Here is a 113,564-nt window from a genome sequence, read left to right on the forward strand (position 1 = left end):
TTGCCATACGTCCTCGGGGTCGACGTGGGCACCACCCGCACCGCCGCCGCCGTGTGCCGGCTGGGCGGGGCCGGTCGCGGCGAGCCCGAGGTGGTCGGCCTCGGCGGTCCGGGTGGCGGGGTGGCGTCGACGCTGCAGCTCATGCCGGACGGCGCGTTCGCGGTCGGCGAGCCGGGCGACCCGCGCTGGACCGCCACCGGTTTCGGCCGCCGGGTCGGCGACTCGACCCCGGTCGTGCTCGGCGCGGACGGCGTGGCCGAGCGGTTCCCGGCGGAGGAGCTGACCGCGCTCATGGTCATGTGGGTGGCCGACCAGGTGGCCGCCCGCGAAGGCGAACGGCCCGCGCACGTCGTGCTCGCGCACCCGGCCGGCTGGGGCGCCCACGCCAAGGGCCTCGCGCACCGGGCGCTGCGGGCGCTCGGCGTGACGGCGTCGCTGGTGCCCGAGCCCGTCGCGGCCGCCGAGAACCACGCCTACTCCCGGTCGCCGGTCGGGGCGCTCGGCGTGTTCAGCCTCGGCAGCCACGGGTTCGCCGCGGCCGCGGTCGGCCGCGGGTTCGAGCTGCTCGGCGCCGTCGAAGGGGTCGACCAGGCCGCCGGCGTCGACTTCGACGACGCGGTGTTCGGGCACGTGCGGACCTCGCTCGGCCGGGCGCTGGCCGAGCTGGACGCCGACGACCCCCGCACCCGCGGCCTGTTCGCCAGGCTGCGCCGCGACTGCGAGGCGGCCAAGCGGGTGCTGTCGGGCACGGTGGAGACGTCGATCCCGGTGCACCTGCCGTCCGGGCCGGTGGACGTGCCGATCACCCGCGCGCAGTTCGAGGACCTGATCCGGCCGGACGTGGAGCAGGCCGTGTCCGCCTTCGCCAGGGTCGCCACCGGCGTGGAGATGACCGTGCTGGTGGGCGGCAGCGCCCGCATCCCGCTGATCGCGGCGTCCGTGCCCGGCCGGGTGGTGCTGGAGGCCGCGCCCGAGACGTCGGTGGTGAAGGGCGCGGCGCTGGCCGCGCGCCGGCTCGTGATCGGGCCCGACGCCGAGCCCGAGCCGACCGACACCTCGGTCATGGTGCGCGACGACGACCCCCTGCTCAGGTTCCCCGTGGGTGGCCTGGAGGCACCGGACGGGGAGTTCACCGCGCCGCCGCCCCGCCCGCCCGTCGACATCACCCCGCTCGACCTGCCGGAACGGCGCACCGTGAAGCGCGTCGTCCGCGGCCTCGTGCCGACCGGTGGGCGCCGCGCCCGTGACAGCGAGGATGGCCGTTGAGCCCCAGCACGACCGCCCGTCCCGTGTTGCCCCCGCAGGTCGAGCGGGTCCTGGCCGCCGTCGGCTCCGGGCCGGTGCTCCGGCTGGGCGTCGTCGCGCCCGGCGGGTACGGCAAGACCACCGTGCTGCGGGAGATCAGCCGGGCCTTCGCGGAGGCCGGCGCGTCGGCCTCGGTCGTGGACGACGCGCACCTGCTGCCCGACGCCGAGCTGCTGGCGCTGCGCGCGCTCGTCGAACGGGGGAACGAGAACGTCGTGGTGGCCTACCGCCCGTGGCCGCGGTCGCGCGCGCTGGCGGCGCTGGCCGAGTCCCTGGGGCGGGCGCGGCCGTCGTTGATGCTGGAGCCGTTCACCCGCGAGCAGGTGCGCGCGGTGCTGCCCGCGTCCGCGCGGGGCCTGGTGGACTTCGTGCACCAGCAGACCGGCGGGGTGCCGCGGTTCGTGCGGCGGCTGGCCGGGCTGGGCACGGCGGAGGTGACGCCCGAGGTGGTGGCGTCCTTCCGGGCCGACCTGGACTGGCTGGACGCCGACGTGCGCAAGTACCTGCTGGCCGCCGAGGCGGGCGCGGCGCTGCGGCTGGACCTGCTCGGCGGGCTGCTCGGGGTCGACGCCGACGCGGTCGGCGACGTGATCGAGGCGGGCCGGGCCACCGGCCTCGTCGCGGCCGACGGGACGCTGCTGCCCGTCGCCCGGCTGGCGGTGGCGACGCTGAGCCGGACCGACCGGCGGATCGCCGTCCGGCAGCGACTGGCCGAGCTGCAGCTCGAGTCCGGCGGTCCGGTGCTCGACCTGGTGCGGCCGCTGGTCGGCGTCGGCGGCGAGGACAACCGGACCGGGATCGCCGGGCCGGGGATGGCGCGGGCGTTCCGGGCGGCGGCCGACGAGGCGCTGGCCGCGGAACCGGCGCTGGCGGCCCGGCTGCTGGCCGCCATCGGCACCGCGGGCGCCGACGTGGCCGTGCGGCGGGCGGTGGCCTCGGCCATGGCGGGTGACCTCGACGCGGCGCTGCGGCTCGCGGACCAGGTGATCTCCGGCGGGGACACCGAGCACCGGGGCGCGGCGGCGGAGGTGGCCGCGATCGCGCTGGCGCACCGGGGACAGCTGGCCCGCAGCACGGAGCTGCACCGCTGGTCGCCGAGCTCGACGTCGTCGGCGTTCGCGGTGATCGGCCAGGTGGGCACGGGCCGGCTGCCGACCGCGCCGCTGCCCGTCGCGCCGCCGACCATGCTCGACGGCGGCGCTTCCCTGATGGCGCAAGGCGTGGTGGAGTCGGTGACGTCGTCCGCGACCACCTCGCTGTCCACTTTGGTGCGTGCGGCGGGACTGCTCGAACCGGCCGGCCGCGCCGTGCTGCTGCCGGACACGCCCGCCGCGCTGGCCGCCCTGGTGGCGTTGCACAGCGGCGAGCCGGGCATCGCGGAATCGGTGCTGGACCGGGCGATGGCGACGTCCTCGGGCGGCGCGCTGATGGTCGTGCGGCACCGGCTGCTGCGGGCGTGGATCGCGATGCAGCGCGGCAACCTCGCGCAGGCCAGGGAAGTGCTGGTGGCGCTGCGGAAGGCGGGCCGGCCGCTGGAACCCCGCGACTGGCTGTTCGCGGTGGCGCTGGAGATCGGCGTCGCGCGGCGCAACAGCGACCTGGCGACGTTGAAGCGGACGTGGGAGCAGGCGTGCGAGGCGGTGCTGAGGCACCCGGTGGACCTGTTCACGTTCCTGCCGCTCGGCGAGTTCGCCACCGCCGCCGCGCGGCTGCGCGACCAGCACCGGCTGGCGCCGCACCTCGCCGCCGCGCGGAACCTGTTGCGGGATTTGGGCGATCCGGGCCTGTGGGCCGTGCCGCTGCACTGGAGCGCGCTGCACGCGGCGATCATCGCCGAGGAGACGTCCGTCGCCGAGGAGCACGCCGCGTCGCTGGCCGCGTGCCGGGACCGCAGCCGCTACGCCGGGATCGTGTCGGCGGCGGCGGAGAGCTGGCTCGACGTGGTGGCGGGCAAGGTGGACGCCGACCAGGTCGAGGAGTCCGCGCGCGGCCTGCAGGCGGTCGGCCAGTGGTGGGACGCGGCCAGGCTCGCCGGCCAGGCCGCGATCCGGACGTCGGACCGCCAGGCGATGGTGCGGCTGCTGGACTGCGCGCGCCTGCTCCAGGGCCGCACGGCCGCGACCACGCGCAAGCAGCCCGAGCCGGCGGCGGAGGCGGTCGACGCGGGCAAGCTCAGCGACCGCGAGCGCGAGGTGGCCGAGCTGGTGGTCAACGGGCTGACCTACAAGCAGGTCGGCGACCGGCTGTTCATCTCGGCGAAGACGGTCGAGCACCACGTGGCCCGCATCCGGCAGCGGCTGGGCTGCACGAGCCGGGCCGAGCTGCTGGACCAGCTGCGCCAGATCGTCGGCTGACAACCCGTCCTACCTGTGGTTTCCCTCGCCGGCGCACGGTCTTGCTCAGTTGTGCTAAATTTTGCTCATGCGAGCAAAGTCCGTGACCGAGCAGGCACGGCGGGCGCAGATCGTCGCCGCGGCGATCGAGGTGCTGGCCGAGCTCGGGTACGGGGCGACCTCGTTCCGGCAGATCGCCACCCGCGCCGGGCTGAGCAGCACCGGCCTGATCTCGTACCACTTCAAGGGCAAGCAGGAGCTGGTGGACGAGGTCTACGCCGAGGTCAGGCGGAGGTTCACCGCGTTCGTGCTGGAGCGGATGGACCACAGCGCCACCGCCGCCGGCGAGCTGCGGGCGTTCCTGGGCGCCAACCTGCGGTTCATGCGCGCCCACCGGGCGCACATGGTGGCGTTGACGCAGGTCCGCCCGCACGTGTCCACAGCCGACACCGGGGACGACGACCACCGCAAGATGGCCGACCTGCTCCGCGAGGGGCAGCGGCGCGGCGAGTTCCGCGGGTTCGACGCGGACACCGTGGCGATCTTCGTCCTGGCCCTGCGCAACGGGGTGCTGGCCAGGGCGGCCGACCACCCGGAGGTCGACCTCGACCTCTGCGAACGCGAGCTCGTCACCGCGGTGGAGCTCGTCACCACGAGGGGGTGAACCCATGCGTCGGGGGACGTGGGCACTGGTCACGGCGGCAACCGCCCTGATCGTGACGGCATGCGGGGGGAACGACATGGCACGACGCGACACCGTGCGGGTGGAGAACGGCGAGGTGCGCGGCGTCGCGCACGCCGACCACACCGTCTTCCAAGGCATCCCGTACGCGGCGCCGCCGAAGGACGCGCTGCGTTGGCAGTCGCCGCACCCGGCGGCGGACTGGACCGGGACCAGGGACGCGACCAGGCCGGGCAACCCGTGCCCGCAGGTCGGCTCGTCCTACTCGGACACCCAGGCGACCGACGAGGACTGCCTGTTCCTCAACGTCACCACGCCGGCCACCACGGGCCGCCGGCCGGTGATGGTCTGGGTGCACGGCGACGGCGCGATCGGCGCGGGCCACCACTTCGACGCCGGCGCGTTGGCCACCAAGGGCGACGTGGTCGTCGTGACGTTCAACTACCGCCTCGGCGTGTTCGGCGGCTTCGGCCTGCCGGGGCTGGCCGGCTCGGGCACGTTCGGCCTGCAGGACCAGCGCGCCGTGCTGGAGTGGGTGCGGCGCAACGTCGCGAGCTTCGGCGGCGACCCGGGCAACGTCACGCTGTTCGGCGTCTCCTACGGCGCGTCGGCCACCGCGGCGCACCTGATCTCGCCGCGGTCACGCGGCCTGTTCCACAAGGCGATCATGCACAGCGGCTTCGCGCTGGTCGACCTGCCGGCCGAGGCGTGGTACCCGGGCCTGGGCGCGCTGCCGTGGCTCGCCTGGCGGGACACGGCCGAGATCGAGGGCGTCGGCCAGGAGGTCGCCGCCGAGCTCGGCTGCGCGGACGTCGGGTGCCTGCGCGGCCTGCCCGCGCAGGAGCTGCTGGAGCACCCCCGGGTGATGAACATCTTCCAGCCCTTCGGCTTCGGCAACGCGGACCTGCCGGAGCTGCCGGCCGAGGCGTTCCCGGCCGGCCGGGTCGCGGAGGTGCCCGTGCTGGCCGGCAACACGCGGCACGAGCACCGGGGGATCGTGGACGTCTTCCGCGGTCCCGTCACCGCCGAGGACTACCCGCGCCTGCTCGCGGCGGCGTTCGGCGACCGCGCGGCCGAGGTCGGGCGGGAGTACCCGCTGAGCGCGTTCGAGAGCCCGAGCCGGGCGTGGGCGGCGGTGCTGACCGACCGGGTGTGGGCCCGGCCGACGTTGCGGCAGCACGAGCTGCTGTCCGCGCACACGCCGACGTTCGCGTTCGAGTTCGCCGACCCGGCGGCCTCCGAGCACGGCGCGAGCCACAGCACCGACATCGGCTACCTGTTCCCGGACGGGGAGCCGACCGGCGGGCAGCGCGAGCTGTCGGACGCGATGATCCGCTACTGGACCGACTTCGCCCGCACCGGCGACCCGAACGGCGACGGCGCGAACGGCCTGCCGCACTGGCCCGCGTTCACCTCGGGGCGGCACGTGCAGTCGCTCGCGCCGGGCGCGATCAGGGGCGTGGACTACCGGGCGGAGCACCGGCTGGACTTCTGGGGGAACGAGTAGGGGGACACCGGACCGGGGGCCGTCAGGAGGGGCGGCGGCCCCCGGTCCGGGGTGGCCGGAGCCGGTCAGTCACGCCTGCCCGCGTGCAGCAGGATGAGGCCGAGCGCGGCGACCACGAAGTTCTGGAACGCGGCCGACAACCCGTTCCAGTCCTTCGACTGCCACATGAGGAACCACTCGCCGCCGATCGCGATGAAACCGCCGCCGAACAGCAGCGCCTGCATCACCCAGCCCGCGGACGACAGCCGGCGCGCCACCTCCTCGCGGCGGCGCAGCCAGGCGACCAGGCCGGCCAGCAGCACCAGCGCGGTGACCGCCTCCCAGATGATGATCAGCACGTAGGCCGCGGTCACCACGGCCGGACTCGTGATCGCGCGCCACGACGTGTTGGGCGAGCCGAACGTGGTGTCCATCGCGAACACGTGCTGGACGAACGCGTGGTTGGTCTCGTAGTCGGTGATGTTCCCGAACGCGACGAGAGCCATGTAGAGCGCGGTGATGCCGGTCAGCGCCGTGACCGCCGCCTTCAGGCTCCCCACCCTGGCAAGTAAACGCATGATCTGTAGAACGTAGTCACGATCGACCGGAAGTCCATGAGCGGTTTTCACCTCCACCGGCCCGCGCCCGGCCCGGACCGGCTCCGACGTCACCTCGAACCGCAGGTCGGCGGGGGTGGTCGGGCACGGGGTGGCGCGCCACCCGGCCGGTCGCACCCGGATGCGGTCTGGACCACTCGGAGGTTCGGGGGTGGTCGGGCGGGGGTCGAGGGCCGGGCGGGGGTCAGGGGCAGGGCGGCTCGTAGTCCAGCTGCTGCAGGTGCTCGTCCCACCGCTCCATGGGCAGCACGCCCTTGGTCCTGAGGCAGATCCGCCCGATCACGTGCTGCAGGTCGAGGTCCCACACCCGGACCGTGCTGTCGGAGCTGGTGGACGCCAGCCGGCGGCCGTCCGGGCTGAACGCGACCTCGCGCAACCCGCCGTCGTGCCCGGTCAGCACCTGCGAGGCGGGGGTGGGGCGCTGGAGGTCGTGCACGTCCCACAGCCGGATCGTGCGGTCCTCGCTGCCGCTGGCCAGCGTCCGCCCGTCCGGGCTGAACGCCACCGTCACCGCCGCCTCCACGTGACCGGTCAGCGGCACGCCGATCGGCTTGGCCCGGTTCGGCACGGTCAGGTCCCACAGCCGGATCGTCCGGTCGTCGCCCGCGGTGGCCAGGGTCCGGCCGTCGGGGCTGATGTCACCCGCGCGCACCGCGCTGTCGTGCCCGGTCAGCGGCAGGCCGATCGGCTGGGCGGCGGCCGGGTCGGTCACGTTCCACAGCCGCACGGTCTTGTCCGCGCTGGCCGTGACCAGCGTCCTCCCGTCCGGGGTGAACCCGACGTAGTGCACGTACGCGGTGTGGCCGACGAGCGGCAGGCCCAGCGGCTTCGGCCGCTCGCGGTCGCGGATGTCCCACAGCTGCACGGAGTTGTCGTCGAAACCGGTGACCAGGACCTCGCCGTCGGCCCGGAACGCCACCGGCGAGCTGTAGCGGGTGCCCACCTCGATCGGCTCGCCGAGCGGCCGGGGTTCGTGCGGGTCGGCGAGGTCCCACAGCCGCACCGTCTTGTCGCTCACGCTGGCCAGCGTGCGGCCGTCGCCGCTCAACGCCAGCGACCACACCCCCGAGCCGTGCGAGAGCACGGCGGTCGACTTCGGCGCGTCCGGGCCGCCGATGTCCCACACCCGGATCGTCTCGTCCTCGGCCGCCGACACCAGGTGGTGGTCGTCCGGGGTGAAGCGGGGGCCGATGGTGCGCGCCGAGTGCCCGACGAGCACGCCGGGCGGCAGGTCCCACAGCCGCACCGCGGAGTCCTGGCTGCCGGTGGCCAGGGTGCGGCCGTCCGGGCTGAACGACACCGCGTACACGATGCCGTTGCGGCCCGTCAGCGGCCGGCCGAGGGCGATGGGGTGCGCCGGGTCGGTGATGTTCCACAGCCGGGTGGTGCCGTCGGCGCCGGCCGCCGCGAGGACCCGGCCGCTCGGGCTGAACGCCACCGACCACACGCCCTCGGCGTGATCGGTCAGCGGCCGGCCGACCGGTCGCGGCGCCGCCGGGTCCGCCAGGTCGAACAGCCGGACGCTGTGGTCCTCGCTGCCGCCCGCCAGCAGGCGGCTGCCCGGGCTGAACGCCAGCGAGTGCACGGTGTTCTCGAACCCGGTGATCGGCTCGCCCACCTGCTTCGGCCCGGCGGGGTCGCGCACGTCGAACACCACCACGGTCCGGTCGTCGCCCCCGGTGGCCAGCAGCGCGCCGTCCGAGCTGACCGCGATCGAGCGCACCTGCCCGGTGTGCCCGCCGAGCGGCTCGCCCAGCCGCCGGGGCCCGGCCGGGTCCGTCACGTCCCACAGCCGCGCCGTGTGGTCGCCGTTGGCGGTGACCAGCGTCCGGGAGTCCGGCGTGAACGCCAGCAGGTAGACGGTGCCGTTCTCGCCGCGCAACGGCTCGCCGAGCGAGCGCGGGCGTTCCGGGTCGGTGACGTCCCACAGCCGCACGGTGGCGTCGTCGCCCGCGGTGGCCAGCGTCCGGCCGTCGGGGCTGAACACCGCCGAGGTGACCCAGCTGCGGTGCCCGGGCAGCGGCGAGCCGAGCTGCTTGGGGTGGTCCCGGTCGCGCAGGTCCCACAGCCGCACGGTCTGGTCGAAGCTCGCGCTGGCCAGGAACCTGCTGTCGGGGGAGTACGACGTGAGGTAGACGGGACCGGTGTGCCCGACCAGCGGCACCGCCAGCGGCGTGGCCTGCGTGGCCAGCAGCCGGGTCCGCACCTCCCGGTCGTCGGGCCGCATCCGGTGCGCGACCAGGGCCAGCTGCGCCGACATCGACGGGTCGGACTCCTGCAACCGGTCCGCCTCGGCCACCACCTGCCGGAACACCGCGTCGTCGCGCTGCCGCACGGCCAGCACGGCGGCGGTCGCGGCGATGAGCGCCAGCACGACCACGCACGCCACCGCCGCCCGCCTGCCCCACGCCGCGCGCCTGCGGTACTGCGTGGACACCGCGAGGAAGTCCTGGGCGGTGCCGGTCAGCCCTTCCGGGCCCGCCGCGTCCGCCCAGTGCCGCGCGGTCTCCAACCGCGCGCCCCGGTAGAGCAGCGACGAGTCGCGGTCCTGGCCCGCCCACGTCGCCGCGTCCTCCTCCAGCCGCTGCCGCAGCAGCTGGCCCTCCCGGTCCTGGTCGATCCAGCTGCGCAGCCGCGGCCACGCCTGCAGCAGCGCCTCGTGCGTGATCTCCACCGAGCCCGCGTCGAGGGTGACCAGCCGGGCCCGCGCCAGCACCTCCAGCGCCTCCTCGCCCGCGGCCCGGTTCGAGGCCTGGTCGACCAGCTCGTGCCGGGTGGAGCGGCGGCGGGTGTCCTGGGTGTCCTCGCCGACGCGCACCAACCGCAGCAGCAACGGCCGCGCGGCCTGCTGCGCCTCCGGCGCGAGGTCGGCCCACGCCCGTTCCGCGGTCGCCGCGACCGCGCCCTGGATGCCGCCCGCCGAGCGGTAGCCCGCGATGGTCAGCTTGCCCGCGGCCCGGCGCTGCCAGGTGGCCAGCAGGGCGTGCGACAGCAGCGGCAACGCGCCCGCGTCGTACGCGCCCTGACCCGCCCGCGCCTGCACCCGCCCGCTGCGCACGCCCAGGTCGCGCAGCATCAGCTCGATCAGCCCCGGCTCCAGCTGCAGGCCCGCCGCCTTCGCGGGCCGCGACACCGCCTCCCGCAGCTCCGCCGACGTCATCGGGCCGAGCACCATCTGCCGGTCCTGCAACGCGTCGGCCAGCTCCGGGAACGCCAGGCAGCGGCCGTAGAAGTCGGCCCGCACGCCGACCAGCACCAGCGCGGGCGGCGTGCCGCCGGGCACCGCGGGCGTGCAGGCCACGTTCAGCGCCTGCACGAACACCTGCACCCGGTTCTCGTCCGAGGACAGCGTGAACGCCTCCTCGAACTGGTCGACCACGACCACCACCCGGTCGCCGCCGTGCCGCGCCGCGTACGCCGCGAACGCCGCCCGGATCTGCCCGGCGAACCGCGGCACACCCATCAGCGCCTGCCCGAGGAACGTGTCCGGGCCGTGCCCGGAGGCCACCGGGTCCTGGTCCATCCCGTCCAGGGAAAGCGCCATGTCCATGATGTCGGCCAATTCCGGGACTTGCCGGACCAATTCCTTCACCGGGTCCGCACCGGGCGTGACGACAACCGCCGGCCACTCCGTCGAACCGGTGATCCCCAATGCCCCGTCACGAATGGAAGGAATGACCCCGGCCCGCACCAGAGATGATTTACCGGCACCCGAGGCGCCGACCAGCATCACGATTCCGCCGGTATCCGCAGCGGTGCCGAGCCGGGCCACCAGAGCGGCCGTGCTGCGTTCCCGGCCGAAGAACCAACCGGAATCCTCGGGTTGGAACGCGGCCAATCCCCGATAAGGGCACACGCCGATTTCGCCGGAGCTCGGCGGGTCCTCGTCGTCGGCCGCCGAGACCGGGCTGGCCAGCGCCTCCTCCCACAGCGCACGCCACGCGTCCAGGTCGTACAGCCCGGCCACCGGCGGCTGCGGCCGCGACTTCCTGGCCTCACCGATCAAAATTTCAAGTACTACCGAGAGTGCCGAGAACCGGGCGGGCACGTTGCGGCCCCGACGCCAGTCGCTGACCCGTTGCGCGGTCGCCCGGACCGGTCGCCCGCGCTCGTCGAGGCGCCTCGCGCGGCCGACCGACTCGGTCACCTTCTTCAGAGGCGGATCGCCCGCCTCCGCGTAGAGCAGGGCGAAGCGCTCCGCGAACACGGCACGGGGACCTGACCCCTGACCGGAACCAGCCATCCGCGGCGTGCCTCCTAGAGGTCCGGCGTCCGGACCGGAAAACCGGGTGTGAGCGCGTGAACTGGTCGTTTGTCGACCGGTGGTGACCTTCTCCGTCCACCCTAACGACTTGCGCTGACAAGCTGACCGGGACGTTCCGGTGACGTCGACAAGTTGTGCGAAGGGACCGGTCAAAGTGGTTTCGCAGGCAACTACCGCGAGTGGCAGCTCGTTCTTCGCTGAGGGGTCCTGGGGGTCTTCTCAGCGATGGGCACCGAACCGACCAGGTCGGTGGAACGGTGCGGCGACCTGCCATGCAGACCGGAGTTGACCCGGTGCGGACCACCCGTCCACCGGTCACGGCCCGTGAGGACCGGGGCATCCCCGGTGAAGCACGGGTCTGCCCGATCCTGAGGACGGTGCTCGACGCGCACGGTCGCGACCGGGCCGAGGTGGGACTGGACCTCCTGGCCCGGCTCGCCGCCCCGGCGCACAACTAGTCGGTGTCCGGCCGCAGGGCGCCGTCGCCCTCCGGGAGCGCCGCACAGCGCGGTGCGGCGCGACCGGTCCGACGACGTTTTCCGCCATGTCGCATTTCCGCCGGCCACGGGCCCCCGCGTTGACCGATGCTGGTGTCGTGCACGAAGACGCGGAACGGTGTGCCCGAGCCGTGCGGTCGAAAGACGCCCGGTTCGACGGGTGGTTCTTCACCGCGGTCCTGACCACCCGGATCTATTGTCGACCGAGTTGTCCGGTGGCGCCGCCCAAGGTCGGGAACATGCGGTTCTACCCGAGTGCGGCGGCGGCGCAACAAGCGGGATTCCGGGCGTGCAAGAGGTGCCGGCCCGACGCGTCGCCCGGATCGCCGCTGTGGAACCACCGCGCCGACTCGGTGGCGAAGGCGATGCGGCTGATCGCCGACGGCGTGGTGGACCGGGACGGCGTGCCCGGCCTCGCCGTCCGCCTCGGCTACAGCGTGCGGCAGGTCGAACGGCTGCTGCTGGCCGAACTGGGCGCGGGACCGCTGGCGTTGGCCAGGGCGCAACGCGCGCAGACCGCCCGGCTGCTCATCGAGACGACCGCGCTGCCCATGGCGGAGGTCGCGCTCGCGGCCGGGTTCGCCAGCGTCCGGGCGTTCAACGAGACGGTGCGCGAGGTGTTCGCGCTGTCGCCGACCGACCTGCGCCTGCGCCGCCGTCCCGCGCCGAACACACCGGGCGTGCTGTCGCTGCGGCTGCCGTTCCGCGCGCCGCTGCGACCGGACAACCTGTTCGGCCACCTCGCCGCGACCGGCGTGCCGGGGGTGGAGGAATGGCGTGACGGCGCCTACCGGCGGACGCTGCGGCTGCCCCGCGGGCACGGCGTGGTGTCGTTGACGCCGCAGGACGACCACGTGGCGTGCGGGCTGGCGTTGAGCGACCTGCGCGACCTGTCGATCGCCATCGCCCGCTGCCGCCGGCTGCTCGACCTCGACGCCGACCCGGTCGCGGTGGACGAGCAGCTGCGCGCCGACCCGCTGCTCGCGCCCCTGGTCGACGCGGCCCCGGGACGACGCGTGCCGGGCACCGTGGACGCCGCCGAGTTCGCGGTGCGGGCCGTGCTCGGGCAGCAGGTGTCCACGGCCGCCGCACGCACGCACGCCGGTCGGCTGGTGCGCGCGGCGGGCGAGCCGATCGCGGACGGCGGGCTGACCCACCTGTTCCCGACGCCGTCGGCGCTGGCGGCGCTGGACCCCGCCGCGCTGGCCATGCCGCAGGCCCGCAAGACCGCGTTCCGCGCGTTGGTGGAGGCGTTGGCCGACGGCTCGCTCGACCTCGGCGTCGGCGCGGACTGGGACAAGGCGCGGGCCGACCTGCTGGCGCTGCCCGGGTTCGGGCCGTGGACGGTCGAGGTGATCGCCATGCGGGCCCTCGGCGACCCGGACGCGTTCATCCCGACGGACCTGGGCGTCCGCGCCGCCGCCCGGGCCCTCGGCCTGCCCGGCACACCCGCCGCCCTCGTGCGGCGAGCCCGGGCGTGGCGCCCCTGGCGCGCCTACGCCGTCCAGCACCTCTGGGCCACCGGTGACCACGCGGTCAACCGGCTGCCCGCCTGAAAGGACCCCGCCCGATGAGCCACACCACCGTCGACAGCCCCGTCGGACCGCTCACGCTGGTCGCGCACGACGGCGTGCTGTCCGGGCTGTACATGACCGACCAGCGGCACCGGCCGGCGGACGACGCGTTCGGTCCCGAGGACGCTTCCCCGTTCGGCGACGTGATCGTGCAGCTGGCCGAGTACTTCGACGGCGCGCGCACCGCGTTCGACCTGCCGCTGGACCTGATCGGGACGCCGTTCCAGCGGACCGTGTGGCGGGCGCTGGTCGAGATCCCGTACGGCGAGACCGTGACGTACGGGGAGCTGGCGCAGCGGCTGGGCCGGCCGTCGGCCGCGCGGGCGGTCGGCCTGGCCAACGGCCGCAACCCGATCGGCATCGTCGTGCCGTGCCACCGCGTCGTGGGCGCGAACGGCGACCTGACCGGCTACGGCGGCGGCCTGCCGCGCAAGCGCCACCTCCTCACCCACGAACTCGCCAACCCGCGTGTCCTACGTTCCGAACGCGCGTGTCCTACGTTCCGGGACCCCGAGTTGAACGCTCAGCACAACCTGTTCCTGTTCTGAGCGTTCAACTCGGGTGTTCTGAACGTAGGACACGCGTGACGCGAACGTAGGACACGCGCGAGTGGTTGGATTGTCGAGCCGACAAGGTTTTTTGTCTTGACAGGGGAAGTTGTCGGTGGGAGGGTTCTCCCATGCTTGACGTGGCAGTGATCGAGGACCCGGCGACGGCCGAGGTCTCGTTGGACCCGGTGCGGGCGAGGTTGTTGGCCGAGCTGGCCGAGCCGAACTCGGCGACCACGCTGGCGGCCAAGGTCGGCCTGCCCCGGCAGAAGGTCAACTACCACCTGCGCACCCTGGAGCAGCACGGGCTGGTGGAGCTGGCCGAGGAACGCCGCAAGGGCAACATGACCGAACGGGTCATGCGCGCCACCGCCGCGTCCTACGTCATCTCGCCCACGGCGCTCGCCGCCGTCCAACCCGACCCGGAACGCGCGCCCGACCGCCTGTCGGCCCGCTGGCTCCTGGCCGTCGCCGCACGGCTGGTCCGCGACGTCGGCAACCTGCTCACCGGCGCGGCCAAGGCGGACAAGAAGGTCGCGACCTTCGCGCTGGACGGCGAGATCCGCTTCGCCACCGCCGCCGACCGCGCGGCGTTCGCCGAGGAGCTGGCCTCCGCCGTCACGGCCCTGGTCGCCCAGTACCACGACGAAGCGGCGCCCGGCGGACGCGCGCACCGCGTCGTCGTCGCCGTCCACCCCAGCATCCCGAAGGAATGACGATGGGTCACGCGTTCGAAGGCGTCAACGAGGTCGAGCTGGCCGGGGTGACGCCGGAGCAGGTCTGGGAGGCCATCGCCACCGGCCCCGGCCTGGACTCCTGGTTCATGGGCGCCAACGAGGTCGACCCCGGCGCCGCGGTCCGGCAGGTCTGCTTCGGCGGCTACGAGCCGACCCACCGGATCACCGCCTGGGAACCGGGCAGGCACCTGGCCTACGGCGGCGACAAGGCGCCCGACGGCCGGTTCGTGGCCTACGAGTTCCTGGTCGAGGCCCGCGACCAGGGCAGCACGGTCCTGCGCATGGTCGCCTCCGGTTTCCTGCCCGGCGACGACTGGGAGGACGAGTTCGAGGCCATGACGGCGGGCGGCGAGATGTTCTGGCAGACCCTCGTCACCTACCTGCGCCACTTCGCCGGCCGCGCCGCCCGGCCCCTCACGGTCGTCGGGCCGCCCATCGCCGACTGGCCCGCCGTGTGGGTGGCCCTGGGGCGCGAGCTCGGCCTCGACGGCGCGCCGAGGACCGGTGACCGCGTCGACCTGGACGGCGGCGTCGTCTACTTCGCCAACGCCCAGACCGTCGGCATCCGCACGGAGCACGCGATGTACCGCTTCTTCCAAGGACTTCCCGGCGCGCTGATCGCCATGCACCACGTGTTCGCCGACGACCACCGCGACGAGCGGACCTGGTCGGTCTGGATGGGGGACCTGGCGTGACGACCCCGCGGCACGGGGTCGCCCGCGCCGACACCACCGGGCCGCCGACGAGCGCGTCGGGCACGGTCCCGCTGGGCGGCGCTGTCGCCGGGTGGGCGTCCGCCGTCGCGGCGAAGCCGCGCTCCGAGATCCGAGAGAACGGGCACATCATGGGACAGGTCGTTTCCGAGGACGGCACCGCGATCGCCTACACGCGCATCGGGTCCGGACCGGCGTTGATCATCGTGGACGGCGCGCTGTGCCACCGGGCCTTCGGTCCCGCGACGGCGCTGGCCGAGGCGCTGGCCGGGCACTTCACCGTCTACACCTACGACCGGCGCGGCCGGGGCGGGAGCGGCGGCGGCGCCGCGCCGCCCGACGTCGAGCGCGAGGTCGAGGACATCGCCGCGCTGATCGAGGAGGCGGGCGGGTCGGCGCGCCTGTTCGGCATGTCCTCGGGCGGCACGCTGGTCGCCGAGGCCGCGCACCGGGGCGTCGCCGCCGAGCGGATCGCGATCTACGAGTCGCCGATGATCGTGGACGGCACGCGCGCGCCGATGGACGGGGACCTGCCGGCCCGCGTGGCACGGGCGCTCGCGGAGGGGCGCCGCGGTGACGCGGTCAAGCTGTTCATGCGGTACGTCGGCACCCCGGGCTTCTTCGTCGCCGTGCTCCAGGTCCTGCCGCCGTGGCGGAAGCTCAAGAGCGTCGCGCACACGTTGCCGAACGACTTCGCGCTGGTCGGCGAGTTCCAGCGGGGCACGCCGCCGCCCGCCGACCGGTGGTCCGGCGCGAAGGCGCCCGCCCTGGTGATCGCCGGCGGGAAGAGCCCGGAGTACCTGCGCAACGCGCAGCGGCACCTGGCGTCGGCCCTGCCGCACGGCGAGCTGACCGTCCTGCCCGGGCAGACCCACATGGTCAAGCCCAAGGCGACGGTCCCGGTCCTGGTGGACTTCTTCACCCGCTGAGGACGCGCGAAACCTGGTGGTGGGCGGGGGTTTCCCCCGTCCACCACCGTCGCGCGCGACGGCTTCAGGGCTTGCGCGCCACCGCGCCCGCGATGCAGTAGCTCACCGAGTCGAGCTCCTTGAGCCGCGGGCCGTCCGGCCACCAGTCCGCGCAGATGACCAGCCCCGGCTCGACCAGCTCCAGACCGTGGAACAGCTCGTGCATCTCGCGCCTGGTGATGAACCGGCCGCTGCCCATCGGCGAGTGCAGGAACGTCTCCTCCATGCGCCGCGCGATGGCGGAGTGCTCCTCGGTCTCCGGGTCGAGGAAGTGCGAGATCGCCACGTACGAGCCGGACGGCAGGGCCTCGATGTACTCGGCCATGATCTCGGCCGACGAGGGCGAGTCGCCGTTGTAGTGGTGCAGCGTGCCCATCTGGAACAGCGCCACCGGCTCGGTGAAGTCGATGTGCTTGCGCACGACCTCGTCGTTGAGGATGTCGCGCGGCTTGAAGATGTCGGCGGCGGAGAAGTGCGTCTGGTCGTTCTCCTCCAGCAGCGCGCGGCCGTGGGCCAGCACCACCGGGTCGTTGTCGACGTAGACGACTCGGGCATCCGGGTTGATCCGCTGGGCCACTTGGTGGGTGTTCTCCGCGGTGGGCAACCCGGACCCGCAGTCGAGGAACTGGGTGATGCCCGTCTGGCTCGCGACGAACCGGGTGGCGCGGATCAGGAAGCCGCGGTTGTCCACCGCGAGGGTGGCCGCCTCGGGCGCGATCTGCTGCACGCGACGCAGCACCTCGCGGTCGATCTCGTAGTTGTCCTTGCCGTTGAGGAACGCGTCGTAGACCCTGGCGATGCTGGCCTTGGTGGTGTCGATGTAGACGGGGGCGGCGGCGTCCGAGGACGATCCCGGCATTTGTGTGACCTCGCATTACGGGGATGGGAGTGATGTTGTGTGCACCGCGTCACAGTCCGGTCAGCGTAAGGGTATGGGCCCAACGCGTGAGTGAGCCTCGTGCATCTGACCGGGCAAGATCATGGGTGTACGTTCAGTGACGATGCGAGTCGGCCCTCCTCGGGCGCAACCGCTGTTCGGGTGGGACGGTCACGACGGGCGGGAGGAACGGCGATGGCGACTGGCGAGTCCACGCCGGAGCGGGAGAGCGGGCCGACCGCGCTGCGCATCGTGCTCGGCGCCCAGCTGCGCCGGCTGCGCGAAGCCGCGGAGATCAGCCGGGCGGACGCGGGCTACGCCATCCGCGGCTCCGAGTCGAAGATCAGCCGGATGGAGCTCGGGCGCGTCGGCCTGAAGGAACGCGACGTGAACGACCTGCTGACCATGTACGGGGTGAACGACCCGGACGAGCGAACGAAGTTCCTCGACATGGTCCGCCGGTCCAACTCCCCGGGCTGGTGGCACCGCTTCACCGACCTGATGCCCGACTGGTTCCACGACTACGTGGGCCTGGAGGAGGCGGCGGCGCGCATCCTGATCTACGAGACCCAGTTCGTGCCCGGCCTGCTGCAGACCGAGGCTTACGCGACGGCCATCGCGAGCCACGGCAGACCGGAGCTGGTGACGCCGGAGGTGCGGCGGCGGGTGTCGCTGCGGATGCAGCGGCAGCGCATCCTGGCCCGGCCGGGCGCCCCGAGGGTGTGGGCCGTGGTCGACGAGTCGGTGCTCTACCGGGCGATCGGCGGGCGCGAGGTCCTGATCAACCAGCTCGACCACTTGCTCAGCGTGACCAAGGACGGGCCGGTCACCCTGCAGATCGTGCCGTTCCCGTGGGCCGGTTACGCGGCGAAGGGCCCCTTCGCGATGCTCCGGTTCGGCGAGCCCGACCTGCCGGACATCGTGTACCTCGAACACCTCGCCGGTGCCCTCTACCTGGACAAACTCGAAGAGCTGGAGATCTACAGCCGGGTCTTCGACCGGCTCACGGTGGACGCCGAGACACCGGACCGGAGCCGGCAGATGCTCGCAAAACGGCGGGCTGAGCTGTAGCTGTCGTCCGACCGGGTGGGATTCACGCTCCGCATCTGCACGTGCATTTACCCGTGCACCGGCCGGTGCTACCGTCCGTGCACAACCGGATGCACGTGCAGATGCATCTCTGGCTTGGAAGGTGAGTCGATGGCCACCATGGTTCACAACGGCATGTCCGCGGCCGACCTGACCGGGGTCACGTGGACCAAGAGCTCCTACAGCGACGCGATCGGCAACTGCGTGGAGTTCGCGGTGACCGACGGCGGCGAGATCGCGATGCGCAACTCCCGGTTCCCCGAAGGCCCCGCCCTCGTCTACACGCGAGCGGAGATGGCCGCCTTCCTGGCCGGGGCCCGGGACGGGGAGTTCGATGACCTCGTCGACTGACCTCCCCTCGCGGACGACGTTCCAGCTCCGCGAGTTGATCGCCCGCGGGTTCCAGTTCCTCCACCCGCGCGACGCCCGGGGAGAGCTGGCGGCGGTGGTGGGCGTGCGCGCGCACGACGCGGTGATCGACGTGGTGCGCCTGCACAACGAGGACGACGCGGTGGCGATGCGGATGCCCGCCGACGAGGTGAACGTCCTGTCGCCCAGCCGCTTCTCGTGGCGCCGTCGCGGCCCCGCCACGCACGTGCTCGAAGAACTGCTCGACCTGCCCGACGAGGACGAGCTGACCGCGTGAAGACTTCCCGTCCACATCCGCGGTGGTGGACGGGACGAGAGGGGAGAGCCCTCTCACCGGCGAACCTGACCTGGAGACGCAGCGGGAGTCGACTCCGCGCCGGAAAGAGGCGTCGACACCACGCTCGGAGCGCAACTCCGTGTTCGTCGCGTTCGGTGCGGAGGCCGAGGTCGGCTTCGGCCTCCGCACTGGCCACCGCACCCGGTGCGGCGGCAGGTCGGGGGTGGCGGCAGGTCAGGGGCGGCGCAGACCGCTCAGCACCACGTCCAGGCCGCGCCGGAACTCGATCTCCGGCGGGATCGTCCGCGCGGTGGCGGCGGTGTCGGCCAGCAGCGGGAAGTGCTCGCCCATCGCGGCCAACGCCTCGGTGCCCATGCCCGACAGCGGGCTGCGGTGTTCGGTCTCGGTCGCGCCGATGAGGTAGCTCAGCAGCGCGCGCAAGGCGAAGACCCGCTGCTCCCCGGTGAACCCGGCCCGGGTCAGCACCTCCAGCACGGCTTCCGCCCAGCGCAACAGGCTCGGGCAGCGGTGCCGGTGCGCCATGGTGAGCGGCACCGCGTTGGGGTGCGCGGCGATCGCGACCCGGACCCGTTCGACCAGGACGGCGATCTGCTTGTCCCACAGCGCCTTCGGCGGCACGGTGTCCACTCCGGACACGACCTGCTCGACCGCGAGGGCTTCCAGCTCGTCCCGGTCGGTGACGTACCGGTACAGCGACATCGTGCCCATGCCCAGCTCGGCGGCCACGGCGCGCATCGACAGCGCCGCCAGCCCGTCCCGGTCGAGGACGGCGAGCGTGGCGGCGGCGAGCGCGGAGCTGGTCAGCGACTTCGGACGTGGCATGGCCTTGACAGCGTACAAGTTACGCGCATAACTTGGGTAAGCGTACAGCGCACGCTTACGTTGAGGGGGATGCCGTGAAGGTCAGCGCACGTGAGTGGGAAGCCGTGCTCGGTGGCACGGTGCGGGTGCCCGACCCGCACACCCTGGTCCACCTGCAGTTCCGCCGCTTCGCCGGCTGCCCGGTGTGCAACCTGCACCTGCGGTCCGTGGTGCGGCGGCACGACGAGATCACCGCGCGCGGCGTCACCGAGGTCGTGGTCTTCCACTCCTCGGCGGCCGAGTTGCGCCCGCACGCCGTCGACCTGCCGTTCGCGGTGGTCGGCGACCCGGAGAAGCGGCTGTACGTGGAGTTCGGCGTCGAGTCCGCGCCGCGCTCGGTGCTCGACCCGCGCGCGTGGGGCGCGATGGTGCGCGGCGTGGTGCGCGACCTCGGCCCGGTGCTGCGCGTCCGGCGCCCGCTGCCCAAGCCGGAAGGCGGGCGGCTCGGCCTGCCCGCCGACTTCCTCATCGCGCCGGACGGCACGGTGGTCGCGGAGAAGCGTGGACAACACGCCTACGACCAGTGGTCGGTGGACGAACTGCTCGCCCATGCACAGGTTCTGGCCAGCAAGGACTGAGTTGTCCACAGGGTTGTCCCCAGCTGTGGACGGCTCGAACAGGCGTTCGACAACGTGCAGTGCACGGAGTGCGCGGCAAGACCCCGCCCCTGGCGAGGCGGGGTCTTGCGGTGCGCAGGTCGGTCAGCCGACCGGCGGGGACATCACGAACCAGTTGAAGCCCTCCACCATCTGACGGGTCTTGGTGCTGACGTAGCGCGGGCCGGTCAGCTCCCACCGCACCACGTTCCGGTAGGTGCCGGGCAGCAGGCTCTCGTCGGCCGGCGTGTTCGCGTCGTCCTTGGCCGCGATGTGCTCCACGATCGTCTTGCGCTCCAGCGTCACGTCGAGCGACTCGTAGGCGGACTGGGTGTAGAGGTAGTCGTCCTGGCCGTGGTCCAGGGCGCGGCCCGGGTCGGCCAGCTTGAGCTGCACGGTGTTCCCGTCGAACGAGCCCTTCGCCGACACGACGGTGACGATGTGCCCGCCGGTGCGCTCCAGGCTCCCGGCGCGGGGGCCGGGGGCGTAGCGGCCGTAGACCAGCTGCACCGGGCCCTGGTTGAGCCGCTTGGCCAGCGTGCCCGACCAGTCGTCGGTGGTGTGCGTGCTCGCCCAGTCCGTCGCGGTGGCCCAGCCGGCGTTGCGGGCGGGCTGCGTGGCGATGTTCCACGCGGTCCGCAGGTTGGTCATGTTGGTGCCGCCGTCGTACTTCGCGTCCACCCCGATCCGCCAGATCGAGTTGCCGACGACGGTGTAGTCGGCCGGGTCCTTCGGGTCGAGGGCGCCGACCTTGGTGCTCAGCCAGCCGACCGGGGCCTTCTTCTCGTGGCCCCAGAAGTGCAGGACGTTGTACAGCGACGCCGGGCCGCAGTGGGCGTTGCCGTTGCCCTCGAGGCCGGCGCGGAACTGGTCGACGTCGCTGACCCCGCACTGCTTGACGTCGAAGTCGGCGCCGGCCAGGTCGCTGACCTTGACGCACGGCGGCGGCGTGCCGAGCACCGGGTCCGCCGCGGCGAGACCGGGCAGGGCGAGGGCGCTGACGGCGGTGGTGGCGAGAGCGGCGAGAAGAGCGTTGCGCAACATGGGTTCCTACCTCCTGTGGAGGGGGCCGCCTCCCTGCGGCCCCTTCGGTAGGACAAGCTTGACCTGCGGGAACGTCGAAGGCATGAGGGTCGATCCCTCATCTCGCCGGCCGGGGAAGTTGGGTGTATCCGGCACACCCCCACCCGACTCCTCTTCCTAATCGGCTTCCTCAGGCGAGCACGCGGGCCAGGTCACGCCGCCCGCTGATGCCGAGCTTGGTGTAGATCCGGCCGAGGTGGTTCTCGACCGTCTTGGGCGTCACGAACAGCTCTTGGGCGATCTCCCGGTTGCCCCGGCCGGTGGCGGCGAGGTCCGCGACCCGGCGTTCGCTGGCGGTCAACGCCTCCGCGCCCGCGAGCGGGGAGCGCCGAGGTCGGTCGCCCAGCGCTTCCAGCGCCTCCGAGGCCCGCGCCCGGATCACGGGTGAGCCGCACTCCGCGGCCAGGTCCACCGCCCGGTGCAGCGGTTCCCGCGCGTCCACGCGCCGCAGCGCCACCCGCAGCGCCTCGCCCAGGTCCACCAGCGACCGGGCCAGGTACAGCCTCGCCGGCGAGTGTTCGAGCGCCCGCACCGACTCGGTCAGCAGCTCCACCCGCCGCGCCTGGTCGACGTGGGCCAGCAGCCGCAGCGCCGCGCCGACCTCCGTCGGGGCGGCCCACTTCCCGGCGAGCGCCACCTGCTCCTCGGCCAGCGCCAGCGCCTCGGCCTCGTCGCCGAGCAGCATCGCCGCCCGCGCCGCCGGGTTGCGCCACGGGATGGTCGGCGGGTCGAGCTCCGCGGCCAGCATGGCGTCGCGCTGCCGGTGCGCCTCGACCCGCGCCCGCCGGGGATCGCCCTGCGCCAGGGCCAGCAGCGCCCGCGGCTCGTGCAGCCAGATGGTCGGCATGATCTGCGGCGACTCGGTGTGCTCGGCGTCGAACCGCGCCAGCGTGGCCGCCGCCCCGGCCAGGTCGCCGCGCTCCAGGGCGGCGTAGGCCAGGAAGTGCGTGGCCGTCGCCCGCGCCGCCACCACCTGCGGCGCCGGGTCCTCCTCCGCCACGGCGGCCAGCACGCCCTCGGACTCGGCGGCCACCTCGCCCATCGAGCCCGTCCGCCAGTTCAGGAACCCGGCGGCGTTGCCGACCATGGCGAACTCGACCGGCGACCCGTGCGCCCGCACCCGCAGCCGGGCTCGGTCGATCTCCCGCCTGCCCTCCTCCACGCCGTCCGCGGCCATCAACGCGATCAGCGCCACCAGCCACGCCACCATGGCGTCGGTGCTGCCGGTGGCGTCGTCGAAGTACGCGCCGTGCGACAACGCGCGCAACGCGATGGCGGCGACCTCGGTCGAGGGCCACACCTCGTAGCGGCCGGTCTGCGCGAGCAGGCCGAGCAGCGTGCGCTCGTCCGGGGTGCGGCCGGCCAGCGAGGCGTGCCCCCTCAGGTGGTCGGACGCCGCCTGGCGGTGCCGGGGCGAGAACGACCGCGCGACCGCCAACCTGGCCTCCAGGTGCAGCCGTCCCGCGTCGGGGGCGCGGGCCGCGATGGCGTCGGTCAGCTCGGCGATCGCCGCATCCGGCCCTTCCACGGCGGCGGTCGCGGACGCGGCGGCGGCCAGCAGTTCCGCGTCCGGCACCTCGGCGGCGGCGATCCGCAGCTCGTGGCGCGCCTCGGCGGCCTCGCCTCCGCGCAGCAGCGCCCGGCCCAGCTCGGCGCGCAGGGCCGGGTCGTCCGGCCGTTCGTCCACCGCGCGCCTGAGGTGCGCCGCCGCGGTGCGCGGATCACCCGCCGAGAGCAGCGCGCCGGCCGCCGCCCGCAGCACGTCCACGGCCTGCGGCAGGCTGCCCCTCGGCGCGTGCGCGAGGTGCGCGGCGATCCGGTCCGCCGGCGCCTTGGCCTCCCACAGCCGGCCGGCCGCGCGGGCGTGCAGCGCGGCGCGGGCCACCGGGCCCAGGTCCGCCAGCACGGCCTCGCGCACCACCGGGTGCGCGAACTGGAGCTGCTCACCGGTCAGCACGTGCGCCGAGACCAGCGCGTCGACGGCGGGTCGCAGCCGGTCGTCGTCCAGGTCGGCGACCTGACCGGCCAGCCACGGGTCGCCGGCGGTGCCGAGCACGGCGGCGGCGCCCGCCAACCGGACCGCGTCGGCGGGCAACCGGCCGAGCGCGGCGCGGAACACGGGGCTGGGGCCGAGCCGGGCGACCCGGTCCGCCGTGTCCGGGTCGTCCAGCGGCAGCGCCAGCGCGTCCAGCTCGTCCACCAGGACCCCGGTCAGCAGCGGGTTCCCCGCGCCCGCCGCGTGCAGCGCGGCCACCACCGCGGGGTGCGGGCGCACCCCGCGCGCCGTGACCAGCTCGGCCAGCGCCGCGGGCGTGAGCGGGCGCGGCACCAGCCGCTCGGCCTGCCGCGACACGCTCAGCTGCGCCAGCGGACCCGTGCTGTCGGCCACCGGCCGGGTCGCGACGACCAGCGCGATCGGCAGGTCCGCGATCCGCCGCGACAGGTAGGCCAGGAACCGCGCCGAGGACAGGTCCGCCCACTGCGCGTCGTCGACCGTGATCAGCAGCGGCCGGGTGGCGGACAGGTCCACCGCCACCCACCACAGCGCGTGCAGCGTGCGGGCCAGCTCCGCCTCGCTGGGGTCGGCCGCCGCGCCGTCGAGCGCCTGTAGCGCGGCGCCGGACGGCCCGGCCAGGATCTTCTCCCGCACCTCGCCCCGGTACCGCGACACCGACCGCTCCACGAGCTGCCGCACGACACCCCAGGCCATCGCGCTCTCCAGCACGTCGCCGACCGCCTGCAACCGGCCGAAACCGCGCTGCTTGGCCAACGCCCTGGTGTCCTGCACCAGCCGGGTCTTGCCGATGCCCGCGCGGCCCTCGACGACCACCACCCGGCCCTCGCCCGCCACCGCGGAGTCCAGCGCCGCCGTGATGCGCGCCAGCTCGCGCTCCCGCTCCAGCGTGCTCATCCGACGAGGCGCAGCAGGCGGTCCGGGTCGCGCAGCGGGCGGCCGTGGCCGAACAGCACGAGCTTCGGCCGCAGCTCCGCGAGCCGGCGCATGGAGGCCCGGTTGCGCTCGTCGTCGAAGGTGAGGATCTTGGGCGGCGCGCTGGGGCGCAGCAGGTTGAAGAACACGTCGCCGCAGATCAGCACGCCGTCGTGGTCGCGCCACAGGGCGATGTGGCCGGGCGAGTGGCCGGGCACGTCCAGCACGGTGAACCCGGCGACCTCGTCGCCCTCGCCCAACCCCCGGGCGACCGGGTGTGGCGAGGGCATCTTCATCCGCGACAGCAGGGAGCCGGCGAGACCGGGCGAGGGCACCGGGGTGGCGGTGGTGATCGCCTCCACGTCTTTCGCGCCGGCCCACAGCGGCACGTCGTACCGCTCGCACACCGCGTGGCTGGAGCCGAAGTGGTCCGGGTGCGCGTGCGTCACCACGTGCGCGGCGATGGCGCGGCCGTCGAGCTGGCGGGTGATCCGCTTGCGGGCCGACGGCGTGCCCGCGTCCACCAGCACGTCCTCCACCAGGTAGGCGTTGACCATGTGTGGGGGACGGCCGAGCAGCTGGTGGACTCCCGGAGCCAGTGGTCGCACCGGGTGATCTTAGCGTCCGCGCAGCTCAGCGGGAGGGGTCTCGGTCGAACAGGACCCGCGACCTGGCGTAGCCGACGGCGCTGAGCACGAGGCACCAGCCGACCGCCCAGTACCCGCTGTCGCCGACCGGCGTGCCGACGAGCAGCCCGCGCAGGGTGTCGGTGATCGGCGTGAACGGCTGGTGCCCGGCGAACCACGCGAGCCCGCTCGACATCGAGTCGGTCGGCACGAACGCGCTGCTGACGAACGGCAGGAACTGCAGCGGCAGCGCGGAGCTGTTGGCGCCGGCGACCGTCTTCGCGCCCATGCCGAAGGCGATGCCCAGCCACGTGAACGCGAACGCGATGAGCAGCAGCAGCCCGGCCGCGGCGAGCCAGTCGGCGGGGCCGGCCGACGGGCGGAACCCGTTGAGCAGGGCCACGCCGATCACCAGCGCCAGGGTGAGCGCGGTGTTGAGCAGGCTGCTCAGCGCCTGCCCGGTCAGCACCGAGTAGCGGGAGATCGCCATGGTGCGGAACCGGGCGATGATGCCCTCGCCCATGTCCGTGTTGATGTTCACCGAGGTCCACGCGGCCCCGGCGCCGACGGCCATCACCAGGATGCCGGGCACCAGGTAGTCCACGTAGGACGCGCCGCCGGGGATCGTGGTGTCGAGCGAGCCGCCGAACACGTGCACGAACAGCAGCATCATCAGCACCGGCATGCCGATCGTGCCGATGGACATCATCGGGAAGCGCTGCATGTGCCGCAGGTTGCGGCGCAGCATGGTCGTCGTGTCGCGGATGGCCGTGGTGCTCATCGCCGCACGCTCCTCTCGGTGGTCAGGGCGAAGAAGACGTCGTCGAGGTCCGGTGTGTGCACGGACAGGTCCTGCACGTGGACCGCGGCCTCGTCCAGCCGGTCGAGCAGGGCCCGCAACTGCCGCACGCCACCGTCGCCGGGCACGTCGAGGGTCAGGCCCTCGTCGTCGCGGGACGAGCCGCCGAGCGCCTCGGCGGCCAGGTCGAGCGTGCGCGCGTCGGCGAAGCGCAGCCGCACGTGCCCGCCCGGGATCAGCCGCTTCAGCTCGGCCGCGGTGCCCTCGGCGACCAGCCGGCCGCCGTCGAGCACGGCGATCCGGTCCGCCAGCTCGTCGGCCTCCTCCAGGTACTGGGTGGTGAGGAAGATCGTCACGCCGTCCGCGACCAGGCCGCGGATGACCTGCCACATCGCGTGCCTGCTGCGCGGGTCGAGGCCGGTGGTCGGCTCGTCCAGGAAGATCACCTCCGGGCCGCCGACCAGCGTCATCGCCAGGTCGAGGCGTCGGCGCATGCCGCCGGAGTAGGTGGACGCGGGCCGGCGCGCCGCGTCCACGAGGTCGAACTGCTCCAGCAGGCGGGCGCAGGTGCGGCGGCCCTCCCGGCGGTCGAGGTGGGCGAGGTCCGCCATCAACGCCAGGTTCTCCTCGCCGGTGAGCAGGTTGTCCACGGCGGAGAACTGGCCGGTGACGCCGATGGCCTCGCGGACGCCCGCCGGATCGCGGACCAGGTCGTGGCCCGCGACGGTCGCGGCGCCGGCGTCGGGGGTGATGAGCGTGGACAGGACCTGCACGGTGGTCGTCTTGCCCGCGCCGTTGGGCCCGAGCAGGGCGAACACCGTGCCGGGCTCGACCTGGAGGTCGAGGCCGTCGAGCACGGCGTGGTCGCCGTAGGACTTGCGCAGACCGGTGGCGGTGATCGCCATGGGTGGCTCCTCGGTCAGTCGGTGAGCAGCGGCAGGGACCGCACGCCGGTCAGGTTCGGCGACGGCATGAACACCGGCCGCCGGTCGGGGTCCGTGCGCAGCCGCGGGAAGCGGTCGAGCAGGACGTCCAGCGCGAGGCGCCCCTCCAGCCGGGCCAGCGGCGCGCCGAGGCAGAAGTGCGCGCCGCGGCCGAAGCCCAGGTGCGGGTTGGGGTCGCGGGTGACGTCGAAGGCGTCCGGGTTCGCGAACCGGCGCGGGTCCCGGTTGGCCGCGCCGACCCACAGCAACAGCATCTGGTCGGCGGGGATCTCGACGCCGCCGAGCACCTGAGGCCCGGTGGTGACCCGTGCGACCGCGGCGAACGGGGTGAGGAACCTCAGCGACTCCTCGATGGCGGCGGGGATCAGCGCGCGGTCGCGGCGGACCGCCGCGAACTGGTCCGGGTGCGCGTCCAGGGCCAGCACGGTGTTGCCGAGCAGCATGGTGGTGGTGAGGTGGCCGGCGACCAGCAGCACGGCCGCGAAGTTCACCACCTGCGCGTCGGTCAGGCGCTCACCGTCCACTTCGGCCTGGACGAGGTCGTTGAGCAGACCGGCCCGCGGTGTGCGGCGGCACTGGGCGGCGTGCTCGCCCAGGTAGTCCATCAGCGGCCGGATGGCGTCGACGCTGTCGCGCAGCCCCTGCTCCTGCTTGGCCACGTCGTCCTTGAGCGAGAACTGGTTGGTGCTCTCGAACATCTTGTCGACCCACACCTTGAACAGGTCGCGGTCGCTGCTCGGCACGCCCAGCAGCTCGGCGATCACGATCACCGGCAGCGGGTAGGCCAGGTCGCGGACCAGCTCGAAGTCGTCACCGGCGACGTCGTCGAGCAGTTCGCCGGTGAGCTCGGTGATGCGCGTGCCGAGGTCGGCCACGACCTTGGGCGTGAACGCGTGGCTGACCAGGCGGCGCAGCTTCTGGTGCGCCGGCGGGTCGAGCTGGATGATGTTGCCCTCGGTCAGCGACTCGTCGGCGGCCGGGAGCAGCCGAGTGGTGTCGGACGAGAACCGGGCCCAGTCGCCGAGGACCTCGACGGACTCGGGATGGCCGTAGACGTTCCAGAAGCCGAGCTGCTCGTCGTACTCGACGGCGTTGCCGGGTCGTTCTCCGCGCAGCCAGAACTGCTGCGGGTTGGTGTCCCACATGGTCTTGTCCCCCAATGGTCGTTGTGGTCACGCGCGGTGGATGACGATGTCCCCCAAGGAGGTCCGGGCGCGGACCTCGACCCGCTCCTCGGTGTCGCCCGGCGCGTCGGCGCTGCTCAGCTCGTTGCGCACGCGGCCGGCGGCCGAGCGCACGTCCAGCCACGCGGCCGTGCCCTCGCGGATGCCGACCTCCAGCCCGCCGGCCGACGTCTCCACGACCACGGAGCCGCGCACGACCTCGTCGAGGCGGATGCGGCCGTTGACGGTCTTGGCGCGCACGTCCCCGCCGGCGTGGCCGACGAAGATGTCGCCGTTGGCGGCGCCGACCCGCACGTCGCCGGTGACCTCGCCGATCGTGGTCGCGCCGTTGGAGTTCTTCACCGTGCCGACGCCGTCGAGCCGGTCGACGCGCAGCTCGCCGGAGCCGGTCGACAGCTCGGCGCGGCCGGTGACCTGCTCCACCGACACGTCGCCGTGGGAGGTGGAGGCCTTGAGCGCGGCCGTGTCCTGGAGCCTGATGTGCCCGGCGGAGGTCTTGAAGCGGCACTCGCCCAGCACGCCCTCGCCGCGGAAGTCGGCGAGCGAGCCGTGCGCGACGACGTTCGAGCCGGCGGGCAGCCGCACCACCACGTCGACCATGCCCGCCTTGCCGAAGATGCTGCGCGAGCGGGGTGTCCGGACGGTGAGCCGGCCGTCGGCGAAGTCGACCGAGGTGCCCTGGGCGGCGGTGACGTCCTTGGTGTCGTCCGGGTCGGCGGGGTCGACCTCGACCTCGGTGTCCTCCCGGTCGGAGGCGGTGATGAGGACGTGGCCGGCGACGACGTCGAGGTCGAGCGTGATGGTCCCGGGCGTGGCGAAAGAAGGCATGGCTGTCCCCTCGGACTGGGTCGGTTCGGTGTTCGCGCTGGTGGTGGTGTGCCGGGTCAGCGGACCCAGCCGGTGAAGCTCTGCCGGGACGACGAGCGGCCGGTCGGCCTGCCGCCGTGCCCGAGCCCGGCCGCGGCGGCCCGCACCAGCCAGGCGTTGACCGAGACGCCCTCGCGGGCGGCGGCCTCCTCGACCCTCGACTTCAGGTGCTCGGGCAACCGCAGGTTGATCCGCGCCACCGGGCCGTCCTCGGCCACCACCGGCGGCAGCTCCGTGGCACCATCCTGGCTCACCGTGGCATCAGTCGGCGCCGAGACCACGAACTCCGGGTCACGGCCCCGCAGCCGCACGTCGACCGAGCCGGGCGCAAGGTCGCGCGTGATCTCGTCCATGGCCACGGACAGGGCTTCCAGCAGCGTCAACCGCACTGCCGACTCCAGCGGGGCGACGAGTCGCTCGGCCAGTGCCCGTGCCTCCGCGCCACCCGCCTCGGCGGCGGTGGCGAGCTCCCGGCGGAGGTTGTCGACGTACGGCGTCAAGTCCATGGCACCACTATGGCACCATTGTGGTGCCATGGCAAGCCTTGGTGGTGCCACGGCGTTCGGTGGTGATCCCGGCAGGCGGCTACCCGATCAGGTGAAATCGCGGTTCAACAAGACCAGTGGCCCATCTCGGAACGTGACGCGGCACCGTGATCATTTCTGCGCGTGTTCGCTCGAGGTGGAATATCGCAGCTCGCGGCCGAGCGTGGAGGAATCTTCGACGACCGTGATCGAATAGTGCTTCCACCGGGCCTGAGCTGGGCAGATGGGCCTATCTCGGGTGTCGATCCGTAATTTTGCGGACCTCGACCAAAGTAGTGACTCGAACGGCCTAATGAGAGTATCGAGAAGGATGTGTAGTGAACAGCGGCCTGGCTTCACTTCGATTCGAGAATGCCTTGCCAAGGTCTCGGCGGTCGTGCAAGTCTTCCGCCCATGGATTTTCGCCCTCTGCCTGACGGGCAGTGGTCGCCGGTGCCCGAGCTGCCCGGCATCCCCGAAGCACTCCGGCGCGAAGGCGCCTACCTGCCACCGCCGCTGCCCTCCGACCTGACGCTGCCGGTGTCGACCTACCGCCGGTGCGCCGAAGCCGAGCACGCGCTGGGCCGGCTCGACGAGGCGGCCGAGCGCCTGGGCCTGCGGCCCGCGCTCGTCCGGTCGACGCAGGTCCGCGACGCCAACAGCTCCGCCGGCCTGTCCGGTGTCTTCGTCGGACTGCGCGAGACGTTCGCGGCGGACCTGCTGGCCTCGCAGGACGGTCCGCCGCCGACGGACAGCGCCGCGCCGACCCAGCTGGTGGCGCCGTTCCTGCGGGCGTGCGACCACGGTCTGGGCAGGGTCCGCGAGGGCGCCGCGGTCGACGCGGAGCTGGTCGGCGAGGTCGCCGCGATCATGACCGGCGGCACGCCCGGTCGCCGCCTGACCGACGTGCTGCGCGACGCGCCCGGCCGGTTGGGCGTCAGCGACGCGCGGGCCTACCTGCTGACGGCGACCGGCGCGCACCTCGTGGCGCTGCTGGAGCAGTGGTCGACGTGGGTGCGCGAGGAGGACGAGCAGCCGCGGATCGCCAAGGTCGCGCTCGCGCACTACCAGCTGGAGGTGCTGCAACCGTTCCCCACGGCCAACGGGCACGTCGCGCGCGCGTTCTCGACGCTGGAGATGGTGCGGTGCGGGCTGGTGCGCGACCAGGTGCTGCCGCTGTCGGTGTGGCTGGACACGGCGCTGGACGAGTACCAGCGGCAGATCCGCGCCGTGGTCGACACCGGCCGGGTGGACCGCTGGGTCGAGTTCTTCGCCACCGCCGTGCGCGACCAGGCGTTGGCGCAGCTGCGGCTGATCGGCCACCTGGAGGCGCTGGCCGCCGACTACGCCGCCCGGTTGCCGCGCAAGGGGAAGCTGCCGCTGGTGGCCGCGGAGCTGATCGGCCTGCCCGTGGTGGACAACCGGTCGCTGCGCACCCGCTACGGCGTCACCGCGAAAGCCGCCACCGACCTCACCGCCCGCCTGGTCGAGCTGGGCGTGCTCGTGCCGTGGGAGTTCCAGCCCTACCGCCGGGTGTTCCTGTGCCGGGACGTGCTGCGCCTGCTGGCCGACCACCCCGACACCACGGCCTGATCACCCCGCGTCCGTCCCCGACCCGTCCCGTTCGACGACCCGGAAAGAAGCGCGACGACCCCGATGAGCGCATCACCCGACCGACCGTCCCCCCGGTGCCACCGCGCCGACTGCCACCGGCGGCACTGCCGCCGCCGACGCCACCGTTCACCGGGCGTGCCGCGGGTCCGCCTCGTCGTCGGCCTGCTGATCCAGGTCGGCGTGGCCCTGCTGCACTGGTTCCGCGACTGACTCCAGCCCGGCCACCAGGTCGCGCACGCGTTGCGCCTCGTCGTCGTCGGTCCCGATGAGCAGCGCGAGCGCGCGGTTGAACCGCCGGTGGGCGACGGCCCGGTCACCGGACAACCACAACGCCCGGCCGAGCGAGGCCAGGGTGCGCGCCCGGTCCGCGGAGTCCTCGAAGAGCTTGTCCGCCCGGGACAGGTACTTGATGGCGGAGTCGTGCCGGCCGACCTCGATCATCAGCTCGCCGAGGTGGGCCAGCGCCCGCGCGGCGCCGGGCCGGTCGTCGTGCAGGAGGTACAGCTCCAGCACCTCGTCGGCGCACCCGACGACCTTGTGCAGCCGGCCCTGGGCGCGGTAGGTGGCGGCCAGGTCGTGCAAGGCGTCCGCCGCGGCGTCCGGGTCGTCGTCGCGCAGGCGGTGGACGGCCAGCTCGCGCATCCCCGCGACGGCGGCGAGGCGGTGCGCCCCCCGGCCGCGTAAGTGCACCGCGGCCCGGCGGAAGCCGGTGGCCAGCAGGAGGGACGTGGGCAGGGCGGCGGCGAGCTCGGCGCCGAGGTCGAGCAGGGCCCGCGACCACGTCTCGTCCACGTCGGCGGGCAGGGCGGGCCACACGTCGGCGAACAGCGCGACCGCGGCCTCCGGTTCGGCCAGCGCGGCGCGCAGGGCGGCGGGCAGCTCGTCCCGGTGCGCGTCGAACCAGTCGTGCCCGGCGGTCCGCAGTTCCCGGCGCAACCGCGCGACCTCGTGCCGTGGCTCGTCGCTCACCTCGTGCCACCCTTCCGCGTCCCCGGAGTCGCCCGGTCTCGGCGCCCTGCTGCGTCACTTGATCACGAGTGTCAACCAAACGGGTGAGTCCGCACACCGCTGGAAGTGGCCGACTGTCCGCCGGCCGGTTCACACGTGCGCGGGACGGGGACGCCACGGACCGTCATCACCGCTGGACAGGGGGGATCTCGAAGAGGTCCTCGAACTGCATCGGCGCGAGCGCCGTCAACGCGCCGCCGATGAACGCCGGGCCGGGCTGGAGCTCGCCGCCGAGGACGCGCGCGACGGTGGAGCGGTTGACGCCCATCGCCTTGGCCAGGGCGTAGTCCGAGCGGAACCCGGCGAGCCGCGCGGCCTTCGTGAAGACATCGGTGCGGAGCTTGATCGTGTACGGCATGGCCTGCCTCGTGTTGTGCACGCCCAACGCATGTTGTGGGCCCACCACGCTAGGCAGTTTGTTTTGTATGCGCAACTAATGTTGTGTGTAAACAACGTGCAGGTCAGGGGCTAGCTGGGGGGAGTGCCCAACGAACGTTGCGTGTGCGCACGTACCATGTCGGCGTGACCAAAGCCGAGAGTGCGGACTCGTCCTGGTCGGACTTCGTCCAGAAGCAGATGGACGACCGCGGGATGAGCACCGGAGAACTGACCGAGAAGACCGGCTTCGACCGGAGCCGCCTGACCGCCTGGAGGAAGGGCGAACGGCCGAACCTCGACACCGCCCGCGTCGTCGCCAAGGCGTTCGGCATGAGCCCGCTGGAGGTCATGGTGGCGGCGAAGCTGCTCCTCCCGGAGGAAGCGGACCTGCGAGGGGTCTCCAGCCCCGACCCGGGCGCCCTGACGGACCAGCAACTGCTGGCCGAACTGGGCCGCCGCCTCAAGAACCGCCCCTGACCCGTCCAGTCGACCTTCGGGCGGCAACGGACCGCGGCGGCCGAACCGACCCATCCCGGCCGCCGCGGGCAGGGTGGGGCGTGTCCGACTCCGGGATCGAGGGCTACCGGCCGGACTGGGCAACGGCCTCGACGACGCCTGCTCGACTTCGAAGGCGAGCAGGTCGAGATCAACCACGACGAGTTCGACGACCTGTCGGTCACCTGGAACTCGGTCGACCCCACCAAGCCGGTCACCTGGGGCACCTCGGACGACCTCCGCCTGAACTGGCAGAACACCGCCCGTCCCGACCTGTCCGCGCTGCGCGGTCGCACCGTCGAGTCGGTGGAGCTCCTCGTCCGGGCAGGAGGCGACCTGGCCGGCGGCTCGATCGCGGTCGGCTTCACGCTCGGCGGCGACCACCTGCGCGTGGTCAACGCGCTCGACGAGAACGGCCTGGAGATCGGCCCGCCGAGCCCCGACTCCCACCCCGTCCCACTGACCACCTGACACCGCCGCCGTTGCGCGGACCCCGACCGACCACAACGGATCCCGGCCGACGACGACTGGCCTAAAAGATCAGGCCCCGAGCGCGTTTCCGCTGCTCAGGGCCTGATTCACCCGGCGAAAGGTGAGTGCCCCCGGCAGGATTCGAACCTGCGACACACGGTTTAGGAAACCGATGCTCTATCCCCTGAGCTACGAGGGCGCGGTGGTGAGCGTACCGGGTCGGGGGTCGGTCTTCCGGTGGCGGGGTTGTCACTCGGTGGGCCTAGGGACGTGCACCTTGGGTTAGGGGGTGGGGTCCGGCCGGTCGGCTGTCCGGGGGAAGTGGGCGACCTCATCTGTTCCGCACCGGTCCAGTGAGGTACAGAGGGGGCCATATCCCCCTCCGACGAAAGCCATCCCATGAGCAGCCGACCCTGGCCTGACTTCCGTCCCGGCCCCCTGGGCTCCGTCGGCGCGTGGTGGCGGCGGCTCCGTGCCCGCCCCAACGCCGAGCAGTACACGTTCGTCCCGGCCTCGACCTCCCACCAACACCCGTTCGAGTCGCCGCTGCCCAGCGCCGTCTACGGGCTCGACTTCCACGCCAAGATGACGATCCACTGGCGCGTGGACCTGACGACGGGCGCACGGCACAACGCGCCGCGCAGCGCGGCGGTCAACGACATCATCCACCGGGCCAAGGCGCTCACCGAGCGCGCGATGCTCGTCCACCACGCCCCGCTGCAGCACCAGCTCGGCGCGGAGCTGGCGGCGGAGCGGCAGGTCGAGGGCACGCACGTCTGGGCGCGGGCGGACGGGGTCGAGCTGACCGTGGACGAGCACGACCTGGCGATGGCGCGCAAGCACATCGAACTGCTCCAGACCACCACGATGCGCCAGGCCGAGCGGGACGCCGAACGCGCCGAGATCAAGTACCTGCGCGACGAGGTGCTGACCGACCTGTCCAGCGCCACGATCTGGTGGCTCATCCGCAACGGCTACGAGGTGGAGCAGGCGGTGAAGCTGAGCAGGCACCTGGCCGAGCTCGTCGGCATCGCCTCGCAGCGCCGCGACCAGCACTGGGCCGACACGCTGGTCACGTCCTTCGAGAGCGCCCTGCCCCGCCTGGACGACGGGCACCGCGCCGACGTCCGCCTCCACCTGGCCAAGGCGCTCGGCATCTACGGCGGCTCGACGGTCGCCGCGGAGTTCGCCGAGCAGGTCGGGCTGCCCGCACAGCTGCAACAGAACCAGAACGGCGCCAAACCCCTGACGTGATTCCCTAACCTGGTGACCGTGACCCACAACCTGACCGAGGCGCGCGGCGCGGCCGTGGCTGGCGCGTTGCGCGTCCTCGCCCGGCTCACGCCGTTCGTCGAACCCGAGTTGATCGGCCTGCGCGAGGTGGTGCGGCCCGGTGACGTGTGCGTCGACATCGGCGCCGCGCTCGGCCTCTACACCGTCTCCCTGTCCCGCCTCGTCGGTCCACAAGGGACAGTGCACAGCATCGAGCCGCTGGTGTTCGCGCACCCCGCGCTGTCCTACCTGCTGCGCCCGCGCGAGGCCCGCAACGTGGTCCGGCACTCCGTCGCGTTGGGAGTGAGCGAGGGCCGCGAGGTCATGAGCGTCCCGGTCCGGCACGGCACACCGGTCACCGGCCGCTCGTTCCTCACCTCGGGCGCGGACGGCCTCGGCTCCAACGCCGAGTTCGCCGAGCACCTCGAAGTCCTGGTGCGCTCCGACACGCTGGACCGGTTCTGCGCGGCCAACGCCATCGACCGGCTGGACTTCGTCAAGGCCGATGTGGAAGGCGCGGAACTGCGCGTGCTGCAAGGAGGTGCGGAGACGATCGAGAGGTTTCGACCGAAACTTCTCCTGGAGATCGAGGAACGGCACGTGCTGCGGTTCGGGTACCGGGCGCGCGACGTGCAGGACTGGCTGGCCGAACGCGGGTACCGGATGCACGCCTGGCACCGCAACACCTGGCGGCCGGTCGACCGGATCGACGATCGCGTGCGCAACTACCTGTTCGTGACCCGGTAGCCGTCTGGCCGGCGGGACGTCGGCCGGGCACCCGGCGGGGGGATTCGCCGGTGGGGATTCGCCGGCGGGTGATCCGCCGGTGAGGGATCGCCGGTGAGCGAAGAGCGGCTGGTCGGGCCCGGAACAGCGGAAGACCCCGGTCCCTGGGGGTGGACCGGGGTCTTCCTGTGGGCCGGTCTACTGGACGTAGACCTCAAGTTCGTAAATCGAGTATCCGTAACCAGTGGCTCGTTGGATACCCGTCATTCGTACGAATCGTGCCGCATCGGGTGGGAACGACGCAAGATCCCGGCCACCATCTCCCGCGGCAGTCGTGTAGGCGGTCCGCCACGTGCTGCCGTCGACGGACAGCTCTATGCGATACGCCTTGGCATAGGCCGCTTCCCACGACAGCACGACCCGGCCGACGGTGCGCGTCGCGCCGAGGTCGACCTGCACCCACTGCTGGTCCGACCAGTCGCTGGCCCAGCGGGTGTCCGCCTTGCCGTCCACCGCGTTCGAGGGCGGCGAGCTGTACCAGCCGCGCTCGTGGCTGCTGGCGGTCGCCGTGGCGCCGGTGGCGAGGTTCGCCAGGCTCGTGCCGCGACGGGACGGGAACTGCACGACCTGCTGGTAGGTGGGCCGGTTCTGCCAGTGCACCTTGTCGTGCGTGATGCCGCCCATGGCGCGGTGGATGATGGTGTCGGCGCACCACTGGTCGCCTGCCGCGCACGAGTCGTCGCCGGGGTAGACGGTGGTCGCCGGGGTCGCCGCCGCCGCGGTCAGCGCGTCGAGCAGCACCTGCCGGCAGGCCGCCACGTTCCCGTTGCCGCAGTAGCGGGCGCCCAGGGCGCCGTCCACGCGGTCGCCGAGCACGGCGCGCAGGTCCTTGTCGACGTAGCTCCACCAGCCGTTCTGGAACGACGAACCCTTGTGCGGAGCCGCGCCGTGGGTGTCCGACGGCGGCTCGTCGATCTGGACGGCCCGGGTGAGCTGCCCGTAGAGGGCGTCGCCGAGACCGGGCTTGAACTGCGCCTCGACCAGGCGCGGCCACCACGCGTCGAGCAACCGGATGGCGTCGGCGTGCGCGTAGGTCTTGCTGCCGCGCGAGGTCTCCTTGCGCAGCGAGCCGGCCCGGTTCCACTCGCGGAGCCTCGTCACGGTGGCGGCGAGGGCGGGATCGGCGACCGGCGCGGTGTCGATCACGCGGAGGAGGTCGGGCAGGACCTGCTCGGCGCGGAGGTCGGCGACGCCCGCTTCGGCCATGGCCTGGGTGAGGGAGGTCCGGGTGACCTTGCCGCGGGCGATGAGCGCGCGCACCCGGTCGTCCAGCAGGTCGCCGCGGTGCACCGAGCCCATGCCGTAGCCGGACGCGGAGTAGTCGAGCGACTGCTTGTTGTTCCAGCTGATGTAGTAGTCCTGGTTGACGGAGTTCGGGTGCTGCGCGAACGGCGTGTAGGCGGCCGTGTTGCGGTCGGCGTTCCAGCCCTCCCACTCGTACGCGGCTTCGGCCTTCACCGGCAGGTGCGGGTCGACGGTCGCCTTGCGCACGGGGTTCGCGCCGGAGTTGAAGTACGCGGTGTCGCGAGAGTCCACGTAGAACCAGTTGAACGCGTACCCGACGTGCTCGGCGGCGCGCTGGAAGTCGGCGGCCGACTTGATCGCGTCGGGGTCGTTGAACTCCTGGAAGCCGATGATCGAGTCGACCTCGTGCAGGTAGGTGGAGCGGAGCGAGGTGTAGGCGACGAACTTGCCGTCGACCTTGGCGCGGCTCTGCACGAGCCCGTACTTGGTGCGGTGCATGACGAGCGCGTACGAGCCGGCGGGGGTCGGGTCCGCGACGCTGGGCTTCCAGGAGTTCCTGCGCTCCAGGCGTTCCATCGGCAGGCACTGGCCGTGGTAGCGGTAGTGCGCGGAGGTGGCGGTGGCCGGTGCGCCGGAGGGCTCGCACAGCTCGACGGCGTAGGTGTCGGTGATGTCCTGCCCGGCGGACGTCGCGCTCCACGAGTAGTCCACGCCGCGACCGAGCTGCACGTACATCGACACGCCGGCGAAGGACACGCCGCGCGACCGCAGGCCCGGACCGTTCAGCTCCTGGAGCATGAGCAGCTGCGGGGCGAAGTAGCCGGTCTGCGGACCCCAGACGGCGACCGGGTTGCCGGTGTCGGTGTGCGCGCCGGACACGACCAGCGCGTTGGACATGCCGTGCTTCTTGGTCAGCAGGTCGCGCGGCAGCACGCCGTCGGCGAAGAGGCCTTCGAGCGGCTTGAGGTCCGCCGGCGTGTCCACTGTGGAGGCGCCGGTCGAGGTCTGGTCGAACACCATCGGTTCGGGTGTCACGACGCCGCCGTCCGGCAGCGCCACGCCCTGGGGCGAGGTCGGCGTCGTCCCGTACGGGAAGCGCTGCCCGTCGTGCAGGGTGAGCACCGCTTCGGGGTCGTTCTGCTCGCGGAACGAGCGCCACACCTGGTCGCCGGCGGCAGCGCCGTACTTGTTCTGGGCGGCCAGCTTGACCAGCGCGTTCTGCACCTCGCCACCGCCGCCCGCGCCGAACAGCCCGCCCACGACGGCGGCGATCGCGACCAGGTCGGTCGGCTGGAACGGCGTGATGTCGTTCCAGTTGGTGATCGCGTCGGCGTGCCCGGTCAGCACGTACTCGCCGGGGAACGTCCGGCTGTTCACGGAGGCGGTGATGTAGGCGTTGATGCCCGCGATGTAGTCCTTGACGTCCTGGAACGCCTGCGCGCCGCGCGGCCCCTGCGCCGCGACCTGGTCGATCTGCGCCTGGAGGTCGGCCTCGGTGTAGGGGATCTGGTTGTAGAAGCTCTGCTCCAGCGCCCGGTTGCCCTCGGCGCCGCCCGCGAACCCGGACAGCCGGCCGCGGCCGAGGTGGCGGAACAGGTCCATCAGCCAGAGCCGGTCCTGCGCGGCGGCGTAACCGGCGCCGAACTCGGTGCCGGACCGGGTGGTCCCGTAGATGTGCGGCATGCCGATGGCCTTGTCGCGGACGATCGTGACGTCGGCGCGCGGCTTGATCGTGCTCTCGACCTGGTCGGCCGGGACGCCGAAGGAGGCGTCGTTGAAGAACGTGCCCAGCTGCTCGTTGGTCAGGCCGCCGTAGCCGGAGACGAGCGAGTCGTAGCGGCCGAGCTGGTCGGCGGAGTGCGCGGGACGGGTGCCGAGCGCGCGGTGGGCCAGGATCTCGGTGAGGGTGGCGTTGCCGTTCTGGCCGGGCGGAAGCACGTCGTGGCACTGGCCGAGGCAGTGGTCGTCGGGGGTGAACGCGGAGGCGCCGACCTCGGCGGCGGTTCTGGTCTCGGCGGACGCGGCGGGCGCGGCGGTGGCGGTGGTGGCGCCGGTGGTGTCGGGGACGGTGGTGGCCGCGGCGGCGAGGAGTGCGACCACGGCTAGCGATCGGGCGGCTCTCCGCATGACGCGAAGCTCCTTCCAGGCAGGGATCGTGTGACGCACGTTACTGGCTGGTCATCGATTCGCGAAAGACCTTCGCGTTTGGGCTGCGCCGGACGGGTGTGGGGTCTTGACGTGGTGATGAGGTATTGGGAAAACAGTTCACATGATGCGACGTCGATCGCTGCTCACCGGTCTCGCCGGCGCGGGGGTGCTCGTTGGTCTGGGCTCCTCGCCCGCGCTCGGCTCACCCGTCCTGCCCATCCGCAGCTGCGCCGACTGGGGCGCGAGGCCGCCGTCGCAGCCGACGAGCGTTGTGAACGAACGGCCGGTGCGCATCCTCATCCACCACACCGCGTCGGCGAACGTCACCGACTACTCGCAGGCCGCGGCCTACGCCAACGCCCGGTGGATCCAGAACCTCCACATGGACACGAACGGCTGGATCGACTCCGGCCAGCACTTCACCAACAGCCGCGGCGGGTTCCTCATGGAAGGCAGGCACGGCAGCCTGGCGGCGCTGCGCGCCGGTGACCGGGTCGTGGTCGGCGCGCACTGTCCCGGCCAGAACACCGCGGCCATCGGAATCGAGAACGAAGGCCTCTACATGGACGTGGAGCCGCCCAAGTTGCAGTGGGACTCGCTGGTGTCGTTCTGCGTGTACACGTGCGAGCAGTACGGCATCCCGCCGTCGGCGATCCAGGGCCACCGGGACTACCGCGACACCCTCTGCCCGGGCGACAAGCTCTACGCCCTGCTGCCACGGCTGCGCCAGGAAGTCGCGCAGGTCCTGGGCTGACCCCGCCCATCCCCTGGCAACTGTGAACAGGCTGAACCCGCGTCCTCCCGTGGTGAGATAACGGGGAATTAACGTCAGCTTGCGTGTTCGTGCACGAGGCTGGGCGGGTACGAGCACGAAACGCCAACGCGGGGAGGCGTCGTGATCAAGGTGATGCTGGCCGATGACGAAGACCTCGTCCGGTCCGGCCTTCGCATGATCCTCAGCAGCGCAGGCGACATGGAGGTCGTGGCCGAGTGTGACGACGGGCACCTGGTGGCCGACCTGGCACGCCGGCACCGCCCGCACGTCGTGCTGCTGGACATCCGGATGCGGTCGTCCGACGGGTTGATGGCGCTGCGCAGGCTGCGCGCCATTCCCGACCCGCCGAAGATCGCCATGCTGACCACGTTCGACGTGGACGAGTACGTCTCCGAGGCGCTGCGGTTGGGCGCTTCGGGATTCCTGCTCAAGGACACCGAACCGGAACAGCTGGTGCGGGCCGTGCGCGACCTCGCCGTGGGTGGCGCGGTGCTCGACCCCGGTGTGGCGGCACGGGTGCTGGCGGCGGTCGCCGACGGCGAACGTGCGGCCGAGCCCGCCCGGCGGCTGCTCGCCTCGCTGTCCGAACGGGAGCGCGAGGTGTTGGTCCTCATCGGACAGGGCATGTCGAACGCGGAGATCGGTGGGACGCTGCACCTGTCCGAGGCGACGGTCAAGGGGTACGTGTCGTCGGTGTTGGGCAAGATCGGTGCGGTGAACCGGGTTCAGGCGGCGTTGGTGGCGTTCCGGGGCGGCCTGATCGCGTGAGTCCTAGCTTTGAACTCAACCTTCGAGCGGTGGCCGCCAGCCCTGTTCATCATGGCTGCAGCCGTGGTCGATCATCCTTCCTGCGACAGCTGGGAGATCGCCCAGAAGGACTGCGGTGATCCGTATGCCTCGCGTCGGTGACAGGCGTGCGTACGGAGAGTTGTCCGGGTCTTGGAGCAGTTTTGCGAGTATCTCACCCGCCGGGTGAGCGTGTTGTTCGAACTCGGCGACGCGGCGTTGTGTGCAGTGGCCGGTACGGTCAATCGCACGGTGTCCCTGGTGGGCGGTCATGGCAGCAGGTAAGCCGCGCTTGTGAGGTGGGATCGACATCGCACGGCTGTGAATCGCGCTGGGTACGGGGGCTTGACCCTGGGTGTTGGGCACTAGACACACTTGGACCGGCATGGTCCGGGTGGACAGGAGTCCCGTTCAGATGGTGATGAAGCACTACCCTGCGGGGTTCCGGGCGAGGCGGTCGCACTCTACCGCTCCCGCCCCGGTGTGACGATCAAGTCGGTGGCCCAGGACCTCGAGGTCAACTACGAGACACTGCGCAACTGGATCCGGCTCGACGACGCACAGCGTACCGGCCCACCGGCCGCGACCGGAACGACGTCGGCGGCCGTGGCCGCAGCACTCGCCGGAGGACGAGAATGCCGCGCTGCGCAAACGGAGCCGCGAGTCGGGAGAGGAACGCGACATCCTGCGCAAGGCGGCCAAATATCTCGCAGGGGAGACGCGCTGGTGAACCGCTTCGGGTTGGTCTCCGAAAACCGACGCCACCATGATGTGAAGCGGTTGTGTCAGGTCATCGGGCTCGCCCGGTCCAGCTACTACTATTGGAAGGCCATCACCCCCGACCGGGCTGCCCGCGCCACCGACGACGCGGACCTGGCCGTCCGTATCCGGGTGGTCCACCACGAGTCGGCCAGCACCTACGGCGTCTCGCGGATCACCGCCGAACTGCGCGACGCCGGACACCCGGTCAATCACAAGCGGGTCGCCTGGGTGATGCGCGAGATCGGTCTGGCGGGGCCGCGGACGCCGCCGGCAGCGCACCACCCTCGCCGACCCCACAGCGGCCAAGGCCCCGGGCCTGCTCGGACGTGACTTCACCGCTGACACCCGCTACGTCGGCGACATAACGCATCTGCCGATCGCCGACGGCACGTTCCCCTACCTCGCGACGGTGATGGACCTGTGCTCGCGTCGCCTGGTCGGGCTGGCCCGTCGCCGACCATATATGCGCCGAACTGGTCCTCGACGCCCTGCACGCGGCCGAGCGGACACGGAGCAGCCTGGCCGGGGCGACCTTCGACAGCGACCACGGAGCGCAATACGGTGCTCGGGCTTCGCCGACGCCTGCCGCGCCGTCGGGGTGACCCGGTCCATGGGGGCGCGGTCGGCAGCTCCGCGGCCAGCGCCGCCGCCGAAAGTGTCAACGCCTCCTTCAAACGCGAGGCCCTCCAAGGTGCCCAGAGTTGCTGCAGTGAAAGGGAAGCGCGGCTGGCGGTGTTCGGTTGGGCGCACCGCTACAACGAGAACAGCCTCACCCTGGCTCCGGCTACGCTGACCCCAGCCGCATAACCCGTGTCCAACATCCGGGGTGAAGTCCCCGTGTCGATCTCTCGCGCATCGGTATCGGATCCGGTCGAAGGTCTCGTCCGGACGGCAAAGGTCTACGCCCTCACGACCTGGACCGGCTCCCGGCCGGCAACCAGGTCGTCGCCGACCTTCAGCTACCCGGGCACGCTCGCCATCCGCCCACAACGTCCAGGACACAAGCGCCCTCATCCGGGGACAAGACTCGAACGTCAGCTTCAGTCGCATCCGCCCGGGTCGGCGAACATGTACTCTGCCGCATCGCGTTGGAAGGTCCTCGCCGCTGGCTACCGCGCCCGCCTCGTCGAGCTCTCCGCCCTCGTCCGTATCGTCGCCCTCCGGTAGTACCTCCTCTGCCGGCGAGTCTCGAGAGAGCCGCTGTCCGCTCGGCATCCTGCTCCCGCCGGGCCGGAGGTGTCGTTGTAGTCCTTGTTCGGTGCCGAGCGGCCGAGTCGCGGTCCGGTGTCCAGCACGCGAAGGATTCGGACGTTGACCGTGGCACGAGACCGGCCGTAGTGACCGCATCTCGGCAGCGCGGTCATGGTCAGGGGGGTCTTGACTTGCGGACGAGGTGTCTAGTAACCCAGACGGATTGGTGCCTTCACACGCGCCTATGTGTTCCAGTACACTCAGCTGCATGGAGCCTGACGCAGACATCACGAAGATGCCTCTCCTTGAGGAGGAAGACAAGCTTGCCCTCAAGGGCATCGTGATCAACCGTCCTGCCGGCTTCCTGCTCTTCCGTGAGAACGAGCGGACCACCGAGACGTACCTGATCATCAAGGGCCACGTGAAGGTGACTTCTGGGGGTCCGGACCGCGTGATGGCCATCCGCGGCCCTGGTGAGGTCGTCGGCGAGATGTCCGCACTCGATGGCCAGCCGCGCTCGACCGACGTGTGGGCCATGGAGGACATCCAGGTCAAGGTGATCCTGCAACGCGAGTGGATCGACTTCCTGTATAGCCGGCCTCGTGTGTTCCACGCACTGGTCCAAATGTTGAGCGCTCGCCTGCGTGAAGCCACCACCAAGCAGTCCCAGGCAAGCTGGTTCGGCATCGAGCAGCGACTCGCGAAAGGGCTGGTCGAACTGACTGCAAAACTGGGTATTGCCAGTGCGGACGGCATTGTTATCCGAGGTGTTTCGCAGCACGAACTAGCGGGTCTTATCGGGGCGAAGAAGCGTGACTCCGTATCGCCGGTTATCCGCGTATTTCGCGATCAAGGATTGCTGAGCACCAGCCGCCAGTTGTTCGTCATCCATGACCTCGGTCGCATCAAAGAGATCGCTGAGGGTGGCGCGACGGCGCTGGAAGGCGCGAAGTGAGGAACCTGTCATGCGATTCGCCGGAACAATCATCGTCCTGGGGCTCGCGCTCCGCGCGACTCCTGGGGTGCTCGGTATCCCCAGGTCGAGAGCTCTGATGAGCGCCAGCACCGCCATCACGCTGGGCGGAGTCGCCGGGTTGCTCGGAGCTTTAAGGACGCGACGGCAGCGTGCCGCTGGGTTCGAAGGCACTCGGTCGGTATGACAATCGACGAGGTCACCGTGAGTTCACACGGAACGCCAGGCGGACTGGCGAACTACTCCATCGGTCAAACCGTTCACGGTGCGGCGCTGTTCATCGACGTCCGCAAGTCCTCTCAGATCGTCGACTTCGTGGAGCGTCACCACGGTCCTGGGGCCGCCACCTCGTTGTTCATGAACTTCCTCGTGGGGGTGATGTCGACGATCGACGGCCCTGCGGTGTACGAGAGTGGCCCTAGTGGTGACGCTGTGCTCGCATTGTTTGTCGGCGAGACCTGCGCTTCTGATGCCATAGACGCAGCCCTCAGGGCCATCGAGTACCTGAGCACCGATTTCCTGAAAGCCAACCGACACCACCTGACGTGCCTGGGCAACTGCGGGGTGCGCGAGTGCCCCACCCCGTCTGCGTTCCGGGTCGGGGCCGGGGTGGACAACGGAGCGGTGACATCGGCTCGTGTCCACGTCGGCAAGCACGAAAGCGTGCAACTGGTCGGTGCGTGCATCAGCTTCGCGTCGAAACTGAGCGGCGCGGCGCCACCGAACACTGTCGCGGTCAGCACGGGAACGTTCCACCAGTTCCCCGCCTTGGCCAAGGACTACCGGTGGGAGTCCCGGGAGATGGTGGTTGGCAACAACGAACGGATGGTCATGCTTGTGGACCCGTCCAGGTAAGGGCGGTGGGAAATGTCGCTGGTATTCATCAACTACCGCGGCTCCGATGAGCCGTGGGTGGCCAACTGGTTGTGCAGTGAGTTGGCTGAGCGGCTCGGATCGGATCAGGTCTTCTTGGACAACAGGTCGATCCCGTCCGGTGAGGACTACCCCCAGGTTCTGCTGGACAGGGTGCGGTCCAGCCTGGTCCTGGTGGCTGTCATCGGGTCTGACTGGCATTCACCCACGCCCGACGGCCGGTTGATCGACAACGAGCGCGACTGGGTACGCCGTGAGATCGCCGCCGCGTTCGCCGCCGGCGTGCGTGTACTGCCCGTCCTGGTCGGTGATGTACCCGACTTCGTGCACGACGACCTGCCACCGGACATCCGCCGGTTGGCCAGGGTCCAGAGGCAGCGGATACGCCTGCGGGAAGCGCACAGGGACATCGCGCACATCGTGGCGGAGATCACCGATATTGATCCCAGATTGTCCGGACGCGTGAGACGCACGAGCCGGACCGAGATCGACCGCCTGGCTCGCAGCACCCTGCCTCTGCTGCAGCAGCACTTTGGCAATCGTGGTCGCCTTGTCGACATCGCGTGGTCCCTGTTGCGCCCCGACGAAGGACTCCGGTTCGTTGCGCCGTGCCGGTTCTCCAGGCGAACGTCAGGTTCTGCCGTCGTCCTGGTCACGAGCCGTCGGATCTGCATCGCCGACCTGGATGGTGAGCTCAAGATTCAGCAGGTGCTCACGTTCGGCGTCCAGGAGGTTGTCGACATCGAGGTCCGTCGGCGCCGCCGCGCCGGCGTCTTCCCGACTGCAGACCTTTGCCTGCAAACGGCAACAGGTGATCGTGTCCTCATCAGGGATCTGCTACGACCGCAGGTGGAGGCACTCGTCGACGTGGTGACCAACCGCGTTCAGGCCTAGTTGCCGGAGATGGCTTCCGGGGTGGTGAGGTGGGGTTCGACTTCGACGCGGTTGCGGCCGTGGCGTTTGGCGCGGTAGAGGGCCATGTCGGCGGCGGCGAAGAGGTGGTCCAGGGTGGCTGGGCCGGCGGCCACGCCGATGCTCACGGTGGGGTGGCAGGCGGTGCCCAGGACGACGGTCCAGTCGTGGTTGTCCACGGCGGCACGGATGCGTTCGGCGACGGTCGGGCCCACTTCTAGGGTGTTGCCGTCGGCGGCGCCGAGCAGGACCACGAACTCGTCGCCCGCCCAGCGGGCGACCAGGTCGGCGGCACGGCACTCGCGGCGGAGGAGTTGGGCGATCTCGCGCAGGGTGGCGTCGCCCGCGGCGTGGCCGGCGTCGTCGTTGACGCCCTTGAAGCGGTCGACGTCGACGAGGACGAGCCAGGGCATGCGGCCCCGGGCGGCGGTGCTCTCCAGCAGGCCGGCGGCGGCCCGTTCCAGGCCGAGGCGGTTGGCCAGGCCGGTGAGGGGGTCGCGGGCGGCGGCTTCCTGGGCGGCGACGGCCAGGCGTTGCGCCTGCACGGCGACGCGGCGTTGTTCGAGCGCCTGGCCGAGTCCTTCCTGGAGGGTCTCGGTGGCGGTGCGGCTCGCGGCCACCGAGCAGCGCAGCGCGGTGGCCTCGCCGACGTGGTCGCCCATCTCGGCGCAGATGTCGGCCAGGTCCAGGGAGAACCGCAGCAGCAGGGACGGGTCGTTGATGGACTCCGAGGCGGCGACCGCGCGGCTCGCCAGGGTGCGGGCCCGGACCAGGTCGCCTTGCTCCCGCCGGACCACCGCGAGGACCCAGCAGGCGACGGCGGACGCCCACTTGTCGCCGGCCCCCTCGGCTTGGCGCAGCGCCTCCTGGGCGTGCTCCTCGGCTTGGTCCAGCTCGCCGACGCCGGCCAGCGAACGGCTGTACGCGGCCAGGAGGGCGCGGCGCATGTGCTTCTCTTCGGCCAGGTCGAGGCCTTCTCTGAGGTAGCCCCGGGCTTCTTCGAAGATCGCCGGGGCGCGGTCGGGCGGTGAGGAGATCGCGCGGAAGTTCAAGGTGCCGCCCAAGCCTTGCAGGCAGTGGCCCAGGATCTCGACGGCCCCCGGTGAGCGCTCGGCGGCGCGGCGGGCCACCTGGACGGACAGGCGCAGCATGTCCACGGCGGCACGGCGGTTGCCGATGCCCTCCAGCAGGTAGGCGAGGGCGTGCATCGCCTGGGCGGCGGCCGGGTTGTCGTCGTGCTCGCCGTCGAGGTCGGTCCAGCCCTCGGCGGCCAGTTCGAGGGCCAGCGGGATGCGGCCGAGGCGCCAGGCGAGCTTGGCGCGGTCGACCAGGACGGCGGAGCGCTGCCAGCGGTCGACGCCAGGTGGCACCCGGCTCACCACCTGGTCGAACAGGGTGTTGGCCTCGGCCAGGCGGCCGGCGTTCAGCAACGCCTTGACCTCGAGGTCGAGTTGCGGGGCCTGCCCGGCTACCGGCCGATCTCGCTGCTCCACTCGTGCTGACACTCCATTCCGACTCGGCGCTGCGGTACGCGGGACCGCTCGCCGCCGGCACGGCTACCACAGGCTACCGGCCGGAACGGCGGGTGTACCGCTCCTCGTGCAGCACTGCCTCCAAGGGCAGGCGGTTGCGCCAGCCGTGCCGTTCCAGGTCCGGGGTGTCCGGCAGGCCCTCGACCGGCCCGACGCACAGCCACGCCACCGGGCGCAGGGGCTGGGGGATGTCGAGCATCCGGCGGAGCACGTCCTCCCGGTAGAAGCTGACCCAGCCGACGCCGAGGCCCTCGGCGGTGGCGGCCAGCCACAGGTTCTGGATCGCCAGGCACACCGAGTAGAGGCCGGCGTCGGCGATGGCGTGCCGGCCGAGCACGGCGGGCGAGCCGCGGTCGGGGTCGTAGGTGACGACCACGCCGACCGTGGACTCCATGATCCCCTCGACCTTGATCCGGGCGAACAGCTCGGCCTGCCGGGGGTCCAGCTCGGAGGCGAAGACGCTGCGCTCGGCGTGGACGTGGTCGCGGAACGCGCGGCGGGTGTGCTCGTCGCGCACGAGGATGAAGTCCCACGGCTGGGACAGGCCCACGCTGGGCGCGGCGTGCGCTGCGCTGAGCACCCGGCGCAGCACGTCCGGCGGGATCGGGGCGCCGGTGAACTCGCCCCTGGTGTCCCTCCGGCGGTGCAGGACGTCGTAGAAGCTCATTCGGACGATCGTGCCTCACGCCTTCCGGTGAACCTGACCGGAAGGGGGTGGCGTGCGTCTCAGCCGGGCGTTGAATGGCCGGTCATGGTCGGAACGGTGCACGGGTCCGCGCTGGGTTTCGCGGGTGGAGTGGTGGTGACCGCGCTGGCGGGGAGCTGGCCGGTGTTCGCCCTGCTCCTGCTGGTCGTGGTGGTGGTCGTGGTCTCGTGGTGGACGACGGTGTTCGGCGCGGCGTTGACCGCGGTGCAGTGCTGGGGCCTGTACGGGAGCTTCGTGGTCGGTGACGAGGGCCACCTGGTGGCGGACTGGCCGGCGTTGGCGGTGCTGGCGGTGGCGGGCACGGTGTCGCTCAGCGGGCTGGTGCGGGACCGGTCCGCGTCCCTGGTGGATCCCACGACCGGTTGACCTTCACCCTGGGTGAAGCCGCACGGTGGTCCTGGTCGGGCCGGGCGGCCCGGCCGGGGGAGGGGTCGTGGAGCTGCTGACGATCGGCGCGTTCGCACGGGCGGTCCGGCTGTCGCCGAAGGCGTTGCGGCTCTACGACGAGCTGGGGCTGCTGACGCCCGCCCGGGTGGACCCGCTGTCGGGGTACCGGCTGTACTCGCCGGACCAGGTCGAGCGGGCTCGGCTGGTGGCGTGGTTGCGCCGGCTCGGGATGCCGCTGGCCCGCATCCGAGGGGTGTGCGAGCTGGCGCCGGCGGACGCCGCGGCCGAGGTGCGCGCCTACTGGGCGCAGGTCGAGGCCGACATCGCGGCCCGCCGGGGCCTCGCCTCCTCCCTCGTGGAGCGACTCACCGGGAAGGACACCACCACCATGACGCTCGCGCTTCGCTACGCGCTGAGGACCGACCAGGGGCTCGTCCGCGAGTCGAACCAGGACGTCGGCTACGCGGGGAAGCGGCTGCTGGCCGTGGCCGACGGGTTCGGCGCGCGGGGGGAACCGCTCAGCTCGATGGCCATCGACACGCTCGCCGCGCTGGACACCGCCATCCCGGCCGGCGAGCTGCTCAACGCGTTGGCGGACGCCGTGCGGCAGGCGGGCACGGCGGTGCGGGAGTACCTGTCGGCCAACCCCGCCGACGAGTGCAGCGGCACGACGTTGACCGCGTTGGTGCTGTCCGGGTCGCGGCTGGGCCTGGTGCACGTCGGCGACGCGCGGGTCTACCTGCTGCGCGGCGGCCGGCTGTTCCGCATCACGCACGACCACACGGCCGTGCAGTCGTTGATCGCGGAGGGCCGGCTGACCGAGGAGGAGGCGGTCAGCCACCCGCAGCGGTCGCTGCTGGTGCGCGCCCTGCACGGCGAGGCGGTGGAGCCGGACCTGGCGCTGCACGACGCCCTGCCCGGTGACCGGTACCTGCTGTGCTCCGACGGCCTGCACACCGTGGTGCCGGAGGAGGAGCTGCGGCGGGTGCTGGTGTCGGAGGACGAGCCGGAGGAGGCCACGCGGCGGTTGGTCGGGCTGGCCAACGCCGGCGGCGGGCCGGACAACGTGGTGTGCGTGGTCGCGGACGTGGTGCCGGGCTAGCCGATCGGTCCCTGGGTCTCGCCGTCCGGGGACGCCCGCCACTGGTCGAACGGCCGGTCCAGGCGCCACTCCGCACCGTCGTGGGTCAGGACCCGGTGCTCGCAGGTCTCCAGGTTCGACAGGGACTCGAACAGCTCGATGCTCCACCCGAACAGCCGGCGGCACAGCAGCCGGATGGTGAGGCCGTGCGAGACGACCAGCGCCGTGGCCGGGTGGGCCGGGTCCCGCATCCGGGTCTCCAGGTCGGTCAGGAACGCGGCCAGGCGGTCGTCCACGTCCGCGCCGGACTCGCCGTTGGGCAGCCGGAAGAAGAAGTGGCCGAACGCGTGCCGCTGGTGCTTGAGCACCTCCTGCCGCACCGGGTCCTGGAGGTTGCCCCAGTCCTGCTCGCGCAACCTCGGCTCGGCCACCGTGCGCTCCACCTGGTGGCCGAGTTCGAGGTTGCGCAAGGTGGCCCTGGTCCGCACGTACGGGCTGACGTAGACCGCCGCCGGGTCGCCGTCGAGGAGGTCCTTGATCCGCGGCCCGGCGTCGCGGGCCTGTTGTTCGCCCAGCCCGGTCAGCGGCAGGGCGTGGTCGGGGACGCGGCAGTAGGCCAGCTCGTCGACGTTGCCCAGGCTCTGCCCGTGGCGCAGCAGGATGATCCGCACCACCCCATGGTGCCGGTGTTACATTCGCAGGCGAAACCGGACGGAAGGTGTCACATGGTCAAGTACGTCGCCCTGTACCGGAAACCGGCCGACGTCGAGGCGTTCGACGAGGCCTACTTCACGTCCCACCTGCCGTTGGTGGAGAAGACACCGGGTCTGCTGCGGGCCGAGGTGGCGAAGGTGACCCGCGTCTTCGTGCCCGGTTTCCTCGGCGAGCACGAGCTGCACATCGTGGCCGAGATGCACTTCGAGTCCGCCGAGGCCATGAAAGCGGCCTTCGGGTCGCCGGAGTGGCACGCCGCGGGCGCGAACCTGTCCGAGATCGGCGGCGTCGAGCTGGTGGCGATGTTCGCCGCGGAGGTCGTGGACCGGTGATCGCGGTGGTGATCGGCGGCGGCACGATGGGCGCCGGAGTCGCCCACCTGCTCCTGGCCGGCGGGCACGACGTGGTGCTGGTGGAGGCGGGCGCGGACCGGGCGGCGGCGGCGCGGCGCGCGGTGGAGGCGTCGCTGGCCAAGGCCGCCGACCGCGGCAAGCTGGCCGTGCCGCCCGCCGAGCTGCTGGCGCGCCTGACCGTGGCCGAACGGCTCGACACCGGGGTCGGACGCGGCGCGGCGCTCGTGGTCGAGGCCGTGCCGGAGGACCTCGGGCTGAAGCGGCAGGTGCTCGGCGACGCGGCCCGCGCCTGCCCGGACGCGGTGCTGGCGTCGAACACGTCGTCCTTGTCGATCTCGGCGCTGGCCGAGGGGCTGCCGGGCGAGCGGGTGCTGGGGATGCACTTCTTCAACCCCGTGCCCGTGCAGCAGCTCGTCGAGCTGGTGCACCACCCCGGGGTCGCCGCCGACGTGGTGGCGCGGGTCCGCGGCTGGGCCGAGGAGCTGGGCAAGACCGTGATCGAGGTGCGGGACGCGCCGGGGTTCGCCACGTCGCGGCTCGGGGTGGCGGTCGGCATGGAAGCGATCCGGATGCTCGAAGAGGGCGTCGCCTCCGCCGAGGACGTCGACACCGGGATGCGGCTCGGGTACGGGTGGCCCATGGGTCCGCTGCGGCTGACCGACCTGGTCGGGCTGGACGTGCGGCTGGCGATCGCCGAGCACCTCGCGGCCGAGCTGGGCCCGCGCTTCGAGCCGCCGTCGCTGCTGCGGGAGAAGGTCGCGGCGGGTCAGCTCGGCCGCAAGACCGGTCAGGGGTTCTTCACCTGGTAAGGAGGACGCGTGCGGATCCGTGAGCTGACCCCGGACGACGTCGGCGAGGCCGACCGGCTGCGCCGGGTCGCGTTCGGCGGCATCGGCGAGCCGTCGTTGCGTCCCGGTCGGCGAGGCCTGCTGGCCGAGGTGGACGGCCACGTGGCGGGCCTGCTCACGATCAAGGACTTCCACCAGTTCTGGGGCGGCTCGACCGTGCCGATGGGCGGCGTCGGCGGCCTGGCCGTCGACCCCTGGGCGCGGGGGCGCGGGGTGGCCGGCGCGCTGCTCGACGCGGCGTTGCGGGACATGCGGGAACGCGGCCAGGTGGTGTCCGCGCTGTACGCGACCGTGCCCGCGGTGCACCGGTCGCGCGGGTGGGAGCGGTCCGGCGTGTTCGAGTGGCTGGAGTTCCCGCTGGACCGGATGCCCGCCGGCGCGCGCGTGGCCACCCGGCCCCTGGTGGCGGGCGACGTCCCCGCGGTGCGGGCGTGCTACCTGGACGTCGCGTCCACCGTGGACGGGCTCGTGGACCGCAGCCCGCCGACCATCGCCGCCGACGACCTGCTGGACGAGGCCGTGGTGTCGGTGGTGCCCGGCCACGACGGCGAGGTGCGCGGGTACCTGGCGGCCGAGCGCGACGCCGGCGGGCTGCGGGTCCACGACCTCATCGGCCGGGACGTGACGACGCAGCTCGGGCTGCTGCGGGAGCTGGGCGGCTGGGCCGGCGTGCTCGACCGGGCGCGGCTGCTGGTCACCGACCCGGCCGTGACCGGCCTGCTGACCAACCAGGCGGTCGAGCACACCGTGACCACGTCCGCGTGGCTGCTGCGGGTGGTCGACCTGCCGTCGGCGGTGGCGGCGCGCGGCTGGCCGGCGGCGGCGTGGCTCAAACCCGCCGCCGTGGACCTCGACGTGGTCGACGAGCACGCGCCGTGGCACGCGGGACGTCGCCGCCTGGTGGTGGAGGACGGGTCGGTGCGCGTCGAGGCGGGCGGCGACGGGGCCGTGCGGCTGCACGCGCGTGCGCTCGGGCCGTGGTTCAGCGGGATGCAGAACAGCCACGCGTTGCGCCGGGCCGGGCTGCTCGACGGTGACGGCGCGCTGCTCGACCGGCTGGTCGGCGCGCCCGGCGTGCCGCGACTGGCGGATTACTTCTGACTGCTCCTAACCTGGCCAGCCGTGCTGCTCGCCGCGTTGGAACTGGTCGGGATCGCTGCGTTCGCCGCCTCCGGGGCGGTCGCGGCGGTGGGCGCGCGGCTGGACGTGTTCGGGGTCATCGTGCTGGGGCTGACCACGGCGCTGGGCGGCGGGATCATCCGGGACGTGCTGCTCGGCGTGCACCCCCCGGCGGCGTTGGTGAGCTGGCCGTACCTGGCGGTCGCCGGCGTCACCGGACTGGTGGTCTTCTGGTTTCACCCGACCGTGGCGAAGCTGTGGCGGGCGGTCCTGCTGCTCGACGCGGTCGGGCTCGGCCTGTTCGTCACCGCGGGCACCACGACGGCGCTCGCGCTCGGCGCGCCGCCCTACGCGGCGTGCCTGGTCGGGATGACCACCGGCATCGGCGGCGGCGCGCTGCGCGACGTGCTGCTGCGGGAGATCCCGCTGGTCCTGCGCCGGGAGATCTACGCGGTCGCGGCGTTGTGCGGGGCGGTGGTGGTGGCGTTCGGCGACTACCTCGAGCTGCCCGCCGTGCCGGTGACGCTGGTCGGGTCGGTGGTCATCGTCGGCTTGCGGCTGCTGGCGCTGTGGCGGCACTGGAACGCCCCGGTGGCCCGCAGCGGTCCGGAAACTTGACGGCAGGCTCACACCGGCTTCTCAGGCGGCTCTCAGGACCAGCGGCAAGACTGACCACATGCGCATCCTCGTTGTCGACGACGACCGGGCCGTGCGTGAGTCGCTCCGTCGCTCACTGCAGTTCAACGGCTACCAGGTGGACCTTGCCGGCGACGGCCAGCAGGCCCTCGAGTCCGTCGTCTCCCAGCGCCCCGACGCCATGGTGCTGGACGTGATGATGCCCCGGCTCGACGGGTTGGAGGTGTGCCGCCGGCTGCGCAGCACCGGCGACGACCTGCCCATCCTCGTGCTCACCGCCCGTGACGCGGTGTCCGACCGGGTCTCCGGGCTCGACGCGGGCGCCGACGACTACCTGCCCAAGCCGTTCGCGCTGGAGGAGCTGCTGGCCCGGCTGCGCGCGCTGCTGCGCCGAGCGGCGTCCGACGCCGAGGAGCCGGCGGGCGCGGTGCTGCGGTTCGCGGACCTGGAACTCGACCCGGGCACCCGGGACGTGCGGCGCGGCGAACGGCCGATCAGCCTCACCCGGACCGAGTTCGCCCTGCTGGAGCTGTTCCTGGCGCACCCGAAGCAGGTGCTCACCCGCGGCCGGATCCTGGAGGACGTCTGGGGCTACGACTTCCCCACCTCGGGCAACGCGCTGGAGGTCTACGTCGGCTACCTGCGCCGCAAGACCGAGGCCGAAGGCGAGACCAGGCTGCTGCACACCGTGCGCGGCGTCGGCTACGTGCTGCGGGAGACCCCTCCGTGATCGGTGCCGCCAACGGGCGGCTCCAGCGGGTGTCGCTGCGGGCCCGGGTGACCCTGCTGGCCGCGTTCTGCGTGGCCGGAGCCGTCGCCGTCGTGTCGCTCGGCGCGTACATGACGGTGAGCCAGAACCTGCACGACCAGATGGACGAGAACCTGCGGCAGCGCGCCCAGGCCGCGGTGAACGCGCCGAAGGTCAACAACGACGTCACCGAGATCCCCGGCGCGTTCCTCGCCGCGGGCGACATCCGGATCGGCGTGCTCGACGTGACCGGGCAGATCCTCTACCCGAAGGGCACGGTCGCGCCGCCGACCCAGCCCGCGGACCTGGACGTGGCGCGCGGGTCGCGGCTGGAGAACATCTGGACCGACCTGCGCACCGACTTCCGGGTGATCGCGGTGCCGTACGGCGACGGCCAGGCCATGCTGATCGCGCAGTCCACCAAGCCGTTGAACGTCACGCTGGGCAAGCTGTCCGTGGTCCTGTTCGTGATCAGCGGGCTGGGCGTGCTGGTCGCGGCGGTGGCCGGGACGGCGGTGGCGCGGACCGGCCTGCGGCCCGTGCAGCGGTTGACCGAAGCCACCGAGCGGGTCGCGTTGACCGGCGACCTGCGGCCGATCCCCGTGTCGGGTGACGACGAGCTGGCGCTGCTGTCGCAGCGGTTCAACGCGATGCTGGGCGCGGTGGCCGACTCGCAGGAGCGGCAGCGGCGGCTGGTCGCGGACGCGGGGCACGAGCTGCGGACGCCGTTGACGTCCATGCGCACCAACCTGGAGCTGCTGCTGGCCTCGGAGCGGCCGGACGCGCCCACGTTGTCCGACGAGGACAAGGCGGAGATCAACGCCGACGTGCGGGCGCAGCTCGACGAGCTGACGACGTTGATCGGCGACCTGGTGGAGCTGGCCCGTGAGGACGCGCCGCAGGTCGTGCACGAGCCGGTGGACCTGGTCGAGGTGGTGGAGCGCGCGTTGGACCGCGCCAAGCGCCGTGCGACCGACGTGGACTTCGTGGTGGAAGTGCAGCCGTGGTCGTTGCTGGGCGATTCGAGCGCGCTGGAACGCGCCGTGCTGAACCTGCTGGACAACGCGGTGAAGTTCAGCCCGGCGCGCGGCGTGGTCCGGCTGTCGCTCAAGCAGCTGGGTGACGGCAGCGCCGTGGTGGAGGTGGCCGACTCGGGCCCCGGCATCGCCGACGGCGACCTGCCGCACGTCTTCGAGCGCTTCTACCGCTCGTCCGAGGCCCGCACCCTGCCCGGCTCGGGCCTGGGCCTGGCCATCGTCAAGCAGGTGGCCGAACGCCACGGCGGCCTGGCCTACGTGGGCCGCGCCCCGGAGGGCGGCGCCATGTTCACCATCCGCCTCCCCGGCCGCCCCGCCCCCGTCCCCCACCACTGACCACGCGAGAGTCCAACGCCCACGCCGCGTGAGTCCAACGCCCACGCCGCGTGAGTCCAACGTTCGCAGCGCGAGAGTCCAACGTTCACGGGACCTGAATTCAACGCTCGGACAGACCGCCCGGTCGGTCGAATGTTGAACTCAGGTCCCGTGAACGTACGACTCACGCGGCGTGGATGTAGGACTCTCGGGTTAGCCCTTGGTGGAGCCCAGGGTCAGGCCGCCGATGAACTGGCGTTGCAGGGTGAAGAAGACGACCAGGGTGGGCAGGGCGACCAGGAGGGAGCCGGCGGCGACCAGGTTGTTGTCCACGAAGAACGTGCCCTTCAGGTTCTGCAGGGCCGACGTGATCGGCATCTTGTCGCCGGTCTGGATCAGCACCAGGGCCCACAGGAAGTCGTTGTAGATCCAGGTGAACTCGAGGGTCGCCAACGCCGCCAGGGCGGGACGGCACAGCGGCAGGATCACCTGCCAGTACTGCCGGAACACGCCCGCGCCGTCCACCCGCGCCGCCTCGCCGATCTCGTTCGGGATCGTCTTCATGTAGTTGCTCAGCACGAACACGCAGAACCCCGACTGGAACGCCACGTGGATCAGCACCAGCCCGAGCTGCGAGTCCAGCAGCACCTCGCTGTCGCTGAGCCAACGGGGCAGCGGCGTCAGCAGGTACAGCCGGTACAGCGGCGTCACGATCACCTGCTGCGGCAGCAGGTTGCCCGCGGTGAACAGCATCAGCAGCACCAGGTTGAACCGGAAGCTGAACCGCGACACCCCGAACGCCACCATCGAGCTGAGCAGCAGCACGAGCAGCAACGCCGGCAACGTCACGATCAACGTGTTCAGGTAGTAGTGCGGCAGGTCGGCCTGCGTCCACGCGGACGTGAAGTTGTCGAACGTCAGGCTCTCCGCGACCGAGAAGTACCCGTTGCGGGCCGTGTCGTCGTACGTCCGCAGCGACGCGTACAGCGCCCACAGCAGCGGCGCGAGCGTGGCCAGGCACGTCAGGACCAGGAACACGTGCAGGGCGATGCGCCCCACTGGGATCGAACGCGGTCGGAACGTCACGCCCGGCCCTCCTCGCGGAACACCTGGATCAGGTAGGTGACGATGAACCCGAGCGAGATCAGCAGCAGGACGACGGCCAGCGCCGAGCCCCACCCGATCCGGCTCGACTCGCCGATGATGTTGTCGGTCACCAGCACGGACAGCAGCTCCAGCCCGTTGCGGCCCTTGTTGATCACGTACACGATGTCGAACGCCCGCAGGCCCTCGATCACGGTGACCACGAGCACGACCACGTTCACCGGTTTGAGCACCGGGAACGTGACCCGGAAGAACGTCTGCCAAGCGTTTGCGCCGTCGAGCGCGGCGGCTTCCTTCAACGCCGGGTCGACCGACTTCAGCCCGGCCAGGTACAGCAGCATGACGTACCCGGTGTGCCGCCACCCGGCCGCGACCAGCACCGCGTACAGGTTGATGTCGGGGTCGCCCAGCCAGTTCACCGGGTCGGTCGACGCGGTGCCGAGCACGTTGTTCAGCAGCCCCTGCTCGGGCTGGTAGATCAGCTGCCAGATGAACCCGACCAACGCCAGCGACAGCACCATCGGCAGGTACAGCGCGCTCTGGTAGATCCGCCCGAACCGCAATTGGCGGTCCAGCAGGACGGCCAGCAGCAGCCCGGCGGCGGTCGGCGCCACGAGCAGGAACAGCAGCCAGGTGAGGTTGTGCTGCACCGCGGGCCAGAACCGGGGGTAGCGGGTGAAGATGTCGACGTAGTTGCCGAACCCGACCCACTCGATGTCGGCGAACCCGCCGATCCCGTCCCACGAGCTGAACGACAACCCGATCGACCCGAGCGCCGGCACCCAGACCAGCGCGATGTGCACCAACGACGGGATGCCGAGCATCAGCCCGAGCACGAGCTTGTCGCGCGGCGCCAGCGCGGTGGCACGGCGACGCCTGCCGCGCCGGGACGTCGGGGAGGGGGCCGACGTCCCGGTGGGCTCCGGTGGGGACTGCGACGCGGTCACGACGTCACTCCGTGAAGATCGTCTTGGCCTGGTCGGCCATGCCCTTGAGGATCGAGTCGAGGTCGTCGGGGTTCTGGATGAACGCGTTGAGCCCGTTGGTCGCCGCGTCGCTGGCGAAGCGGGGGTCGGTGTCGCGGTCGAGGAACTGCGTGATGTGCGTGGCTTCCTTGATCACCTGCGCCGCCTTCTTCTGCAGCGCGTTGTAGCCGGTGGTCTCGGCCTTGCCGGAGGTGGCGATCGAGGTCGGGTCGGTCTTGAGGTAGGCCAGCTGCGCGGCGGGCGTGGACAGGTGCTCCAGCAGCCTGCGCGCGCCTTCGGGGTTGGCGGGTTTGCGGGACATCAGGTAGCCGTCGATGGGCGCTTCGACGGTGTCCTGGCCGTGCTCGGGGTTGATCTCCGGGTAGGGGAAGAAGTCGAGGTCGTCCACCTCGGCGCCCTTGAACTGCTGCGCCACGAACGAGCCGAGCAGGTACATGCCGGCCTTGCCCTGCTGCAACGACTGCGCGGCCTCCTGCCACTCGCGGCCGAGCGCGTTCTCCTGGTGGAACGGCAGCAGCCGCTTCCAGGTGTCGAACACCTCCCGCACCTTCGGCCCCTGCCAGTCCTCCTTGCCCGCCATGAGGTCGACGTGGAACTGGTAGCCGTTGACCCGGAAGTTGAGCTGGTCGAACGTGCCCATGCCCGGCCAGCCCTGCTTCTGCGCGAACGCGATGGGCACGAGCCCGTCCGCCTGCATCTTCGTGGACAGGGCGACGAGCTCGTCGAGCGTCTTCGGCTGCTCGTACCCGCGTTGCTGCCACACGCTCTTGCGGTAGAACACGCCCCACGGGTACTGGGTGAACGGGATCAGGTACTGCTTGCCGTCCGAGGCGGTGGAGGCTTCCTTCAGGGCGGGCGCGTAGCCGTCGGAGACCTTGGACCACACCTCGCTCAGGTCGCCGGCCAGGCCCTTCTCGGCGAAGTACCGCATCCGGTAGCCCGCGAACCAGGCCAGCACGTCGTCCGGCTTGCCCTGCAGGTAGTTGTTGATCTGCTCCTGGTACTGCTCGTGCTGCTTGGTGTTGATCGCGACCTTGAGGCCCGACTCGCCCTCGAACGCCTTCAGCACGGCCGTGATCGCGTCCTTCGGCACCTGGTCGGACAGGTTGTTGCCGAACGACACCGTGTCGGTGACGGCGCCCCCGCCGTCGGAGCCGCACGCGGCCAGTCCGGGCACGGCGGCGATGCCCGCGCCCGCGACGATCGCCCGTAACAGCGCGCGGCGGCCGAGCAGGGGGGTGGGGCTGGCGGAGAACCTCGTCATCGTCGCTCCTACGGGTGACACCAGGCATGCCAAGTGAACAAAGAGTCAACAAGAGGACTCACAATGTGGTGTGTGCCACAGCGAAATGTCAAGCTATCCGACGGTTGTTGTTGGACTGTGTTGACGTTTTCGCGGCAAATCGACCACTCTTGTGCCATGACGATGTGGCCCACGCGTGTGCCCGGCCTGGCCTGGGGCGCCGACTACAACCCCGAGCAGTGGCCGGAGGACGTCTGGGACGACGACGTCGAGCTGATGCGCCGGGCCGGGGTGAACCTCGTGAGCGTGGCGATCTTCTCCTGGGCGTTGCTGGAAGTGGAAGAGGGGCGCTACGAGTTCGGCTGGTTGGACCGCGTGCTCGACCGTTTGCACGCGGGAGGCATCCGGGTCGACCTGGCCACCGCGACCGCCGCGCCGCCGCCGTGGCTGACCACGGCGCACCCCGAGATGCTGCCGGAGACCGCCGACGGCGTCCGGCTCGTGCACGGCTCGCGCCAGTCCTACTGCCCCAGCTCGCCGGTCTACCGGTCCAAGGCCGTCGCGCTGGCCCGCGCGCTGGCCGAGCGGTACCGCGACCACCCGGCGCTGGCCGCGTGGCACGTCAACAACGAGTACGGCTGCCACGTCTCCCGCTGCTACTGCGACCGGTGCGCGGTGGCGTTCCGGGCCTGGCTGCGGGCCCGCCACGGGACGCTGGACGTGCTGAACGAGGCGTGGGGGACGGCCTTCTGGAGCCAGCGCTACACCTCGTGGGAGCAGGTGCTGCCGCCCCGGGCCACGCCGACCTCGCACAACCCGGGCCAGCTGCTCGACTTCGACCGGTTCTCCTCCGACGCCCTGCTCGAGCTGTACAAGGCCGAGCGGGACGTGCTGCGCGAGGTCACCCCGGACGTGCCGGTGACCACGAACTTCATGGCCGCCGCGTTCGCCGGGCTCGACTACTGGACGTGGGCCGCCGAGGTCGACTTCGTCTCCAACGACCACTACACCCGCGCCGAGGACGCCGAGCGGCACGTCGACCTGGCGTACTCCGCCGACCTGGTGCGCGGCCTCGCGGGCGGGCGGCCGTGGCTGCTGATGGAGCACTCCACGTCGGCGGTGAACTGGCAGCCGCGCAACATCGCCAAGCTGCCCGGCGAGCTGCGCCGCAACTCCTACGCGCACATGGCCCGCGGCGCGGACGGCACGCTGTTCTTCCAGTGGCGGCAGTCGCGGGCGGGCGCGGAGCGCTACCACTCGGCGATGGTGCCGCACGCCGGTCCGGACACGAAGGTGTACCGCGAGGTCGAGCAGGTCGGCGCGGAGTACCGGCGGCTCGCCGAGCTCGTCGGGTCGACCGTGGACGCCCCGGTCGCCGTCGTGTTCGACTGGGAGTCGTGGTGGGCGCTCGGCCGGTCCGGGCACCCGACCAGCGACTTCGCCTACCCCGAGCACGTGTTCGGGTACTACCGGGCGTTGTGGCGGGCCGGGGTGACCGTCGACTTCGTGCCGCCCGGCGCCGACCTGTCCCCCTACCGGCTGGTCGTCGTGCCCGCGCTGTACGGGGTGGACGACGCGTCGCCGTACGAGGAGCACGTCGCGGCGGGCGGCCACGTGCTGGTCACCTACCTGTCCGGTGTCACGGACACGCGCGGCCACGTGCACCTCGGCGGCTACCCCGGCGCGTTCCGCGAGCTGCTCGGCGTGCGGACCGAGGAGTTCCACCCGCTGCGCGCGGGCGAGGCGGTGGCGTTGGACGACGGCTCGTCGGTCGCGGTGTGGACCGAGCACCTGCACGTCGACGGCGCGGAGGTGGTCGCGTCCTACGCCGACGGCCCGCTGCCCGGTGTGCCCGCCGTGACCCGCAACGAGCGCGGCGCGGGCGTCGCCTGGTACGTGGCGTGCGGCCTGGCCGGCGACGGCCTGGAGCGGCTGGTGCGGACCGCGCTCGACCGGGCGGGCGTGCCGGTCGGTCCGGGCGGTGACGTCGAGGTGGTGCGTCGGCGCGGTGAGGTGGCGGGCTCCGCCGTATCGTGGCTGGTCGCGGTCAACCACGGGACCAGCGACGCCGAGCTGCCCGCGGTGGGTGTCGAGCTGCTGTCCGGCGCGCGTGCGTCCGGCGGTGTGGTCGTGCCCGCCGGCGGCGTGGTCGTGATCCGGGAAGAAGAGGTGTGAAGTGCTGGCACGCCAGCGACAAGCGGTGATCCTGGAAGAGGTCCGCCGCACCGGCGCGGTGCGGGTGAGCGACCTGGTCGTCCGGCTGGGCGTCTCGGACATGACCGTGCGCCGCGACCTGGACGTGCTGGCCGCGCGCGGCCTGGTGGAGAAGGTGTACGGCGGCGCCACGTCCGTGGTCGGCCGCAGCACGGACGAGCCGGGCTTCGAGGCCAAGTCGGTGCGCCAGCTGCCGGAGAAGGAGGCCATCGCGGCGTTCGCGGCCGGCCTGGTGCGCCCCGGCACCGCGATCGGCCTGTCGGCGGGCACCACCACGTGGACGCTGGCCCGGTTCCTGGACGACATCCCCGACCTGACCGTGGTGACCAACTCGATCCGGATCGCCGACGTGCTGCAGCAGAGCGGGCGCACGGACCGCACGGTGGTGCTCACCGGCGGGGTGCGCACGCCGTCGGACGCGCTGGTCGGGCCGGTGGCCGTGCAGGCGCTGCGGTCGCTGCACCTGGACGTGGTGTTCCTCGGCGTGCACGGCATGGCCGAGCGCTCCGGCTTCACCACGCCCAACCTGAACGAGAGCGAGACCGACCGCGCGCTGGTCGACGCGGCCGGGCGGGTCGTCGTGGTCGCCGACCACACCAAGTGGGGCACCGTGGGCATCTCCACCATCGCCGCGCTGGACGAGGCGGACGTGCTGGTGACCGACGAGGGATTGGCCGAGCCCGCGCGGGCGGTGCTCGGCGAGCAGGTCGGCGAACTGGTCCTGGCGCACGTGCCGGGCCGCGGAGAGGAACTGGCGTGAGGCGCACGGCGCGGCAGCTGGCCGATGGTCGCGAGATCATCTACTTCGACGACACCCCGGGCGCGCCGCCGCGCGAGGCGGTCGACACCCGCGACCTGCCGCGCACGCAGCCGCTGTCGGAGGTGCGGCGCGACCCGCTGACCGGCGAGTGGGTGGCGATGGCCGCGCACCGGCAGACCCGCACGTACAAGCCGCCCGCCGACCTGTGCCCGCTGTGCCCGTCCACGCCCGGCAAGCCGACCGAGGTGCCCGAGTCGAGCTACGACGTGGTCGTGTTCGAGAACCGGTTCCCGTCGTTCGCGCAGGGCGTGCCGGAGCTGCCGTCCACTGTGGAGGGGATGCCGATGGTGGCGCGGGCGGCCGGGCGCGGCCGGTGCGAGGTGATGTGCTTCACCTCCGACCACGACACCTCGTTCGGGTCGCTGCCCGCCTCCCGGGTGCGCACGGTCGTGGACGCGTGGGCGGACCGGACGGCGGCGCTGAACGCGACGCCGGGCGTCGAGCAGGTCTTCCCGTTCGAGAACCGGGGCGAAGAGATCGGCGTGACGCTGTCGCACCCGCACGGCCAGATCTACGGCTACCCCTTCGTGACCCCGAAGACGGAACGGATGCTCGCCGCCGCGGCGGACTACCGGGCGTCACACGGCCGTCCACTTATGGGTGACATTTTGGCCGCTGAACGCGCGGTCGGAACCCGCGTCATCGCCGAGAGTGAGTCCTGGACGGCGTTCGTGCCCGCCGCGGCGCGGTGGCCGGTCGAGGTCCACCTGGTCCCGCACCGCCAGGTGCCCGACCTGCCCGCGCTCACCGACGCGGAGCGGGACGACTTCGCGGGCCTCTACCTGACCGTGCTGCACCGCCTGGACGCGCTCTACGACCGCCCGCTGCCCTACATCGCGGCGTGGCACCAGGCGCCCGTGCGCACCGGCCGTGACCTGGCGTGGCTGCACCTGGAGGTGTTCTCGGTGCTGCGCGCCGCGGACAAGCTCAAGTACCTGGCCGGCTCCGAGTCGGGCATGGGCGTCTGGGTGAACGACGCGACGCCGGAGCAGATCGCCGAGAGGCTGCGCGGCTGAACCACGGGTGGGGTAATCGGCCGAGAACCCGTCCGGACTCACAAGTGATGCCCAGTTTCGTTTAAGGCTGCTCTCAGGCGGGCACCGCAAAGTGGTGGACATGACCGAAGACGAGCAGCCGAAGCAGCCACCGCAGTCTCAGCCGGCGCAGCCGGAGAGCCCGTGGGCGCGTGGGGGCGCCGGACTCGGTCATGCGGACGCCGGCGGTCGGCAGCAGGGTGCCGACCAGCCGGGCAGCGACGACACCGGCGCCGTGCAGGGCGGCGCCGGTGCGTCGGAGCCCACCGGCGCGGGAGGTGCCTGGCAGGGAGCCTCCGCGCGGCCGGCGGAAGGGACCGACGGGTCGGCGGTAGGGGCCGACCGGTCGGCGGCGGGGTCGGCGGGTGTTCCGCGGGGGAACACCGGCCACCCAACCGACTCGTACCGAGCCGACTCGCGCCCGGCGGACCTGTACCCGGACAGCGTGACCTCGACCGCTGCCACCTCGAACTTCGGCTCGCCGACCGCTCCGCACGCGAGCGGCGCCGAGCCCGTGCCCGGGTCGCCGGACGCCTGGTCGCGTCCCGGTCGCCCGGATGACTTCGGCTCGCCGGTCGCCTCGCAGGGTGCCGCCGGCCTGTCGGGAACCGGTCGGGCGGGTGCCGTGCAGGGCGGCGCCGGCCCGACCGGAACAGGTGTGGCCGGTGCTGTGCAGGGCAGCGCCGGTCATCCCGGAACCGGTGGTCCCGGCGCCGTGCAGGGCGGCGCCGGGCTGCCGGGATCCGGGCCGGGGGCCTGGCAGGGAGGCTTCCACCGCCCGGAGCACACCGGTCCGCACGGCGCGCCGCAGGCCGGCGCCCAGGATCACCCGGGCTCGCCGGCCCACTCCCCTTCGGGGCCGGCGCAGCCCGGTGTGTCGGGCCCGTACTACGCGCCGCCCGGCTCGGTCTCCGCGGCGCCCCGCCCCCCGCGGGGCCGCGGCAAGGTCGTGGCGGGGGTCGCCGCCCTCGTGCTCGCGGTCGGCGGCGTCGCCGGAGGTGTCGGCGGGTACGTCGGCTTCCAGGCCGCCGAGGACTCCCGGCCCGTGACCAACGCGCTCAACCAGACCCCGCCCGCCCAGCAGAGCTCCGACGCACCGGCGGGCTCGACCGAGCAGGTGGCCCAGAAGGTGCTGCCGACCGTGGTGCAGGTGCAGGTCAACGGCGGCGCCGGGTCCGGTTTCACGCTCAGCTCCGACGGCCTGGTGCTGACCAACAACCACGTGGTCGAGAGCGCCGCCGGCGGCGGGCCGATCAAGGTCCAGCTCCAGGACGGCCGCTCGTTCGACGCGAAGATCGTCGGCCGCGACCCGACGTCCGACCTGGCCGTGGTGAAGGTGGAGGACGTCTCCGGTCTGCCCACGGCCGAGCTGGGCAACTCCGGCGACCTGCGGATCGGCCAGCAGGTCGTGGCCGTCGGCTCGCCGTTCGACCTCAACGGCACGGTCACGTCCGGCATCGTCAGCTCGCTGAACCGCCCGGTGCGCGCCGGCGGCCAGCAGGGCGGCGTGGACACCGTGCTCAACGCCATCCAGACCGACGCCGCGATCAACCCCGGCAACTCGGGCGGCCCGCTGGTGAACATGCGCGGCCAGGTCGTCGGCATCAACTCGGCCATCTACAGCCCGAACTCCAGCCAGTCCTCGCAGGGCGGCTCGGTCGGCATCGGCTTCGCCATCCCGATCGACCAGGCCCGGCGCACGGCCAAGGAGCTGTCGGAGACCGGCAAGGCCAACCAGACCGTGCTCGGCGTCCAGGTGGGCGACGCGCCGGAGGGCGGGGCGGTGGTCCGCGACGTGACCGCCGGCGGCGCGGCGGCCGCGGCGGGCGTCAAGTCCGGCGACGTGATCACCAAGTTCGGCGACCGGCCCATCGACACCTCCGACTCGCTGGTCGCGGCCGTCCGGTCCCGCGCGCCGGGCGAGAAGGTGCAGCTCACCATCGGCGGGAACCGCACGGTCGAGGTGACGCTCGGCAGCCAGCCCGTCGAGGTCCGCTAGCACCGGAAGACCACCGGCTCACGTGCCCCGGGCCGGTCGTGGAGGCCGCATCCCGGCTGGTGACCGCCCCTCACCTGCCGGCGTGCGGCCTCTTGTCGCGCCCGCCGGGGCTCCGGCCTCGCCTGGCGAGGGCCACCGCCAGGACCACCGACCAGGTCACGCCGACCGCCACCAGGAGCCCGAGCGGGTAGTCCCGGTCGGCCAGGCCGGGGTTGGGGCCGCCCGCGAACGGTCGCCAGAGCAGCGGGACGGCGAGCAGCCCCAGCACGCCGGTGAGCGTGCCGCCGACCAGCACCGCCGCGCGCCACGGCTCCGGCACCCGGCGGGCCACGAGCAGGCCGAAACCGGCGTAGAGGGGCGCGAGCAGCACGTCGTGCGCGATCGGGCCCGCCACGAACCACAGCACCAGGTTCACCGACACCAGCGGCAGCACCAGGACCGCGCCCCACAACCCCGTGGCAACACCCAGCGCGCCGATCACCCACCTCATCAGAGGACCTCCAGTCGAGTGACCCACTTGGTCTGCGTCACGCCCGGTCGGCTCGGTGCGATCAACCGGCACGGGTAGCCGTGGTCCAGCGGCAGGGTCTCGCCGTCCAGCCGCAGCGCGAGCAGCGTCAACGGGTCGCGGGCGTGGGCGGCGGGCAGGGTGCTCGCGCGGTAGAGGCCGTCGCGCTCCAGCGACTCCACCCGGACGTCGCCGGGCGCCAGGCCCGCCAGCGCCAGCAGGTCGCGCACGGGCACCCCGGTCCACCGCGCCGACGCGCTCCACCCCTCGACGCACGCGATCGGCAGCTCGGCCGTCGTCTGGGGCAGCGCTTCGAGTTCCCGGCGGGTGAACCGGCGCCCGCCGACGGTCAACCGCCAGCCGTCGTCCACGGCGGCCACCCGGGCGGCGGCGGCCGTGCGGTTGACGGGCAGCGCCGCCGACCGGATGCCCAGGACGGAGGCGGTCCGCAGCCACGGCACCGTGCCGCCCGCCGTGGCCAGCACCGCGACCGCCGCCGCGCCGCCCGTGGTGAGCAGGAACCCGCGCCGGCTGAGCGTGCCCTGGCGGACCTCCTCGGCGGGCGTGCGCGTGAGCGGCAGCTTGACCGCGACGTGCACGAGCAGCGCGCCCACCGCGACCCAGGCCACGGCGTGGTGCGCGGTCGGGAAGAAGAACTGCCACGGGTAGTTCTGCGCGGCGTTGAACAGGCCGGTGACCAGCTCGAAGAACGACGCGCCGAGCAGCACGAAGATCGAGGCCCGCTCCAGCGCGTGCGGCAGCGACTTCACCAGCGGCCGTTCGAAGAGCTTCGGGTACACCGTCCACAGCTTCGCCGACAGCAGCGGGATCGCCGCCACGCCCGAGGTGACGTGGACGCCCTGCGTGAACCGGTAGAGCCAGACCGGGCGGGTGGGCCAGGCGAACCAGGCGGGCGGGTGCTGCAGGTAGTGGCTGAGCAGGCCGGTGACGAAGCACAGCCCGAACGCGATGCCCAGCCACAGGCCGAGGCGGGTGGCGGTGTGCGGGCTGGACGCGCGCTTCACGGCCGCACCAGCTCGGCGAACCAGCGCCCGTCGCGCTCGACGACCCACCGCGACGTCAGACCGGCCCGCGCGGCGACCGGCGCCAAGGACGGCGCGTCGACCCGCGCCCAGTCGAACCACGCGCCGCCGGCGACCCGGGCGCGTTCCCGGCGCAGCCCGCAGCCGGGCGGCTCGACCTCGACCAGCACGCTGCCGTGCCGGCGCAGCAGCTGACGGGCCCGGCGGAGCAGCGCCACGGGGTCGCCGCCGATGCCGATGTTGCCGTCGGCGAGCAGCGCGTGCGCCCAGCGGCCGTCGCCGGGCAGCCGGCCGAACAGGTCCCGGCGCAGGGCCGGGCCGCCCCTCGACCGGGTGAGGGCGACGGCGAGCGGCGAGTGGTCCACGCCCAGCGCCACCACCCCGCGCCCGACGAGCGCCGCGACCATCCGCCCCGGGCCGCAGCCGAGGTCGACGGTCGGGCCGTGGCAGGCGTCGAGCAGGACGTGGTCGGCGTCGTCGGCGTCCTCGTGCCACCGGTCGACCGGCAGGGTCAGGTGACCGCCGCCGGCCAGGTCGAGCCGGCACTCCGCGCCGCTGAGACCGAGGTCGAACGCGGTCATCGCAGGACGCCCAGGCGCGCGAGCGCGGCGGCGAACCGCGTGTGCGGCACGGCGGCGGCGACCTCGCGGGCCGTGGCCATGTCGTCCACATCGGACAGCACGGGCAGCAGGCCGGTGTCCCGGTCGCCCAGGGCCCGCAGCGTCGACGCGCCCGTGTCCGACCGGGACATCGGCACGGTCCGGAGGGCCGCGGCCACCGCCGGGTCGTGGAGCCCCAGCGCCCACCAACCGCCGTCGGCCGCCGGGCCCAGCACGGCGTCGTGCGCGGCCAGCCGGTCGACCGACTCGGCCAGCAGCGCCGGCGTGAGCTGAGGCGTGTCCATGCCGATCTGGAACACCGGCAGGCCGTGCGCCCGGTGCGCGTCGGCGTGCGCGTTGGCCAGCCGGTCGGCGAACGACCGGCCCCGCTGCGCCACCACCGTGCAGCGCCGCAGCACCGCGCGGATCTCGGCCGACCGGCGCGCGTCGCCGAGCGACCCGGTCAACGCCACCACCGGCCGGACGCGCGGCGTGCCGAGCACGGCGTCGAGGGTGTCCAGCAGCGCGGCGGCGGCGATGTCGGCCGCCTCCGCCGGCGTCGCGGGCGGGCAGAGGCGGGTCTTCGCCAGGCCCGGCACCGGGGCCTTGGCCACCACCAGCAGGCTCACCGAGGGGGTCATCGGCGCACGCTCCCCCGGTCGACGCCCCGCTGGACGACCGCCGTCATGTCCCGCACCGCCCGCGCGGTCCCGCGCACCGAGCCCGACACCTTCGACTTCGTGCCCGCCGCGCGCGGCCCGTACCGCACGTCCCGCTCGACCACCCGCCACCCGGCCGCCGCCGCGCGCAGCAGCAGCTCCAACGGGTAGCCGAACGCCCGGTCCTCGACCCCCAGGTCCAGCAGGTCGCGCCGGCGGAACGCCCGCACCGGCGCGATGTCCCGCACCGGCAGCCCCTTGCGGCGCAGCAACCCGGCCAGCACCGCGTTGCCCGCCCGCGCGTGCCACGGCCAACTGCCCGCCTCCGGCACCCGCCGCCCCACGGCCAGCTCCGCCCGCGCGAGCAGCGCCACCAGCTCCGGCAGCTCGCGCGGGTCGAGCGAACCGTCCGCGTCGAGCACGCACACCACCTCGGAGCGCGCGTGCTCGATGCCCGTGTGCACGGCCGCGCCATACCCGGGCCGCGGCTCGTGCACGACCTCCGCGCCCAACGACCGGGCGATCTCCGGCGAGCCGTCACGCGATCCGTTGTCCACCACCAGGGGCCGGTAGCCCGCGGGCATGGCCCGCAGCACGCCCGGCAACGCCGCCGCCTCGTCCAGGCAGGGGAGCACCACGTCGATTTCGTCCACGTCCCACAGCATGGGCGGTCGTGGACGGCCGAAAACCGTTGTGCCGCTTACCGAATCATGACGTGTGCGCCAGTTCTTACGGACCGCTGACGGATGTCCCCGCGACCACGTGGCACCGCCCGCACCGGCCTTACGGTGGGCCTGTGCTCCGTGTCCTGGCCGCCGTGGCCCTGGTCGTCTCGGCCGTCGTGGTCGGCGCGCTCCTGCCCGATGACCGCGTCCACGCCCCCGCCCCGCCGCTGTTCGCGCACTGGCTGCCGCACGTCGGCATCGGCACGCCGTTGGCCGTACTGGTGGCGCTGGCGGTCGTGGTGTGGGGTCCGCCGCTGGCCGGGCGGCTCCCGTGGCGCCTCGCGCTGGGCGCGGGTTACGCGACCGCGCTGGCGTGGACGTTCGCACTGGCCCTGGTGGACGGTTGGGCCCGCGGTGTCACCGGCCGGCTGACCACGGAGCACGAGTACCTGCACGAAGTGCCGGGCGTGACGGACGTCGGCGCGATGCTGCGCGAGTTCTCCTCCCGCATCCTGGACTACCAGCCCGACTCGTGGGCCACGCACGTCTCCGGGCACCCGCCGGGCGCGTTCCTGGTGTTCATCGGGCTCGACCGGGTCGGGCTGCCCGGCGGGGCGTGGGCCGCGGCGTTCGTGGTGCTGGTCGGCGCGCTGACGGCGGTCGCGGTGCCGGTGACGGTGCGCGCGCTGGTCTCCGAGGAGCACGCGCGGGCCGTGCTGCCGTTCGTGGCGCTGTTCCCCGGCGCGGTGTGGATGGGCGTGTCGGCGGACGGGCTGTTCGCGGGCGTCACGGCGTGCGGCATCGCGTTGCTGGCCACCCGGCGGGCGTTGGCGGGCGGTGTGGTGCTGGGCTTCGGCGTGTTCCTGTCCTACGGGCTGGTGCTGATGGGCGTGCTCGCCCTGGTCGTGCTGTTGTGCCACCCGCGAGGTCGGAACTGGCGGGGGATCGGCGTGGCCGTGCTGGGCGCGTCGGCGGTGGTGGCGGTGTTCGCGGCGCTGGGGTTCTGGTGGGTGGACGGCTACCACCTGGTCGTCGAGCGGTACTACCAGGGCATCGCCACACCCCGCGCCTACGTGTACTGGGTGTGGGCGGACCTGGCCGCGGCCGTGTTCGCCTGCGGGTTCGCGCCCTTCGCCGCACGGTGGCGCGGGCCGGCGGTCACACTGGCCGCGGCGGCGGCGGCGGCCATCCTGGTCGCCGCGGTGTCCGGTTTGAGCAAGGCCGAGGTGGAGCGGATCTGGCTGCCGTTCACCGTGTGGCTGGTCGTGCTCGTGCCGGACCGGCGGCGGCTGTGGCTGGCGGCGCAAGCGGTGACCGCGCTCGCGGTCAACCACCTCCTGTTGACCAACTGGTGAGGCGCGGACATGGGTGAGACGACCGGGCGGGTGCTCGTCGTGGACGACGACGTGACGGTGCGCGACGTGGTGCGCCGGTACCTGGAGCTGGCCGGCCACGAGGTCGAGCTGGTCGGCGACGGCGAGAGCGCGCTGCGCCGCTTCGCGGAGCGCGAGCCGGACCTGGTGGTGCTCGACCTGATGCTGCCGGGCGTGGACGGGCTGGAGGTGTGCCGGCGGCTGCGGGTGCGCAGCGCCGTGCCGGTGGTGATGCTGACCGCGCTGGGCGAGGAGGAGGACCGGATCGCCGGGCTCCAGCTCGGCGCGGACGACTACGTGACCAAGCCGTTCAGCCCGCGCGAGCTGGCGCTGAGGGTGACGTCGGTGCTGCGCCGCTCCCGGGTGGCGGCGTCGCGGTCGGCCTCGGTGCTCACCGACGGCGGGCTGCGGGTGGACGTGGGCGCGCGGTCGGCGTGGCTCGACGGGCGGGAGATGTCGCTGACCACGCGCGAGTTCGACCTGCTGGCGTTCTTCCTCACCCACCGGGGCACCGCGTTCAGCCGCGGCGAGCTGCTGTCGCGGGTGTGGGGCTGGGAGTTCGGCGACCAGTCCACCGTGACCGTCCACGTGCGACGGTTGCGGGAGAAGGTGGAGGTCGACTCGGCCCGGCCGGTGCGGATCGCCACCGTGTGGGGCGTGGGCTACCGGTACGACGGCGGTGCGTGATGCTGGTCGAGATCTACCACATCCTGCCGTACGCGGTGCTGTTCTCGCTGCCGCTGGCGCTGCTCGGCGCGGTGCTGCTGCGGCGGTTGCGCAACGGGTCGCTGGCCACGGCGCTGACCGTGCTGGCGATCGTGCCGGTGGTGGCGACCATCGGCGGCGTGCTGGCGGTGAGCGGGTTCATGTTCACCCCGATCCTCACCACGACCGTGCTGGTGTGCCTGCTGGTGGCCTTGGTGACGGTGCCGACGGCGGTGCTGCTGGGTCGGGCGCTGGCGCGGCGCAGCGTGTGGGAGAGCGAGGCGCGGGCGCGGGAACGCGCGGCCGAGGCGTCCCGGCGCGAGCTGGTCGCGTGGATCAGCCACGACCTGCGCACGCCGTTGGCGGGCATCCGGGCGATGGCCGAGGCGCTGGCCGACGGCGTGGTGTCGCGGCGCGACGAGGTCGCCGACTACGCCGGGCGGATCTCGACCGAGGCGGAAGCGCTGTCCGGGATGGTGGACGACCTGTTCGAGCTGTCCCGCATCACCGCGGGCGCGCTGCGGCTGACGCTGTCCGAGGTGCCGCTGGCGGACGTGGTCAGCGAGGTGGTGGCGGCGGAGAGCCCGGTGGCCTCGCGCAAGGGCGTGCGGCTGCGCGCGGACGCGGCCACGTGGCCGGTGGTGCTCGGCAGCGACCCCGAGCTGGCCCGGGTGGTGCGCAACCTGCTGTCCAACGCGATCCGCCACACCCCGCCGGACGGCACCGTGGCCGTGCAGGTGGACGTGGACGGCCCGTCGGCGCTGCTGCGCGTCGACGACGGCTGCGGCGGCATCCCGGAAGCCGACCTGCCCAGGGTGTTCGACGTGGCGTTCCGCGGCACGCCGCACCGGCAGCCGGTCGGCGGCGGGTTGGGGCTGGCGATCGCGCGCGGCCTGGTGGAGGCCCACCAGGGCACGATCGACGCCCGCAACCACGGCCCCGGCTGCCGGTTCGAGGTGCGGTTGCCGCTCAGCGCAGCGGGTCCGTTGCGAACTGCTTGACCCCGGCGGCGAAGGTCGTCGCGGCCCGGAACCCGAGCAGCTCGCGGGCCCGGGCGGGGTCGGCGACGACGTGCCGGACGTCCGCCGGCCGCGCGCCGCCGACGACCCGCGGCCGAGGCCCGCCGAACGCCTCGGCCAGGTGGGTGGCGAGGTCGCCGACGGTGTGCGGCTCACCGGAGCAGATGTTGAGCGCGGTGGACGTGCCGGGCGGCAGCGGGCGGTGCAGGGCCAGGACGTTGGCCCGCGCGACGTCCGTGACGTGGACGAAGTCGCGGCGCTGCCGGCCGTCTTCGAGGACGGTGGGCGCCTCGCCGCGTTCGAGCGCGCTGCGGAACAAGCTCGCCACGCCCGCGTACGGGGTGTCCTTGGGCATCCTCGGGCCGTACACGTTGTGGTAGCGCAGCGCCCACACCGTGCCGCCCGTCTGCCGGGCCCACGCCGCCGCGTAGTGCTCCTGGGCGAGCTTGCCGGCGGCGTAGGTGCTGCGGGGGTCCAGCGGGGCGTCCTCGGGCACCAGGCGCGGCTCCAGGGGGCGCGCGCAGTGCGGGCACGGCGGTTCGTAGCGGCCCTCGTCGAGGTCGGCTCGGCGACGTGGGGCGGCCTGGACGACGCCGTGCCGGTCGCACTCGTACCGGCCCTCGCCGTACACGACCATCGACGACGCCAGGACCAGGTGCCGCACGCCCCGCTCGTGCATCGCGGCGAGCAGCACGGCGGTGCCGAGGTCGTTGTTGCGGGCGTAGAGCGGCGCGTCGGACGGGTCGAGGCCGTGGCCGACGACCGCGGCCTGGTGACAGACCGCGTTCACCCCGTCGAGGAGGTTTTTCACCGTGTCGAGATCGGTGACGTCTTTGGCCGTCGGTGGGCGGACGCGGTGGGCCTGGGGCAGGTAGGCGTCGAGCACGACGACGTCGTGGCCCTGGGCGGTCAGTTGGTCGGCGATGTGTGAGCCGATGAACCCGGCGCCGCCGGTGAGGAGAACGCGCACGTCACCGACGTTAGGGGCGGTTCGGCCGGATCGGGGGGCGCGGCAGCGTGACGTCACGGAACCGTCAGATCCTCCGATTGGCTACGGTGACGCTCATGGAACGCAGCGCGCAGCGACTGGGACGCGCCCTTGTCGTGATCGTGGACGACCGGGTGGCGCACGGTGAGCACGACGACAGCACAGGACCGCTGGTCACCGAGTTGCTGGAGGAAGCAGGGTTCATCGTCGACGGGACGGTCGCGGTGGAGGGCGAGGTCGTGGGCATCCGCGCCGCGCTGAACACCGCGGTGATCGGCGGTGTCGACCTGGTCGTCACCGTCGGCGGCACGGGCGTGTCGCCGCGCGACGTGACACCGGACGCCACACAGGGCGTGCTCGACCGGCCGATCAGCGGCATCGCCGAGGCGCTCCGGGCCTCGGGGCTGGCGGCGGGAGCCGTCGACGCGGGCATCTCGCGGGGACTGGTCGGCGTGTCCGGCAGCACCCTCGTGGTGAACCTGGCCGGGTCGCGGTCGGCGGTGCGTGACGGCATGGCGACGTTGTCGGCCCTCGTGCCGTACGTGATCGAGCAGCTCTCGGGACTGGACGAGGCATGACCGGGCCGGCCGACGACGCCGACGCCACCGCTGACGCCGCCCCGGCCGCCCCGGCTGCTCCGGCCGCCGCGGCTGCTTCGGTCGCGGAGGAGGCGGCGCGGCGTCGTCGGCTGGCCGAGGTGTTCGGCGACGTGCTGCCGGAGGGCTCGGCGGACGAACCGCACCCGACCGGGCGCGACGACCGGTGGTACGAGGAGAACCGGCCGCCGCACCACGGCGGCTAGCCCGAGGCGAGGACCGGCCGCCACCGTGACGGCCGGCCCTCGACCAACCGGGTGCCGGACCCCGCCACGTCCACGTCGACCGCCACCTCTCCCCGCCACGCGCCGATCCCTGACCGGCCACCGACCAGTCCTCGTCACCGGCCGGTCGTCTCCGAGCGTGTCCAGCGCCCGCGCCCGTGGCCGGGCGCGGACTACGTCGTTCGCGGCGTGGCCTGGTGAGACCTCGGGCCTTGGCACTCAGTCCTGGCGCTGGCGCTGCTGGGCGGCGAGGAGGTCGCGGATCTCCTTGAGCAGCTCGACGTCGGTCGGCTCCACGGGGCCGGGCTCCTGACCGCGCTTGCGCCGCTCCTTCAGCTTGTTCATCGGCAGCACGAAGATGAAGTAGACGATCGCGGCCACGATCAGGAAGTTGATCACCGCCGTGATGATCGCGCCGAAGTCGATGATGGTCTTCTCGGTCGAGCCCAGCTGGACCGCCAGGCCGGCGACGTTGTTGCCGCCGAACAACGCGATGATCGGGTTGATCAGGTTCGTGGTGAACGCGGTGACGATCGCGGTGAACGCGGCGCCGATGACCACCGCCACGGCGAGGTCGATCACGTTGCCGCGCATGAGGAAGTCCTTGAAGCCCTTGATCACGGTTGGCTCCTCCGTTCGGGGGTATGGGTGGGGGCCAGCGGAGAGTAACGGCTCAAGGGCTCGCCGGTGACGCTCCGGGTACCTGTGTCGCGGGGAGACCGAGCAGTTCGAACCGCGAGGGGCCGAACGTGGTGATCTCGGCGATCCGGTCGCCCTCGATGCGCAGGACGTCCAACTTGAGCGCCCGGAACACCGTGTCGCCGTGGCGGCGCAGGTAGCCGGCGGCGGCCGGCATCCGGTTGGCCCGGGTCGGCACGAGCAGCCAGTCGCCCTCCCGGTCGGGGCCGAGGGCGCGTTCCAGCAGCGTCGCGACCTGGTCGAGGCCTTCGAAGCACAGCGGCGCGGGCGGCATGGTGACCCGCAGGTCCTCGGCCGCGATCGCCACGGCCGCCACCGCGTCACACCGCTGGTGGGCGTCGATGAACCGGCTGAGCAGTTCGCGTTCCCGCGGGTTCGGCTCCCGCGCGGTCCAGTCGTTGCGGTGGGAGGGCAGGTGCTGCCGCATCGTGGCGCGGGCCCGTTGGAGCGCGCTGTTGGCGGCGGCCACGCTGATGTCGAGCAGGCCGGCCGTTTCCTGCGCCGTCATGCCCAGCACCTCCCGCGCGAGCAACGCGGCCCGCTGCCGCGCGGGGAGGAGCTGGAGGGCGGCCAGGAAGGCGAGCTCCACCGTCTCCCGCGCGACCGCCACCACGTCCGGCTCGTCGTCGGCCGGCGCCACCTGGTCCAGCAGGCGGTCCGGGTACGGGGTGAGCCAGCTGATCTCCGGCTGCGTCCGGGGCGTGCGCGCCTTGGCCCGGACCAGGTCGACGCACGTGTTGGTGGCGATCTTGTAGAGCCAGGCGCGGACGTTGCCGCCGTCGAAGGTGTCCCACGCCCGCCAGGCGCGCAGGAACACCTCCTGCACGGCGTCCTCGGCTTCTTCGTAGGAGGCGAGCATCCGGTAGCAGTGGACGTGCAGCTCGCGGCGGTGCTGCCGGGTGGCCTGCTCGAACATCAGCGCAGGGGCTTCGCGACCTGCTGGACGGCCCACGTGTTGCCGTCCGGGTCGTCGAAGAAGATGAAGGAGTTGTAGTCCCCGCCGGCCGGGTCCGCTCCGGGCGTCATCACGCCGTTCTCGAAGTGCTGCGGGCCGGAGTTCGCCACGCCCTTCGACTCGAGGTGCGCGTGTGCCTCCTCGATGTCGGAGACGACGAGCTGACAGCCCTTGAGGGAGCCGGGCGCGCCGCTGTCGCCGAGGCCCTTGCCGAAGACGATGGAGCACGCCGAGCCGGGCGGGGTGACCTGGATGACCCGGAAGGCGTCGCCCGAGCGGTGGTCGGTGTCGAGCGTGAAGCCCAACGTGTCGGCGTAGAACGTCTTGGCGCGCTCGACGTCGGACACGGGGACGACGACCACTTGCAGCTTCCAGTCCACGGTTCTCTCCTCGGTAAGGGGCCGGAGCCCCACCCTGAATGCCTTGTACCCGGTGGAACGACAGGCGCGCCGAAACTCATCGGTCACCCGATGAGAACTTCATCTTCCCAGCTCACCACCCTGATTCCACCCCACCTCGCCCCGTCTCCCACCGCAACCGACGCGACCGGAGGCGCGCAAGCGAGGTCACGAACCAGGACGGCGTGGACGGCACCGGCGAAGGTTCGGGGTCGGGCGATGGCACGGACAAAGCGGACTGAGGATGCGACAGCCGGGCGATCGCCAGACGCGACCGTGCGGCAGGGGCGGGCGGGGGCTCGGCGGGGCGGCTGGTTGCTGGCGGGTGGCGGGTCGGTGGGCGGGATTGCCCGGGAGGACAGGGCAGATGGGCAGGCAGGGGTGTGGAAGGCGTAGCGCCGGTGTTCAGGCGGTGTGGTGGCGCGTCTGTGTCTGAGGTGCCGGCGCGTGGCGGGTGGCCGGTGGTCAGCGCAGGATCAGGGCGACTGGGCCGGCCAGGGTTTCGGCGGCCAGGCGGTGGGCTGCGGCGCGCTCCGCGGAGATCACGACGACCTCGCCGTCGCGCACGGCGACCACCGAGGCGTCCGCTGCCAGCACCTCCGACCCCGCGCCGACGACGTCCACCCGGCTCCCCGGCCGCAGCAGGCCCACCACCCCGGCGTCGGCCAGGTGCACGGCCACCGACGACACGCCCGGGTCGACCGGGGACAAGCGGGCATCGGTCAGCGGTTCGCCGGAACGGGCCGCGCTCACCAGGCTGCGGCCCGACGCGTCAGCCGACGCGACCGCGCCCGCCGGCGACAAGGACGGTGGCACGGCGACCACGCGCACGTCGTCCGCACCGAGCGGCACGCCGGGGGCAAGATCGCGCGCCGCCACCAGGACGTCGACCGTCGAACCGTCCGGCAGCACGGCCACACCCACGGCTACCAGGGCCAACAGGCCCGCCAGGATCCTTCTGAGGTGCAGGAGCATGGTTGTGACGGTAGGGACGGGACGGGGGTTCGGACAGCGCGAACCCCCGAGCTGTGGACAACTCGGGGGCCTGTGGACAACTTCCGATCAGGACGCGGCGGCAGCCGGCGCGCTCGACGTCGAGGACGACGAAGACGAAGACGAAGACGAAGACGACGTGGAAGACGACGACGAAGACGACTCGGACTTCGCGGCCGCCGGAGCCGGCGTGGCCGCGGGCGAAGCCGAGGACGACGAACGGCTGTCGGTCCGGTAGAAGCCGCTGCCCTTGAACACGACGCCGACCGCGCCGTAGAGCTTGCGCAGCCTGCCGGAGCACTGGGGGCACTCGGTCAACGCGGAGTCCGAGAAGGACTGCACCGCGTCGAACCGGTGGTCGCACTCGGTGCAGGCGTACTGGTAGGTCGGCACGGTGAGCCCTCCACGAGTCCTGGTTGGCACTCCTGCGTCACGAGTGCCAACACCGATGATGCGCCACCCGGCATATGTGGCGCAAACATCACAGGTCAAAGTCACAGCGACGGCAGCCGGACCACACCCCGCGCGGGCGTCAGCACCGCGTCCACCCGCACGTCGTGCGGTTCCGCCGGCAACGACGGCACGAACTCCTCGTCCCGCACCACCGCCACCACCGGACCCGCGGCCAGCCGCAACACCCGGTCGTAGTAACCGCCGCCCTTGCCCAACCGCACCCCGGAGCGGTCCACCGCCAACGCCGGCACCAGCACCAACGCCGCCGACCCGACGGCCTCCGCGCCCAGCAGCGCCCCCTCCGGCTCCCGCAGCCCGAACGCGCCCACCCGCAACCGCCCGTCGTAGGCGGCCCAGTCGAGCCCGTCCCCGACCACCACCGGCAGCAACACCCGCAACCCGTGCGCCCGCAGCGCCTCCACCATCGCCAACGAGCCGGGCTCCGCCGCCGAAGCGACATAAGCGCACACGGTCTCACCAGGCGAAACGCCGAACTCGGCGACGGCGGACAGCACCTCGTCCACCATCCGGGGCAGCACCGCGCCCCGCCGCCCGGCCCGCAGCCGTGTGCGCAGAGTCGCCTTCCGATCACGTTCACCGGACGTCATGGCAGGTCACCCTAAGCGCGCCGTTACGCTCGCAGGCCATGAGCGCCTTCCAGACAGCGATCGTGCCGGCGGCAGGCCTGGGCACGCGCTTCCTCCCCACCACCAAAGCGGTGCCCAAGGAGTTGCTGCCGGTCGTCGACACCCCCGGCATCGAGCTCGTCGCCACCGAGGCCGCCGAGGCCGGCGCGACGAAGCTGGTCATCGTGACCTCCCCCGGCAAGGACGCCGTCGCGGAGTACTTCCGCCCGCAGCCGGAACTGGAGGCGACGCTCGAGGAGCGCGGCAAGGCCGACCTGCTCGCCAAGGTCCGCCGCGCGCCGAACCTGCTCACCGTCGAGACCGCCATCCAGGACAAGGCGCTGGGCCTCGGGCACGCGGTCGCCTGCGCCGAGGGCAACCTGACCGGGGCGGACGAGGCCGTCGCCGTCCTGCTGCCGGACGACCTGGTGCTGCCCACGGGCGTGCTGTCGAAGATGGCCGCGGTCCGCGAGAAGCTCGGCGGCAGCGTGCTGTGCGCGTTCGACATCCCCAAGGAGCAGATCTCCGCCTACGGCGTCTTCGACGTCAAGGACACCGGTGACGACGACGTCAAGCAGGTCGTCGGCATGGTCGAGAAGCCCAAGGCCGAGGACGCGCCGTCCACGTTCGCCGCGGCCGGCCGCTACCTCCTCGACCGGGCGATCTTCGACGCCCTCAAGCGCATCACGCCCGGCGCGGGCGGCGAGCTGCAGCTCACCGACGCCATCGCGCTGCTGATCAACGAGGGCCACCCCGTGCACGTCGTGGTCCACCGCGGTGGGCGACACGACCTGGGCAATCCGGGGGGATTCCTCAAAGCTGCGGTTGACTTCGCACTGGAGCACCCCGACTACGGGCCCGAGCTGGGGGAGTGGTTGCGGGCACGCCTCGCCAACTCCTAAAACGAAGGTCAACTCATGAGGTCAGTGGACGAGCAGCTCGCCAGGGTGGTCGCCGCCGCCGTGCGGCCCGCCCCCGTGCGGGTCGCGATCTCCGAGTCGCAGGGCCTGCTCTGCGCCGAGGAGGTCGTCGCCGAGCGCGCGTTGCCCGGTTTCGACCAGGCGGCGGTCGACGGCTACGCCGTGCGCAGCGTCGACGTGCAGGCCGCCAACGAGGAAGCGGTCACGCTCCCGGTGGTCGGCGAGATCCCCGCCGGGTCCCGCCAGCCCAGACGACTGCAACCCGGCCAGGCGGTGCGGGTCGCGACCGGCGCGCCGCTGCCGACGCTGGCCGACGCCGTGGTGCCCGTCGACTACACCGACGGGCACGCGGCGAAGGTCACCGTGCACCGCTCCGTGCCGTCCGCGGCGTTCGTGCGGCGCACCGGCGAGGACGTGCAGACCGGTGACGTCGCGGTGCGCCGCGGCGCGTCCATCGGCGCCGCCCAGGTCGGCCTGCTCGCCGCGGTCGGCCGCAACAAGGTGCTGGTCCACCCCCGGCCGCGGGTGTCGGTGATCTCCCTCGGCGAGGAGCTGGTCGACGTCGACCGCACCCCGGGCCAGGGCCAGGTCTACGACGTCAACTCCTACGCGCTGGCCGCCGCCGCGCGGGACGCGGGCGCCGAGGTCAGCCGGGTCGGCATCCAGTCGTCCGACCCGCGCCGGATGCGGGAGGTCGTCGAGGGCAGGTTGCTGCTGTCGGAGATCGTCGTGGTCGCGGGTGGCGTCGGGGGCGTCATCGGCGACGAGGTGCGCGCCGCGCTGGCCGACCTCGGCGACGTCGACGTGACCCGGGTGGCCATGCACCCCGGTTCGGTGCAGGGCTTCGGCAGGCTCGGACCGGACGCGGTGCCGACGTTCCTGCTGCCCGCGAACCCGATGAGCGCCTTGGTCGTTTTCGAAGTGCTGGTGCGTCCGCTGATCCGGGCCGCGCTCGGCAAGCGCAACCCGTACCGGCGGGCGGTCAGCGCGCGGCTGCTGTCGCCGCTGACGTCCACGAAGGGCCGGCGCGGCTACCTGCGCGGCCAGCTGCTGCGCGACGCGGACAACGGCGAGTACCTGGTGCAGCCGCTGGGTACCTCCGGGTCGCACCTGCTGGCGTCGTTGGCCGAGGCGAACTGCCTGGTCATGGTCGACGAGGACGTGACGGACGTGGCGGTCGGCGAAGAGGTCATGGTCAGCTTCCTCGCCCAACGGGGATGAGACCCCTGACGGGAACGAGACACAGTGGGGATGGATGAGTTTCGCGGGTGACGGCGGCAGGCACCCCGGCTGGCCCGCGCGGCTCGGACCGCTGAGGGTCGCGGCGGGCCTGGTGGAGCTGCGGCCGCCGAAGCTGTTCGACGCCTCGACGTGGTCGCGGGCCCGGCTGCGCGACCGGGCGTACCTGGAGGACTGGGAACCCACCGCGGCCGAGGGGTGGCACGAGCGCAACGCGCCGCTGGCGTGGCCGCCGCAGTGGTCCTCGCTCAAGTCGCTGGCCCGGCGCGGCCAGGCCCTGCCGTTCGTGATCACCGTGGACGGCGAGCTGGCCGGGCAGATCACCGTGGGCAACATCGTGCGCGGCTCGCTGCGCTCGGCGTGGGTCGGCTACTGGGTGGCGGCCGACCGGGCGCGCGGCGGCGTGGCCACCGCGGCGTTGGCGCTCGTGGTCGACCACTGCTTCGGCGCGGGCGGCCTGCACCGGCTGGAGGCGACCGTCCGGCCGGAGAACCGGGCCAGCCTGCGGGTGCTCGCCAAGGCGGGCTTCCGGGAGGAGGGCCTGTTCCTGCGCTACCTCGACGTGGCGGGCGACTGGCGCGACCACCTGTGCTTCGCGATGACCGCCGAAGAAGCCTCGCCCGAAGGTCTCGTACGCCGATTGGTCGCACAGGGATACGCCCGAACCGCCTGATCTGCGGGCCGACCGGCTTATTCGGATCACCCGAAAGTGGGTGATACACCACACTTTGGTACGTACGCCAGTCGGCGTGCCTCCGACACAGGTGTGACTGTTGTGACTAGCGTGGCATGCGCACCACCGAGCGCGCCGCGGGGTAGGGGGAGGTGACGGGGATGCCGAGCTCGCTGATCGTCGTGGGACTGGTCGTGGCCTGGTTGGTCGTCCTCGTGCCGATGGTCGCGCGCAAGCGCGCCGACGCGTCGCGCGGCAGCATGGAGGAGGGGTACGACGCCATGCCCGAGGCAGACCCGGACTTCGAGGAGTACGACGACTACGACGAGCCGGACCTCGACTTCGTCGAGCACCGGCCGTTCCGCCCGGGACGCGGCGGCTACGACCCGGAGACCGCGGCGATCGTGGCCCAGGCGAAGTACGCCTTCCGCCGCCGCGTCGTCGGCACGCTCCTGCTGCTCGCCCTGGTCACCGGCGTCGTCGCCGGCGTGTTCTACCCGCTCGCCTGGTGGGGCCACGCCGCCGTCGACGTGACGCTCGTCTCCTACCTCGGGTACCTGCGCCGGCAGGTGCGGATCGAGGAGGAGATCCGCGCGCGCCGCGTGGCCAGGCACTCCCAGTCCCGCCGTCGTCCCGCCGCCCGGTCGGCCGCGGACGCGCAGCCGCACACCGCCGCCGCGCCGTCCGCGGAGTCCGAGCCGTCCCGCGACCAGTCGGGCCTGCCCCCGCAGCCGAGGTTCCAGCACCAGGCCCGCCCCGGCACCGTCGTGGTGGACCTGGACGACGAGGACCCGTTGTTCGTCGAGCTGGACGGCCCCGACGCCCTCCCGTACCGCCGGGCGTCGGGCGAGTAGAGGGGGGTGGCAAAACCACCCCCCGACTACTGATATGCTTCCTCCCGCACGACAACAGAACACGGGGCTGTAGCGCAGTTGGTAGCGCGACTCGTTCGCATCGAGTAGGTCAGGGGTTCGATTCCCCTCAGCTCCACAAGTGACACAGCACGCGAAGAGCGGGAACCGGTCCTCCGGTTCCCGCTCTTCGGTGTTGGTGGCCCCTGACGGCGGTGCGTCACGGGTGGGTCCCCGGTTCCGCCGGGGCGAACTGCTCGATGTCGTCCAAGGCGTCCTGCGCTGTGCCGCCCAGCACGCGGTCGGACAGCAGGGCCTGCAAGGCGGGCACCACGGTCCCCCTGGTGATCTTGCCGTGGACGCGTGCCAGGTGCCCGAGGCAGGTCGCGGCCAGGCGGCGCAACTGGACGTCGTGCCGCGGGGCCAGGTGCAGCAGGATCGGTTCCACCCACTCGCCGTCGAGGTCGTCGTAGGTCAGCTCGAGCAGCGCCGGGTTCGCCACCTGCGGATCGCCCGTGCTGACGGCGGCGAGCATCTCAGCCCGCCACTGCTCGTCGTCGTCCGACGGGTTCATCCCAGAGGTCACGGGTCGATCTTCTGCCACGGTCGCGCGATGGCGCGACGCGGGCCGTCCACAGTGCTCGGCCCACGCGGACACCTGGCGCGACGGCGGAGTGGATCGGTCACTACGCTCTGGCCGGTGCGCTTTGTGGCGGATCTCCACATCCACTCCAAGTACTCCCGGGCCTGCAGCCGTGACTGCGACCTCGAACACCTGACCTGGTGGGCCCGCCGCAAGGGGATCTCGCTGGTCGGCACCGGCGACTTCACCCACCCCGCCTGGTACGACCACCTCAGCGAGAACCTGGTCGAGGCGACGCCCGGCCTGTTCCGGCTGCGGGACGAGCTCGACCGCGACATCGACCGCAGGCTGCCGCCGTCGCTGGCCGCGGCGCCGGTGAGGTTCATGCTGTCGGTGGAGATCTCGACGATCTACAAGCGCGGCGACCGCACCCGCAAGGTGCACCACCTCGTCTACATGCCCGACCTGTCGTCGGCGGCGCGGTTCAACGCCCGGTTGGCCAAGATCGGCAACCTCGGGTCGGACGGGCGGCCCATCCTCGGGCTCGACTCGCGCGACCTGCTGGAGATCACGCTCGAGTGCGGCGGCTACCTGGTGCCCGCGCACATCTGGACGCCGTGGTTCGCGGTGCTCGGCTCGAAGTCCGGGTTCGACGCGATCGAGGACTGCTACGTCGACCTGGCGCCGCACATCTTCGCGGTGGAGACCGGGCTGTCGTCGGACCCGGAGATGAACTGGCGGGTGTCGAGCCTCGACCGGTACCGGCTGGTCAGCAACTCGGACGCGCACTCGCCGCCGGCGCTGGGTCGTGAGGCGACGGTGTTCGACACCGACCTGGACTACTACTCGGTGCGGTCGGCGCTGGAGACCGGCGAGGGGTTCGCCGGGTCGCTCGAGTTCTTCCCGGAGGAGGGCAAGTACCACGTCGACGGGCACCGCAAGTGCGGCGTGCGGATGGAACCCGAGGAGACGTCGGCGCACCGCGGGATCTGCCCGGAGTGCGGCAAGCCGTTGACGGTCGGCGTGCTCAGCCGGGTGGCGGAGCTGGCCGACCGGCCGCACGGCTCGCGTCCCGCCGGCGCGGCCGGGTTCACCAGCCTGGTGCCGTTACCGGAGATCGTGAGCGAGATCGTCGGCACCGGGCCGAAGAGCAAGAAGGTGGTCGCGGAGATCGACAAGCTGACCGCGGCGCTCGGGCCGGAGCTGGTGATCCTGCGGGACGTGCCGGCCGACGACATCGCCGTGCACTCGCCGCTGCTGGCCGAGGCGGTGACCCGGCTGCGGCGTGGCGAGGTGGTGCGCGACTCGGGCTACGACGGCGAGTACGGCGTGATCACGGTGTTCGAGCCGGGGGAGCTGGACCGGCGGCGGTCGGCGTTCGCGTTGTTCGACTACGACGCCCCGGCGCCGTCCACTGTGGAGCGTGCACGGCCGGCGCCCGCGCCCGCCCCGGTCGCCGTCGCGGCACCGGTCGCGGAGTCCTCCGGCTCGTCGTTGTTGGACGGTCTCGACCCGGAGCAGCGGGCGGCGGCCGAGGTGGCCGGCGGGCCGTTGCTGATCATCGCCGGGCCGGGGACGGGCAAGACTCGGACGTTGACGCACCGGATCGCGGACCTGGTGACGTCCCGGGGCGTGCCGGCGTCGGAGTGCCTGGCGATCACGTTCACCCGCCGCGCGGCGGAGGAGATGGCGGAACGGCTGGCGCTGCTCGCGCCGGACGCCGTCGACGAGGTGACGATCGCGACGTTCCACTCGCTGGGCGTGCTGATCCTGCGCGAGCACGGCGCGTCCTTCGGGTTGTCGGCGTCGTTCGGGGTGGCGGACCCGGAGCGGCAGCTGGAGGTGGCGCTGACCGTCGTCGCGGACGGGAAGGAGGCGCGGGAGCTGGTCGACGCGGGGGACGCGCGGTACAAGAAGGCGTTGCGGGCGCAGGACCTGGTGGACTTCGAAGACCTGATCTCGTTGCCGCTGTCGTTGTTGGAGGAGTCGCCTCCGCTGGTCTCCGGTTACCGGGCGCGGTGGCGGTGGGTGTCGGTGGACGAGTACCAGGACGTGGACGAGCAGCAGTACCGGCTGCTGCGGCTGCTGGCGCCGCCGGACGGCAACCTGACCGCGATCGGCGACCCGGACCAGGCGATCTACCGGTTCCGCGGCGCCGACGTCGGGTTCTTCCTGCGGTTCCGGGAGGACTTCCCCGGTGCGCGGACCGTACAGCTGACCAGGAACTACCGGTCGTCGACGGCGGTGGTGACGGGCGCGATGCAGGTGATCGCGCCGTCGTCGCTGGTGCCGGGGCGGGAGCTGCGGCCGATGGTGGACCACGGCGCCGCGCCGATCGGCGTGCACCACGCGTCGTCGGAGGCGGCCGAGGCGGGGTTCGTGGCGCGCACGATCGAGCAGGTGCTGGGCGGCGCGTCGTTCCACGCGTTCGACAGCGGGCGGGTGGTGGGTGACGGGACGCAGGGGCTCGGCTTCTCGGACTTCGCCGTGCTGTACCGGACGGACCGGCAGTCGCGGGCGCTGGTCGAGGCGTTGACGCAGTCCGGCCTGCCGTTCCAGAAGCGCTCGCACGACCGGTTGGCCGACCGGCCCGGGGTGGCGCGGATCGCCCACGACCTGGCGTTCGCGGGCGGCTCCACCGTGCTGGACCGCGTGCGTGCCGTGGCCGGTGACGACCACACCGCCTATGAGCTGCTGAAGCCGTTGGCGGTTGAGTGCGGGGCCGACTTCGAGCGCTTCCACACGGCTCTCGCGCTGGGGGTGGAGGTGGACACGTGGGACCCGAGGGCGGACCGGATCTCGCTGCTCACGCTGCACGCGTCGAAGGGCTTGGAGTTCCCGGTGGTGTTCATCGTCGGCTGTGAGGACGGCCTGCTGCCGTTGCGGTGGCCGGGGTCGGACGACGTGGAGGCGGTGGACGAGGAGCGTCGGCTGTTCTTCGTCGGGATGACCAGGGCGCAGCGGCACCTGTTCCTGAGCCACACGTCGGGGCGGCCGAAGTCCCCGTTCCTGGCGGCGCTGAAGGCTTATGAGCAGCTGGGCGACGCGCAGCCGAAGCGGAAGCGGAAGGGCACCCAGCTCAGCCTGCTCTGACACCGGAGGACCTGCGGCCGAGGCGACCGGCGCGGCTGAGGGGGCGGAGTCGCCGGCGGGAACTGTCGGACCCCTTGGCTAGCGTCGTGGGATGGCGCACACCATCGGCTTGGCCCTCGACTGCCACCACCCGACCGAGCTGGCCGAGTTCTGGAAACTGGCCCTGGGCTACGAGGACGAACCCCCGCCCCCGCCGTTCAAGACGAGGGCGGAGTGGGTGGCGCACTACGACGACCCGGACGACGACCAGGACGACGGCGCCTGGCTGCACGACCCGACGGGCGCGGGTCCGAGGCTGTTCCTGCAGCAGGTGAGGGAACCGAAGACGGAGAAGATCCGCCTCCACTTCGACATCCGGGTCAGCCTGGAGGCACCGCCGGAAGATCGCTGGGCGACGGTGTGGCGCAAGGTCTCGCAACTGCGGGCGGCCGGCGGGAGGGTGGTCGGGGAGTACCCGGAACACCACGTGGTCATGGCCGACCCGGAGGGCAACGAGTTCTGCGTCTGCTAGCCCGCGCCACCCCTCCGAGCGGTCACCGCTCCCGGGAATGGACTAGACCATAACGTGGCGTTATGACTGGACTGGCATATCCGCCCCGGGTTCTCGCCGGCTAGCGTCGGGGGCAACGGCCCCGCATCCCGTGTCACCACCCCTGCAAGGAGACAAGCGGATGACTCGACGCACTGTCGCCGCGGTCGCCGTGGCGGTTCTGAGCGCTGCCGGACTGGCAGCCGCACTGGCCACCACCGCGACTGCGGGCCCACCACCGCCGCGCACGGACGTCGACGGCGGCATGGTCGCGGCCCTGGCGCGCGACCTCCACCTGACCCCCGACCAGGCACGGGCGCGCATCCAGCGCGAAGCGGTCGCCACCCGGACCGAGAGCACGCTCAAGGCGAGGCTCGGGCCCGGTTTCGCGGGGGCCTGGCTCAACGCCGACGCCACCGAGCTCGTCGTCGGCGTCACGGCGGCGTCGCAGATCCAGGCCGTCGAAGCGGAGGGCGCGCGGCCGGCGTTGGTGGCGCGCTCGCTCGCCCAGCTCGACGCCCTCAAGGCCAAGCTCGACCGGAACGCGCGCAGCGCGCCCCGCGGCGTCCCCGGCTGGTACGTCGACGCGCCCACGAACACCGTGGTCGTCCTCGCTCGCGACGTGACCGCCGCGAAGGCGTTCGCGCGCACCAGCGGTCTGGGTGAGGCCGATGTCCGGATCGAGCGGTCCACTGAGGACCCGCGCCCGCTGGCCGACGTGATCGGCGGCAACGCCTACTACATCGGCAGCGGTTCGCGCTGCTCGGTCGGCTTCGCGGTCCAGGGCGGGTTCGTCACCGCCGGGCACTGCGGCAGCACGGGTGCGAGCACGACCCAGCCCAGCGGCACGTTCGCCGGCTCCAGCTTCCCCGGCAACGACTACGCCTGGGTCCGCACGGCCGCCGGCAACACCGGCCGGGGCCTGGTCAACCGCTACCCCGGCACGGTCCCGGTGGCCGGTTCCACCGAGGCCCCGGTGGGCGCGTCGGTCTGCCGCTCCGGCTCCACCACGGGCTGGCGCTGCGGCACCATCCAGCAGAAGAACACCTCCGTGACCTACCCCGAAGGCACGATCACCGGCCTCACCCGCACGAACGCCTGCGCCGAACCGGGCGACTCCGGCGGCTCGTGGCTGACGGGTGACCAGGCGCAGGGCGTCACCTCCGGTGGCTCCGGGAACTGCACGTCCGGCGGGACGATCTACTTCCAGCCGGTCAACGAGATCCTCCAGGTCTACGGCCTCCAGTTGATCGTCAGTGGCGGCACGCCAACCAGCACCACCTCGCCGACCACGACGACCACCACGGACCCCGGCCAGACCACCTGGCAGCCAGGCGTCGCGTACACGACCGGCTCCCTCGTGACGTACGACGGCGTCGGGTACAGGTGCTTGCAGGGGCACACGTCCCAACCAGGCTGGGATCCGCCGGCGGTGCCCGCCTTGTGGGAGCGCGTGTGAGCTAGCGGCGAGCACACGCGCGGGGTCCGGCTCGCACACGCGGCGAGCCGGGCCCCATCCGCTCACAGGTGGGCTCCTCCGGTCGCGTCCAGCCACGCGCCCGTCAGCCACCGCGCCCGGTCCGACGCCACGAACGAGACCACGTCGGCGATGTCGTCGGCCCGGCCGATCCGCCCCAGCGCGGACCGCGCCGCCATCGCCGCCTCCGCCGCCGGGTTCCCCCGCAGCCACGACGCGTTCACGTCGGTGTCGACCACTCCCGGCGCGACCGTGTTCACGGTGATCCCGCGCGGCCCCAGGTGTTGGGCCAGGGTGCGCGTGAACGTGTCCAGCGCGCCTTTCGTCATCGAGTACGCGATGCCGACCGGCATGGCGATGCGCGTGGCCCCGGACGAGATGTTCACGATCCGCCCACCGTCCCGCAGCAGCGGCAGCGTGCGCTGCACCAGGAAGAACGGCGCCCGCACGTTGACCGCGAACACCTCCTCGAACGCCTCGGGTGTCACGTCCTCGATCGGCGCGGGCAGTCCGATCCCGGCGTTGTTCACCAGCACGTCCAGCGGCGGCAGGGCCGCCACCAAGGCGTCGAGCTGCGAGGGCAGCGACGCCCGCACCGCGAACGCCCCGCCCCCGGCTTCCTCCACCACGGCTCGGGCCGCGTCGGCGTCCCGCGCGTAGTGCACGACCACCCGCATCCCGTCCGCCGCCAGCCGCGCCGCGATCGCCCGCCCGATCCCGCGACTCGCCCCGGTCACCAATGCCGTCTTCACCAGCACCCCAATCTGTAACGGTCGCTATACAATGGCGAACTGTAGCGGACGTTATAGAATGAGTGCCGTGGTGGGGCGCAAGCGGGGATTCGACCGGGACGACGTGCTGGACCAGGTCACGCGCGCCTTCTGGCGCGACGGCTACCGGGCGACCTCCGTCGCCGACCTCACCGCGGCCACCGGCGTCAACCCGCCGAGCCTCTACGCCGCGTTCGGCGACAAGCGCGCCCTCTTCGCCGAGGCCGTCGCCCGCTACCGGCAGACCTACGGCGCGTTCACCGCGCGGGCCCTCGAAGAAGAGCCCACCGCGCGCCGGGCCGTCGAACGGATCCTGACCGAAGCCGCGGTCGAGTACACGACCCCCGACCGGCCCAGGGGCTGCCTGATCCTCAGCGCGCCCGAGCTGGACGACCTTCGTGACCAGGCCGGACGGGCGGTCGAGGCCAAGATCCGGCACGACGTCGCGACCGGCGCGCTGCCCGCCGGCACGGACGCGCGGCGGCTCGCCGTGTTCGTCGCCGCGACCGTCCGGGGGATGTCGTCGCTGGCCAGGGACGGCGCCACGCGGGCTGAACTGCACGATGTTGCCCGGACGGCACTGTCGGTGTGGCCCGCACCCGTACCCTGAGAGACGACGAGAAGGGGTGGTGCGGGTCGTGGAGCTGGCGGAGTCGCTGCTGGCGTGGCTGCACGACTGGGCCGGTGTGCCCCTCTGCCCCGGCGACTGGGCCTGGACCGCCACCGCGTTCGGCGCCGTGATCGGCGTGCTGCCGACGGTCGCCGCGCTGCTGTCGATCACCGTCCGCCGCGTGGTCGGCAACTCCTACGGCCCGTTCACCGGCGCGATCTTCGCCGTGCTCGGCGTGGTCAGCACGCTGGTGCTGCCCTGGATGGCGTTCTCGGCCACCTACAAGCTGCTGCGCACCCGCGCGCTGCCGGGCATGGAGTCGCTGGACGAGTCGCCGTGCCTGGCGCTGAGCCAGTACGACTACCTGATCGGCAGCGACCCGTTCATCACCGCGATCACCGGCCGGTCCGGGGTGCCGGACGTGGTGATCGCCGGGGTGACGGCGCTGCTCGCGCTGCTGTGCCTGCTGTTCGTGATGCTCCAGGCGGGCTCGGCGTTCCGGCTCGGCCCGAACTGGCCGCGCCGCGTGTTCTGGCCGCCGTTCCTGGTCCTGCTGCTGTCGACGTCCGCGCTGCCGGTGTCCTTGGTGGGCCACCTGCTGCTCGGGTTCTTCCCGATCGCGGTGGCGGGCTCCCTGGTCGTGCGGGTTTTCGGGTTGACTACCGCCATGCTGAACCGCCCCGGTCGCGATCGCGGGAACCCGAGCCCGCAACCCGCGGTGTCGAGAACGCCACCGCCGTCGTCCTCCCAGCAGCCGCACCAGTCCTCCCAGCAGCAGCCGCACCAGTCGTCGCCGCACCAGTCGTCGCAGCCGCGCCGGCAGGTGTCGGCCTCGCAGCAACCGCAGCAGCCTCGTCAACCGCACCAGCCGCCGCCCTACAAGGTGGAGAAGCCGCCGCCCTACCAGCCCGCGCAGATCCCGCCCTACCAGCCGATCCCGCCCTACCGGCCGACGCCGCCGGTCCGGCACTACCCGCCGACGCGGGTCGCCGACGTGCCCGTGCCCGTCGAGGCGCCGAGGCCGACCAGGCCGGAGCACCCGGCGCCGCTGGCCGACACGCCCGGCCCGCTGCCGTTCGGCCCGGGTGGCGGCAACAGCGGCCCGACACCGACCCCGACGCCCGACTCCGGCAAGGTGTGGAACCCGGCGGGCGGGCGGTTCCGGCGGATCCGCCAGCTCGGCCGCGGCGGGTTCGGCACGGTGTGGCTGGCCGTGGACGAGCAGTTGGCCCGCACGGTCGCGGTGAAGCTCGCGCACGCCCCCGACAACGACACCGAGCAGCGCATGTTGCGTGAAGCGCGCGCTCTGGCCGCCGTGCGGCACCCGAACTGCGTGCGCGTGTTCGACATCGTGCAGGACCCGGACGGGCTCGCGATCGTCATGGAGTACATCGACGGCGAACCGCTGTCGAACGTCGTGCTCACCAGCGGCCTGCTCGCCGACACCCTCGCCGCCCGGCTCTGGGTGAACATGGCGGACGCGCTGGCCGCCGCGCACGAGCAGGGCGTGCTGCACCGGGACGTGAAGCCGTCCAACGTCATCGTGGACACCCAGGGCACCGCGCACCTGATCGACTTCGGCATCGCCCGGTCGAAGGGCGACAGCACGCTCACCGCCACCGGGATGATGGTCGGCACGCCGGACTTCCTCGCGCCCGAGACCGCCCGCGGCGAGGCGGCCAGCCCCGCGTCGGACGCCTGGCAGCTCGCCGCGACGGTCAGCTACGCGCTCACCGGCCACCCGCCGCGCGGGTCGCGGGAGAACCCGATCTCGTCGCTGATGGCCGCCGCGCAGGGCGAGCCGTGCGTGAAGCTGCCCCAGCACAGCGCCCACGCCCGGCTGCTGACCAGCGCGCTGGACGCCGACCCGGCCAAGCGGCCGGCGCTGGGCGCGATCCGCACCGAGCTGAGCACGTGGCTCTCACAGGCCGGGTTGAGCAAGGAAGGCCCGGTCACGCGGATGATCGACCGGCCGGAACCGCCCACCCGACCCGTGCGCTGACCCGTGCCCCGAACCGGGCGCTGACCAGGGCCGCGACCCCGGTCACCGGCGGCCCGGCCGTCGGTGACCGGGAGAACGCGGGCGCCGGCGCGGTGCGGCAGCGGAGGAGCTCGACGGCGGCGGCCGGTCCCGCCGCCGTCACCGCCGCGAGCGTGGTCGACGCGACGCGCGTCGAGGTGTCCGGCTCCGCGTCCCCGTACGACGCGGTGAGCTTCATGCCATCAACGGCAGCTTGCGGGTCAGGCGGGTGACCTCGGTCCTCGGGCCGTAGAGGGCGACGGCGACGAACCCGGGGTCCTCGGCGAGGGCGAGCGCCGCCACGTACTCGGGGTAGGCGCGCGAGCGGCGGGCGACCTCGGTGAAGCCGATCTTCAGCACGCCCTCGGCGCGGTGCAGCTCCTTGAGGTGCTCGGCGGACGTGGTCAGCACCGGCACCGGGTGCGTGTTGAGGCCGAGGTGGAGGGTGCCGTCGGCGTCCTCGACGTCCTCGCCGAGCAGGTCGGGCAGCCGCGCGCCGAGGGTGAGGCCGAGGACGACGGCGGCGTTCGCGGCGAGGTTGGGCGGCAGGTCGTCACGCAGGATCAACGCGAGTCTGGTCGGCAGCACGTCCGGTCCGTTCGTTCGGTGGTTTGCCCCAGACTCGCTCATCTGAACGCCCTGTTCCAGCGCCACCGAACTTCGTTCGCCGGGGTTTGCCATGATCTGCACGTGGACGAACTTGATTCGGCGATCACCAGGCATCTGCAGCTGGATGCGCGGCTGACCAACCGCGAGCTGGCGCGGCGTCTCGGCGTCGCGCCCTCGACCTGCCTGGAGCGCCTGCGGGCCCTGCGCGAGCGCGGCGTCATCAGGGGCTATCACGCGGACGTGGACCTGAGCGCGCTCAACCGGCCCGTGCAGGCGTTCGTCGCGGCCCGGCTGCGCCCGATGAGCCGCGCCGTGATCGCCAACTTCAAGGCGGCGATCGGCGCGCTGCCGGAGGTGACCGCGATGTACGTGGTGGCGGGCGACGACGACTTCCTCATCCACCTCGCCGTGCCGGACCTGGAGCACCTGCACGCGTTCCTCATCGACCGCCTGAGCGAACGCCGCGAGGTGATCAGCTTCCGCAGCTCGGTGATCTACGAGAGCATCCGCAACCCCGTGCTCACCGAGCTGCCGCGCTGAACACGTAGGTGGCGAGGACGACGCCGGCTGTGGCTTCCCGGGTGCCGTTGGTGTACCAGCGTTCGGTGGTGGTCGTGGTGGTCGGGATGAACGTCGTCGAGATCGCCTCGAACTTCCAGCCTTCGGCCACGACCTCGTTCAGGATCTGCGTGTGGTCGTTGCTGCGCCGCTGGACCGCGGCGGTGCCGAGGCTCGACCGAGCAGATGTGCTTTCCAGGTCGATCGAGATCTGGAAGAGCTGAGCTCCTTCTTCCCTCGCCGTCCGTGCCTGCCCCGCGGGAGAGGCCGCGAACCGGGCAGCGTCCTGCCGGGCCTTCGCCTCGGCGGCGGCTGCCGCTTTCGCGGCCACTTCTTCGGGCGTCCTGCTGAACAGTGCCATCGGATCTCCGCGACGATCTCGGTCCGTCCTCCGGCGGGGCTCCGTCGGTGTCGACCTGTCATCACCGCCAAGACGCGGTTCGTTACCGCCGGTCAGTTCCAGGACGGGAGCCACTTCTGGGCGTCCCAGACCTCCGGGGTGATCGGGATGCCGTTGAGGATCGGCCACAGCCACACGAAGTTGGCCACGACCAGGCCCACGTACAGCGCCACCGCGAGCAGACCGGTGCCGCGGCGTTCCCGGCCGTCGGTCCGCTTGCCCAGGACCTCGCCCAGCGCCAGCGCTATGCCCAGCGCCAGGAACGGCGCCATCGGCATCGCGTAGAAGTAGTACATCTGCCGGTCCACGTTGATGAACCACGGCAGGAAGCCCGCGCCGTACCCGACCAGCACGGCCGCGTAGCGCCAGTCCAGCTTGGCGATCGACTGCCACATCGCCCACGCCAGCATCGGGAACGACAGCCACCACAGGGCGGGCGTGCCGATCAGCATGATCGCGCCGACGCAGCTCGGCCCGCCGCAGCCCTGCACCGAGCCCTCGAAGTAGTAGAGCATCGGCCGCAGGCCCATCGGCCACGTCCACGGCTTCGACTCCCACGGGTGGCGGTTGGTCTCCGAGGTCACCAGCTTGGTGTGGAACTCCAGCACGTTGCCGCTGTAGTACCAGAGGGCCCGCAGCGGCGCCGGGATCCAGCCGTCCTCGGGGATCTTGGTGCCCGCGATGTGCCGGTCGATGGCGGTCTCCGACGCGAACCACGCCCACCACGTCGCCAGGTACGCCAGCATCGGGATCACCAGCAGCGCGAACAGCGACGGCAGCAGGTCCTTCGCGAACGCGCCGAGCCACGGCCGCTGCACGCCCGCCGAACGGCGCGCCAGCGCGCTCCACAGCACCGACAGCACGCCGAAGAACGCGATGTACCACACCCCGGACCACTTCACGCCGCACGCGAGGCCCAGCGCGATCCCGCCCGCGAACCGCCACCAGCGGAAACCCAGCCACGGGCCGTACGGCGAGTTCGTCACCCAGCCCTCGCGCACCGCGACGGCCAGCCGGGCCCGCACCTGGTCGCGGTCCACCACCAGGCACGCGAACGCCACCACCACGAAGAACGTCAGGAACGCGTCCAGCATCCCCATCCGCGACTGCACGTGGCTCATGCCGTCGGCGATCAGCAGCACGCCCGCGATGGCGGCGATCAGGTCCGACCGCGTCATCCGCCGGGCGATCCGCACGACCAGCAGGATCGTCAAGGTGCCCGCGACGGCCGAGGCGAACCGCCAGCCGACGCCGTCGTAGCCGAACAGCCACTCGCCGATCGCGATGAGCTGCTTGCCCAGCGGCGGGTGGACGATCAGCTCGTAGCCGGGGTTGTCCTCGTACCCGCCGTTGCGCAGCACCTGCGCGCCCTGCGGCACGTAGTGCTTCTCGTCGAAGACCGGGGTGCCCTTGTCGGTCGGGAACCCGAGGTTCCAGAACCGCACCACACCGCCGATCAACGCCACGGCCAGCGTGATGAGCCAGCCCCTGAGGGCGTCGCTCATCGCTCCGGGTTCGAGCTGGCGGGCCCGCTGTTCGCGGTCGTTGCCCGGTGGCGGGCTCGTCGGCGGTACCTCGCCGGCGTCGACCACGTCGTCTGCGGACTGCGGTGCGATCAGGCTCACGCGCACGATCGTAGGGTGAGAGACGTGAGACCTGTATCTGGATCAGGCCGTTTGGTGCTGGCGGCTACTCCGCTCGGCGACGTCCGGGACGCGTCACCGCGCCTGGTCGAGGCGCTGGGCACGGCCGAGGTGATCGCGGCGGAGGACACCAGACGGCTGCGGTCGCTCGCTTCGGCCCTGGACGTCACGCCCGCGGGGCGGGTGGTCAGCTTCTACGACCAGGTCGAGACGGCCCGGCTGCCCGGCCTGCTGGAGGCGCTGCGGGACGGGCGGACGGTGCTGCTGGTGACCGACGCCGGCATGCCGAGCGTGTCCGACCCCGGCTACCGGCTGGTGGCGGCGTGCGTGGAGGAGGACATCCGGGTCACGTGCCTGCCCGGCCCGTCCGCCGTGACGACCGCGCTGGCCGTGTCGGGCCTGCCGTCGGACCGCTTCTGCTTCGACGGCTTCCCCCCGCGCAAGCAGGGCGAACGCCGGCGGTGGTTCGGCGGGCTGCTCGACGAGTCGCGGACCTGCGTCTTCTTCGAGTCGCCGCACCGGCTGGCGGACACCCTGGCCGACGCCGCGCACGTGCTCGGCGCGGACCGCCGCGCCGCCGTGTGCCGGGAGCTGACGAAGACGTACGAGGAGGTCAAGCGGGGTGGGCTCGGCGAGCTGGCCGAGTGGGCGGCCGAGGGCGTGCGCGGGGAGATCACCGTCGTGCTGGCGCCCGCCGAGGCCCGCGAGGCCCCGCCGATGGAGGCGCTGGTGGCCGAGGTGCGGCAGCGCGTGGCCGACGGCGAGCGGATGAAGACGGCGGCGGCGGAGGTCGCGGAGGCGGCGGGGGTGAGCAAGAAGGCCCTGTACGACGCCGCGATCAGCCAGGGGTGAGACGGGCGGGCCGCCGTCAGCCGACCGGGCGACCTTCCCCACCCGGCCCCTCGTGGACTGCCCCTCCCGGCAAAACCCGCTGGAAGCGGCTCCGTAGGCTTGGCCCATGAGTGCCTCCGTGCTGACCGCGGTGGCGTGGCCCTACGCCAACGGCCCCCGCCACATCGGTCACGTCTCCGGTTTCGGTGTCCCCTCCGACGTGTTCTCCCGCTACATGCGCATGTCGGGCAACCGGGTGCTGATGGTCTCCGGCTCGGACGAGCACGGCACACCCATCTCGGTGCAGGCCGAGAAGGAGGGCCTGTCCACCCACGAGCTCGTGGACAAGTACCACCGGGTGATCGCGAACGACCTGCAGGGCCTCGGCCTGTCCTACGACCTGTTCACCCGGACCACCACCGGCAACCACCGCAAGGTGGTCCAGGAGCTGTTCCTGGCCCTCTGGCGCAACGGCTACGTCATCCCGAAGACGGAGATGGGCGCGATCAGCCCCTCCACCGGCCGCACCCTGCCCGACCGCTACATCGAGGGCACCTGCCCGATCTGCGGCTACGACGGCGCCCGCGGCGACCAGTGCGACAACTGCGGCAACCAGCTCGACCCCGTCGACCTGAAGAACCCGCGCTCGCGCATCAACGGCGAGACGCCGAAGTTCGTCGAGACCGAGCACCTGTTCCTCGACCTCCCGCAGTTCATCGACGCGCTCGGCGGCTGGCTCCAGACCCGCACCGAGTGGCGCCCGAACGTGCTCAAGTTCAGCCAGAACCTCATCAGCGACCTGCGCCCGCGCGCCATCACCCGCGACCTGGACTGGGGCATCCCCATCCCGCTCGACGGCTGGCGCGAGCAGCCGATGAAGCGCTTCTACGTGTGGTTCGACGCGGTGATCGGCTACCTCAGCGCGTCCGTCGAGTGGGCCCGCCGCAGCGGTGACGACGACGCCTGGAAGGAGTTCTGGACCGGCGACGCCCAGAGCTACTACTTCATGGGCAAGGACAACATCGTCTTCCACTCGCTGATCTGGCCCTCCCTGCTGCTCGGGCAGAACGGCCAGGGCGCGAAGGGCGGCGAGCCCGGCTCGTTCGGCGCGCTGAACCTGCCCACCGAGGTGGTCAGCTCCGAGTTCCTGACCATGAGCGGCTCGAAGTTCTCCACCTCCCGCGGCACGGTGATCTACGTCACCGACTTCCTGAAGGAGTTCGGGCCGGACGCGCTGCGCTACTTCATCTCCGTCGCCGGCCCCGAGAACCAGGACACCGACTTCACCTGGGAGGAGTTCGTCCGCCGGACGAACTTCGAGCTGGCCAACGAGTGGGGCAACCTGGTCAACCGGTCCATCTCGATGGCGCACAAGAACGTGGGCGCGATCCCGCGGCCGACCAGCCCCACCCAGGCCGACCACGAGCTGCTGGAGCTGTCCCGCAAGGCGTTCGACGTGGTGGGCGGGAACCTGCGCCGCTCCCGGTTCAAGCAGGCCTCCGCCGAGGCGATGAAGGTGGTCGGCGCGGCCAACCGCTACCTGTCCGACCAGGAGCCGTGGAAGCTCAAGGACGACCCGGAGCGCCGCGACACCGTGCTGCACACCGCGTTGCAGGTCGTGCAGGACGCCAACGCCCTGCTGACGCCGTTCCTGCCGCACTCGGCGCAGAAGGTGCACGAGGCGCTGGGCGGCACGGGCGTGTGGGCGGCCCAGCCGGAGCTGACCGACGTGGCGGACCTGGACGTGCCCGACCGCGAGTACCCGGTTTTGACCGGCGACTACGCGGCCGAGCAGGCGACCTGGTCGTCCACCCCGATCGAGGTGGGCAGGCCGCTGGCCAAGCCCGCGCCGCTGTTCGCGAAGCTCGACCCGGAGCTGGGCGAGACCGGCCCCGAGTGGGCCCCGATCGCGAAGTGACGAAGCGACGGGGCGAACGACCACCGGTCCCGGAGGCGCTGCCGGCGCCGGTGGTCGACGCCCACACCCACCTCGACGCGTGCGGCGCGCGGACGCCCGACCAGGTCCGCGAGGTCCTCGACCGGGCCGCCCTGGCGGGCGTGGACCGCGTGGTCACCGTCGCCGACGACCTCGACGCCGCGCGCTGGGCCGCCGAGGCCGCCACCTGGGACGACCGGGTGTTCGCCGCCGTCGCCCTGCACCCCACGCGCACGTCGACCTTCGGCGAGGCCGAGCAGGCCGAGCTGGCCCGGCTCGCCGAGGGGCCCCGGGTCGTCGCGATCGGCGAGACCGGCCTGGACTACTACTGGGACTACGCGCCGAAGGCCGCCCAGCACGAGGCCTTCCGGTGGCACATCGACCTGGCCAAGCGGGTCGGCAAGCCGTTGATGATCCACGACCGGGACGCGCACGACGACATCCTCGCGGTGCTCGACGCCGAGGGCGCGCCGGCCACCGTGGTCTTCCACTGCTTCTCCGGCGACCTCGCGTTCGCGCGCGCGTGCGTGGAGCGCGGGTTCGTGCTCTCGTTCGCGGGCACGACGACGTTCCGCAACGCCCACGCGCTGCGGGAAGCCGCGCGGTGGGTGCCGGAGGACCACGTGCTCGTCGAGACGGACGCGCCGTTCCTCACGCCCCACCCGTACCGAGGTCGCCCGAACGAGCCGTATTGCGCGAACTACACGCTCCGGGATCTGGCGACGCTGCGTGAGGCCGACCTGGGTGAGTTGGCCACGAAGATCACTCGAAACGCCGAACGCGTCTTCGGTCTTCGTGACGCGGTGAAGTCGTAATCCTCCTTACGACGAATGGCGGACAGACTTGCTCCCCTGACGGAGTGACTGAACTCACAAGGGTTGTCGGGGTGTTGGCACAACCCCCGCGGACCCGTTACGGTCCCGTGACCGTGCCCCGAGTCGTGATTCGGGGCGCACCCGCAGTCGGGGCGGGTCACGTTGACACCAGAAGCGAGAAGCCGAACACGCGCGGGAGTTGCCGGAGATCACCAGCTGACCACCGACACCGAACCGTGCGCGTAGCCGGACTTCGCGCCTTCAGGAGGTATGGCACCCCGTGAACTCGTTCAACGAGGACACCGACTGGTTTACGCCCGTGCAGCCGACACCCGCGACCGGTGTCGACGTCCTGGACAGACCCGGGCCGCCGTCCGAGTGGGACACCGCGGTGTTCACCATCACCCCGGACGACGTGCTGGAAGTGCTGGGACCGGACGCCGACGAGCTGCTCGCAGGGGCGAACGTCGACGTCGACGAGCTGATCCGGCTCATCAACGCCGAGACCACGCTCCTGCCGCCGATCATCATCCCCGACGAGGTCTCCCAGGACCGGGTCGCGGGCAGCCTGGCCGCCGAGCGGCCGAGCGCCCCGCCCGCCGCGCTGGTCGAAGCCGCGGGGAAGTGGAAGCGCCGCTTCCTGAAGGCCGCCGTCCTCACCGTGCTGGTCACCATCTCCGGCGGCGGCGCCACCGCGATCGCGATGGACAAGTCCGTCACGGTCGACGTCGACGGCGAGGCCACCACCGTCCGCACGTACGAGTCGACCGTCGGCGAGATCCTCGCCGACGAGGGCATCGTGATCGGCGAGCACGACGCGCTGAGCCCGTCACCCCAGGCGAAGGTCAGCGACGGCGGGAAGATCTCGCTGGACCGCGGCCGGCTGGTGAAGATGACGGTCGACGGCGAGCAGCGCGAGGGCTGGGTCCGCTCGGTCACCGTGGACGAGGCGCTGGACCAGCTGCAGGTCGCCGACGAGGGCGCGTGGCTCTCCCACGACCGCGGCATGGCCGTCCCCCTCGACGGCCTCTCGCTCGAGGTCAAGAGCCTCAAGACGGTCACCCTCTACGACGGCGGCAACGAGCCCCGGCAGATCCGCACGACCGCCGTGACCGTCGAGGAGCTGCTGAAGGGCGAGAACCTGTCGCTCGGCCCCGACGACAAGCTCGAGACCGCGTTCGACCTGCGCGTCACCAACGGCGCCGAGGTCCACATCACGCGCACCGGCGTGTCGGTGATCAACGCGACGGAGGCCGTCCAGCCGCCCGTCGAGGAGGTCAAGGACGACGCCATGATGAAGGGCCAGAAAGAGGTCCTGGACCCGGGCGAGGCCGGCGAGCAGATCGTCACCTACCGCGTCACGGTGAAGAACGGCGCCGAGGTGGGCCGCGAGAAGCTGGGCGCGAAGGTCACCAAGGAGCCGAAGCCGAAGAAGGTCAAGGTCGGCACCAAGCTCCCGCCCGACGGCGCGGTCTGGGACCAGTTGGCGCAGTGCGAGGCCACCGGCAACTGGGCCATCAACACCGGCAACGGCTACTACGGCGGCCTGCAGTTCAACAAGGGCACCTGGGACGCCTACGGCGGCGCCCAGTACGCCGCCTACCCGCACCAGGCGACCCGCGAGCAGCAGATCGCCGTCGCCACCAAGCTCCGCGACGCGCGCGGCGGCTACTCGGCGTGGCCCCACTGCCAGTCGAAGCTCGGCCTGCCGTAACCCGGCGCCGCCCGCGACCGCGCGTCGTGGGCGATGAGCGGTGGTGGAGAATGGGTCGGGTGACTGAGGATTCGACGTCGGCAGGGCACGGGAGTCACCTCCTGGGCCCGGCCGACGTCCGCCGGCTGGCCGCCGAGCTGGACATCCGCCCCACGAAGAAGCTGGGGCAGAACTTCGTGCACGACCCGAACACGGTGCGGCGCATCGTGTCGGCGGCCGACCTGCGCCCGGACGACGTGGTGCTCGAGGTGGGCCCCGGCCTGGGCTCGCTGACGCTGGCGTTGCTGCCCTCCTGTCGCGCGCTGGTGGCCGTGGAGATCGACGGCGTGCTGGCCGACCGCCTGCCGGTCACCGTGGCGGAGCGGGCGCCCGGGCTGGCCGAGCGGCTGTCCGTCGTGCACGCCGACGCGATGCGCGTGACCCCGGAGCAGCTCCCGGTCGCGCCGACCGCCCTGGTGGCGAACCTGCCGTACAACGTGGCCGTGCCCGTGGTGCTGCACCTGCTGGCCGTGCTGCCGTCGTTGCGCACGGGCCTGGTGATGGTGCAGTCCGAGGTGGCCGACCGGATGGCCGCCGGTCCCGGCAGCAAGGTCTACGGCGTGCCCAGCGTGAAGCTCGCCTGGTACGCCGACGCCCGCCGGGCCGGTCCCGTGCCGCGCTCGGTGTTCTGGCCCGTGCCCAACGTCGACTCGGCGCTGGTCGCGTTCGACCGGCACGAGCCGCTGTCCACTGTGGACCCGAAGCGGCTGTTCTCGTTGGTGGACGCGGCCTTCGCGCAACGCCGCAAGATGCTGCGCGGCGCGCTGTCCGGTTGGGCCGGCTCCGCCGCCGAGGCCCAGCGGATGCTCGTCGAGGCGGGCGTCGACCCGGCGGTGCGCGGCGAACAACTGGCCGTCGGCGACTTCATCCGGATAGCCGAGGTCGCGTCCACTCGGTAGTCGTTGATCTTTCGGCCGAAAGTGTGATTTGCCGGACGATCCTGTTTCAGGCTTGCGTCAGCCGGTCCCGGTCGGGTCTACTCGTGGTGCCATCCCGAGCGGCCGAGAGACCTGGCTCCACGACGCCGCAGCAACCACCCCTCCACGGGGGCAGGTGCTTCCGCCAGGAACGATGGAGGATCACGTGCCCAGGATGCGAATGCTCACCCGCCGGCGGGTCGTCGACCACGGCCGCCGGACCTCCTCGGCCTGTCGCAGCCGCTGAACAGCCGAAAGCGCCTCGAATTCCCGCGTCCTCCATCCAGGACACCTTTCCGAGCTGAGCCGTCGGTCGCGCGCGCCAAGGGCGCGCGCCGCCGCATGCCGTCGTGGAGCGAAACGTGATCACTGTCGAGAACCTCACCAAGACCTTCCCCGGGAGTACCGGGCAGGTTCGCGCGCTGGACGGCGTGAACCTGGACGTCGCCGCGGGCACCGTCCTCGGCGTCGTCGGCCCCAGCGGGGCGGGCAAGTCCACCCTGGCCCGGTGCGTCGCGCTCCTGGAGCGCCCCGACAGCGGCGCGATCCGCGTCGACGGCACCGACCTCGTCTCGCTCGACGGCACCGCGCTGCGCGCCGCCCGCCGGCAGATCGGCGTGGTGCCGCAGGGCGACTCCCTGTTGCGCCAGCGCACCGCCGCGGGCAACGTCGCGCTGCCGCTGGAAGCCGCGGGCGTCGCCGGGCCCCAGCGCCGCACCCGCGTCGCCGAGCTCCTCGACCTCGTCGGCCTCACCGACAAGGCCGGCTCGTACCCCGACCAGCTCTCCGGCGGGCAGCGCCAGCGCATCGCGGTCGCCCGGGCGCTCGCCGCGTCGCCGTCCGTGCTGCTGGCCGACGAGCCGACGTCCGCGCTCGACCCCGACACCACCGGCTCCGTGCTCGCCGTGCTCGACCGGGCGCGCGCCGAGCTCGGCGTGACGGTCCTCGTGGTCACGCACGACATGGGCGTGGTCCGGAAGATCTGCGACGACGTCGCGGTGCTGGAGGACGGCCGCGTGGTGGAGCACGGCAAGGTGCTCGACCTGGTGTCGGACGCCGCGAGCCGCACGGCCGCGTCGCTGCTGCCCGCCGTGGACCAGAACCCGGCCCTGGAAGGCTCGTTCGACCGGGTCGCGGACGTCGTGCTGATCGGCTTCGCCGCCGTGGGCGCGCTGCTGCCCGAGGCCACCAGCCGGTTCGGCGTGGAGCTGAACCTGCTCGGCGGCGGCCTCACCAGGCTCGGCGAGACCCCGGTGGCGCGGTTCCGCGTCGGCCTGAAGGGCGAGCGCGCCGACTCGGCGCTGGAGTGGATCTCCGAAGCGGGCGGCTCGGTGCGCCGGACCCTCTCGGGTCCCCAGGGAGTAGCTGCGTGAGGTCCGCAACACCCTGGTCCATCGTGTTCGACGACGTGCTGGTCGCCACCGGCGAGACGTTGTACATGGTGGTCGTCTCCACCCTGATCGCCGTTGCGCTCGGAGCGCCCGTCGGCGTCTGGCTTCAGCTCACCGCACCCGGTGGGCTGAAGCCCCGGCCGGTGCTGCACAAGGTGCTCGGGTTCGTCGTGGACCTGGGCCGCTCCATGCCGTTCCTGGTCCTGCTGGTGGTGCTGACGTCGCTGACGAGGCTGCTGCTAGGCAGCACCATCGGGCCGACCGCGGCCATCGTGCCGCTCGCCGTGGGCGCGATCCCGTTCGTCGGCAGGCTGGTCCAGAACGTGCTGGCCGAGGTGCACGTGTCGGTGGTCGAGGCCGCCGTCACCACCGGGTCGTCCACGCTGCGGATCGTGCGCAGCGTGCTGCTCCGCGAGTCGTTGCCCGCCCTGGTCAACGCCATCGGCGTGACCGCGATCGCCCTGCTGGGCTACTCGGCGATGGCCGGCGTGGTCGGCGGCGGCGGGCTCGGCGACCTCGCCGTGCGCATGGGCTACCAGCGGTTCAACGACCGCTACCTGTGGAGCACGGTCGTCGTGCTGGCCGTCATCGCCACCGCGATCCAGTTCACCACCAACCGCGTGGCCCGCGGCGTCGACCGCCGCCGCACCGCGTCCGTCTGATCGCCTTCCTCCTCACCTAAGGAACGACATGCGTATTCGTGCTGCCCTGCTGGCCGTGCTGCTGACCGCGGTGGGCTGCGGTAGTGGCGACACCGGCGCCGCGTCCGACCCCGACGCGCCGCTCAAGGTGGGCGTGAGCCCCGTGCCGCACGCGCAGGTGCTCCAGTACGTCGCGGACAACCTCGCCGCGGCCAAGGGGCTCGAGATCGAGGTCGTCGAGTTCACCGACTACGTGCAGCCGAACACGGCGCTCGTCGACGGGTCGCTGGACGCGAACTACTTCCAGACCGTGCCGTACCTGGACACGTTCAAGGCGGAGAGCGGCGCGACGCTGGAGTGGATCGGGCCGGTGCACCTCGAACCGCTCGGCGTGTACTCGAAGAAGCACAAGTCGCTGGCCGACCTGCCCTCCGGCGCGCGCGTGGCGGTGGCCAACGACGCGACGAACGAGGCACGCGGCCTCCAGTTGTTGCAGGCCAACGGCCTGATCAAGCTGGCGCCGGGCAAGGAGAAGACGGCGACTGTCCGGGACGTCGCGGAGAACCCGCGCGGGCTGGAGTTCGTCGAGCTGGAGGCCGCGCAGCTGCCCCGGTCGCTGGACGACACGGACGCGTCGGTGATCAACGGCAACTACGCCATCGACGCCGGCCTGAAGCCCGCGTCCGACGCGTTGGCGCTGGAGGAGGCCGAGGGCAACCCGAACGCGAACGGCCTGGTCACCCGGTCGGAGCTGAAGGACGACCCGCGGATCAAGGACCTGCTGGCCCTGCTGCAGTCGCAGGAGGTCAAGGACTACATCAAGACCACCTTCTCCGGCTCCGTCCTCCCCGTCTGACCCGCGAGTCCTACCCCCAGAACGCGAGAGTCCTACGTTCGGAACACCCGAGTTGAACACTCAGGCGTCCGGAGACGGCCGGTCGGGCCTTGAAGGGCGAACGCTTGCGCAGGGGTCCTCGCCCAGGGGGCCCCTGCTCTTGTCCGGCTGCCCGCAGACCGCCCCGGACTGCTGACGCGACTGTTCGCGAAGCCGGATCTCACACCCGTCCGGCGCAACCGGACCTCGCACCTGGGCGTACCGCCGCTGCCATCCGCCCACCGGTCGGCACCGACCGTGCCGCCGGCGTGCCGCCCGAACTCCGAACGCTTCGCAGGGGTCCTCGCCAAGGGGACCCCTGCTTTTATTCTGCCCGACGGGCACGACGTGGGAAATGACTCGGGGCCCGCCTGTGGATAACTGGGAAAGGCCTGGTCGGAGGTGTCTTTCGTCGCAGGTCGGCGATCGGTGGGAGCGGGCGACCCGGAAACGCCCGTACGCTTCATGGCGTGCTCGCTGTCGTCCCGCCCCCGGTCACCGTCCGCGTCCCGGCCAAGGTCAACCTGCACCTGGCCGTAGGCGACTCCCGCGCGGACGGGTACCACGACCTGGTGACGATCTTCCAGGCCTTGTCGCTGACCGACGAGGTGACCGTCGCCATCGCCGACGACCCCGGTGTCGAGGTGCACGGCGAGGGCGCCGACTCGGTGCCCACCGGCGCGTCCAACCTGGCGTGGCGGGCGGTGCGGGAGCTGGCCCAGCACGTCGGCCGCGACCCGGACGACCCGAAGGTCCGCATCGTCATCCGCAAGTCCATCCCGGTCGCCGGCGGCATGGCGGGCGGCAGCGCGGACGCGGCGGCGACGCTCGTCGGCCTGGCCTCGCTGTGGCGGCTGGAGATCAGCCGGGACGAGCTGGCCGGCGTCGCGGGCAAGATCGGCGCGGACGTCCCGTTCGCCATCTACGGCGGCACGGCCCTCGGCACCGACCGCGGCGACCGGATCGTGCCCGTGCTGTCCCGCCACACGTTCCACTGGGTGCTGGCGTTCGACCGGCGCGGCCTGTCCACGCCCGAGGTGTTCGACGAGCTGGACCGGCTGCGCGCGGACGGCGACCCGCCCCGCGTCGGCGAGGCGGAAGCCGTCCTCGAAGGCCTGTCCTCCGGCGACCCGCGCCAGCTCGCGCTCCTCCTCGGCAACGACCTGCAAGCCGCCGCCGTGTCCCTGCGCCCCAACCTGCGTCGCACGCTGCGCGCGGGCGTCAACGCGGGCGCGTTGGCCGGAATGGTCTCCGGGTCGGGCCCGACCTGCGCGTTCCTCTGCACGGACGGCGACTCGGCGGTGCGCGTGGCGGCCGAGCTGGCGGGCGCGGGCGTCTGCCGGACGGTGCGCGTGGCGCAAGGCCCGGTGCACGGCGCACGCGTCATCGGCACCGAAGAAGCACCCCGGCCGATCCCGCCCGAAGTGCACGCGTGACCTGCCCGCCGGTCTGCTCCGCCGACAGGTCGCAGCCGGCCACCTGACCGGCGGCGACGCCCTGAGCTGTGACGTCGGCCTCCCCGGCTCGGTGGTGGCCGGTGCGCCGAGCCCGGCCGGAAGGTCGTCACCGGCGCGATAGCTAGGCTGGCGTACTGCGTTGTCACCCCGTTCTCGATGAAGGTGCTGGTACATGGCCAACTTGGTCAACTTGGAGAACGTCTCCAAGTCGTTCGGCGTGCGTCCGCTGCTCGACGGCGTGTCCCTCGGCGTCGGCGAAGGCGACCGGATCGGGGTCGTCGGTCTCAACGGCGGCGGCAAGACGACGCTGCTGGAGGTGCTGGCGGGGCTCGCCGAACCGGACGAGGGCCGCGTCAGCCAGAACCGCGGCCTGCGCATGGCCGTGGTCACGCAGCGCACCGAGCTGGCCGAGGGGTCGACGGTGCGCAACGCCGTGATCGACCCGCTCGGCTTCGACTCCGAGCACGAGTGGGCCTCCGACGCGCGGGTGCGGTCGATCCTCGACGGGCTCGGCATCACCGGTTTCGGGCTGGACTCGCCGGTCGGCACGATGTCCGGCGGCGAGCGGCGGCGGGTGGCGCTGGCGGCGGCGCTCGTGCAGGACCTGGACCTGGTCGTGCTGGACGAGCCGACCAACCACCTGGACGTCGAGGGTGTGCGGTGGCTGGCGGAGCACCTGCTGGCCCGGCGCACGGCACTCGTCGTGGTGACACACGACCGGTGGTTCCTGGACACGGTGTGCAGCCGCACGTGGGAGGTCGTCGGCGGTCGCGTCGAGCAGTACGAGGGCGGCTACGCGGACTGGATCTTCGCCCGCGCCGAACGCGGCCGGCTCGCCGACACGCTGGAGGAGAAGCGCCGCAACCTGGCCCGCAAGGAGCTGGCGTGGCTGCGGCGAGGCGCGCCGGCCCGCACGTCCAAGCCCCGCTACCGCATCGACGCCGCCGAGGCGTTGATCTCCGACGTGCCGCCGCCGCGCGACACGGTGGAGCTGGTGGCGTTCGCGAAGCGCCGGCTCGGGCGCACGGTGCTGGAGCTGGAGGACGCGACGCTGACCGTGCCCGACCGGGTGCTGGTGCGCGACCTGACGTGGCGGATCGGGCCCGGTGACCGGGTCGGGATCGTCGGCGTGAACGGGTCGGGCAAGACGACGTTGCTGCGGGCGCTCGCCGGTGAGCGCGAGCTGGAAACCGGCAAGCGCGTGCAGGGGCAGACGGTGAAGCTCGCGCACCTGAGCCAGGAGCTGCACGACCTGGACGGGTCGATGCGGGTGCTGGAAGCCGTGGAGGAGATCGCGCGACGGGTGGTGCTGGGCAAGCAGGAGATGTCGGCGTCGCAGCTGGCCGAGCGGTTCGGGTTCTCGTCGCAGAAGCAGTGGACGCCGGTGGGCGACCTGTCCGGCGGCGAGCGGCGGCGGTTGCAGCTGTGCCGGTTGCTGATGGCCGAGCCGAACGTGCTGCTGCTCGACGAGCCGACCAACGACCTGGACATCGACACGTTGCAGCAGCTCGAGGACCTGCTCGACTCGTGGCCGGGCACGCTGGTGGTGATCTCGCACGACCGCTACCTGGTGGAACGGGTGTGCGACCAGGTGGTGGCGCTGTTCGGCGACGGTGGGCTGACCGACCTGCCGGGCGGGATCGAGGAGTACCTGCGGCGGCGGGACAAGCAGAAGGAAATCGCCGCCGTGCCGAGCGCGAAGCCCGCGACGTCCACCCCGTCGTCGGCGGCGGACCAGCGCGCGGCGCGCAAGGAGCTGTCCCGCCTGGAACGGCGACTGGAGACGTTGCAGAAGAAGGAAGTCAAGCTGCACGCGGCGCTGGCCGAGGCGGCCACCGACCCGGAACGCCTGCTGGCCCTGGACGCCGAGCTGAAGGCCGTGATGGCGGAGGCCGAGGACGTCGAGACCCAGTGGCTGGCCGCCGCCGAATCCGCCGAATCCTGACCCTCCGCGAGAGTCCTACCTTCACCGCGCGAGAGTCGTACCTCCACGCCGCGTGAGTCCAACGTCGACGGTTCGAGAGTCCAACGTCGACGGTTCGAGAGTCCAACATTCAGAGCACCTGAGTTCAACACTCGGCAGACCGGGCGGTCGGTCCGAGCGTTGAACTCAGGGTCCGTGAACGTTGGACTCTCGCCGTCCGAACGTTGGACTCACGCGGGCTGGAGGTACGACTCTCGCGGGGGTCAGCGGTTGCGGCGGCGGAGTTCGGCGGCGAGCAGGGGCATCAGCTCGTCGACGAACGCGCAGTCGTAGCCCTGGCCCGCCATCAACGACGTGGCGAACTTCGCCGTCGCCACCTCCTCCGACGACGCGCCGAGCATGCCGTCGAGCGCGATGCCGACCTCCTCCAGCACCCGGTCCACCTGCGAAGTCCGGTACCCGCGCTGCGCCGGCCCGGCCACCGGGATCTTGATCGACCGCAGCTGCTTCCACGACGTGATCGGCGGGATCTCCTCGGGCCGCGGCGGTCCGTCGCCCAACTGCTTCTCCACCCGCGCCAGGAACGCGTCCACCTCGGTCTCGTCGTACCCGCGCCGGCCGAACATGGGCCGGCTGAACCGGACCTCGCGGACCTCGCGGGCGGTCAGGTCGTCCTGCCCGAGCAGCGTGTTCTCGATCCGGTCCAGGAACTTGTCGACCTGCGACTCCTGGTAGCCGCGCCGGCCGCGCGGCGGCTTGCCGAAGGCGGCGGTGCGGACGTCACGAGCGGTCAACGGGCGCGTGCCGGGACCGGGACGAGGCCGCACCAGAGGCGCAGGGGATGCGGGAGAAGAGGGAGAGGCAGGGGAGGCAGGGCGGGCGGGGGAAGCGGGAGGAGCGAACGCGGCGGGAGCCGAAGAGGAGGCGAGGGGAGCGGGTGCGACCGATGAGACCGGCGGCACGGCCCGGGGCGGCATCCGCTCCAACGTCACCACGACGAGGTCGAGGAACGTGTCCACGTCGTCCTCGTCGTACCCCACCCGTCCCGGCGGGGCGAAGCTGAACTCGAAGTCCTGCACTTCCCGGGCGGTCAGGTCGTCACGACCCGCCAGGGTGTTCTCGATCCGGTCGAGGAACGCGTCGATCTCGCCCTCGTGGTAGCCCCGGTTCCCCGGTCTGGGCTTGTGGAACCGCACGCCGCGCACGTCCTGCGGCGTCAGCCGGGCCGCCGGGCGCATCCCGGTCGACGTGGCGTGCGCGCCCTGCGCGGGGGCGGTGGCCTGGCGCCGCTGGGGCGTCGAGCCGAGCGTCTCGGCCACCAGGTCCATGAACGCGTCGACCTCGGCCGCGTAGTAGCCGGGCCGCGAGGGTCTGAACCGCACCTCTCGCACGTCCTGCTCGGTGACGTCGTCACGGCCGAGGAGCGTCGCCTCGATGCGGTCCAGGAAGGTGTCCACCTGCCCCTCGTCGTACCCGGGCTGGCCGGGCGGGGGGCGGTGGAAGGCGACCTGCCGCAGATCCTGCGCGCCCAACAGCGGCGCCGGATGTGCCGGCAGGTGCTGGCGAGCGTCGAACCCGGCCACCCAATTACCTCCTTCGTGTGGTGTACCGGGGAGTATCGCCGGATGATGCGCCCGATGTTTCGCCCTATCGGCTCAATGCGCCGGAAGATCGCTCTACCCTGACGGACATGAGCCGGTTCGTGGACACGATGGTGGCAACCGCTACGGGCGCCGGGGGACGGGCGCGTGGCATGACCACGGGGGAGCCGAACGCCCCGATCCGCAGGTCGTGGGCGGAGGTGCACGAGCGGGCCGCGCGCATGGCGGGCGCGCTGGTGGCGGGCGGGGTGGCGCGCGGCGAGTCGATCGCGGTGCTCGCGGGCGACCCGGCGGAGATCGCCCCGGCCGTGCAGGCGGTGTGGCTGGCCGGCGGCAGCACGACCATGCTGCACCAGCCGACGGCCCGCACCGACCTCGGCGAGTGGGCCGGTGACACGCTGCGGGTGCTCACCATGATCGGCGCGAAGCTGGTGCTGCTCGGCGCGCCGTTCGACGCGCTGTCGGGCGTGCTGGACGAGAACGGCGTCTCCTACCTCAGGCTGGCCGAGTTGGACGGCGAGCCGCTGGGCGCGCCCGTCGACGTGGACGAGGACCTGCCCGCCCTGCTGCAGCTCACCAGCGGTTCCACGGCCGACCCGAAGGCCGTCCGCATCACGCACGGCAACCTGTGGTCCAACGCCAAGGCCATGGAGATCGCCGCCGAGCTCGATCCGGAGACCGACCGGATGGTCTCCTGGCTGCCGCTGTTCCACGACATGGGGATGGTCGGCTTCCTGACCGTGCCGATGCTGTTCGGCATCGACCTGGTGAAGGTCACCCCGGTCGACTTCCTCGCCCGGCCCACCCTGTGGCCGGACCTGATCAGCCGCTACCAGGGCACCATCACGGCCGCGCCGAACTTCGCCTACGCCATCGCCGCCCGCCGCATGCGGGGCGTGGACGACGGCGCGTTCGACCTGTCGAAGCTGCGGATCGCGCTCAACGGGGCCGAGCCCATCGACCCGGCCGCGGTGAAGACGTTCACCGACGCGGGCGAGCGCTTCGGGCTGCGCGCCGAGTGCGTGCTGTGCGCGTACGGCATGGCGGAGACGACGCTGGGCGTGGCGTTCGCGCCGGTGTTCACCGGGCTGGCGGTCGACGTCGTGGACCCGGAGGAGCTGGAGGCGGGCCACCGCGCCGTGCCGGTGTCGCCGGAGAGCCCGAACGCGCGGGCGTTCCCGCTGCTCGGGCCGCCGTTGCCGGGGCTGGAGGTGCAGGTGGTCGACACCGAGGGCAAGGTGCTCGGCGAGCGCGAGGTCGGTCAGCTGCGGGTGCGCGGCGAGGCCGTGACGCCCGGCTACCTCACCGTGGACGGGCCGAAGGACACCCAGGACGCCGAGGGCTGGCTGGACACCGGTGACGAGGGCTACGTGGTGGACGGCCAGGTCGTCGTCTGCGGACGGCGCAAGGACGTGATCATCATGGGTGGGCGCAACATCTACCCCACGGACATCGAGCGCGCCGCGACCGCCGTGGAGGGCGTGCGCGCGGGCAACGCGGTGGCCGTGCGGCTGGACGCGGGCACGCGACGCGAGCGGTTCGCCGTGGTGGTCGAGTCGAAGCTGGCCGGCGAGGAGGACGCGGTGCGGGCGTTGAGCAAGGAGATCAGCGCGCGGGTCGTGGACGCGGTCGGGCTGAGGCCGTTCTCCGTGGTGGTGCTCAAGCCGGGCAGCCTGCCCAAGACGCCGTCCGGCAAGCTCCGCCGGTCCGCCGCCGCGGGCCTGGTGCCCAGCGCGTGACGCCGTCGGCGGCGCGGTCGACCGGCTCCCGCCTCGACCGCGCCCCGGCGCGTCAGTGGAACTTGTTCTGGGCGCCTTCCAGGCCGAGTTCGAGCAACGCCTCCACGGCGTCCGCCGTGCGGTCCAGCTCCAGCGCCAGCTGCTTGCGCTCGACCAGCGAGAAGTCGCGCAGCACGTAGTCGGCGGGGTCCATCCGGCCCGGCGGCCGGTCCACCCCGAACCGCACCCGGTGGTAGTCCTTGGTGCCCAACGACTTCGTGATCGACCGGAGCCCGTTGTGCCCGTTCTCGCCGCCGCCGAGCTTGAGCCGCACCACGCCGAACGGCAGGTCCAGCTCGTCGTGCACGACGATGATCGACGACGGCGGCGCCTTGTAGAAGTTCGCCGTGCCCGCCACCGGGCCGCCGGAGGTGTTCATGTAGCCGCGCGGCTTCGCCAGCACGACCCGGCGTCCGGCCAACCGGCCCTCGATCACCTCGGCGCCGCCCTTGTGCGCCTTGAACTTCCCGCCCACCCGGGCGGCCAGCTCGTCCAGCACGAGGAAACCGACGTTGTGCCGGTTGCCCTCGTACTTGGGGCCGGAGTTGCCCAGCCCGACGACCAGGGCGACGTCATCGACCACGGAACCGCAACTCCTGCTCAAGCTCGTCCAACAGGGCGTCCACCGCGCGCACCTGGTAGCCCCGCCGCAACCCGGACGTGGTGGTGAACCTGGTGTGGCGCACCTCGCTGGAGGTCATCCGCCCCCGGCCGTCCAGCGCCGCGGCGGCCCGGCCGAGGAACGCGTCGACTTCGCCGCGATCGTAGCCGTTCGGGGAGCGCGGCAGCTTCACCGCCAGCACGGCCTCGCCGGTCTGCAACGTGGTCGGCGGCACGTGCCCGGACCGCAGCTGGTGCTCGCACGCCGCCAGGAAGTCGTCCACGGCGCGCTGGTCGTAACCGCCGGCGATCTCCGTGAACACGATCGTGCGCACCCGATCGGGGGGCAGCGGCACGCGTCCGGCGAGCGCGTCGGCGATGCGCAGCACGAACGCGTCCACCTGCGCCGGGTCGTAGCCCTTGCCCCTCTTGCGGGGGAAACGGGTGGCGCGCACCTGCGCCGGGCTGAGAAACGGGAACGGCACGCCGCCCCAGCCGGATGGCGGGGGAGGCGTGCCGTTCGAGTTGCCCGACGTGATGGGCTCAGCCTTCTTCGGTGGCCTCGGCCTCGGCGGCCTCGCCGGAGTCACCGGCCACCTCGGCGGCGGTCGGCGCGGCGTTGATCGCGAGGACCATCGCCTCACCGTCGGTCACCAGGGTGGTGCCGGCGGGCAGCTCCAGGTCGGAGGCGTGCACCTGGGTGCCCGCGCCGAGACCCGCGATCGAGTACTCGACCTGCTCGGGGATGTTGAGGGCGTCGGCCTCCACCTGGACGGTGGTGAGGTCCTGGGTGAGCAGGGTCGCCGCGGCGGCTTCGCCGGTGAGGACGATCGGCACCTCGATGGTGACCTTCTCGCCCCGCCGCACCAGCAGCAGGTCGACGTGCTCGATGTAGTTCTTGATGGGGTGTGTGGTGACGGTCTTGGTCAGCGCCAGCTCGGTGGAGGACTCGATGTCCAGCGTGAGAACTGCGTTCTGACCGTGCTCGCGGACAACACGGGCGAACTCGAGCGCCGGCAGGGCCAGGTGCTTCGGGTCGGAACCGTGGCCGTAGAGCACCGCGGGGATCTTGCCGGCGCGGCGGGTGCGGCGGGCGGCGCCCTTGCCGAACTCGGTGCGCTGCTCTGCGGCGAGACGGACCTCGGACACGGTGGGGCTCTCCTAACGGTCTGGCCTGGTAAACGTCGGCGGGTACGTCGGGCGGGGCGAAGCGGGGGTTGGCCTGCGGCGGCGGGCGGCGCGGAGGGTGAACACGCGCGGCATCACAACCGCCGCGTCGATCACGCCGAGCGTGATGCTCGCCCTCGCCGAGGCAACCTGGCCAGTGTAGGCCCGACCGGCGGACGGGGCCTAATCGGGGGCCTGAACGCCTCGCCCGGATCGTCGCGAACGGTGAATTCGGGGGTCCTGAGCGTTGGACTCACGACGTCTGAACGTTGGACTCATGGGCGCTGAGCGTTGGACTCACGGGGGCTGAAAGTACGACTCGCCCGTTCCGGACGCAGGACACGCGCGGGAGTCCTGGGTCCGGAACGGGCGAGTCGGGTCGGGCGAGGTGTCAGGCGTTGCCGTCGAACAGGGAGGTCACCGAGCCGTCCTCGAAGACCTCCTGGATCACGCGGGCCAGCAGGGGGGCGATCGGCAGCACGGTCATGGCCTCGAAGCGCTTCTCCGCCGGGATGGGCAGGGTGTCGGTGAAGACGACCTCGCGGGCGCCGCAGTCGCGCAGCCGCTCCACGGCCGGACCGGAGAGGACCGGGTGGGTGGCGGCGATGACGACGTCCGACGCGCCCTCGGAGAGGAGCTGGTCCACGGCCTTGGTGATGGTGCCGCCGGTGTCGATCATGTCGTCGATGACGACGCACAGCCGGCCCTCGACCTGGCCGACGACCCGGTTGGCCACGACCTCGTTCGGCCGCAGCGGGTCGCGGGTCTTGTGGATGAACGCGATCGGCGTGCCGCCCAGCGTGTCCGCCCACTTCTCGGCCAGCTTGGTGCGGCCGGCGTCGGGGGACACGACGGTGATCTCGCGGCCCGCGTACTTGCCCCGGATGTGCTCGGCCAGCAGCGGCATGGCCCACAGGTGGTCCACCGGGCCGTCGAAGAAGCCCTGGATCTGCGAGGTGTGCAGGTCCACCGACACCAGCCGGTCCGCGCCCGCGGTCTTGAACATGTCCGCCACGAGGCGCGCCGAGATCGGCTCACGGCCGCGGTGCTTCTTGTCCTGCCGCGCGTAGGGGTAGAACGGCATGATCACGGTGATGCGCTTCGCGGAGGCGCGCTTGAGCGCGTCCACCATGATCAGCTGCTCCATCAGCCACTGGTTGATGGGCGCGCAGTGCGACTGGATGACGAACGCGTCGCAGCCGCGCACGCTCTCCTCGAACCGCACGAAGATCTCGCCGTTGGCGAAGTCGTACGCCGACTGGGGGGTCACCGACACGTTCAGGTGCTTGGCCACCTGCTCGGTCAGCTCGGGGTAGGCCCGCCCGCCGAAGAGCATCAGGTTCTTCTTGGGTGTCCCGGCCATCGTGGGGTTCACGTCAGCGCCCTTCATCGGTTGTGGCTGCATTCTCGGGCGTCAGAGCGCGCTGCGCCGCTTCGGCCGAAGGTGTGCCCGCGCGGCGGGACACCACCCATCCGTCCAGGTTCCGCTGGGGTCCGCCGGACACGGCCAGCGCGCCGGGCGGCACGTCGCGCCGCACCACGGTGCCCGCGCCGGTGTAGGCGCCGTCGCCGACGGTGACCGGCGCGACGAACATGTTGTCGGAACCGGTGCGGCAGTAGGACCCGATCGTGGTCCGGTGCTTGTTCACCCCGTCGTAGTTGACGGTGACGCTGGCCGCGCCGATGTTGGAGTGCTCGCCGATGGTGGCGTCGCCGATGTAGCTCAGGTGCGGCACCTTGCTGCCGGCGCCGATGTCGGAGTTCTTCGTCTCCACGAAGGTGCCGATCTTGCCGCGCTCACCGAGCCGGGTGCCCGGCCGCAGGTAGGCGAACGGGCCGACGGACGCGCCCGCGCCGATCTCCGCGCCGGAGCCGTGCGTGCGCACCACGGTCGCGCCCGCGCCGATCACGCACGCCGAGAGCGTGGTGTCCGGACCGACGACCGCGCCCTCGCCGACGGTGGTGCCGGCCCGCAGCTGCACGTTCGGCTCGAGCAGCACGTCCCGCTCCAGCCGCACGTCGGCGTCCAGCCACGTGGTGGCCGGGTCGACCACGGTCACGCCCGAGCGCATCGCGGCCTCCACCAGCCGGCGGTTCAGCTCGGCGCCCAGCCTGGCCAGCTGCACGCGGTCGTTCACGCCCTCGACCAGCCAGGCGTCCGACGTCACGAGCGCGCCCACGGGCCGACCGTCGCCGCGCGCGATGGTCAGCACGTCGGTCAGGTACAGCTCGCCCTGCGCGTTGTCGGTGGACAGCCGGGACAGCCCGTCGCGCAGCACGGCCGCGTCGAAGGCGTACACCCCGGAGTTGATCTCGGTGATCGCCTGCTGCTCGGGCGTGGCGTCCTTCTGCTCCACGATGCCCTCGACCGAGCCGTCCGCGGACCGCACGATCCGCCCGTACCCGGTGGGGTCGGCCACCACGGCGGTCAGCACGGTGACGGCGTTGCCGCGCGTGCCGTGCTCGACCAGCAGGCCGCGCAACGTCTCCGCGTCCAGCAGCGGCACGTCGCCGTAGGTCACGACGACCGTGCCGCCGAGGTCGGCGGGTGTGCCCGGGACCTCGGCCAACGCTGCCAGGCCGCAGCCGACCGCGTGCCCGGTGCCCTTCTGCTCCTCCTGCACGGCGACGGTGACCTCGCGGTCCAGCGCGGCGGACAGGCTGTCGAGGTGGTCGGCGACCGCGGCGCGGCCGTGGCCGACCACGACGGCGAGGTGGTCCGGTCCGGTCCCGGCGGCGGCGCGCACGGCGTGCTCCACCAGGGAACGGCCCGCGACGCGGTGCAACACCTTCGGGGTGGCTGAGCGCATGCGGGTGCCTTCACCCGCTGCGAGGACGATCGTGCTGACTGGGGTGGGGACACCCTCGAGCATCAGCGCTCTCCCTAGCTGAGATGCGTGCCTTCAGCGGGAGGGGCCTGGCTTCCCGCCAGGTGCCGATACTAAGCCTCCGAGGAGGGCTCGCCTTCCACGGCCGCAACCTGGCAGCCACCTCGCCGCTTCGCCGCGTACATCGCAGAGTCGGCTCGGGCCAGCGCCGCGTGGGCGGCCTCGCGCGGGCGCACGGAGATCACGCCGACGGACAGCGTGACCCCCCTGGACAGCTCGGATCGCAGCGTGGCGACGGCTTCCACGGCCCGGCTGAGGGCCGCTTCGGCGGCGTGCAGGGGCGCGCCGGGCAGCAGCACGACGAACTCGTCGCCGCCGTAGCGGGCCACCAGGTCGTCGCCCCGCAACGCCTGGCGCAGTGTGCTCGCAATCACGCGGAGGACGTCGTCACCCTCGGCGTGCGAGTGCTTGTCGTTGACGACCTTGAACCCGTCCAGGTCGACCAGCGCGATGGCCATCGGGTGGGTCTGCGCGTTGATCAGCGCGGCCAGCCGGTCGTCGAGGGCGCGGCGGTTCGGCAGCCCGGTCAGCGGGTCCTGCAACGCCTGCTGCGCGATGGCGCCGTGCGCGCGGGTGAGCCGTTCGTGGTCGCGCCGGGTGAGCAGGGTCGCGGTGCGCGCCTCCTGCATCAGCCACAGCTCGACCTCCAGCGCGTTGGCGTAGGTCTGCAACGCCGAGATGGTGCGCTCGCCGTGCGGGCCGGACATCCGGGCGTACTCCCGGGTCAGGCACAGCATCAGGGTGGGCTCGGAGGTGTCGTGCTCCAGCCGGTCCTGCGCGTCGTGCAGCACCTGCAACGCCTGCTGCGGCAGCTCCTCCATCTCCAGGCAGCGGGCCAGCGCGATCGACACGATGATCAGCTCGCGGGCGTACATGGACAGCTCGCGCAGCGCCCACAGCCGCGCGATGTGCTCCGCGCCCGGTTTGGCCAGCGCGTGCGCCGCGCCGATCACCGGCACCTGCTCGGCGGCGGTGCGGTCGCGCCTGCCGGGGTGCAGCGACTCGCGGAACGGCCCCTCGACGGCGGTGGCGATGGCCGACGCGGTGGCGAACCGCTCCGCGGCCTCCTCGAAGTTGTCCACCCGCTCCAGCCGCAGGCCCCAGCCGATCAGCAGCCGGGCCCGGTTGACCAGGTGGACGTAGATCTGGTGCGGGTTGGCGCTGTCCCGGATCGCGTT

The 113,564-nt window shown here is 72.3% G+C and carries 108 protein-coding genes, 2 tRNA genes, 1 pseudogene and 1 riboswitch (1 of these 112 running past the window's edge); of the genes and pseudogenes, 64 read left to right on the plus strand and 47 right to left on the minus strand.

Features of this window, described 5'->3' with window-relative positions; genetic code table 11:
- The 4 genes from IOD16_RS00005 to IOD16_RS00020 all read left to right on the plus strand — a co-directional run bounded on the left by IOD16_RS00005 (window position 1) and on the right by IOD16_RS00020 (window position 5,827).
- Window positions 1–1,266 carry an Hsp70 family protein gene (locus tag IOD16_RS00005; protein WP_201438404.1) on the plus strand — a complete coding sequence of 422 codons (1,266 nt, stop codon included), beginning with the start codon at window positions 1–3 and terminating at the stop codon, window positions 1,264–1,266.
- Window positions 1,263–3,659 carry a helix-turn-helix transcriptional regulator gene (locus tag IOD16_RS00010; protein ID WP_201438405.1) on the plus strand — a complete coding sequence of 799 codons (2,397 nt, stop codon included), beginning with the start codon at window positions 1,263–1,265 and terminating at the stop codon, window positions 3,657–3,659. Before IOD16_RS00005 ends, IOD16_RS00010 begins: the two co-directional genes overlap by 4 nt.
- 67 nt (window positions 3,660–3,726) lie before the next feature.
- Window positions 3,727–4,302 carry a TetR/AcrR family transcriptional regulator gene (locus IOD16_RS00015; RefSeq protein ID WP_201438406.1) on the plus strand — a complete coding sequence of 192 codons (576 nt, stop codon included), beginning with the start codon at window positions 3,727–3,729 and terminating at the stop codon, window positions 4,300–4,302.
- A 76-nt stretch (window positions 4,303–4,378) separates the two neighbouring features.
- Window positions 4,379–5,827, plus strand: coding sequence for a carboxylesterase/lipase family protein (locus IOD16_RS00020; RefSeq protein WP_236594652.1), 1,449 nt, complete (start codon window positions 4,379–4,381; stop codon window positions 5,825–5,827).
- A 65-nt stretch (window positions 5,828–5,892) separates the two neighbouring features.
- Here the strand turns inward: IOD16_RS00020 and IOD16_RS00025 are convergent, their stop codons facing one another.
- Both IOD16_RS00025 and IOD16_RS00030 read right to left on the minus strand, forming a co-directional pair.
- Window positions 5,893–6,366, minus strand: coding sequence for a DUF2165 domain-containing protein (locus IOD16_RS00025; RefSeq protein WP_236594653.1), 474 nt, complete (start codon window positions 6,364–6,366; stop codon window positions 5,893–5,895).
- 241 nt (window positions 6,367–6,607) lie between these two features.
- Window positions 6,608–10,630 carry an nSTAND1 domain-containing NTPase gene (locus tag IOD16_RS00030; RefSeq protein WP_236594654.1) on the minus strand — a complete coding sequence of 1,341 codons (4,023 nt, stop codon included), beginning with the start codon at window positions 10,628–10,630 and terminating at the stop codon, window positions 6,608–6,610.
- Window positions 10,631–10,959: 329 nt separating this feature from the next.
- On the opposite strand from IOD16_RS00030, the gene IOD16_RS00035 reads away from it, so the two are divergent.
- From IOD16_RS00035 to IOD16_RS00060, 6 genes are all read left to right on the plus strand, one after another.
- Window positions 10,960–11,145, plus strand: coding sequence for a hypothetical protein (locus tag IOD16_RS00035; RefSeq protein ID WP_201438409.1), 186 nt, complete (start codon window positions 10,960–10,962; stop codon window positions 11,143–11,145).
- Between the two features lie 137 nt (window positions 11,146–11,282).
- Window positions 11,283–12,740 (plus strand): DNA-3-methyladenine glycosylase 2 family protein, encoded by a 1,458-nt coding sequence (locus tag IOD16_RS00040; protein WP_201438410.1) that lies wholly within the window; start codon window positions 11,283–11,285, stop codon window positions 12,738–12,740.
- Between the two features lie 14 nt (window positions 12,741–12,754).
- Complete coding sequence (locus IOD16_RS00045) at window positions 12,755–13,306, plus strand: methylated-DNA--[protein]-cysteine S-methyltransferase (RefSeq protein WP_201438411.1); 552 nt, start codon at window positions 12,755–12,757, stop codon at window positions 13,304–13,306.
- 131 nt (window positions 13,307–13,437) lie between these two features.
- Window positions 13,438–14,022, plus strand: coding sequence for an ArsR/SmtB family transcription factor (locus tag IOD16_RS00050; RefSeq protein ID WP_201438412.1), 585 nt, complete (start codon window positions 13,438–13,440; stop codon window positions 14,020–14,022).
- Window positions 14,023–14,024: 2 nt separating this feature from the next.
- On the plus strand, window positions 14,025–14,738 hold the full coding sequence (locus IOD16_RS00055; RefSeq protein WP_201438413.1) for an SRPBCC family protein: 714 nt from the start codon (window positions 14,025–14,027) through the stop codon (window positions 14,736–14,738).
- Window positions 14,735–15,685: an alpha/beta fold hydrolase gene (locus IOD16_RS00060; RefSeq protein ID WP_442978084.1), complete on the plus strand. Its 951-nt coding sequence runs from the start codon at window positions 14,735–14,737 to the stop codon at window positions 15,683–15,685. Before IOD16_RS00055 ends, IOD16_RS00060 begins: the two co-directional genes overlap by 4 nt.
- A gap of 64 nt (window positions 15,686–15,749) precedes the next feature.
- Here IOD16_RS00060 and IOD16_RS00065 read toward each other — a convergent pair whose 3' ends face one another.
- A complete protein-coding gene (locus IOD16_RS00065) occupies window positions 15,750–16,583 on the minus strand; it encodes an SAM-dependent methyltransferase (RefSeq protein WP_201438414.1) in 834 nt (277 codons plus the stop codon).
- A 213-nt stretch (window positions 16,584–16,796) separates the two neighbouring features.
- Between IOD16_RS00065 and IOD16_RS00070 the strand changes: the two genes are divergently transcribed.
- From IOD16_RS00070 to IOD16_RS00080, 3 genes are all read left to right on the plus strand, one after another.
- Entirely contained in the window at window positions 16,797–17,672 is an 876-nt protein-coding gene (locus IOD16_RS00070; RefSeq protein WP_201438415.1) for a helix-turn-helix domain-containing protein, read from the plus strand.
- A 129-nt stretch (window positions 17,673–17,801) separates the two neighbouring features.
- Entirely contained in the window at window positions 17,802–18,041 is a 240-nt protein-coding gene (locus IOD16_RS00075) for a DUF397 domain-containing protein (RefSeq protein ID WP_123744265.1), read from the plus strand.
- Window positions 18,025–18,336 (plus strand): hypothetical protein, encoded by a 312-nt coding sequence (locus IOD16_RS00080; RefSeq protein ID WP_123744264.1) that lies wholly within the window; start codon window positions 18,025–18,027, stop codon window positions 18,334–18,336. The genes IOD16_RS00075 and IOD16_RS00080 overlap by 17 nt, the downstream gene beginning before the upstream one ends.
- Before the next feature lie 234 nt (window positions 18,337–18,570).
- On the opposite strand, the gene IOD16_RS00085 is transcribed toward IOD16_RS00080, so the two are convergent.
- A complete protein-coding gene (locus IOD16_RS00085) occupies window positions 18,571–19,179 on the minus strand; it encodes a TetR/AcrR family transcriptional regulator C-terminal domain-containing protein (RefSeq protein ID WP_201438416.1) in 609 nt (202 codons plus the stop codon).
- A gap of 74 nt (window positions 19,180–19,253) precedes the next feature.
- On the opposite strand from IOD16_RS00085, the gene IOD16_RS00090 reads away from it, so the two are divergent.
- The gene (locus IOD16_RS00090) at window positions 19,254–19,796 is read left to right on the plus strand and encodes a peroxiredoxin-like family protein (RefSeq protein ID WP_201438417.1); all 543 of its coding nucleotides are present in this window, start codon (window positions 19,254–19,256) and stop codon (window positions 19,794–19,796) included.
- A gap of 123 nt (window positions 19,797–19,919) precedes the next feature.
- Here the strand turns inward: IOD16_RS00090 and IOD16_RS00095 are convergent, their stop codons facing one another.
- The 8 genes from IOD16_RS00095 to IOD16_RS00130 form a co-directional block, all read right to left on the minus strand.
- Window positions 19,920–20,858 (minus strand): hypothetical protein, encoded by a 939-nt coding sequence (locus tag IOD16_RS00095; RefSeq protein ID WP_123744261.1) that lies wholly within the window; start codon window positions 20,856–20,858, stop codon window positions 19,920–19,922.
- 169 nt (window positions 20,859–21,027) lie between these two features.
- Window positions 21,028–23,808: a helix-turn-helix transcriptional regulator gene (locus IOD16_RS00100; protein WP_201438418.1), complete on the minus strand. Its 2,781-nt coding sequence runs from the start codon at window positions 23,806–23,808 to the stop codon at window positions 21,028–21,030.
- Window positions 23,805–24,434, minus strand: a complete 630-nt coding sequence (locus IOD16_RS00105) for an MBL fold metallo-hydrolase (RefSeq protein WP_201438419.1) — start codon at window positions 24,432–24,434, stop codon at window positions 23,805–23,807. The genes IOD16_RS00100 and IOD16_RS00105 overlap by 4 nt, the downstream gene beginning before the upstream one ends.
- Before the next feature lie 25 nt (window positions 24,435–24,459).
- Entirely contained in the window at window positions 24,460–25,233 is a 774-nt protein-coding gene (locus IOD16_RS00110; protein WP_201438420.1) for an ABC transporter permease, read from the minus strand.
- Window positions 25,230–26,156 (minus strand): ATP-binding cassette domain-containing protein, encoded by a 927-nt coding sequence (locus tag IOD16_RS00115; RefSeq protein ID WP_201438421.1) that lies wholly within the window; start codon window positions 26,154–26,156, stop codon window positions 25,230–25,232. Before IOD16_RS00115 ends, IOD16_RS00110 begins: the two co-directional genes overlap by 4 nt.
- A 14-nt stretch (window positions 26,157–26,170) precedes the next feature.
- A complete protein-coding gene (locus IOD16_RS00120) occupies window positions 26,171–27,340 on the minus strand; it encodes a cytochrome P450 (RefSeq protein ID WP_201438422.1) in 1,170 nt (389 codons plus the stop codon).
- A 27-nt stretch (window positions 27,341–27,367) separates the two neighbouring features.
- A complete protein-coding gene (locus IOD16_RS00125; RefSeq protein WP_201438423.1) occupies window positions 27,368–28,207 on the minus strand; it encodes a DUF4097 family beta strand repeat-containing protein in 840 nt (279 codons plus the stop codon).
- A 56-nt stretch (window positions 28,208–28,263) separates the two neighbouring features.
- Window positions 28,264–28,752, minus strand: a complete 489-nt coding sequence (locus tag IOD16_RS00130; RefSeq protein WP_201438424.1) for a toxin-antitoxin system HicB family antitoxin — start codon at window positions 28,750–28,752, stop codon at window positions 28,264–28,266.
- Between the two features lie 432 nt (window positions 28,753–29,184).
- Here IOD16_RS00130 and IOD16_RS00135 point away from each other — a divergent pair, with 432 nt between their 5' ends.
- Window positions 29,185–30,363, plus strand: a complete 1,179-nt coding sequence (locus IOD16_RS00135) for a Fic family protein (protein ID WP_201438425.1) — start codon at window positions 29,185–29,187, stop codon at window positions 30,361–30,363.
- 147 nt (window positions 30,364–30,510) lie between these two features.
- Here the strand turns inward: IOD16_RS00135 and IOD16_RS00140 are convergent, their stop codons facing one another.
- Together IOD16_RS00140 and IOD16_RS00145 are read right to left on the minus strand one after the other, a co-directional pair.
- Window positions 30,511–31,353, minus strand: a complete 843-nt coding sequence (locus IOD16_RS00140) for a tetratricopeptide repeat protein (RefSeq protein WP_201438426.1) — start codon at window positions 31,351–31,353, stop codon at window positions 30,511–30,513.
- A gap of 166 nt (window positions 31,354–31,519) precedes the next feature.
- On the minus strand, window positions 31,520–31,750 hold the full coding sequence (locus IOD16_RS00145) for a transcriptional regulator (protein WP_123744252.1): 231 nt from the start codon (window positions 31,748–31,750) through the stop codon (window positions 31,520–31,522).
- Window positions 31,751–31,914: 164 nt separating this feature from the next.
- Here IOD16_RS00145 and IOD16_RS00150 point away from each other — a divergent pair, with 164 nt between their 5' ends.
- Together IOD16_RS00150 and IOD16_RS00155 are read left to right on the plus strand one after the other, a co-directional pair.
- A complete protein-coding gene (locus tag IOD16_RS00150; protein WP_148088842.1) occupies window positions 31,915–32,247 on the plus strand; it encodes a helix-turn-helix domain-containing protein in 333 nt (110 codons plus the stop codon).
- A gap of 324 nt (window positions 32,248–32,571) precedes the next feature.
- Window positions 32,572–32,736, plus strand: coding sequence for a hypothetical protein (locus IOD16_RS00155; RefSeq protein ID WP_201438427.1), 165 nt, complete (start codon window positions 32,572–32,574; stop codon window positions 32,734–32,736).
- Window positions 32,737–32,862: 126 nt separating this feature from the next.
- On the opposite strand, the gene IOD16_RS00160 is transcribed toward IOD16_RS00155, so the two are convergent.
- Window positions 32,863–32,935 (minus strand) — tRNA-Arg (locus IOD16_RS00160).
- Window positions 32,936–33,135: 200 nt separating this feature from the next.
- Here IOD16_RS00160 and IOD16_RS00165 point away from each other — a divergent pair.
- Both IOD16_RS00165 and IOD16_RS00170 read left to right on the plus strand, forming a co-directional pair.
- Window positions 33,136–33,990: a hypothetical protein gene (locus IOD16_RS00165; RefSeq protein ID WP_201438428.1), complete on the plus strand. Its 855-nt coding sequence runs from the start codon at window positions 33,136–33,138 to the stop codon at window positions 33,988–33,990.
- A gap of 18 nt (window positions 33,991–34,008) precedes the next feature.
- Window positions 34,009–34,755 (plus strand): FkbM family methyltransferase, encoded by a 747-nt coding sequence (locus IOD16_RS00170; RefSeq protein ID WP_201438429.1) that lies wholly within the window; start codon window positions 34,009–34,011, stop codon window positions 34,753–34,755.
- Between the two features lie 177 nt (window positions 34,756–34,932).
- On the opposite strand, the gene IOD16_RS00175 is transcribed toward IOD16_RS00170, so the two are convergent.
- Window positions 34,933–38,166 (minus strand): penicillin acylase family protein, encoded by a 3,234-nt coding sequence (locus tag IOD16_RS00175; protein ID WP_201438430.1) that lies wholly within the window; start codon window positions 38,164–38,166, stop codon window positions 34,933–34,935.
- Window positions 38,167–38,308: 142 nt separating this feature from the next.
- Between IOD16_RS00175 and IOD16_RS00180 the strand changes: the two genes are divergently transcribed.
- The 6 genes and pseudogenes from IOD16_RS00180 to IOD16_RS00205 all read left to right on the plus strand — a co-directional run bounded on the left by IOD16_RS00180 (window position 38,309) and on the right by IOD16_RS00205 (window position 44,441).
- Window positions 38,309–38,941, plus strand: a complete 633-nt coding sequence (locus tag IOD16_RS00180; RefSeq protein WP_123744238.1) for a peptidoglycan recognition protein family protein — start codon at window positions 38,309–38,311, stop codon at window positions 38,939–38,941.
- A gap of 141 nt (window positions 38,942–39,082) precedes the next feature.
- Window positions 39,083–39,730, plus strand: coding sequence for a response regulator (locus tag IOD16_RS00185; RefSeq protein ID WP_053719266.1), 648 nt, complete (start codon window positions 39,083–39,085; stop codon window positions 39,728–39,730).
- 433 nt (window positions 39,731–40,163) lie between these two features.
- Window positions 40,164–41,340: pseudogene (locus tag IOD16_RS41365) on the plus strand (IS3 family transposase).
- A gap of 629 nt (window positions 41,341–41,969) precedes the next feature.
- On the plus strand, window positions 41,970–42,656 hold the full coding sequence (locus IOD16_RS00195; protein ID WP_201438431.1) for a Crp/Fnr family transcriptional regulator: 687 nt from the start codon (window positions 41,970–41,972) through the stop codon (window positions 42,654–42,656).
- 201 nt (window positions 42,657–42,857) lie between these two features.
- The gene (locus tag IOD16_RS00200; protein WP_201438432.1) at window positions 42,858–43,529 is read left to right on the plus strand and encodes a hypothetical protein; all 672 of its coding nucleotides are present in this window, start codon (window positions 42,858–42,860) and stop codon (window positions 43,527–43,529) included.
- 12 nt (window positions 43,530–43,541) lie between these two features.
- Entirely contained in the window at window positions 43,542–44,441 is a 900-nt protein-coding gene (locus tag IOD16_RS00205; RefSeq protein ID WP_201438433.1) for a toll/interleukin-1 receptor domain-containing protein, read from the plus strand.
- Here the strand turns inward: IOD16_RS00205 and IOD16_RS00210 are convergent.
- Complete coding sequence (locus IOD16_RS00210; protein ID WP_201438434.1) at window positions 44,438–45,952, minus strand: GGDEF domain-containing protein; 1,515 nt, start codon at window positions 45,950–45,952, stop codon at window positions 44,438–44,440. The two genes, IOD16_RS00205 and IOD16_RS00210, sit on opposite strands and share 4 nt — an antisense overlap.
- A 73-nt stretch (window positions 45,953–46,025) precedes the next feature.
- A complete protein-coding gene (gene bluB / locus IOD16_RS00215; RefSeq protein WP_201438435.1) occupies window positions 46,026–46,658 on the minus strand; it encodes a 5,6-dimethylbenzimidazole synthase in 633 nt (210 codons plus the stop codon).
- Between the two features lie 84 nt (window positions 46,659–46,742).
- Here bluB and IOD16_RS00220 point away from each other — a divergent pair, with 84 nt between their 5' ends.
- Window positions 46,743–47,063, plus strand: a complete 321-nt coding sequence (locus IOD16_RS00220; RefSeq protein WP_123744235.1) for a hypothetical protein — start codon at window positions 46,743–46,745, stop codon at window positions 47,061–47,063.
- 67 nt (window positions 47,064–47,130) lie between these two features.
- A complete protein-coding gene (locus IOD16_RS00225) occupies window positions 47,131–48,186 on the plus strand; it encodes a MerR family transcriptional regulator (protein WP_201438436.1) in 1,056 nt (351 codons plus the stop codon).
- Here IOD16_RS00225 and IOD16_RS00230 read toward each other — a convergent pair.
- Window positions 48,183–48,836 carry a histidine phosphatase family protein gene (locus IOD16_RS00230; protein WP_201438437.1) on the minus strand — a complete coding sequence of 218 codons (654 nt, stop codon included), beginning with the start codon at window positions 48,834–48,836 and terminating at the stop codon, window positions 48,183–48,185. The genes IOD16_RS00225 and IOD16_RS00230 overlap by 4 nt on opposite strands.
- Before the next feature lie 54 nt (window positions 48,837–48,890).
- Between IOD16_RS00230 and IOD16_RS00235 the strand changes: the two genes are divergently transcribed.
- Genes IOD16_RS00235 through IOD16_RS00260 form a run of 6 tightly spaced genes read left to right on the plus strand, consistent with a single transcriptional unit; the run spans window position 48,891 to window position 53,956 of the window.
- A complete protein-coding gene (locus IOD16_RS00235) occupies window positions 48,891–49,211 on the plus strand; it encodes an EthD family reductase (RefSeq protein WP_123744233.1) in 321 nt (106 codons plus the stop codon).
- A complete protein-coding gene (locus tag IOD16_RS00240; RefSeq protein WP_201438438.1) occupies window positions 49,208–50,041 on the plus strand; it encodes a 3-hydroxyacyl-CoA dehydrogenase family protein in 834 nt (277 codons plus the stop codon). The genes IOD16_RS00235 and IOD16_RS00240 overlap by 4 nt, the downstream gene beginning before the upstream one ends.
- 9 nt (window positions 50,042–50,050) lie before the next feature.
- Complete coding sequence (locus tag IOD16_RS00245) at window positions 50,051–51,181, plus strand: GNAT family N-acetyltransferase (RefSeq protein WP_201438439.1); 1,131 nt, start codon at window positions 50,051–50,053, stop codon at window positions 51,179–51,181.
- A gap of 21 nt (window positions 51,182–51,202) precedes the next feature.
- Window positions 51,203–51,817 (plus strand): trimeric intracellular cation channel family protein, encoded by a 615-nt coding sequence (locus IOD16_RS00250; protein ID WP_201438440.1) that lies wholly within the window; start codon window positions 51,203–51,205, stop codon window positions 51,815–51,817.
- Window positions 51,818–51,875: 58 nt separating this feature from the next.
- A complete protein-coding gene (locus IOD16_RS00255) occupies window positions 51,876–52,565 on the plus strand; it encodes a response regulator transcription factor (protein ID WP_123744229.1) in 690 nt (229 codons plus the stop codon).
- Window positions 52,562–53,956 carry a sensor histidine kinase gene (locus IOD16_RS00260; RefSeq protein ID WP_123744228.1) on the plus strand — a complete coding sequence of 465 codons (1,395 nt, stop codon included), beginning with the start codon at window positions 52,562–52,564 and terminating at the stop codon, window positions 53,954–53,956. The genes IOD16_RS00255 and IOD16_RS00260 overlap by 4 nt, the downstream gene beginning before the upstream one ends.
- Window positions 53,957–54,148: 192 nt before the next feature.
- On the opposite strand, the gene IOD16_RS00265 is transcribed toward IOD16_RS00260, so the two are convergent.
- Genes IOD16_RS00265 through IOD16_RS00275 form a run of 3 tightly spaced genes read right to left on the minus strand, consistent with a single transcriptional unit; the run spans window position 54,149 to window position 57,289 of the window.
- Complete coding sequence (locus IOD16_RS00265; protein ID WP_236594655.1) at window positions 54,149–55,021, minus strand: carbohydrate ABC transporter permease; 873 nt, start codon at window positions 55,019–55,021, stop codon at window positions 54,149–54,151.
- Window positions 55,018–55,986: a carbohydrate ABC transporter permease gene (locus IOD16_RS00270; protein ID WP_236594656.1), complete on the minus strand. Its 969-nt coding sequence runs from the start codon at window positions 55,984–55,986 to the stop codon at window positions 55,018–55,020. The genes IOD16_RS00265 and IOD16_RS00270 overlap by 4 nt, the downstream gene beginning before the upstream one ends.
- A gap of 4 nt (window positions 55,987–55,990) precedes the next feature.
- Window positions 55,991–57,289 (minus strand): ABC transporter substrate-binding protein, encoded by a 1,299-nt coding sequence (locus IOD16_RS00275; RefSeq protein ID WP_201438441.1) that lies wholly within the window; start codon window positions 57,287–57,289, stop codon window positions 55,991–55,993.
- Between the two features lie 156 nt (window positions 57,290–57,445).
- On the opposite strand from IOD16_RS00275, the gene IOD16_RS00280 reads away from it, so the two are divergent.
- The 4 genes from IOD16_RS00280 (at window position 57,446) to IOD16_RS00295 (ending at window position 63,335) form a co-directional block, all read left to right on the plus strand.
- The gene (locus IOD16_RS00280) at window positions 57,446–59,443 is read left to right on the plus strand and encodes a beta-galactosidase (protein WP_123744225.1); all 1,998 of its coding nucleotides are present in this window, start codon (window positions 57,446–57,448) and stop codon (window positions 59,441–59,443) included.
- 1 nt (window position 59,444) lies between these two features.
- Complete coding sequence (locus IOD16_RS00285) at window positions 59,445–60,242, plus strand: DeoR/GlpR family DNA-binding transcription regulator (protein ID WP_201438442.1); 798 nt, start codon at window positions 59,445–59,447, stop codon at window positions 60,240–60,242.
- Window positions 60,239–61,318 (plus strand): galactose-1-phosphate uridylyltransferase, encoded by a 1,080-nt coding sequence (galT, locus tag IOD16_RS00290; protein ID WP_201438443.1) that lies wholly within the window; start codon window positions 60,239–60,241, stop codon window positions 61,316–61,318. The genes IOD16_RS00285 and galT overlap by 4 nt, the downstream gene beginning before the upstream one ends.
- A gap of 463 nt (window positions 61,319–61,781) precedes the next feature.
- The gene (locus IOD16_RS00295; RefSeq protein ID WP_236594657.1) at window positions 61,782–63,335 is read left to right on the plus strand and encodes a trypsin-like peptidase domain-containing protein; all 1,554 of its coding nucleotides are present in this window, start codon (window positions 61,782–61,784) and stop codon (window positions 63,333–63,335) included.
- Window positions 63,336–63,405: 70 nt separating this feature from the next.
- On the opposite strand, the gene IOD16_RS00300 is transcribed toward IOD16_RS00295, so the two are convergent.
- From IOD16_RS00300 to IOD16_RS00315, 5 genes are read right to left on the minus strand one after another with little or no spacing between them, the layout of a single operon-like run.
- Complete coding sequence (locus IOD16_RS00300; RefSeq protein WP_201438445.1) at window positions 63,406–63,825, minus strand: hypothetical protein; 420 nt, start codon at window positions 63,823–63,825, stop codon at window positions 63,406–63,408.
- Entirely contained in the window at window positions 63,825–64,868 is a 1,044-nt protein-coding gene (locus IOD16_RS39840) for a molybdopterin-dependent oxidoreductase (protein WP_328809400.1), read from the minus strand. The genes IOD16_RS00300 and IOD16_RS39840 overlap by 1 nt, the downstream gene beginning before the upstream one ends.
- Window positions 64,865–65,467, minus strand: a complete 603-nt coding sequence (locus tag IOD16_RS39845; RefSeq protein ID WP_236594658.1) for a class I SAM-dependent methyltransferase — start codon at window positions 65,465–65,467, stop codon at window positions 64,865–64,867. The genes IOD16_RS39840 and IOD16_RS39845 overlap by 4 nt, the downstream gene beginning before the upstream one ends.
- A complete protein-coding gene (locus tag IOD16_RS00310) occupies window positions 65,464–66,126 on the minus strand; it encodes a TIGR04282 family arsenosugar biosynthesis glycosyltransferase (RefSeq protein WP_201438447.1) in 663 nt (220 codons plus the stop codon). The genes IOD16_RS39845 and IOD16_RS00310 overlap by 4 nt, the downstream gene beginning before the upstream one ends.
- Window positions 66,123–66,788, minus strand: coding sequence for a glycosyltransferase family 2 protein (locus tag IOD16_RS00315; protein ID WP_442978146.1), 666 nt, complete (start codon window positions 66,786–66,788; stop codon window positions 66,123–66,125). Before IOD16_RS00315 ends, IOD16_RS00310 begins: the two co-directional genes overlap by 4 nt.
- 152 nt (window positions 66,789–66,940) lie before the next feature.
- Between IOD16_RS00315 and IOD16_RS00320 the strand changes: the two genes are divergently transcribed.
- The 3 genes from IOD16_RS00320 to IOD16_RS00330 are packed head-to-tail and all read left to right on the plus strand — an operon-like array spanning window position 66,941 to window position 69,888.
- Window positions 66,941–68,164 carry a hypothetical protein gene (locus IOD16_RS00320; protein ID WP_236594659.1) on the plus strand — a complete coding sequence of 408 codons (1,224 nt, stop codon included), beginning with the start codon at window positions 66,941–66,943 and terminating at the stop codon, window positions 68,162–68,164.
- A gap of 9 nt (window positions 68,165–68,173) precedes the next feature.
- Complete coding sequence (locus IOD16_RS00325) at window positions 68,174–68,869, plus strand: response regulator transcription factor (RefSeq protein ID WP_201438449.1); 696 nt, start codon at window positions 68,174–68,176, stop codon at window positions 68,867–68,869.
- Window positions 68,869–69,888, plus strand: a complete 1,020-nt coding sequence (locus IOD16_RS00330) for a sensor histidine kinase (protein ID WP_123748145.1) — start codon at window positions 68,869–68,871, stop codon at window positions 69,886–69,888. Before IOD16_RS00325 ends, IOD16_RS00330 begins: the two co-directional genes overlap by 1 nt.
- Here the strand turns inward: IOD16_RS00330 and IOD16_RS00335 are convergent.
- Window positions 69,857–70,876: an NAD-dependent epimerase/dehydratase family protein gene (locus IOD16_RS00335; protein WP_201438450.1), complete on the minus strand. Its 1,020-nt coding sequence runs from the start codon at window positions 70,874–70,876 to the stop codon at window positions 69,857–69,859. The two genes, IOD16_RS00330 and IOD16_RS00335, sit on opposite strands and share 32 nt — an antisense overlap.
- A 95-nt stretch (window positions 70,877–70,971) precedes the next feature.
- On the opposite strand from IOD16_RS00335, the gene IOD16_RS00340 reads away from it, so the two are divergent.
- Window positions 70,972–71,472: a MogA/MoaB family molybdenum cofactor biosynthesis protein gene (locus IOD16_RS00340; RefSeq protein ID WP_123748144.1), complete on the plus strand. Its 501-nt coding sequence runs from the start codon at window positions 70,972–70,974 to the stop codon at window positions 71,470–71,472.
- Window positions 71,469–71,696, plus strand: coding sequence for a hypothetical protein (locus IOD16_RS00345; RefSeq protein ID WP_201441781.1), 228 nt, complete (start codon window positions 71,469–71,471; stop codon window positions 71,694–71,696). The genes IOD16_RS00340 and IOD16_RS00345 overlap by 4 nt, the downstream gene beginning before the upstream one ends.
- 237 nt (window positions 71,697–71,933) lie before the next feature.
- On the opposite strand, the gene mscL is transcribed toward IOD16_RS00345, so the two are convergent.
- From mscL to IOD16_RS00375, 6 genes are all read right to left on the minus strand, one after another.
- Window positions 71,934–72,335, minus strand: coding sequence for a large-conductance mechanosensitive channel protein MscL (mscL, locus tag IOD16_RS00350; protein WP_201438451.1), 402 nt, complete (start codon window positions 72,333–72,335; stop codon window positions 71,934–71,936).
- A gap of 52 nt (window positions 72,336–72,387) precedes the next feature.
- Window positions 72,388–73,329, minus strand: a complete 942-nt coding sequence (locus IOD16_RS00355) for an RNA polymerase subunit sigma-70 (protein WP_201438452.1) — start codon at window positions 73,327–73,329, stop codon at window positions 72,388–72,390.
- Window positions 73,329–73,748: a glyoxalase superfamily protein gene (locus IOD16_RS00360; RefSeq protein ID WP_201438453.1), complete on the minus strand. Its 420-nt coding sequence runs from the start codon at window positions 73,746–73,748 to the stop codon at window positions 73,329–73,331. Before IOD16_RS00360 ends, IOD16_RS00355 begins: the two co-directional genes overlap by 1 nt.
- Before the next feature lie 483 nt (window positions 73,749–74,231).
- Complete coding sequence (locus tag IOD16_RS00365; protein WP_201438454.1) at window positions 74,232–74,741, minus strand: SAF domain-containing protein; 510 nt, start codon at window positions 74,739–74,741, stop codon at window positions 74,232–74,234.
- Window positions 74,742–74,828: 87 nt separating this feature from the next.
- A complete protein-coding gene (locus IOD16_RS00370; RefSeq protein ID WP_201438455.1) occupies window positions 74,829–75,152 on the minus strand; it encodes an FmdB family zinc ribbon protein in 324 nt (107 codons plus the stop codon).
- Between the two features lie 101 nt (window positions 75,153–75,253).
- Window positions 75,254–75,820 (minus strand): 5-formyltetrahydrofolate cyclo-ligase, encoded by a 567-nt coding sequence (locus tag IOD16_RS00375; protein WP_201438456.1) that lies wholly within the window; start codon window positions 75,818–75,820, stop codon window positions 75,254–75,256.
- 38 nt (window positions 75,821–75,858) lie between these two features.
- Between IOD16_RS00375 and IOD16_RS00380 the strand changes: the two genes are divergently transcribed.
- The 5 genes from IOD16_RS00380 (at window position 75,859) to IOD16_RS00400 (ending at window position 79,660) form a co-directional block, all read left to right on the plus strand.
- Entirely contained in the window at window positions 75,859–76,740 is an 882-nt protein-coding gene (locus IOD16_RS00380) for a UTP--glucose-1-phosphate uridylyltransferase (RefSeq protein WP_201438457.1), read from the plus strand.
- A 15-nt stretch (window positions 76,741–76,755) separates the two neighbouring features.
- On the plus strand, window positions 76,756–77,979 hold the full coding sequence (glp, locus tag IOD16_RS00385; protein ID WP_123744208.1) for a molybdotransferase-like divisome protein Glp: 1,224 nt from the start codon (window positions 76,756–76,758) through the stop codon (window positions 77,977–77,979).
- A gap of 34 nt (window positions 77,980–78,013) precedes the next feature.
- Window positions 78,014–78,670, plus strand: a complete 657-nt coding sequence (locus IOD16_RS00390) for a GNAT family N-acetyltransferase (protein ID WP_201438458.1) — start codon at window positions 78,014–78,016, stop codon at window positions 78,668–78,670.
- Between the two features lie 161 nt (window positions 78,671–78,831).
- Window positions 78,832–79,524: a divisome protein SepX/GlpR gene (gene sepX / locus IOD16_RS00395; RefSeq protein WP_123744206.1), complete on the plus strand. Its 693-nt coding sequence runs from the start codon at window positions 78,832–78,834 to the stop codon at window positions 79,522–79,524.
- Between the two features lie 63 nt (window positions 79,525–79,587).
- Window positions 79,588–79,660: transfer RNA gene (locus IOD16_RS00400), tRNA-Ala, on the plus strand.
- A gap of 81 nt (window positions 79,661–79,741) precedes the next feature.
- Here the strand turns inward: IOD16_RS00400 and IOD16_RS00405 are convergent.
- Window positions 79,742–80,107, minus strand: a complete 366-nt coding sequence (locus IOD16_RS00405) for a hypothetical protein (RefSeq protein ID WP_201438459.1) — start codon at window positions 80,105–80,107, stop codon at window positions 79,742–79,744.
- A gap of 114 nt (window positions 80,108–80,221) precedes the next feature.
- Here IOD16_RS00405 and IOD16_RS00410 point away from each other — a divergent pair, with 114 nt between their 5' ends.
- The 3 genes from IOD16_RS00410 (at window position 80,222) to IOD16_RS00420 (ending at window position 85,185) form a co-directional block, all read left to right on the plus strand.
- A complete protein-coding gene (locus IOD16_RS00410; RefSeq protein WP_201438460.1) occupies window positions 80,222–83,197 on the plus strand; it encodes a UvrD-helicase domain-containing protein in 2,976 nt (991 codons plus the stop codon).
- 91 nt (window positions 83,198–83,288) lie between these two features.
- Window positions 83,289–83,708, plus strand: coding sequence for a VOC family protein (locus tag IOD16_RS00415; protein ID WP_123744201.1), 420 nt, complete (start codon window positions 83,289–83,291; stop codon window positions 83,706–83,708).
- A 160-nt stretch (window positions 83,709–83,868) separates the two neighbouring features.
- Window positions 83,869–85,185: an alpha-lytic protease prodomain-containing protein gene (locus tag IOD16_RS00420; RefSeq protein ID WP_201438461.1), complete on the plus strand. Its 1,317-nt coding sequence runs from the start codon at window positions 83,869–83,871 to the stop codon at window positions 85,183–85,185.
- Window positions 85,186–85,247: 62 nt separating this feature from the next.
- Here IOD16_RS00420 and IOD16_RS00425 read toward each other — a convergent pair whose 3' ends face one another.
- Window positions 85,248–85,955 carry an SDR family NAD(P)-dependent oxidoreductase gene (locus IOD16_RS00425; protein ID WP_328809402.1) on the minus strand — a complete coding sequence of 236 codons (708 nt, stop codon included), beginning with the start codon at window positions 85,953–85,955 and terminating at the stop codon, window positions 85,248–85,250.
- Window positions 85,956–86,013: 58 nt separating this feature from the next.
- Here IOD16_RS00425 and IOD16_RS00430 point away from each other — a divergent pair, with 58 nt between their 5' ends.
- Together IOD16_RS00430 and IOD16_RS00435 are read left to right on the plus strand one after the other, a co-directional pair.
- Window positions 86,014–86,583 (plus strand): TetR/AcrR family transcriptional regulator, encoded by a 570-nt coding sequence (locus IOD16_RS00430; RefSeq protein WP_123744198.1) that lies wholly within the window; start codon window positions 86,014–86,016, stop codon window positions 86,581–86,583.
- A gap of 16 nt (window positions 86,584–86,599) precedes the next feature.
- A complete protein-coding gene (locus IOD16_RS00435; protein ID WP_201438463.1) occupies window positions 86,600–88,585 on the plus strand; it encodes a serine/threonine-protein kinase in 1,986 nt (661 codons plus the stop codon).
- On the opposite strand, the gene IOD16_RS00440 is transcribed toward IOD16_RS00435, so the two are convergent.
- Window positions 88,536–88,802 (minus strand): hypothetical protein, encoded by a 267-nt coding sequence (locus IOD16_RS00440; protein WP_201438464.1) that lies wholly within the window; start codon window positions 88,800–88,802, stop codon window positions 88,536–88,538. The two genes, IOD16_RS00435 and IOD16_RS00440, sit on opposite strands and share 50 nt — an antisense overlap.
- Window positions 88,799–89,191 carry a DUF2000 domain-containing protein gene (locus IOD16_RS00445; protein ID WP_201438465.1) on the minus strand — a complete coding sequence of 131 codons (393 nt, stop codon included), beginning with the start codon at window positions 89,189–89,191 and terminating at the stop codon, window positions 88,799–88,801. Before IOD16_RS00445 ends, IOD16_RS00440 begins: the two co-directional genes overlap by 4 nt.
- Before the next feature lie 102 nt (window positions 89,192–89,293).
- Here IOD16_RS00445 and IOD16_RS00450 point away from each other — a divergent pair, with 102 nt between their 5' ends.
- On the plus strand, window positions 89,294–89,752 hold the full coding sequence (locus IOD16_RS00450) for an Lrp/AsnC family transcriptional regulator (RefSeq protein WP_201438466.1): 459 nt from the start codon (window positions 89,294–89,296) through the stop codon (window positions 89,750–89,752).
- Here IOD16_RS00450 and IOD16_RS00455 read toward each other — a convergent pair.
- Both IOD16_RS00455 and IOD16_RS00460 read right to left on the minus strand, forming a co-directional pair.
- Window positions 89,733–90,131: a hypothetical protein gene (locus IOD16_RS00455; protein WP_201438467.1), complete on the minus strand. Its 399-nt coding sequence runs from the start codon at window positions 90,129–90,131 to the stop codon at window positions 89,733–89,735. The two genes, IOD16_RS00450 and IOD16_RS00455, sit on opposite strands and share 20 nt — an antisense overlap.
- A 92-nt stretch (window positions 90,132–90,223) precedes the next feature.
- Window positions 90,224–91,795, minus strand: coding sequence for a dolichyl-phosphate-mannose--protein mannosyltransferase (locus IOD16_RS00460; protein WP_236594660.1), 1,572 nt, complete (start codon window positions 91,793–91,795; stop codon window positions 90,224–90,226).
- Between the two features lie 24 nt (window positions 91,796–91,819).
- On the opposite strand from IOD16_RS00460, the gene rsmI reads away from it, so the two are divergent.
- The 10 genes from rsmI (at window position 91,820) to IOD16_RS00510 (ending at window position 104,373) form a co-directional block, all read left to right on the plus strand.
- Complete coding sequence (rsmI, locus tag IOD16_RS00465) at window positions 91,820–92,665, plus strand: 16S rRNA (cytidine(1402)-2'-O)-methyltransferase (RefSeq protein WP_201438468.1); 846 nt, start codon at window positions 91,820–91,822, stop codon at window positions 92,663–92,665.
- A 106-nt stretch (window positions 92,666–92,771) separates the two neighbouring features.
- Window positions 92,772–94,562: a methionine--tRNA ligase gene (gene metG / locus IOD16_RS00470; protein WP_201438469.1), complete on the plus strand. Its 1,791-nt coding sequence runs from the start codon at window positions 92,772–92,774 to the stop codon at window positions 94,560–94,562.
- Entirely contained in the window at window positions 94,559–95,395 is an 837-nt protein-coding gene (locus IOD16_RS00475) for a TatD family hydrolase (protein WP_201438470.1), read from the plus strand. The genes metG and IOD16_RS00475 overlap by 4 nt, the downstream gene beginning before the upstream one ends.
- 280 nt (window positions 95,396–95,675) lie before the next feature.
- Window positions 95,676–97,109 (plus strand): resuscitation-promoting factor, encoded by a 1,434-nt coding sequence (locus IOD16_RS00480; RefSeq protein WP_201438471.1) that lies wholly within the window; start codon window positions 95,676–95,678, stop codon window positions 97,107–97,109.
- A 59-nt stretch (window positions 97,110–97,168) separates the two neighbouring features.
- Window positions 97,169–98,047 (plus strand): 16S rRNA (adenine(1518)-N(6)/adenine(1519)-N(6))-dimethyltransferase RsmA, encoded by an 879-nt coding sequence (gene rsmA, locus IOD16_RS00485; RefSeq protein ID WP_236594661.1) that lies wholly within the window; start codon window positions 97,169–97,171, stop codon window positions 98,045–98,047.
- Window positions 98,048–98,133: 86 nt separating this feature from the next.
- Window positions 98,134–98,226, plus strand: a riboswitch (SAM riboswitch).
- Window positions 98,227–98,427: 201 nt separating this feature from the next.
- On the plus strand, window positions 98,428–99,438 hold the full coding sequence (locus tag IOD16_RS00490) for a methionine ABC transporter ATP-binding protein (RefSeq protein WP_123744188.1): 1,011 nt from the start codon (window positions 98,428–98,430) through the stop codon (window positions 99,436–99,438).
- The gene (locus IOD16_RS00495; protein WP_201438473.1) at window positions 99,435–100,118 is read left to right on the plus strand and encodes a methionine ABC transporter permease; all 684 of its coding nucleotides are present in this window, start codon (window positions 99,435–99,437) and stop codon (window positions 100,116–100,118) included. Before IOD16_RS00490 ends, IOD16_RS00495 begins: the two co-directional genes overlap by 4 nt.
- Before the next feature lie 28 nt (window positions 100,119–100,146).
- Entirely contained in the window at window positions 100,147–100,953 is an 807-nt protein-coding gene (locus IOD16_RS00500) for a MetQ/NlpA family ABC transporter substrate-binding protein (RefSeq protein WP_201438474.1), read from the plus strand.
- 488 nt (window positions 100,954–101,441) lie between these two features.
- Window positions 101,442–102,407 carry a 4-(cytidine 5'-diphospho)-2-C-methyl-D-erythritol kinase gene (locus IOD16_RS00505; protein ID WP_123744185.1) on the plus strand — a complete coding sequence of 322 codons (966 nt, stop codon included), beginning with the start codon at window positions 101,442–101,444 and terminating at the stop codon, window positions 102,405–102,407.
- A gap of 193 nt (window positions 102,408–102,600) precedes the next feature.
- Window positions 102,601–104,373: an ABC-F family ATP-binding cassette domain-containing protein gene (locus IOD16_RS00510; protein WP_201438475.1), complete on the plus strand. Its 1,773-nt coding sequence runs from the start codon at window positions 102,601–102,603 to the stop codon at window positions 104,371–104,373.
- 242 nt (window positions 104,374–104,615) lie between these two features.
- On the opposite strand, the gene IOD16_RS41370 is transcribed toward IOD16_RS00510, so the two are convergent.
- A complete protein-coding gene (locus IOD16_RS41370) occupies window positions 104,616–105,935 on the minus strand; it encodes a DivIVA domain-containing protein (RefSeq protein WP_442978085.1) in 1,320 nt (439 codons plus the stop codon).
- A gap of 107 nt (window positions 105,936–106,042) precedes the next feature.
- On the opposite strand from IOD16_RS41370, the gene IOD16_RS00530 reads away from it, so the two are divergent.
- Window positions 106,043–107,692, plus strand: a complete 1,650-nt coding sequence (locus IOD16_RS00530) for a fatty acyl-AMP ligase (RefSeq protein ID WP_201438476.1) — start codon at window positions 106,043–106,045, stop codon at window positions 107,690–107,692.
- Between the two features lie 52 nt (window positions 107,693–107,744).
- Here the strand turns inward: IOD16_RS00530 and pth are convergent, their stop codons facing one another.
- From pth to IOD16_RS00560, 6 genes are all read right to left on the minus strand, one after another.
- Window positions 107,745–108,314: an aminoacyl-tRNA hydrolase gene (gene pth / locus IOD16_RS00535; protein WP_123744182.1), complete on the minus strand. Its 570-nt coding sequence runs from the start codon at window positions 108,312–108,314 to the stop codon at window positions 107,745–107,747.
- Window positions 108,304–108,816 (minus strand): DivIVA domain-containing protein, encoded by a 513-nt coding sequence (locus IOD16_RS00540; RefSeq protein WP_123744181.1) that lies wholly within the window; start codon window positions 108,814–108,816, stop codon window positions 108,304–108,306. The genes pth and IOD16_RS00540 overlap by 11 nt, the downstream gene beginning before the upstream one ends.
- Window positions 108,817–108,874: 58 nt before the next feature.
- The gene (locus IOD16_RS00545) at window positions 108,875–109,480 is read right to left on the minus strand and encodes a 50S ribosomal protein L25/general stress protein Ctc (protein ID WP_123744180.1); all 606 of its coding nucleotides are present in this window, start codon (window positions 109,478–109,480) and stop codon (window positions 108,875–108,877) included.
- A gap of 409 nt (window positions 109,481–109,889) precedes the next feature.
- Window positions 109,890–110,861, minus strand: coding sequence for a ribose-phosphate diphosphokinase (locus tag IOD16_RS00550; protein ID WP_123748141.1), 972 nt, complete (start codon window positions 110,859–110,861; stop codon window positions 109,890–109,892).
- A 13-nt stretch (window positions 110,862–110,874) separates the two neighbouring features.
- On the minus strand, window positions 110,875–112,371 hold the full coding sequence (glmU, locus tag IOD16_RS00555) for a bifunctional UDP-N-acetylglucosamine diphosphorylase/glucosamine-1-phosphate N-acetyltransferase GlmU (protein ID WP_201438477.1): 1,497 nt from the start codon (window positions 112,369–112,371) through the stop codon (window positions 110,875–110,877).
- 68 nt (window positions 112,372–112,439) lie between these two features.
- Window positions 112,440–113,564: the 3' portion of a GGDEF domain-containing protein gene (locus IOD16_RS00560; protein WP_236594662.1), read on the minus strand. 525 nt of this gene lie beyond the right edge of the window; 1,125 of the gene's 1,650 nt are visible here — the last part of the coding sequence; its start codon lies off the right edge, out of view; it ends in the stop codon at window positions 112,440–112,442.

Origin of the sequence: Saccharothrix sp. 6-C (assembly GCF_016695385.1) — a bacterium.
Classification (GTDB): Bacteria; Actinomycetota; Actinomycetes; order Mycobacteriales; family Pseudonocardiaceae; genus Actinosynnema; species Actinosynnema texasense.

Coding starts and splice junctions, on each gene's coding strand:
- IOD16_RS00220 (WP_123744235.1), top strand. CDS start 46,743: ATGGTCGGAACGGTGCACGGGTCCGCGCTGGGTTTCGCGGGTGGAGTG.
- sepX (WP_123744206.1), top strand. CDS start 78,832: ATGCCGAGCTCGCTGATCGTCGTGGGACTGGTCGTGGCCTGGTTGGTC.
- IOD16_RS00235 (WP_123744233.1), top strand. CDS start 48,891: ATGGTCAAGTACGTCGCCCTGTACCGGAAACCGGCCGACGTCGAGGCG.
- IOD16_RS00055 (WP_201438413.1), top strand. CDS start 14,025: ATGGGTCACGCGTTCGAAGGCGTCAACGAGGTCGAGCTGGCCGGGGTG.
- IOD16_RS00015 (WP_201438406.1), top strand. CDS start 3,727: ATGCGAGCAAAGTCCGTGACCGAGCAGGCACGGCGGGCGCAGATCGTC.
- IOD16_RS00145 (WP_123744252.1), bottom strand. CDS start 31,750: ATGCCGTACACGATCAAGCTCCGCACCGATGTCTTCACGAAGGCCGCG.
- IOD16_RS00180 (WP_123744238.1), top strand. CDS start 38,309: ATGATGCGACGTCGATCGCTGCTCACCGGTCTCGCCGGCGCGGGGGTG.
- IOD16_RS00080 (WP_123744264.1), top strand. CDS start 18,025: ATGACCTCGTCGACTGACCTCCCCTCGCGGACGACGTTCCAGCTCCGC.
- IOD16_RS00200 (WP_201438432.1), top strand. CDS start 42,858: ATGACAATCGACGAGGTCACCGTGAGTTCACACGGAACGCCAGGCGGA.
- IOD16_RS00085 (WP_201438416.1), bottom strand. CDS start 19,179: ATGCCACGTCCGAAGTCGCTGACCAGCTCCGCGCTCGCCGCCGCCACG.
- IOD16_RS00550 (WP_123748141.1), bottom strand. CDS start 110,861: ATGGCCGGGACACCCAAGAAGAACCTGATGCTCTTCGGCGGGCGGGCC.
- IOD16_RS00100 (WP_201438418.1), bottom strand. CDS start 23,808: ATGAGCACGCTGGAGCGGGAGCGCGAGCTGGCGCGCATCACGGCGGCG.
- IOD16_RS00500 (WP_201438474.1), top strand. CDS start 100,147: ATGCGTATTCGTGCTGCCCTGCTGGCCGTGCTGCTGACCGCGGTGGGC.
- IOD16_RS00065 (WP_201438414.1), bottom strand. CDS start 16,583: ATGCCGGGATCGTCCTCGGACGCCGCCGCCCCCGTCTACATCGACACC.
- IOD16_RS00310 (WP_201438447.1), bottom strand. CDS start 66,126: ATGACCCCCTCGGTGAGCCTGCTGGTGGTGGCCAAGGCCCCGGTGCCG.
- IOD16_RS00050 (WP_201438412.1), top strand. CDS start 13,438: ATGCTTGACGTGGCAGTGATCGAGGACCCGGCGACGGCCGAGGTCTCG.
- IOD16_RS00275 (WP_201438441.1), bottom strand. CDS start 57,289: ATGACGAGGTTCTCCGCCAGCCCCACCCCCCTGCTCGGCCGCCGCGCG.
- IOD16_RS00415 (WP_123744201.1), top strand. CDS start 83,289: ATGGCGCACACCATCGGCTTGGCCCTCGACTGCCACCACCCGACCGAG.
- IOD16_RS00345 (WP_201441781.1), top strand. CDS start 71,469: ATGACCGGGCCGGCCGACGACGCCGACGCCACCGCTGACGCCGCCCCG.
- IOD16_RS00325 (WP_201438449.1), top strand. CDS start 68,174: ATGGGTGAGACGACCGGGCGGGTGCTCGTCGTGGACGACGACGTGACG.
- IOD16_RS00075 (WP_123744265.1), top strand. CDS start 17,802: ATGGCCACCATGGTTCACAACGGCATGTCCGCGGCCGACCTGACCGGG.
- IOD16_RS00530 (WP_201438476.1), top strand. CDS start 106,043: ATGAGCCGGTTCGTGGACACGATGGTGGCAACCGCTACGGGCGCCGGG.
- bluB (WP_201438435.1), bottom strand. CDS start 46,658: ATGAGCTTCTACGACGTCCTGCACCGCCGGAGGGACACCAGGGGCGAG.
- IOD16_RS39845 (WP_236594658.1), bottom strand. CDS start 65,467: ATGACCGCGTTCGACCTCGGTCTCAGCGGCGCGGAGTGCCGGCTCGAC.
- IOD16_RS00130 (WP_201438424.1), bottom strand. CDS start 28,752: ATGGACTTGACGCCGTACGTCGACAACCTCCGCCGGGAGCTCGCCACC.
- IOD16_RS00420 (WP_201438461.1), top strand. CDS start 83,869: ATGACTCGACGCACTGTCGCCGCGGTCGCCGTGGCGGTTCTGAGCGCT.
- IOD16_RS00510 (WP_201438475.1), top strand. CDS start 102,601: ATGGCCAACTTGGTCAACTTGGAGAACGTCTCCAAGTCGTTCGGCGTG.
- IOD16_RS00070 (WP_201438415.1), top strand. CDS start 16,797: ATGGCGACTGGCGAGTCCACGCCGGAGCGGGAGAGCGGGCCGACCGCG.
- IOD16_RS00375 (WP_201438456.1), bottom strand. CDS start 75,820: ATGACGTCCGGTGAACGTGATCGGAAGGCGACTCTGCGCACACGGCTG.
- IOD16_RS00035 (WP_201438409.1), top strand. CDS start 10,960: ATGCAGACCGGAGTTGACCCGGTGCGGACCACCCGTCCACCGGTCACG.
- IOD16_RS00355 (WP_201438452.1), bottom strand. CDS start 73,329: ATGTTCGAGCAGGCCACCCGGCAGCACCGCCGCGAGCTGCACGTCCAC.
- IOD16_RS00175 (WP_201438430.1), bottom strand. CDS start 38,166: ATGCGGAGAGCCGCCCGATCGCTAGCCGTGGTCGCACTCCTCGCCGCC.
- IOD16_RS00020 (WP_236594652.1), top strand. CDS start 4,379: ATGGCACGACGCGACACCGTGCGGGTGGAGAACGGCGAGGTGCGCGGC.
- IOD16_RS00095 (WP_123744261.1), bottom strand. CDS start 20,858: ATGTTGCGCAACGCTCTTCTCGCCGCTCTCGCCACCACCGCCGTCAGC.
- IOD16_RS00280 (WP_123744225.1), top strand. CDS start 57,446: ATGACGATGTGGCCCACGCGTGTGCCCGGCCTGGCCTGGGGCGCCGAC.
- IOD16_RS00165 (WP_201438428.1), top strand. CDS start 33,136: ATGAGCAGCCGACCCTGGCCTGACTTCCGTCCCGGCCCCCTGGGCTCC.
- IOD16_RS00455 (WP_201438467.1), bottom strand. CDS start 90,131: ATGGCACTGTTCAGCAGGACGCCCGAAGAAGTGGCCGCGAAAGCGGCA.
- IOD16_RS00115 (WP_201438421.1), bottom strand. CDS start 26,156: ATGGCGATCACCGCCACCGGTCTGCGCAAGTCCTACGGCGACCACGCC.
- glp (WP_123744208.1), top strand. CDS start 76,756: ATGAGGTCAGTGGACGAGCAGCTCGCCAGGGTGGTCGCCGCCGCCGTG.
- IOD16_RS00125 (WP_201438423.1), bottom strand. CDS start 28,207: ATGCCTTCTTTCGCCACGCCCGGGACCATCACGCTCGACCTCGACGTC.
- IOD16_RS00440 (WP_201438464.1), bottom strand. CDS start 88,802: ATGAAGCTCACCGCGTCGTACGGGGACGCGGAGCCGGACACCTCGACG.
- IOD16_RS00045 (WP_201438411.1), top strand. CDS start 12,755: ATGAGCCACACCACCGTCGACAGCCCCGTCGGACCGCTCACGCTGGTC.
- IOD16_RS00380 (WP_201438457.1), top strand. CDS start 75,859: ATGAGCGCCTTCCAGACAGCGATCGTGCCGGCGGCAGGCCTGGGCACG.
- IOD16_RS00430 (WP_123744198.1), top strand. CDS start 86,014: ATGAGTGCCGTGGTGGGGCGCAAGCGGGGATTCGACCGGGACGACGTG.
- IOD16_RS00365 (WP_201438454.1), bottom strand. CDS start 74,741: ATGCTCCTGCACCTCAGAAGGATCCTGGCGGGCCTGTTGGCCCTGGTA.
- IOD16_RS00330 (WP_123748145.1), top strand. CDS start 68,869: ATGCTGGTCGAGATCTACCACATCCTGCCGTACGCGGTGCTGTTCTCG.
- IOD16_RS00255 (WP_123744229.1), top strand. CDS start 51,876: ATGCGCATCCTCGTTGTCGACGACGACCGGGCCGTGCGTGAGTCGCTC.
- IOD16_RS00120 (WP_201438422.1), bottom strand. CDS start 27,340: ATGTGGGACACCAACCCGCAGCAGTTCTGGCTGCGCGGAGAACGACCC.
- IOD16_RS00390 (WP_201438458.1), top strand. CDS start 78,014: ATGAGTTTCGCGGGTGACGGCGGCAGGCACCCCGGCTGGCCCGCGCGG.
- IOD16_RS00340 (WP_123748144.1), top strand. CDS start 70,972: ATGGAACGCAGCGCGCAGCGACTGGGACGCGCCCTTGTCGTGATCGTG.
- IOD16_RS00110 (WP_201438420.1), bottom strand. CDS start 25,233: ATGAGCACCACGGCCATCCGCGACACGACGACCATGCTGCGCCGCAAC.
- IOD16_RS00135 (WP_201438425.1), top strand. CDS start 29,185: ATGGATTTTCGCCCTCTGCCTGACGGGCAGTGGTCGCCGGTGCCCGAG.
- IOD16_RS00205 (WP_201438433.1), top strand. CDS start 43,542: ATGTCGCTGGTATTCATCAACTACCGCGGCTCCGATGAGCCGTGGGTG.
- IOD16_RS00195 (WP_201438431.1), top strand. CDS start 41,970: ATGGAGCCTGACGCAGACATCACGAAGATGCCTCTCCTTGAGGAGGAA.
- metG (WP_201438469.1), top strand. CDS start 92,772: ATGAGTGCCTCCGTGCTGACCGCGGTGGCGTGGCCCTACGCCAACGGC.
- glmU (WP_201438477.1), bottom strand. CDS start 112,371: ATGCTCGAGGGTGTCCCCACCCCAGTCAGCACGATCGTCCTCGCAGCG.
- IOD16_RS00300 (WP_201438445.1), bottom strand. CDS start 63,825: ATGAGGTGGGTGATCGGCGCGCTGGGTGTTGCCACGGGGTTGTGGGGC.